This window comes from Lysobacter sp. BMK333-48F3 (assembly GCF_019733395.1).
Classification (GTDB): domain Bacteria; phylum Pseudomonadota; class Gammaproteobacteria; order Xanthomonadales; family Xanthomonadaceae; genus Lysobacter.
On record NZ_JAIHOO010000001.1, the window covers coordinates 4,635,394 to 4,749,125 of the forward strand.

General features: G+C 69.9%; 94 protein-coding genes and 4 tRNA genes (1 of these 98 running past the window's edge). 49 read left to right on the forward strand and 49 right to left on the reverse strand.

Annotated elements, in window-relative coordinates; all coding sequences use genetic code 11:
• Positions 1-288 precede the first annotated feature (288 nt).
• Positions 289-2,277, reverse strand: coding sequence for an amidohydrolase family protein (locus tag K4L06_RS19985; RefSeq protein ID WP_255595351.1), 1,989 nt, complete (start codon positions 2,275-2,277; stop codon positions 289-291).
• A 129-nt stretch (positions 2,278-2,406) separates the two neighbouring features.
• On the reverse strand, positions 2,407-2,826 hold the full coding sequence (locus K4L06_RS19990) for a hypothetical protein (RefSeq protein ID WP_221673049.1): 420 nt from the start codon (positions 2,824-2,826) through the stop codon (positions 2,407-2,409).
• Positions 2,827-2,997: 171 nt separating this feature from the next.
• On the opposite strand from K4L06_RS19990, the gene K4L06_RS19995 reads away from it, so the two are divergent.
• The 4 genes from K4L06_RS19995 to K4L06_RS20010 all read left to right on the forward strand — a co-directional run bounded on the left by K4L06_RS19995 (position 2,998) and on the right by K4L06_RS20010 (position 10,629).
• Positions 2,998-5,202, forward strand: a complete 2,205-nt coding sequence (locus K4L06_RS19995; RefSeq protein WP_221673050.1) for a M3 family metallopeptidase — start codon at positions 2,998-3,000, stop codon at positions 5,200-5,202.
• A gap of 303 nt (positions 5,203-5,505) precedes the next feature.
• Positions 5,506-6,264, forward strand: coding sequence for a response regulator (locus tag K4L06_RS20000; RefSeq protein ID WP_221673051.1), 759 nt, complete (start codon positions 5,506-5,508; stop codon positions 6,262-6,264).
• A 282-nt stretch (positions 6,265-6,546) separates the two neighbouring features.
• Entirely contained in the window at positions 6,547-9,597 is a 3,051-nt protein-coding gene (locus K4L06_RS20005; RefSeq protein ID WP_221673052.1) for a YadA family autotransporter adhesin, read from the forward strand.
• A 174-nt stretch (positions 9,598-9,771) separates the two neighbouring features.
• The gene (locus tag K4L06_RS20010) at positions 9,772-10,629 is read left to right on the forward strand and encodes an NAD-dependent protein deacetylase (RefSeq protein WP_221673053.1); all 858 of its coding nucleotides are present in this window, start codon (positions 9,772-9,774) and stop codon (positions 10,627-10,629) included.
• A 221-nt stretch (positions 10,630-10,850) separates the two neighbouring features.
• Here the strand turns inward: K4L06_RS20010 and K4L06_RS20015 are convergent, their stop codons facing one another.
• Together K4L06_RS20015 and K4L06_RS20020 are read right to left on the reverse strand one after the other, a co-directional pair.
• A complete protein-coding gene (locus K4L06_RS20015) occupies positions 10,851-12,122 on the reverse strand; it encodes a glycerophosphodiester phosphodiesterase family protein (RefSeq protein ID WP_255595356.1) in 1,272 nt (423 codons plus the stop codon).
• Positions 12,123-12,258: 136 nt separating this feature from the next.
• Complete coding sequence (locus K4L06_RS20020; protein ID WP_221673054.1) at positions 12,259-13,317, reverse strand: hypothetical protein; 1,059 nt, start codon at positions 13,315-13,317, stop codon at positions 12,259-12,261.
• 127 nt (positions 13,318-13,444) lie between these two features.
• On the opposite strand from K4L06_RS20020, the gene K4L06_RS20025 reads away from it, so the two are divergent.
• A complete protein-coding gene (locus tag K4L06_RS20025; RefSeq protein WP_221673055.1) occupies positions 13,445-14,881 on the forward strand; it encodes an amino acid permease in 1,437 nt (478 codons plus the stop codon).
• Between the two features lie 81 nt (positions 14,882-14,962).
• On the opposite strand, the gene cfa is transcribed toward K4L06_RS20025, so the two are convergent.
• The 5 genes from cfa to K4L06_RS20050 form a co-directional block, all read right to left on the reverse strand.
• Positions 14,963-16,096, reverse strand: coding sequence for a cyclopropane fatty acyl phospholipid synthase (gene cfa / locus K4L06_RS20030; protein WP_221673056.1), 1,134 nt, complete (start codon positions 16,094-16,096; stop codon positions 14,963-14,965).
• Positions 16,097-16,305: 209 nt separating this feature from the next.
• Complete coding sequence (locus tag K4L06_RS20035; protein ID WP_221673057.1) at positions 16,306-17,130, reverse strand: DUF3298 and DUF4163 domain-containing protein; 825 nt, start codon at positions 17,128-17,130, stop codon at positions 16,306-16,308.
• A gap of 122 nt (positions 17,131-17,252) precedes the next feature.
• Positions 17,253-17,966: a pseudouridine synthase gene (locus tag K4L06_RS20040; RefSeq protein ID WP_221673058.1), complete on the reverse strand. Its 714-nt coding sequence runs from the start codon at positions 17,964-17,966 to the stop codon at positions 17,253-17,255.
• 214 nt (positions 17,967-18,180) lie between these two features.
• Positions 18,181-18,456: a GNAT family N-acetyltransferase gene (locus K4L06_RS20045; protein WP_221673059.1), complete on the reverse strand. Its 276-nt coding sequence runs from the start codon at positions 18,454-18,456 to the stop codon at positions 18,181-18,183.
• A gap of 65 nt (positions 18,457-18,521) precedes the next feature.
• Positions 18,522-19,751, reverse strand: coding sequence for a histone H1-like repetitive region-containing protein (locus K4L06_RS20050; RefSeq protein ID WP_343225823.1), 1,230 nt, complete (start codon positions 19,749-19,751; stop codon positions 18,522-18,524).
• 536 nt (positions 19,752-20,287) lie between these two features.
• On the opposite strand from K4L06_RS20050, the gene K4L06_RS20055 reads away from it, so the two are divergent.
• Entirely contained in the window at positions 20,288-20,476 is a 189-nt protein-coding gene (locus tag K4L06_RS20055) for a hypothetical protein (protein WP_221673061.1), read from the forward strand.
• Positions 20,477-20,490: 14 nt separating this feature from the next.
• Here K4L06_RS20055 and K4L06_RS20060 read toward each other — a convergent pair whose 3' ends face one another.
• The 3 genes from K4L06_RS20060 to K4L06_RS20070 all read right to left on the reverse strand — a co-directional run bounded on the left by K4L06_RS20060 (position 20,491) and on the right by K4L06_RS20070 (position 23,832).
• A complete protein-coding gene (locus tag K4L06_RS20060; protein ID WP_221673062.1) occupies positions 20,491-21,111 on the reverse strand; it encodes a rhomboid family intramembrane serine protease in 621 nt (206 codons plus the stop codon).
• A 37-nt stretch (positions 21,112-21,148) separates the two neighbouring features.
• The gene (locus K4L06_RS20065; protein WP_221673063.1) at positions 21,149-22,777 is read right to left on the reverse strand and encodes an oligopeptide:H+ symporter; all 1,629 of its coding nucleotides are present in this window, start codon (positions 22,775-22,777) and stop codon (positions 21,149-21,151) included.
• A gap of 428 nt (positions 22,778-23,205) precedes the next feature.
• Entirely contained in the window at positions 23,206-23,832 is a 627-nt protein-coding gene (locus K4L06_RS20070; RefSeq protein WP_221673064.1) for a glutathione S-transferase family protein, read from the reverse strand.
• Between the two features lie 201 nt (positions 23,833-24,033).
• On the opposite strand from K4L06_RS20070, the gene K4L06_RS20075 reads away from it, so the two are divergent.
• From K4L06_RS20075 to K4L06_RS20090, 4 genes are all read left to right on the forward strand, one after another.
• A complete protein-coding gene (locus K4L06_RS20075; protein ID WP_221673065.1) occupies positions 24,034-25,818 on the forward strand; it encodes a M14 family metallopeptidase in 1,785 nt (594 codons plus the stop codon).
• 228 nt (positions 25,819-26,046) lie between these two features.
• Positions 26,047-26,460, forward strand: a complete 414-nt coding sequence (locus tag K4L06_RS20080; RefSeq protein ID WP_221673066.1) for a hypothetical protein — start codon at positions 26,047-26,049, stop codon at positions 26,458-26,460.
• Positions 26,461-26,543: 83 nt separating this feature from the next.
• Complete coding sequence (locus tag K4L06_RS20085) at positions 26,544-27,422, forward strand: endonuclease/exonuclease/phosphatase family protein (RefSeq protein WP_221673067.1); 879 nt, start codon at positions 26,544-26,546, stop codon at positions 27,420-27,422.
• 857 nt (positions 27,423-28,279) lie between these two features.
• Positions 28,280-29,647 carry an esterase-like activity of phytase family protein gene (locus K4L06_RS20090; RefSeq protein WP_221673068.1) on the forward strand — a complete coding sequence of 456 codons (1,368 nt, stop codon included), beginning with the start codon at positions 28,280-28,282 and terminating at the stop codon, positions 29,645-29,647.
• A 211-nt stretch (positions 29,648-29,858) separates the two neighbouring features.
• Here K4L06_RS20090 and K4L06_RS20095 read toward each other — a convergent pair whose 3' ends face one another.
• The 9 genes from K4L06_RS20095 to K4L06_RS20135 all read right to left on the reverse strand — a co-directional run bounded on the left by K4L06_RS20095 (position 29,859) and on the right by K4L06_RS20135 (position 39,930).
• Positions 29,859-30,464, reverse strand: a complete 606-nt coding sequence (locus tag K4L06_RS20095; RefSeq protein WP_221673069.1) for a YdeI/OmpD-associated family protein — start codon at positions 30,462-30,464, stop codon at positions 29,859-29,861.
• A gap of 256 nt (positions 30,465-30,720) precedes the next feature.
• On the reverse strand, positions 30,721-31,308 hold the full coding sequence (thpR, locus tag K4L06_RS20100) for an RNA 2',3'-cyclic phosphodiesterase (protein ID WP_221673070.1): 588 nt from the start codon (positions 31,306-31,308) through the stop codon (positions 30,721-30,723).
• Between the two features lie 71 nt (positions 31,309-31,379).
• Positions 31,380-32,537, reverse strand: coding sequence for a hypothetical protein (locus K4L06_RS20105; RefSeq protein WP_221673071.1), 1,158 nt, complete (start codon positions 32,535-32,537; stop codon positions 31,380-31,382).
• 37 nt (positions 32,538-32,574) lie between these two features.
• Positions 32,575-33,372, reverse strand: coding sequence for a helix-turn-helix domain-containing protein (locus tag K4L06_RS20110; protein ID WP_221673072.1), 798 nt, complete (start codon positions 33,370-33,372; stop codon positions 32,575-32,577).
• The gene (locus tag K4L06_RS20115) at positions 33,369-33,953 is read right to left on the reverse strand and encodes an SRPBCC domain-containing protein (protein WP_221673073.1); all 585 of its coding nucleotides are present in this window, start codon (positions 33,951-33,953) and stop codon (positions 33,369-33,371) included. Before K4L06_RS20115 ends, K4L06_RS20110 begins: the two co-directional genes overlap by 4 nt.
• A 136-nt stretch (positions 33,954-34,089) precedes the next feature.
• A complete protein-coding gene (locus K4L06_RS20120) occupies positions 34,090-35,973 on the reverse strand; it encodes an ATP-binding cassette domain-containing protein (RefSeq protein WP_221673074.1) in 1,884 nt (627 codons plus the stop codon).
• Positions 35,974-36,430: 457 nt separating this feature from the next.
• Positions 36,431-37,309 (reverse strand): GNAT family N-acetyltransferase, encoded by an 879-nt coding sequence (locus K4L06_RS20125; RefSeq protein WP_221673075.1) that lies wholly within the window; start codon positions 37,307-37,309, stop codon positions 36,431-36,433.
• A gap of 290 nt (positions 37,310-37,599) precedes the next feature.
• On the reverse strand, positions 37,600-39,162 hold the full coding sequence (locus K4L06_RS20130) for a YdiU family protein (protein ID WP_221673076.1): 1,563 nt from the start codon (positions 39,160-39,162) through the stop codon (positions 37,600-37,602).
• A 90-nt stretch (positions 39,163-39,252) separates the two neighbouring features.
• The gene (locus K4L06_RS20135) at positions 39,253-39,930 is read right to left on the reverse strand and encodes a glutathione S-transferase (RefSeq protein WP_221673077.1); all 678 of its coding nucleotides are present in this window, start codon (positions 39,928-39,930) and stop codon (positions 39,253-39,255) included.
• Between the two features lie 117 nt (positions 39,931-40,047).
• On the opposite strand from K4L06_RS20135, the gene K4L06_RS20140 reads away from it, so the two are divergent.
• Positions 40,048-40,515 (forward strand): YaiI/YqxD family protein, encoded by a 468-nt coding sequence (locus K4L06_RS20140; RefSeq protein WP_221673078.1) that lies wholly within the window; start codon positions 40,048-40,050, stop codon positions 40,513-40,515.
• A gap of 6 nt (positions 40,516-40,521) precedes the next feature.
• Here K4L06_RS20140 and K4L06_RS20145 read toward each other — a convergent pair whose 3' ends face one another.
• Positions 40,522-41,814 carry an MFS transporter gene (locus K4L06_RS20145; RefSeq protein ID WP_221673079.1) on the reverse strand — a complete coding sequence of 431 codons (1,293 nt, stop codon included), beginning with the start codon at positions 41,812-41,814 and terminating at the stop codon, positions 40,522-40,524.
• Positions 41,815-41,897: 83 nt separating this feature from the next.
• Positions 41,898-42,680 carry a DeoR/GlpR family DNA-binding transcription regulator gene (locus K4L06_RS20150; protein ID WP_221673080.1) on the reverse strand — a complete coding sequence of 261 codons (783 nt, stop codon included), beginning with the start codon at positions 42,678-42,680 and terminating at the stop codon, positions 41,898-41,900.
• Between the two features lie 267 nt (positions 42,681-42,947).
• On the opposite strand from K4L06_RS20150, the gene K4L06_RS20155 reads away from it, so the two are divergent.
• Entirely contained in the window at positions 42,948-44,990 is a 2,043-nt protein-coding gene (locus K4L06_RS20155) for a DEAD/DEAH box helicase (RefSeq protein ID WP_221673081.1), read from the forward strand.
• Between the two features lie 349 nt (positions 44,991-45,339).
• On the forward strand, positions 45,340-46,095 hold the full coding sequence (locus K4L06_RS20160; RefSeq protein ID WP_221673082.1) for a gamma-glutamyl-gamma-aminobutyrate hydrolase family protein: 756 nt from the start codon (positions 45,340-45,342) through the stop codon (positions 46,093-46,095).
• A gap of 304 nt (positions 46,096-46,399) precedes the next feature.
• Here the strand turns inward: K4L06_RS20160 and K4L06_RS20165 are convergent, their stop codons facing one another.
• Positions 46,400-47,287 (reverse strand): pseudouridine synthase, encoded by an 888-nt coding sequence (locus K4L06_RS20165; protein ID WP_221673083.1) that lies wholly within the window; start codon positions 47,285-47,287, stop codon positions 46,400-46,402.
• 211 nt (positions 47,288-47,498) lie between these two features.
• On the opposite strand from K4L06_RS20165, the gene K4L06_RS20170 reads away from it, so the two are divergent.
• From K4L06_RS20170 to K4L06_RS20180, 3 genes are all read left to right on the forward strand, one after another.
• Positions 47,499-48,056 (forward strand): YaeQ family protein, encoded by a 558-nt coding sequence (locus tag K4L06_RS20170; RefSeq protein WP_221673084.1) that lies wholly within the window; start codon positions 47,499-47,501, stop codon positions 48,054-48,056.
• Between the two features lies 1 nt (position 48,057).
• Positions 48,058-49,245, forward strand: coding sequence for an NAD(P)/FAD-dependent oxidoreductase (locus tag K4L06_RS20175; RefSeq protein WP_221673085.1), 1,188 nt, complete (start codon positions 48,058-48,060; stop codon positions 49,243-49,245).
• A 161-nt stretch (positions 49,246-49,406) separates the two neighbouring features.
• Positions 49,407-50,156: a hypothetical protein gene (locus K4L06_RS20180; RefSeq protein ID WP_221673086.1), complete on the forward strand. Its 750-nt coding sequence runs from the start codon at positions 49,407-49,409 to the stop codon at positions 50,154-50,156.
• A gap of 398 nt (positions 50,157-50,554) precedes the next feature.
• Here K4L06_RS20180 and rimO read toward each other — a convergent pair whose 3' ends face one another.
• Positions 50,555-51,931: a 30S ribosomal protein S12 methylthiotransferase RimO gene (rimO, locus tag K4L06_RS20185; protein ID WP_221673087.1), complete on the reverse strand. Its 1,377-nt coding sequence runs from the start codon at positions 51,929-51,931 to the stop codon at positions 50,555-50,557.
• A gap of 138 nt (positions 51,932-52,069) precedes the next feature.
• Between rimO and K4L06_RS20190 the strand changes: the two genes are divergently transcribed.
• The 11 genes from K4L06_RS20190 (at position 52,070) to K4L06_RS20240 (ending at position 60,671) form a co-directional block, all read left to right on the forward strand.
• Entirely contained in the window at positions 52,070-52,732 is a 663-nt protein-coding gene (locus K4L06_RS20190) for a dienelactone hydrolase family protein (RefSeq protein ID WP_221673088.1), read from the forward strand.
• The gene (locus tag K4L06_RS20195) at positions 52,729-53,139 is read left to right on the forward strand and encodes an HIT family protein (protein ID WP_221673089.1); all 411 of its coding nucleotides are present in this window, start codon (positions 52,729-52,731) and stop codon (positions 53,137-53,139) included. The genes K4L06_RS20190 and K4L06_RS20195 overlap by 4 nt, the downstream gene beginning before the upstream one ends.
• 29 nt (positions 53,140-53,168) lie before the next feature.
• The gene (gene pxpB, locus K4L06_RS20200) at positions 53,169-53,879 is read left to right on the forward strand and encodes a 5-oxoprolinase subunit PxpB (protein ID WP_221673090.1); all 711 of its coding nucleotides are present in this window, start codon (positions 53,169-53,171) and stop codon (positions 53,877-53,879) included.
• The gene (locus K4L06_RS20205) at positions 53,876-54,850 is read left to right on the forward strand and encodes a biotin-dependent carboxyltransferase family protein (RefSeq protein ID WP_221673091.1); all 975 of its coding nucleotides are present in this window, start codon (positions 53,876-53,878) and stop codon (positions 54,848-54,850) included. The genes pxpB and K4L06_RS20205 overlap by 4 nt, the downstream gene beginning before the upstream one ends.
• Before the next feature lie 255 nt (positions 54,851-55,105).
• Positions 55,106-56,938, forward strand: a complete 1,833-nt coding sequence (locus K4L06_RS20210) for a DUF885 domain-containing protein (protein ID WP_221673092.1) — start codon at positions 55,106-55,108, stop codon at positions 56,936-56,938.
• Between the two features lie 475 nt (positions 56,939-57,413).
• Positions 57,414-57,578: a DUF5668 domain-containing protein gene (locus K4L06_RS20215; protein WP_091793749.1), complete on the forward strand. Its 165-nt coding sequence runs from the start codon at positions 57,414-57,416 to the stop codon at positions 57,576-57,578.
• Between the two features lie 26 nt (positions 57,579-57,604).
• On the forward strand, positions 57,605-58,348 hold the full coding sequence (locus tag K4L06_RS20220; RefSeq protein WP_221673093.1) for a 5-oxoprolinase subunit PxpA: 744 nt from the start codon (positions 57,605-57,607) through the stop codon (positions 58,346-58,348).
• A gap of 87 nt (positions 58,349-58,435) precedes the next feature.
• Positions 58,436-59,152 (forward strand): DUF969 domain-containing protein, encoded by a 717-nt coding sequence (locus K4L06_RS20225; RefSeq protein ID WP_221673094.1) that lies wholly within the window; start codon positions 58,436-58,438, stop codon positions 59,150-59,152.
• Positions 59,149-60,129 (forward strand): DUF979 domain-containing protein, encoded by a 981-nt coding sequence (locus K4L06_RS20230; RefSeq protein WP_221673095.1) that lies wholly within the window; start codon positions 59,149-59,151, stop codon positions 60,127-60,129. Before K4L06_RS20225 ends, K4L06_RS20230 begins: the two co-directional genes overlap by 4 nt.
• A complete protein-coding gene (locus tag K4L06_RS20235) occupies positions 60,126-60,344 on the forward strand; it encodes a hypothetical protein (protein ID WP_221673096.1) in 219 nt (72 codons plus the stop codon). Before K4L06_RS20230 ends, K4L06_RS20235 begins: the two co-directional genes overlap by 4 nt.
• A 33-nt stretch (positions 60,345-60,377) precedes the next feature.
• The gene (locus K4L06_RS20240; RefSeq protein ID WP_221673097.1) at positions 60,378-60,671 is read left to right on the forward strand and encodes a hypothetical protein; all 294 of its coding nucleotides are present in this window, start codon (positions 60,378-60,380) and stop codon (positions 60,669-60,671) included.
• A gap of 449 nt (positions 60,672-61,120) precedes the next feature.
• Here K4L06_RS20240 and K4L06_RS20245 read toward each other — a convergent pair whose 3' ends face one another.
• From K4L06_RS20245 to apbC, 3 genes are all read right to left on the reverse strand, one after another.
• Positions 61,121-61,630, reverse strand: a complete 510-nt coding sequence (locus K4L06_RS20245) for an RDD family protein (protein ID WP_221673098.1) — start codon at positions 61,628-61,630, stop codon at positions 61,121-61,123.
• 399 nt (positions 61,631-62,029) lie between these two features.
• Positions 62,030-62,599, reverse strand: coding sequence for a dCTP deaminase (dcd, locus tag K4L06_RS20250; RefSeq protein ID WP_221673099.1), 570 nt, complete (start codon positions 62,597-62,599; stop codon positions 62,030-62,032).
• A gap of 62 nt (positions 62,600-62,661) precedes the next feature.
• Complete coding sequence (gene apbC / locus K4L06_RS20255; RefSeq protein ID WP_221673100.1) at positions 62,662-63,729, reverse strand: iron-sulfur cluster carrier protein ApbC; 1,068 nt, start codon at positions 63,727-63,729, stop codon at positions 62,662-62,664.
• Positions 63,730-64,184: 455 nt separating this feature from the next.
• On the opposite strand from apbC, the gene K4L06_RS20260 reads away from it, so the two are divergent.
• The 5 genes from K4L06_RS20260 to rnfB all read left to right on the forward strand — a co-directional run bounded on the left by K4L06_RS20260 (position 64,185) and on the right by rnfB (position 74,771).
• Positions 64,185-67,178 (forward strand): TonB-dependent receptor, encoded by a 2,994-nt coding sequence (locus K4L06_RS20260; protein WP_221673101.1) that lies wholly within the window; start codon positions 64,185-64,187, stop codon positions 67,176-67,178.
• Between the two features lie 1,372 nt (positions 67,179-68,550).
• Positions 68,551-71,313: a TonB-dependent receptor gene (locus K4L06_RS20265; RefSeq protein ID WP_255595362.1), complete on the forward strand. Its 2,763-nt coding sequence runs from the start codon at positions 68,551-68,553 to the stop codon at positions 71,311-71,313.
• A gap of 204 nt (positions 71,314-71,517) precedes the next feature.
• A complete protein-coding gene (locus K4L06_RS20270) occupies positions 71,518-71,952 on the forward strand; it encodes a DUF2147 domain-containing protein (RefSeq protein WP_221673103.1) in 435 nt (144 codons plus the stop codon).
• 244 nt (positions 71,953-72,196) lie between these two features.
• Entirely contained in the window at positions 72,197-74,269 is a 2,073-nt protein-coding gene (gene metG / locus K4L06_RS20275) for a methionine--tRNA ligase (protein WP_221673104.1), read from the forward strand.
• A 67-nt stretch (positions 74,270-74,336) separates the two neighbouring features.
• Positions 74,337-74,771, forward strand: coding sequence for an Rnf electron transport complex subunit RnfB (gene rnfB / locus K4L06_RS20280; RefSeq protein ID WP_221673105.1), 435 nt, complete (start codon positions 74,337-74,339; stop codon positions 74,769-74,771).
• 479 nt (positions 74,772-75,250) lie between these two features.
• Here rnfB and K4L06_RS20285 read toward each other — a convergent pair whose 3' ends face one another.
• The 6 genes from K4L06_RS20285 to K4L06_RS20310 all read right to left on the reverse strand — a co-directional run bounded on the left by K4L06_RS20285 (position 75,251) and on the right by K4L06_RS20310 (position 83,623).
• Complete coding sequence (locus K4L06_RS20285) at positions 75,251-76,303, reverse strand: TraB/GumN family protein (RefSeq protein ID WP_221673106.1); 1,053 nt, start codon at positions 76,301-76,303, stop codon at positions 75,251-75,253.
• Between the two features lie 20 nt (positions 76,304-76,323).
• Positions 76,324-77,316, reverse strand: a complete 993-nt coding sequence (locus tag K4L06_RS20290) for a DUF1684 domain-containing protein (RefSeq protein ID WP_255595363.1) — start codon at positions 77,314-77,316, stop codon at positions 76,324-76,326.
• Positions 77,316-79,202, reverse strand: coding sequence for a DNA mismatch repair endonuclease MutL (gene mutL, locus K4L06_RS20295; protein ID WP_221673107.1), 1,887 nt, complete (start codon positions 79,200-79,202; stop codon positions 77,316-77,318). Before mutL ends, K4L06_RS20290 begins: the two co-directional genes overlap by 1 nt.
• Before the next feature lie 524 nt (positions 79,203-79,726).
• On the reverse strand, positions 79,727-81,460 hold the full coding sequence (locus K4L06_RS20300; RefSeq protein ID WP_221673108.1) for an N-acetylmuramoyl-L-alanine amidase: 1,734 nt from the start codon (positions 81,458-81,460) through the stop codon (positions 79,727-79,729).
• Positions 81,461-81,547: 87 nt separating this feature from the next.
• Positions 81,548-82,063 (reverse strand): tRNA (adenosine(37)-N6)-threonylcarbamoyltransferase complex ATPase subunit type 1 TsaE, encoded by a 516-nt coding sequence (gene tsaE / locus K4L06_RS20305; RefSeq protein WP_221673109.1) that lies wholly within the window; start codon positions 82,061-82,063, stop codon positions 81,548-81,550.
• Positions 82,064-82,072: 9 nt separating this feature from the next.
• Positions 82,073-83,623 (reverse strand): NAD(P)H-hydrate dehydratase, encoded by a 1,551-nt coding sequence (locus tag K4L06_RS20310; RefSeq protein WP_221673110.1) that lies wholly within the window; start codon positions 83,621-83,623, stop codon positions 82,073-82,075.
• A gap of 88 nt (positions 83,624-83,711) precedes the next feature.
• On the opposite strand from K4L06_RS20310, the gene queG reads away from it, so the two are divergent.
• Positions 83,712-84,782, forward strand: coding sequence for a tRNA epoxyqueuosine(34) reductase QueG (gene queG / locus K4L06_RS20315; RefSeq protein ID WP_343225824.1), 1,071 nt, complete (start codon positions 83,712-83,714; stop codon positions 84,780-84,782).
• 408 nt (positions 84,783-85,190) lie between these two features.
• On the opposite strand, the gene pgi is transcribed toward queG, so the two are convergent.
• The 6 genes from pgi to pcnB all read right to left on the reverse strand — a co-directional run bounded on the left by pgi (position 85,191) and on the right by pcnB (position 91,196).
• Positions 85,191-86,702, reverse strand: a complete 1,512-nt coding sequence (pgi, locus tag K4L06_RS20320; RefSeq protein WP_221673112.1) for a glucose-6-phosphate isomerase — start codon at positions 86,700-86,702, stop codon at positions 85,191-85,193.
• Positions 86,703-86,733: 31 nt separating this feature from the next.
• Positions 86,734-87,117, reverse strand: coding sequence for an aspartate 1-decarboxylase (gene panD, locus K4L06_RS20325; protein ID WP_064748098.1), 384 nt, complete (start codon positions 87,115-87,117; stop codon positions 86,734-86,736).
• A gap of 169 nt (positions 87,118-87,286) precedes the next feature.
• Positions 87,287-88,135 carry a pantoate--beta-alanine ligase gene (gene panC / locus K4L06_RS20330; protein ID WP_221673113.1) on the reverse strand — a complete coding sequence of 283 codons (849 nt, stop codon included), beginning with the start codon at positions 88,133-88,135 and terminating at the stop codon, positions 87,287-87,289.
• 79 nt (positions 88,136-88,214) lie between these two features.
• Entirely contained in the window at positions 88,215-89,042 is an 828-nt protein-coding gene (gene panB / locus K4L06_RS20335; protein WP_221673114.1) for a 3-methyl-2-oxobutanoate hydroxymethyltransferase, read from the reverse strand.
• A 193-nt stretch (positions 89,043-89,235) separates the two neighbouring features.
• Positions 89,236-89,754 (reverse strand): 2-amino-4-hydroxy-6-hydroxymethyldihydropteridine diphosphokinase, encoded by a 519-nt coding sequence (gene folK, locus K4L06_RS20340; protein WP_221673115.1) that lies wholly within the window; start codon positions 89,752-89,754, stop codon positions 89,236-89,238.
• 101 nt (positions 89,755-89,855) lie between these two features.
• On the reverse strand, positions 89,856-91,196 hold the full coding sequence (pcnB, locus tag K4L06_RS20345; protein WP_221673116.1) for a polynucleotide adenylyltransferase PcnB: 1,341 nt from the start codon (positions 91,194-91,196) through the stop codon (positions 89,856-89,858).
• A gap of 142 nt (positions 91,197-91,338) precedes the next feature.
• On the opposite strand from pcnB, the gene K4L06_RS20350 reads away from it, so the two are divergent.
• The 3 genes from K4L06_RS20350 to K4L06_RS20360 all read left to right on the forward strand — a co-directional run bounded on the left by K4L06_RS20350 (position 91,339) and on the right by K4L06_RS20360 (position 92,727).
• A tRNA-Glu gene (locus tag K4L06_RS20350) sits at positions 91,339-91,414 on the forward strand.
• Between the two features lie 197 nt (positions 91,415-91,611).
• Positions 91,612-91,935 carry a ferredoxin FdxA gene (gene fdxA / locus K4L06_RS20355; RefSeq protein ID WP_064748093.1) on the forward strand — a complete coding sequence of 108 codons (324 nt, stop codon included), beginning with the start codon at positions 91,612-91,614 and terminating at the stop codon, positions 91,933-91,935.
• Positions 91,936-92,019: 84 nt separating this feature from the next.
• Entirely contained in the window at positions 92,020-92,727 is a 708-nt protein-coding gene (locus K4L06_RS20360; protein WP_221673117.1) for a hypothetical protein, read from the forward strand.
• 333 nt (positions 92,728-93,060) lie between these two features.
• On the opposite strand, the gene K4L06_RS20365 is transcribed toward K4L06_RS20360, so the two are convergent.
• A complete protein-coding gene (locus K4L06_RS20365; protein WP_221673118.1) occupies positions 93,061-93,600 on the reverse strand; it encodes a hypothetical protein in 540 nt (179 codons plus the stop codon).
• A gap of 16 nt (positions 93,601-93,616) precedes the next feature.
• Positions 93,617-94,522: a 4-hydroxy-tetrahydrodipicolinate synthase gene (gene dapA / locus K4L06_RS20370; protein WP_221673119.1), complete on the reverse strand. Its 906-nt coding sequence runs from the start codon at positions 94,520-94,522 to the stop codon at positions 93,617-93,619.
• Between the two features lie 125 nt (positions 94,523-94,647).
• On the opposite strand from dapA, the gene K4L06_RS20375 reads away from it, so the two are divergent.
• The 3 genes from K4L06_RS20375 to K4L06_RS20385 all read left to right on the forward strand — a co-directional run bounded on the left by K4L06_RS20375 (position 94,648) and on the right by K4L06_RS20385 (position 97,362).
• On the forward strand, positions 94,648-95,316 hold the full coding sequence (locus K4L06_RS20375) for a glycine cleavage system protein R (protein WP_221673120.1): 669 nt from the start codon (positions 94,648-94,650) through the stop codon (positions 95,314-95,316).
• 2 nt (positions 95,317-95,318) lie between these two features.
• Positions 95,319-95,801, forward strand: a complete 483-nt coding sequence (locus K4L06_RS20380; RefSeq protein WP_221673121.1) for a peroxiredoxin — start codon at positions 95,319-95,321, stop codon at positions 95,799-95,801.
• A gap of 163 nt (positions 95,802-95,964) precedes the next feature.
• On the forward strand, positions 95,965-97,362 hold the full coding sequence (locus K4L06_RS20385; RefSeq protein WP_221673122.1) for a PhoH family protein: 1,398 nt from the start codon (positions 95,965-95,967) through the stop codon (positions 97,360-97,362).
• A gap of 98 nt (positions 97,363-97,460) precedes the next feature.
• On the opposite strand, the gene K4L06_RS20390 is transcribed toward K4L06_RS20385, so the two are convergent.
• Entirely contained in the window at positions 97,461-98,510 is a 1,050-nt protein-coding gene (locus K4L06_RS20390) for a hypothetical protein (RefSeq protein WP_221673123.1), read from the reverse strand.
• A 325-nt stretch (positions 98,511-98,835) separates the two neighbouring features.
• Between K4L06_RS20390 and K4L06_RS20395 the strand changes: the two genes are divergently transcribed.
• From K4L06_RS20395 to K4L06_RS20440, 10 genes are all read left to right on the forward strand, one after another.
• Complete coding sequence (locus tag K4L06_RS20395) at positions 98,836-99,216, forward strand: helix-turn-helix transcriptional regulator (RefSeq protein WP_221673124.1); 381 nt, start codon at positions 98,836-98,838, stop codon at positions 99,214-99,216.
• Between the two features lie 93 nt (positions 99,217-99,309).
• Positions 99,310-100,122, forward strand: a complete 813-nt coding sequence (gene thiD / locus K4L06_RS20400; RefSeq protein WP_221673125.1) for a bifunctional hydroxymethylpyrimidine kinase/phosphomethylpyrimidine kinase — start codon at positions 99,310-99,312, stop codon at positions 100,120-100,122.
• A complete protein-coding gene (locus tag K4L06_RS20405) occupies positions 100,109-100,981 on the forward strand; it encodes an alpha/beta hydrolase (protein ID WP_221673126.1) in 873 nt (290 codons plus the stop codon). Before thiD ends, K4L06_RS20405 begins: the two co-directional genes overlap by 14 nt.
• A gap of 382 nt (positions 100,982-101,363) precedes the next feature.
• On the forward strand, positions 101,364-102,122 hold the full coding sequence (locus K4L06_RS20410; RefSeq protein ID WP_221673127.1) for a TorF family putative porin: 759 nt from the start codon (positions 101,364-101,366) through the stop codon (positions 102,120-102,122).
• A gap of 12 nt (positions 102,123-102,134) precedes the next feature.
• A complete protein-coding gene (locus tag K4L06_RS20415) occupies positions 102,135-102,227 on the forward strand; it encodes a potassium-transporting ATPase subunit F (RefSeq protein WP_221673128.1) in 93 nt (30 codons plus the stop codon).
• A gap of 134 nt (positions 102,228-102,361) precedes the next feature.
• Complete coding sequence (gene kdpA / locus K4L06_RS20420; protein ID WP_221673129.1) at positions 102,362-104,080, forward strand: potassium-transporting ATPase subunit KdpA; 1,719 nt, start codon at positions 102,362-102,364, stop codon at positions 104,078-104,080.
• Positions 104,081-104,091: 11 nt separating this feature from the next.
• Positions 104,092-106,158 carry a potassium-transporting ATPase subunit KdpB gene (kdpB, locus tag K4L06_RS20425; protein ID WP_221673130.1) on the forward strand — a complete coding sequence of 689 codons (2,067 nt, stop codon included), beginning with the start codon at positions 104,092-104,094 and terminating at the stop codon, positions 106,156-106,158.
• Positions 106,159-106,237: 79 nt separating this feature from the next.
• Entirely contained in the window at positions 106,238-106,843 is a 606-nt protein-coding gene (gene kdpC, locus K4L06_RS20430; RefSeq protein WP_221673131.1) for a potassium-transporting ATPase subunit KdpC, read from the forward strand.
• Positions 106,844-107,301: 458 nt separating this feature from the next.
• Positions 107,302-110,019 carry a sensor histidine kinase KdpD gene (locus K4L06_RS20435; protein WP_221673132.1) on the forward strand — a complete coding sequence of 906 codons (2,718 nt, stop codon included), beginning with the start codon at positions 107,302-107,304 and terminating at the stop codon, positions 110,017-110,019.
• Positions 110,016-110,735, forward strand: a complete 720-nt coding sequence (locus K4L06_RS20440; RefSeq protein WP_221673133.1) for a response regulator — start codon at positions 110,016-110,018, stop codon at positions 110,733-110,735. The genes K4L06_RS20435 and K4L06_RS20440 overlap by 4 nt, the downstream gene beginning before the upstream one ends.
• 474 nt (positions 110,736-111,209) lie before the next feature.
• Here K4L06_RS20440 and K4L06_RS20445 read toward each other — a convergent pair whose 3' ends face one another.
• The 6 genes from K4L06_RS20445 to alaS all read right to left on the reverse strand — a co-directional run.
• On the reverse strand, positions 111,210-111,557 hold the full coding sequence (locus K4L06_RS20445) for a DUF6717 family protein (RefSeq protein WP_221673134.1): 348 nt from the start codon (positions 111,555-111,557) through the stop codon (positions 111,210-111,212).
• A 145-nt stretch (positions 111,558-111,702) separates the two neighbouring features.
• A tRNA-Arg gene (locus tag K4L06_RS20450) sits at positions 111,703-111,779 on the reverse strand.
• A gap of 716 nt (positions 111,780-112,495) precedes the next feature.
• Positions 112,496-112,572, reverse strand: a tRNA-Arg gene (locus tag K4L06_RS20455).
• A gap of 126 nt (positions 112,573-112,698) precedes the next feature.
• Positions 112,699-112,791, reverse strand: a tRNA-Ser gene (locus tag K4L06_RS20460).
• A 75-nt stretch (positions 112,792-112,866) separates the two neighbouring features.
• A complete protein-coding gene (gene csrA, locus K4L06_RS20465; protein ID WP_064748080.1) occupies positions 112,867-113,070 on the reverse strand; it encodes a carbon storage regulator CsrA in 204 nt (67 codons plus the stop codon).
• 144 nt (positions 113,071-113,214) lie between these two features.
• Positions 113,215-113,732: the 3' end of an alanine--tRNA ligase gene (gene alaS, locus K4L06_RS20470; RefSeq protein WP_221673135.1), read on the reverse strand. The gene runs 2,116 nt beyond the window's last position; the window shows 518 of its 2,634 coding nt (coding positions 2,117-2,634); its start codon lies beyond the right edge, outside the window; its stop codon occupies positions 113,215-113,217.

A 113,732-nucleotide genomic window follows, 5' to 3' on the forward strand; every position in this document is an offset into this window, starting at 1 on the left:
CGCTGGCGCACAAAGCAAATCCCGCCTACCCCCCTTTTTCAAAGGGGGGAAGTTCAACCGGGCGATTTCGAAGAGGGAGGAGGATCTTCGAAAGAGAAGAGCGGTCAACAGGGACGGTGCCTTTGAGCCCGGCGCGGAAGACGAGGCCCCCTTTGGCAAAGGGGGCCAGCGCCCGGCGCGGGGCCGAAGCCGGGACCGGACCTGGGCGCGGGGGATTTCGCGCGGCGGCAAGGCGGACCGCAGGACCGCCCGCGGCGGCGCCTTGCCCGCCTCGCCCCCGGGCCCGCCTCAGTTGGAGATCTTGGCCGGCTCGGCGAAGGCGCGCACGCCCAGGGCCTTGTAGATCTCGCTGGGGTAGTAGCCGGTGTCACCCTGCACGACCAGGGCGATCTTGCGGATGTCGCCGATGTTGCGGGTCGGATCGCCGTCGACCAGCAGCAGGTCGGCGCGCTTGCCCGGGGCGATCGAGCCGCGGTCGTCGAGCACCCGCGCCGCCTTGGCCGCGTTCCAGGTCGCCACCTGCAGCGCCTGCGCCGGGGTCAGGCCGGCGCGCACGTACAAGGCCAGCTCGTGCTGCAGGGTGAAGCCGGGCACCTCGTCGGTGCCGGCCAACAGCGGCACGCCGGCCTTGTAGGCGCGGCCGACGAACTCGACCAGCTTGTCGTAGGACTTGCGGTAGCGCGCCGCGGTGGCGTCGTCGGGAATATCCAGCTCGGCGGCGCGGCGCGCGCGCTGCACGTCCGGCGGCAGGTGCTCGGCGACTTCGGCGAAGCCCGGCCACAGCTCGCCGTTGCGCTGGTGCAGGAACTCGAAGGTGGCCAGGGTCGGGTCGATCGCGATCTGCTTCTTCGCCAGCATGGCGATGAAGTCCTGCACCGGCTTGGAATCCAGGTCCACCGCGGCGGTCTTGTCGGCGACCAGATAGAAACGCTGCAGGGTGCGGGTGTCGGTCTTGTCGTCGACGAAGAAATTCAGCATCAGCTGGTTGATGTGCTGGATCTCGTCGAAACCCTGGTCGGCGACGTCCTGGGCGCGCATGAACGCCGGCACGTGGCCGCTGACCCGCAGGCCCTTGGCGTGGGCGTAGGCGACCGTGTCGCGCAACGCGTCCTTGGGGAACGAGTTGTAGATCTTGATCTGCGGATAGCCGTTGGCGGCGTACCAGTCGACCGCCTTCTTGGCTTCGTCCAGGTTCTTGATCACGAAGCCGTTGCGCGCGGAATAGCTGCTCTCGCCCTCGATGAAGCCGGCCGGGACCACGTTCGGCGACATCAGCGTGCCGCCCTTGATCTCGCCGATGATCTGCTGCAGGGTCGCGTTGTCGTTGCCCATGTCGCGCACGGTGGTCACGCCGGCGGCGATGTTGAGCCCGCCGTCCCAGCGCGAAACGTGGCCGTGCATGTCGAACAGGCCCGGCAGCAGGGTGCGGCCGGCGCCCTCGACGATGCGGGTGTACTTCTGAGGATCGGCGACCTTGCCGATCGAGGCGATGCGGCCGTTGGCCACCACCACGTCGGTCGGCTCGCCGAGGCGGGCGTGCTCGCTATCGAACACGCGCACGTTCTGCAGCACGGTCGCGCCGGGCAACGGCATGCCCAATTGCTTGCGCAGGTCGACCAGCAGCTTGCCTTCGGCGGCCTTCTGCCGGGTTTCTAGCGCCGCGGCGCTGCCCTGCCAGCCGTCCTCGATCAACTGCAGGAAACCCGGATAGATCGAGGCGAACAGACGCGGCTGCGCGCCGGTGGTGGCCCAGACGAAATCGGGCGAGAAACCGGCGCCGTTGACCGCGTACAAGGCCACTTTCTGGCTGCGCCCGTCGCGGCTGACTTCGGCCTCGTCGAGCTTGCGCAGGCTCAGGCTGCCGTTGGGCAGCAGCGGCAGGACGCCATCCTTGCGCTTGGCCAGGGCCTGCAGCGCCACCGAGTAACCGGCCGGCGTGCCGCCCAGCGGCGAGTACAGGCCGGTGCCCTGGACCTGCATTTCGCCGGCGTCGGAAGTCGACTTCCACACCGCCTTGTCGCCGTCGCGGCGGAAGCTTTCGTCGACCTTGGCGCCGAAGGTCTCCAGTCCGGTCACCTGGTAGCTGCGGTAGGTGCCGTCCTCGGCCAGGGTGTAGGTTTCCTTGAGCTCGGGGCCGCGGCCGTTGTCCTTGAACACGAAGTCGACCGTGGTGGTGCCGTCGTCGGCGCGGGTCACCACCTGCTGGCCGGCCTGCTTGCCGCCGTCGACCAGGGCCAGGTAGCGCACGGTTTCGGCGGCCAGCGCGTGACCGCTCAAACCGCTGATCAGGCACAGCGCAAGAGCAAGCCGCGCACAGCCGCGACGCGGCGCCAAGGCGGACGGGGAAAGCGTTCGGATCATCGGTGCAGCTCCATGAAGTGGGATACGGCCGTTGCGACGCGCGGCTCAGTCCTGATGGGTGACCATCAACACGTAGCCGTCCGGGTCCTGGACCCGGAATTCGCCGCGCGGGCGATAGAACGGATAAGCGATTTCACCGGCGTCGATGCCGGCGGCGAGCACGCGCTCGCGCATCGCCGCGACATCGTCGCAGTAGACATAGAACAGCACGCCCTGGGCGCAGGCGTCCACCGGCGCATCGGCCTGCACCAGCATCAGCTCGGCGCCGGCGGCGCTGCCCAGCCAGGCCCAGACCGGCTCGTCGCGGCTCGGATCGTCGCAGGACGGTTCGCGATGGACGTTGCCGATCGCGAAGTCGAGCGCGGCGTAGAACCCGGCCGCGCGCATCACGCTGGCGACGTGCAGCATCGGTACGAAGCGCGCCGCGCTCGGCGGCGCGACGGTCGGGGCGTCGGTGGCGGACATGCGGGCTCCTGTAGCGGGTCGTCCATGCGGCGCGGCGGCGCGCCCCCCGCCCGGCGCCGGCCCTCGCGATGGTCCCGGACCCGCCGGCCCGCCGGCCCATGCCTTTCGTCATGGGTCCGCCCGCCCCCCATCGGTTAGGCTTTCGGCCTCCTATTGACGAGGTTTCGTACGATGAAGCATCCCCTCGCCCTGGCGCTGGCCGTGGCCCTGGTCGCCACCGTTCCCGGTCTGGCCCACAATGCCCAGGCCCAGACTGCCGCCGCCCAAGCCGTGAAAAACGACGCCCAATCGCACGCCAATCCGTTCTTCCAGGAAAGCCCGCTGCCGCTGCAGTTCCCGCAGTTCGACAAGATCAAGGACGCCGACTTCGCGCCGGCCTTCGATCGCGGCATGGCCGATCAGCTCAAGGAAATCCAGGCGATCGCCGACAACCCGCAGGCGCCGACCTTCGACAACACCATCCTGGCGATGGAGCGCTCCGGCCGCATCCTCAGCCGCGCCATCGCGACCTTCTTCAACCTGGTCGGCACCGACACCAATCCGACCCGGCAGAAGCTGCAGCAGGACTACGCACCCAAGCTGTCCGCGCACCGCGACGCGATCGCGCTGAACCCGAAGCTGTTCGAGCGCATCAAGACCCTGCACGGCCAGCGCGAATCGCTGGGCCTGGACGCCGAAGGCGTGCGCCTGATCGAACGCTACTACACCGACTTCGTCCGCGGCGGCGCCAACCTCAGCGAGCCGCAGAAGGCGCGCCTGAAGGCGATCAATTCCGAGCTGGCCGAGCTGGGCGCCAAGTTCAGCGAGAACGTGCTCGAGGAAGTGAAGGACTCGGCGATCGTGGTCGACAGCAAGGCCGAGCTCGACGGTCTGTCCGACGAGCGCATCGCCGCCGCCGCCGAAGCGGCCAAGGCGCGCAAGCTGGAAGGCAAGTACCTGCTGACCCTGCTCAACACCACCGGCCAGCCGCCGGAAACCGACCTGACCAACCGCGCCCTGCGCGAGAAGCTGCACAAGGCTTCGGTCGCGCGCGGCAGCCGCGGCAACAAGTACGACAACACCGCCATCGTCTCCAAGGTCGTCACCTTGCGCACCGAACGCGCCAAGATGATGGGCTACCCGAACTACGCCGCCTATGTGCTCGAGGACGAGACCGCCAAGAACGCCGAAGCGGTCAACAAGATGCTCGGCCAGCTGGCTCCGGCCGCGGTCGCCAACGCCCAGCGCGAGGCCGCCGACCTGCAGGCGATGATCGACAAGGAACAGGCCGCCAAGGGCGAGAAGAGCTTCAAGCTCGAGCCGTGGGACTGGGCCTTCTACGCCGAGAAGGTGCGCAAGGAGAAGTTCGCCTTCGACGAAGCCCAGCTCAAGCCCTACTTCGAGATGAAGAACGTGCTCGAGAACGGCGTGTTCTACGCCGCCGGCCAGTTGTACGGGCTGAAGTTCAAGCAGCGCACCGACCTGCCGCTGTACCACGCCGACACCAGCGTCTACGACGTGTACGACGCCAACGGCAAGCAACTGGCGATCTTCATCGCCGACATGTACGCGCGCGACTCCAAGCGCGGCGGCGCGTGGATGAACTCCTACGTCGAGCAGTCGGAACTGTTCGGCACCCTGCCGGTGGTGGCCAACCACCTCAACATCCCCAAGCCGCCGGCCGGCAAGCCGACGCTGATGACCTGGGACGAGGTCACCACCATGTTCCACGAGTTCGGCCATGCCCTGCACGGCATGTTCTCGAACGTGAAGTACCCCTACTTCTCCGGCACCAGCGTGCCGCGCGACTTCGTCGAGTTCCCCTCGCAGGTCAACGAGATGTGGGCCGACTGGCCGTCGGTGCTGGCCAACTACGCCAAGCACTACCAGACCGGCGAGCCGATGCCGAAGGAACTGCTCGACAAGGTGCTGGCGGCGTCCAAGTTCAACCAGGGCTTCACCACCACCGAGTACCTGGGCGCGGCGATGCTCGACCAGAACTGGCACCAGCTCTCCGACGCCTCGCAGGTGCCGGCGGCCAAGGACGTGATGGCCTTCGAAGCCGCGGCGCTGAAGAAGGACGGCATCGCCTACGCGCCGGTGCCGCCGCGCTACCGCACCCCGTACTTCAGCCACATCATGGGCGGCTACGCGGCCGGCTACTACGCCTACATCTGGTCGGAAGTGCTGGACGCCAACACCGTGGAGTGGATCAAGCAGCACGGCGGCCTGACCCGCGAGAACGGCGACCGCTTCCGCGCCACCCTGCTCTCGCGCGGCGGCAGCAAGGACGCGCTGCAGTTGTTCCGCGACTTCTCCGGCCACGAGCCGAAGATCCAGCCGCTGCTGGAACGTCGCGGCCTGACCGCGCCGGCGAGCGCCGCGCCGGCTAAATAATTCAGCTTCGACCGCGGTCGCAGGACCCGAAAGCCGCCCACCTGTCCGGTGGGCGGCTTTTTTGTCGTTGGAGCCGACAAGACCTGTGCGATGCGATTCGCAGCACATGGGAACACCCGTGGGAGCACCCATTAGCACGATCTAAATGATCCGCGTATCCCAAGGATTTCAGTACTTTCCGCGAACACCGACCTGTGTCACTGTAGCTTCCAGTGGAGCCCCATTAACCTGATTTTGGACGTCGACGGCACCGTCCCGCAGACGCGGAACGGTCGGTTAGCTCGATCAACAGGGGAATTCAGGATGGCCGCCATTCCCACAGTCCTGCCCGGCAGCACCGGCAACGACCACCGCAACGAACGCCGCATCGCGGTGGTCGAACGCGATCCGATGCTGCGACAGCAGATCCTGCAATCGCTGCAAACCCGGCAATTCGCCGTGCTCGAATGCGCCAACGCCACGGCGCTGTACCGCAACCTGCTCAACGCGCCGTGCGATATCGCGGTGATCGCCAGCGACCTGCCCGACGACAATCCGCGCATCGTCGCCCAGCACCTGCGCCAGCATTCCGACATCGGCATCATCGTCCTCGACGCCGAGGCCAACGCCTGCGGCGACGCCTACGAGGAAATCGCCGACGCCTGCCTGGCCAAGCCGGTCGACCTGGACCGGCTGACCTCGGTGGTCGCCGCGATGCACAGCCTGCAACACCACATGCGCGCCCTGCCCGCGCGCGCCGGCAACGGCGCGATGCCGGACTGGGAACTGGCCGCCGACGGCTGGACCCTGCGCACGCCCGACGGCGCGGCGATCGATCTCAGCGCGCCCGAACGCAGCGTGCTGCTGCGCCTGGTCAACGCCGGCGCCGGCGGCCATCCGGTCTCGCACGACAGCCTGATCGGTTCGCTGACCAGCGATGTCTACGACTTCGATCCGCATCGGCTGGAGATGCTGATCTACCGCTTGCGCAAGAAAGTCGCGCTGATGAGTCCGCTGCCCTTGCCGCTGCGCGCGGTGCGCGGCATGGGCTATCTGTGCACGGTGGTGCGCGCGCCCGGCTGAGCCGCGCCGCCCACGCTTCCCACCATCCCCCGAATTCGTCGGCGCCTGCGCGGCGCCGCGATCTTTAGTGTGTGAACCTCGGTGAGTCGAGGTGATCGTGCGTGAACCACCATGAGTGCGTAGCGCACCCGGCTTTCCTAGCCTGCAGTCGCCGATGCATCGACCGTGCCAGCGAACACGGTCGGTCGCGGCGACGGGGGAGACGATCGACCGATCGTCGCTAGCCATGCGCTAAACCGCCGCCGTCGGCGCTACGTAGGCTCAGCAGACGGAGGCCGTGTCATGACCCAGGGCATCAACACCACCCGCACCGCTCGCCGCACCACTACTTCCACCTCCCACGCACCGTGGACCCGATCGATACCGGCTCTCGCGCCGCTAAGCGCGGCCTGCTGGATCGCGCTCGTCGCCGCCGCGACCTGCACGCCGGCATTCGCCGCCGATCCGATGCCTGCTCCAGACCCGGTCGCCGACATCGTCGCGCCGCTGGTCGAACCTGTCGTCGAATCCGTCGTCGAGCCGGCCGCCGAGCCGTCGGCCGAACCCGACGCGAGCGAGGATCCGCTGGCCGAACCCGGGCCGCTGCTGCCGCTGGTGTTCGACGGCATTCCCAACAGTTCGACCTGGGGACCTAGCGCGCTGGAGGGCGACCTGATCTCGCCGATGAGCGTGATCCAGCCGCCGCCGCCGACCAGCAGCCTGCCCGATCTCAACGTGTATCTGAGCAACTGGCTGCTCGGCAACGACTACCAGGCCTGCGGCCTGCTCGGCACCGACTGCCTGACCATCGACCGGGCCAACTTCAACTACTCCTACCTGTCGCTGATCCTCAACCTGATCCAGGCGCCCAACGTCGCCGACCTCGACGGCAACCAGCCGGCCGATCACCTGACCCTGATCGGCGCCGTGCATTCCGACAGCTACATCCAGTTCCAGGACAGCAACTACTTCGGCAACAACAACAACGCCTCCTGCGTGGTGATCGGCCTGGCCTGCACCTGGCGCACGAATCCGGCGCAGAACAACCAGGTCATCATCGGCGACGGCAGCTACGCCAACGGATCCAACACCGTGGTCATGGGCACCAACGCCCGCCACCAATTGCCGACCGTCAGCGCCGCCTCGGCCGGCTTCACCGGCGGCCCGGACACCAACTACGCCGCCCGCCTGGGCAATTCGGTGGTGATCGGCGACAACAGCTTCGGCAACGCCGACCGCCAGACCCTGCTCGGTTTCGGCGCGACCTCGACCCACGCCAACAGCGTCGCGCTGGGCGCCGGTTCGTCGACCGCGTTCGGCGCCCAGACCGGCTACGCCGCCTTCGGCCTGGTCGCACCGCAGACCTCGTCCGGCGAACTGTCGATCGGCGCTCCCGGCGCCACCCGCAAGCTCACCAACCTCGCCCCCGGCAGCCTCGGCACCGACGCGGTCAACGTCGCCCAGTTGCAGGGCGCGCTGGCCAGCGCCGTCGCCGATCCGTTCGCGGTCAAGTACGACGACCTCGGCGGCGTGCCGGACCTGCAGAACGTCACCCTGCAAGGCGCCGGCGGCACCACCATCGCCAACCTGCGCGCCGGCGCGATCGGTCCCGCCAGCACCCAGGCGGTCAACGGCTCGCAGTTGTTCGCGATCAGCCAGTCCAACGCCCTGCGCCTCGGCGCCGGCGCCGCGGTCGCCGCCGACGGCACCGTCACCGCGCCGAATTACCTCATCGCCGGAACCGGATACGACAATGTCGGCTCTGCGCTGGCCGCGCTCGACACCGGCCTGGCCGCCGCCGACGCGTTCGCGGTGCAGTACGACGACGACGGCAGCGGCAATCCGGACTACGCCAACGTCACCCTGCGCGGTCCGGCCGGGATCGGCAGCGTGCTCGGCAATCTCGCTGCCGGCCAGATCGCCGCCGGCAGCCTGCAGGCGATCAACGGCGGACAATTGTTCGGCGTCGGCGGTTCCATCGCCACCGTGTTCGGCGGCGGCGCCGCGTTCAACGCCGGCGGCAGCTTCACCGCGCCGAGCTACTTGATCGCCGGCAATCCCTACGACAACGTCGGCGACGCGCTCGCCGCCTTGAACAGCGGCCTCAGCACCGGCGACGCCTTCGCCGTGCAGTACGACGACGACGGCAGCGGCAACCCCGACTATGGCCGGGTCACCCTACGCGGCCCGGCCGGCAGCGGCAGCCTGCTCGACAACCTGGCCGCCGGCCAGATCGCCGCCGGCAGCCTGCAGGCGGTCAACGGCGGACAGATCCTTGCCATGGGCGACTCCATCGCCTCGATCTTCGGCGGCGGCTCGCTGTTCGCCGGCGGCACGTTCGGCGCGCCGAGCTTCACCGTGCAGGGCGGCAGCTACGCCAACATCGGCGCCGCCTTCGCCGCGGTCGACGCCAGTCTGACCAACCTCAACACCCGGATCGACAATCTGCCCCCGCCGACCTCGTCCGAGCCGCGGCTGGCGATCGACGGCAGCGGCAACGCCTCGGTCGGCGCCGGCACCCGCGCCATCGCCGCCGGCGCCAGCGCCCACGCCGGCGGCCAGCATGCCGTCGCGGTCGGCGGCGACGCTTACGCCGCCGGCGACAACGACACCGCGGTCGGAGGCAATGCCCGGGTCGAAGCCGACGGCAGCACCGCACTCGGCGCCAACAGCAGCATCGCCGCCGGCGCCACCAACGCGGTCGCGGTCGGCGAAAGCGCCAGCGCCACCGCCTCCGGCGCGGTCGCGCTGGGCCAGGGTGCGGTCGCCGACCGCGCCAATACGGTCTCGGTCGGCAACGCCGGCCAGCAGCGCCAGGTGGTCAACGTCGCCGCCGGCACCCAGGACCACGATGCGGTCAACCTCGCCCAGTTGCGCGCGTCGCAGACCGGCACAGTGCGTTACGACAACCATCCCGACGGCAGCGTCAACACCACCCAGGTCACGCTCAACAACGGCGGCGCGCCGGTGACCATCCGCAACATCCGCGCCGGGGTCAACAACTCCGACGCGGTCAACGTGCAGCAGCTCAACGAAGGGATCAACCGCGCGATCAACACCTCCAACCAGTACACCGACAACTGGGGCATCACCCTGCGCCGCGACATCGGCCAGCTCGACGACAAGGCCAGCGCCGGGGTCGCCTCGGCGATGGCGGTGGCCGGGCTGCCGCAGGCCTACGTGCCGGGCAAGAGCATGGCGGCGGTCGCGGCCAGTTCGTTCCGCGGCGAAACCGGCTTCGCGATCGGCGTGTCGACCATCAGCGAAGACGGGCGCTACGTGTACAAGTTCTCCGGCAACAGCAACTCCCAGGGCGATGTCGGGGTGACCGTCGGCGCCGGCATCATGTGGTGATCGGGGGCGGGAATCGGGAATCGGGAATGGAGAATCGGGATTAGGGATTGGGGAGCGGGTTTGGGACGCAGGGCGAACGATCTTGCCGATCCCGAATCCCCAATCCCGTCTTGCTATCGAGCCCAAACGACGCCATATCCGCTCCAGCCCCGCCGAGCGTCGCCGAAGCCCGCCATGACCGCCGATCCCCTCGCCCGCGATGCCGCACAGCGGCTGCGCGAGTTCCTCGCCCCGCACCGGCGCGTGTTCGTGCTGACCGGCGCCGGCCTGAGCGCCGGCTCGGGCATTCCGCACTATCGCGACGAGTCCGGCGCCTGGCAGCGCAAGCCGCCGATCGAGTACCGCGCCTTCGTCGGCGACGCCCAGGCCCGCGCACGCTACTGGGCGCGCAGTTTCGTCGGCTGGCCGGGGTTCGCCCGCGCCCGGCCCAACCCCGGCCATGCCGCGCTCGCGCAATGGCAGGCGCGCGCGCCCGACACGACCCTGGTCACCCAGAACGTCGACGGCCTGCACGGCCGCGCCGGCAGCCGCGAAGTGATCGACCTGCATGGCCGGCTCGACCAGGTCGTGTGCCTGGACTGCGGCGCGCTGCGGCCGCGCGAGGCGGTGCAGGAGGAACTGGCCGCGCGCAATCCCGAGTGGATCGGGCTGGAAGCGCGGCGGCTGCCGGACGGCGACGCCGACCTGGAAGGCCTGGCGTTCGAGCGCTTCGTCGCCCCGGTCTGCGCGGACTGCGGTGGCCTGGTCAAACCCGACGTGGTGTTCTTCGGCGAGAACGTGCCGCGCCCGCGCGTGGCCGCCGCCCAGCAAGCCCTGGCCCAGGCCGAGGCGATGCTGGTGGTCGGCTCCTCGCTGATGGTCTATTCCGGCTACCGCTTCGCCCGCGCCGCGCGCGAGGCCGGCCTGCCGCTGGCCCTGCTCAACCGCGGCGTCACCCGCGCCGACGACATCGCCACGCTCAAGCTCGAGGCCGATTGCGCGGCGACGCTGGTGGCCGGGATTGGGGATTGGGGATTGGGGATTAGGGATTAGGGATTAGGGATTGGCCAGAGCGATTCGCGCCCCCTGTAGGAGCGGTCCCACGGGGATTTCCTTCGGTCATAAGCCGCGACCGAGAAACCGCACCGACGACGAAAACTGGCCGCGGCCAGGCATCCGCCGATCCGTCTCGTGCGGCTGGTTGCGGCGCGACCGGGCGGCAGCGCGGTCGCGGCTCGCGCCGCTCCTACCCCGAAAGCGGCATGTGTGCGCAATTACGGATCGGCGTCCGGCAAGCGGCTGTGCTGCAGGAACAGGTCGCGCGCGGCGACGCCGATATCGGGCTGGTCGATGAACAAGCCCTGCACTCCCAACGCATACAACTGCAGCGCCTCGCCGAGCGCGTTCTGGTCGACGCCGCCGGCGCTCTGGCTCAGGAACGGCGCCTCGGCGCGCACGGTGTACGGGTGCACCTGCAGGCCCAGCGCCAGCGCGCGCCCGAGCAGCGGATGCACGTAGCCGGTGTTGCGGGTCTCCAGCCCGGCCCCGCCCGCCGGCGCCGGCGCACGCGGCAGCAGGCCGCTCTTGGACGGACCCAGGCCGCTGGCGTAATGGCGCCGCATCCAGGCCAGCGCCGCCGGCTCGGTCAACGCCGCATAACGGGTCTGGGCGCTCAAGCCGCCGGGGATCTCGCGTTCCAGGCCGCGGTAGCGCGTCGCCGGGTCCTCGCCGCGGCCGAGGTGATAGACCACGTCGTAGGGACGGTCGCGCTCGAAGTCGCCGTACAACTGCACCAGCGGCAGGTCGACGCCGGCGCGCGGCATGATCTCGCGCGCCAGTTCGATCAGGTTGGCGACTTCGAAGCTCTGGATATAGACCCGGCGCGGATCGGTGAAGCCCTCGGCGACCAGGGTGTCGATCAGTTTCTGCCCCAGGCTGATCCCGATCGGCGAACCGTCCAGGTGCCGGCCCTCGTGGGCGAACCAGGTCGGGTGCTTGGTTTCGGGGTAGATGCCGATCGCGCGGCCGTCGCGGCTCTCCTGCCGGGTCAGGGCGATCACCTCGCGCAGGGTGGCGATCTGGTACTGGCCGTCGTAGCGGGTGTTGCCGGGGCGGATCTGCGGGATGCGTTCTTTCGCGCGCAGGGTCTTGAGTTCGGCGAGGGTGAAATCCTCGCTGAACCAGCCGGTCAGCGTCTCGCCGTCGATGGTCTTGGTGGTCTTGCGATCGGCGAACTCGGGATGCGCGGCGACGTCGGTGGTGCCGGAGATCTCGTTCTCGTGCCGCACCACCAGCTCGCCGTCGCGGGTCGCGACCAGGTCGGGCTCGATGAAATCGGCGCCCTGGGCGATGGCCAGGCGGTAGGCCTCCAGGGTGTGCTCGGGGCGATAGCCGCTGGCGCCGCGATGGGCGATCACGATCGGGCGCGGCGCGGAAGACGAATCGGGCATGGGCGCGGCAGGGGTCGGGGCGGGACCGGCGACGGCGGCGCCGATGAAGCACAGCAGCGCGCCGAACAGGCGACCCAGCTTAAAGCAATGCGGCATGCGGAACGGACCTCGGACGGGCGTAGCGGCGGGCGCGCCGATGGGTGCGCGGCGGCGCGGTGCGCCGTGGCCCCAGCTTGCCGCAATTCGATGACAACGCGCCGGCGGCCGGCGCCCGTTCGCCGCGCCGCCGCGCTCAGTCCTCTTCCTCGACCCGCAGCGAGATCCGTCCCGGCCACACGCCGCGCAGCTCGATCCGGCGCCGGCCGTTGCCCCACTGGCGCAAGGGGTCGGCCCAGCGGCGTTCGATCGGCGGGCTGCCCGAGCCGACGAATCGCGCCGACATCCGCAGGTCCCGCGCCGCCAGCGGGATATTGCCGATGGTGCGGGTCATGCCGCCGTTCACTCCCACCCGCTGCACGGTCCGCGCCCGGTTGCCGACCTGCCAGCTGACCTCGATCTGGACCCGGAAGGTGCCGCCGGCGGGATTGCGGAACTCCAGCTCCAGCGCGCCGAGCCGGCGTTGCCAGTTGGGCAGGAACAGATCGCCGTCGAACGAAGCGAACGAATAGGCGATCGGCACCGCCTCGCCGGGGCGGGTATTGGCCCGCGCCGGCCACACCTGGCGATCGACGTTGCGCACCCGCCGCATCGAGCTGAAGCTGCCGTTGCCGGCGACGCCGCCCAGCATCTCGCGCACCGCGCTGGCGCGGCCGGCGATCGAGAACTCGGCGTTCTCGCTCTGCGAGCCGACGTTGAGCCCGCTGTTGGCGTAGATCGCCGAGGTCACCACGCCGAAGCCCTGGTGGATCGCGCCGTTGCGGCCGTGGCCGACCCGGGCCGCCTGCTCGGCCAGCCAGCGGAACTGCGCCGGGATCCGGGTCAGGTCGGCGATCACTGCCTGCTCGCGCAGCGAAAACTCCGAGGCGATCGCGCCGGCGCGGCCCATCGCCCAGCGCACTTCCAGGCCGCCTTCGCCGCGCGTGCCGGTGCCGTCGTCGGCCTCGGCGCTGACGTCGACCGCACCCTCTTGGCGGCTGACGTGCTCGGACAGCAGCTTCCACGAGCCCGGCATGCGGTCGCGGCGGATCTCGACCCCAGGCAGCGACGGATGCACCAGGCGGAAGTCGCCGGTGGCCGGGTCGACGATGCCGACCGCGCCCGGGCGCACGTGCATGGCCAGGCCCCAGTTGCCCCAGTAACCGGCGCGGTTGCGCCGGATCAGTTCGGTGAACTGCCGGTTCCAGCGGATCATGCGCGGATCCTCGTGAGAGCTATCCGTGACAACGTCCGCGGCGGCGCCGCGTGAGCGGCGACCGTTCGCCACCGTCCGGCGCGGCAGCGGCTATGATGCGGCGTCCAACTCGGGGAGTACGCGTTCGATGAGCCTGATCGCCAAGGTCCTGCGGCACAAGTCGGTGGAACAACTGCAGGCCGAGGCCGGCAAACGCTCGGATTTCCGCCGCGTGCTGGGGCTGTGGCAGCTCACCGCGATCGGCATCGGCGGCATCATCGGCGTCGGCGTGTTCGTGCTCGCCGGCCACGAGGCGGCGACCAATGCCGGCCCCGCGGTCGCCCTGGCCTTCCTGATCGCCGGCATCGCCAGCGCCGCCGCGGCGCTGTGCTACGCCGAGTTCGCCGGCATGATCCCGGTCACCGGCAGCGCCTACACCTACAGCTACGCCACCCTGGGCGAGCTGGCCGCCTGGCTGATCGGCTGGGACCTGCTGCTGGAATACGCCTTGATCGTCGCGGTGGTGGCGATCGGCTGGTCGGGCTATGTGCAGGTGCTGCTCGAAGGGGTCGGCATCCACTTGCCGGTCTGGGCGCAGGGCGCGATCGGCACCGGCGAGGGCCGGGTGTTCAACGTCATCGCCGCCGCGGTCACCCTGGCCGTGTCCGCCCTGCTGGTGTTCCGCACCGAATGGGGCGCGCGCTTCAACACCCTGATCGTGGCGATCAAGATCCTGGCGGTGATGCTGGTGATCGGCGTCGGCGTGTTCTACATCAACGCCGCCAACTGGGTCCCGTTCGTGCCCGAGCGCGTGGTCGGCGCCGACGGCGTCGGCCACTTCGGCTGGAAGGGCGTGGGCACCGCCGCGGCGGTGGTGTTCTTCGCCGTGTTCGGATACGACACCCTGACCACCGCGGCCGAGGAATCCAAGAACCCGCAGCGCGACCTGCCGCGCGCGGTGCTGTTGTCGCTGGGCGTGTCGATGGTGCTGTACCTGGCGGTGTCGATGGTGCTGACCGGCATCGCCCACTACTCGACCCTGGGCGGCGACGCCCCGGTCTCCGACGCCTTCGCCGCGCTGGGCCTGCCGTGGATCGCCAAGGCGATCGCGTTCTCGGCCGTGGTCGGCATCGCCAGCGTGCTGTTCGCCTTCATGCTCGGCGCGGCGCGGATCTGGTTCTCGCTGTCGCGCGACGGCCTGCTGCCGGGCTGGTTCGCCAAGATCCACCCCAAGTACGGCACCCCGCACCGGCCGACCATCGTGCTGGGCGTGTTCACCGCCCTGGTCGCCGGCTTCCTGCCGATCGGCGAGGTCGCCAAGCTGGTCAACATCGGCGTGCTCTCGGCCTTCATCATCATCTGCGCCTCGGTCTGGGTGCTGCGGGTGCGCAAGCCGAACCTGGAACGCTCGTTCCGCACCCCGCTGGTGCCGCTGATCCCGATCATCGGCATCGCCTTCTCGATCTGGCTGCTGGCCGAGCTGGCCGCGATCACCTGGCTGATCTTCCTGATCTGGGTCTCGCTGGGGCTGCTGGTGTATTTCGCCTACGGCATCCGGCATTCGAAGCTGGCGCAGGAACAGTGAGAGGAACCAGCGGAGAGGAGTGAGCAGCGAGCAAGGGCTGCTTTCGCTCACTCCTCACTTCTCTTCGCTATTTTCTCGGCCTCAGCGCGGCGCGACGTAGCCGCCGGGCACGCCTTCCGGCGACAGCACCAACTGCCACAGCTGCGCGTGGCGGCTGCGGAAGGTCGCCATCGAGGCGGCCAGGTAGAAGCGCCACATGCGCCGGAAGCGCTCGTCGTAGCGCGGGCCGAGCCGATCCCAGGCGGCTTCGACGTTGTCGCGCCAGCCCTGCAGGGTCAGGTCGTAGTCGGCGCCGAAGTTGTGCCAGTCCTCGATCACGAACCGACCCTCGGCATGCTCGGCGATCTGCCGCGCCGAGGGCAGCATGGAGTTGGGGAAGATGTACTTGGCGATCCACGGGTCGCTGTGGCCGACCGAGCGGTTGCCGCCGATGGTGTGCAGCAGGAACAGTCCGTCGCCGTCCAGGCAGCGCCGGGCGACGTCGAAGTAGGTCTCGTAGTTCTTGACCCCGACGTGCTCGAACATGCCCAGCGAGAAGATCCGGTCGAAGGGTTCGTGCAGTTCGCGGTAGTCCTGCAGGCGGAATTCGACCGCCAGGCCGGCGCAGTGCCGGCGGGCGTAGTCGAGCTGTTCGCCCGACACCGTCACCCCGACCCCGCGCACGCCGTAGCGTTCTGCGGCGAACTTCAGCGCCTCGCCCCAGCCGCTGCCGATGTCCAGCACGCGCATGCCCGGGCGCAGGCCGAGCTTGCGGCAGACCAGGTCCAGCTTGGCCTCCTGGGCCGCGTCCAGGTCGTCCAGCCTGCGGCCCTCGCGGTCGCGCCAGTAGGCGCAGCTGTAGACCAGGCGCCGGCCGAGCATGGCCGTATACAGATCGTTGCCCAGGTCGTAATGGCGCTCGCCGATGGTGAAGCTGCGGCGGTGGCTCTGCAGGTTGATCAGGTGCGCGCGCAGGCCGTCGAGCATCGCCGCCCAGCCGTGCACCCGTTCGTCGACGTGGGCGCGCATCAGCCGCACCAGCATCTCGTCCAGGGCCTGGGTGCGCCAGGCGCCGTCCATGTAGGTCTCGCCCAGGCCCAGCGAGCCCTGCGCCAGGACCCGGGCATAGAACCCCTCGTCGTCGACCTGCAGATCCCAGGGCCGGTCGCCGTCGATGCGCACGTCGGCCAGTTCCAGCAACCCTTCCACTCGCTTGCGCAACGACGCAACGGACATGCGGACCTCGCTCAGGGTCGGCGAACCGGCTGACGACGGCGCGCGGCGCGCCGGCGGCACGCTGCGGCTGCGAACCCGACGCCGCCGGCGCGGGCGGCGCCGGTTGCGCGTTGCCGCGCACCTTAGCAAACGCGGTGCGCGGCGATATGCCGAACCGTGTCGATTTCGCGCACACGGTCCGCGCCCTGCGGCGCCGGCCGCGACCGGCTTCAGCCGCCGCTGAACAAGCCGCGGTAGGCCGGCGCGAGATGCGGCAGCAGCACCGCGGCCGGCACTTCCACGGTCTGGGTGCCGTCCGAGTACGGGCCGACCTCGTAAGGGGCGAACACGAACTTGAGCCCGGCGAGCTTGCCGTCGGCGGCCTTGATCGGCTCGAACATGGCGAAGTTGGCCGGATCGGCGGCGGTGCCGTCGTCGATCATGCGCCCGCCGGTCTCGATCTGCTCGGCGCGTATCGCCGGGGCTAGGTCGTCGGCGTCGATGCGCTGCGACAGCGCCGAATGCAGTTGTTCGCGCACATAGCGCGAGATCGCGTCCCAACCGGCCTTCTGCGGCACCAGTTCGGTCGCGCTCAGCAGCTTGTTCTGCTGCGGCAGCCAGACGAAGCGCGCGATCAGCGGCGCGGCGTGGGCGCCGCCGGTGTAGCTGCTGCCGTCGGCCGAGACCGCCATCATCTGCGGCGCGTCGAACACGTCGTCGAAGGTCAGCGACAGTTCGTACGGCGACGGATTTTCCTTGGCGGTGCGGCCCTTGGCCGCCTCCAGCAGCTCGGCGCGGGCGGCGTCGGCGTAGCGGCGCAGCTCGCGCGCCAGGCCCGGATACTTGGCCGCCTGGGTCGCGTAGCTGATCCCGATCACGTAGTCGGGCGTGGTCTCGACCACTTCCTTGAGTTCGACCGGGCCGTCTTCGGTCGCTACCGGCGCGGGCAATGCGCCGGGGGTCGGCGTCCCCGCGGCCGGCGCCGGCGGCGTGGCTTCTTTCTTGCAGGCCGCCAGGGCCAGGGCAAGCAGGGAGACGGCGATGACGCGCTTCATGCAGCTATCCTTTTCGACGACGGTCCATGGATGTTTCGCGCGACATTATCGCCCAGGGCGTGACGCCCACATCTAGACCGCGGTCCGCCGAAGCGCTGGCCGGCGCGCGCCGCGCCGTCCGTTCACCACTCGTTGCGGTGCGGCAGCAGGCCTTGCAGTTCCGGATCGGTCAGATTGCGCCACTGGCCCGGCTTGAGGTGGCCGAGCTTGACGTTGCCGATGCGTACGCGCAGCAGTTGCTTGACCCGCAAACCGAAGTGCGCCGCCATCAGCCGGATCTGCCGGTTGAGGCCCTGGACCAGGACGATGCGGAAGCCGAAGCGGCCCAGCTTGCCGGTCTTGCACGGCAGGGTGGTCTGGCCGTGGATCGGCACGCCGCGGCCCATGCCGCGCAGGAACTCGGGCGTGACCTCGTGGTTGACCGCGACCAGGTATTCCTTTTCCAGCTTGTTCTCGGCGCGCAGGATCTCGTTGACGATGTCGCCGTTGCTGGTCAGCAGGATCAGGCCTTCGGAGTCCTTGTCGAGGCGGCCGATCGGGAAGATCCGGCGCTCGTGGCCGACGAAGTCGACGATGTTGTCCTTGACCCCGGATTCGGTGGTGCAGACCACGCCGACCGGCTTGTTGAGCACGATGTAGACGTGCTGGCGCTTGCCCTTGATCGCGGCGCGGGCGCGCAGCACGTCGCCGTCGATGCGGACCTCGTCGCCCTCGCCCACCTCGGCGCCGACCCGGGCGCGCAGGCCGTTGACCGTGACCCGTCCCTCGGCGATCAGCCTGTCCGCCTCGCGCCGCGAGCAGAAGCCGGTGTCGCTGATGTGTTTGTTCAGACGCATGGGAAGGACCAGGGGACGAAGCGGAGGGACGGGGCCGGGCACGCCGGAGGGCGCGTAGGCTGGCACAGCCGGGCCGGCTTGGCGACCCCTGAGGCCCAGAAGCCGGCCCGGGAGCCGGCTCGCGGACGCTCGCGGCGCGCGGTCGCGGACGGGCGGCGGACAGGCGTCCGGCCGATCGCGCCGCCCGCGGAGCGACGGGCGCGGGCGCTCGGGCTCAGCCCAATTGCTCGTTGTATTCGGGGTGGCGCTCGATCCAGGCGGCGGCGTAGGAACAGGCCGGACGCACCTTGAGCCCGGTCTGGCGGGCGTAGTCGAACGCCGCCCGGACCAGGTCCGAGGCGATGCCGCGGCCGCCGATCGCGTCCGGCACGCCGGTGTGGGCGATCACCAGATGGTCCTGGTCGAGCCGGTAGTCGAGCAGCGCCAGCACGCCCTCGACTTCGGTGTAGAAACGCCGCTGGGCGGGGTCGTGAAGAACGGTGACGGCCATGTTGCGGAATCCTCGTGCGGCGACGACGCCGCCGGAGCCGCGCGAGGCGGCCCCGGCGTCGATGCTCAGCGGTTGTCGCGCTTGCCCTGGTTGTGGCGGTCCTGAGTGCTGACCGAGCCCTGGATCGCCTGCATCCGGCTTTCGCCGGCGTGCAGTTCGTTGGCCTTGTCGGCGGCCGCGCCCGACTGCGGGCCCGGCGCCGGCACGTGGCCGTGGCCCGGATCCAACTGCTGCCAGGGCTGCGCTTCGCGCGCCTGCTCCTGCCTGGCCTCGAGCAACTGGCGGGTATTGGCCAGGGCCTGCTCGGGGGTGATCCGCGACGGCGCGGCGTCCGCGTCTGCTTCCTCGACCGCCTCCGCTTCGTCCTCGCGCCCCTGCGCCTGCACCGGGGCCTCGGCGGTTTCGGCTTCCACCGCGTCGGCCTCGTCGTCGCTGCGCGCGGCCGACTCGGCGGCGCCCTGGGCGATCAGCGAACCGGCGCCGCTGTCGGCGGCCGGCTCATGCCGCGCCGGCTGCAAGCCCGGCGCGGCCGCTTCGGCCTCGATCGCGGCGACCAGCGGTGCGGCGGCCGGTGCGGCGCCGACCACGGGCTTGGCCGCGCGCGGCTTGCGCACCGGCTTGGGCTTGGCCGCGGCTTCGACCGCGACTTGCGCGGCCGGCGCGACCGCAGTTTCGGCGCGCTTGCGCGGCGCCGGCTGCGGCTTGGACGGCTGAGCCTCGGCCGCCGGCTTGGACGGCGTGCGCTTGGCGGCCTTCGCCGACTCCGGCTGGCGGGTGATTGCCGGCATCGCAGGCTGGGGCTTGATCGCCGCCGGCGCGGTCGCGGCGCGTTGCGGCGCCGGCTTGCGCGCGGCGGGCGTCTGCGCCGGCTTGGCGCTCGCCCGCTTGACCGCCGGCAGGTTCAGCGCCACCGGCTTGGCGACCGGCGGGCGGGCTGCGGGCTTTTTCGCCGCGACCTGCGCGGACGCAGGCCGCTGGGCCGCAAGTTTCTTGGCGGCCGGCTGCTTGGCCACGCTCTTGTTGACCGGCGTCTTGCCGGAAGCGGTCTTCCTGGGAGCGGTCTTGCTGGGGGCGGTCTTGCTGGGGGCGGCTTTCTTGGAAGCGACTTTCTTGGAAGCCAGCTGCTTGGAAGCGGCCTGGCGCACGACCGGTTTCTTCGCCACGGCCTTCTTGGCCGGCGCCTTTTTGGCCGTCGCCTTCTTGCTCGCGGTCTTCTTGGCCGCGGCCGCCCGGGTCGCCTGCTTCGCCGCAGCGGCGCGCTTGGCCGCGGGCTTCCTGGCCGTGGTCTTCTTCACCGCGGCCTTCTTGCCTGCCGGCTTCTTGGCGACGGCCTTCTTGGTCGCGGTCTTCTTGGTCGCAACCTTCTTGGCCGTAGCCTTCTTGCCAACAACCTTCTTGCTCGTAGCCTTCTTGGCTGCGGCTTTCTTGGCCGCCGACCTGGAGGCCGTCTTGCCGGTCGCCGCCTTCTTGGCCGCGCCCTGGGGTTTCGCCTTCTTGGCCGTCGCGCGCGCGGTCTTGCCGGCGCTCTTCTTCACGGCCTTGCTGGCGGTGGTCTTGGCCGGTTTGCCGGCCTTCTTGGTCGCCATGCCTCGCTCCTGTCGAGTTTTGCTGGTTTGACGGCCGCCCCCCAGGCCGTAACCGTGTGGTAGCACGGCCGACCTTCAAGGCGGGTGAGCGGGCGTGAGACTCGCCGCGTCGCGTCACGCGGCTGATCCTGCCCGGCTCGTATTGACCCGGTGCGTCACTTCAGAGGCCGAAAAAGCCCCTTACGCGCTGGCACGAAATGTGCGTGAATTGTGACCGGGGACACACTGAACAAAGGGGGTTTGCCATGCGATTCATCGCTGCGTCCGCGCCCGACGCCCACGCCGAGGCCGTGATCACCCGCGCCTACGAACTGGCCCGCAACGGCGAGCTCGATCAGGCCGAACTGAGCCGGCTCGATGCCGAAATCCAGGCCGGCCTGCGCGAGTCGTACGGCGATCCCGCGATCGTTGCCGGCAACGCGCTGGCGGCCTGAACGGCCGCCCCGCCTCAACCGCCGAAGAAGCTCGGCAGGCTCGGGCTGGCCAGGCGCTGCAGGAAGATCAGGCCGATCCGCGGCTCCATCAGCAGCATGAACAGCACGCCGTAGATCGCGCCGGACAGGTGCGCATTATGGTTGATGTTGCCGCGGCCGCGCTTGTCCATCCAGAACGAATAGACAACGTAGGCGACCGCATACGCGATCGCCGGAACCGGGATCACGAATACGATGATCCAGTTCCAGGGGTTGATCAGCACGTAGGCGAACAGCACCGCCGACACCGCGCCGGAGGCGCCGAGGCTGACGTAGCCGTTGTCGCGGCGATGGCGCAGGTAGCTGGGCAGGATCGCCACCACTATCGCCGACAGATAGAACAGCACGAACCCGGCCTGGCCGATGGTCTGGGCGAACACCTGCTCGATCACGCCGCCGAAGAAATACAGCGTGATCATGTTGAACAGCAGGTGGGTCCAGTCGGCGTGGACGAAGCCGTGGGTCAGCAGCCGATCGTACTGGTGGAAACGCTCCACCCCCGGCGGCCACAGCACCAGCCGCTCGAACAGGCGCTTCTTCTCGAACGCCTGCCACGACACCAGGGCGGTCACGGCGATCAGGATCAGGGTCAGCATCGGCTCGGAGTCTCGTAGGGAACGGCCGCGGCGCCGGTCAGGCGCTGCGGTAGTGGTCCTGCATCGGGTAACTGCGCGCGTACAAGGCGAACGCCGCCGCGGCGACGAAGGCGAAGCCGGCGAAGAAGAACATCAGGAAGGCGTTCTCGCTCAGCCCGGTGGCGGCGATGTGCGAGGTCACCGCCTCGTTGCGCACCGCGGCGTTGGTCAGCATCACCCACAGGTTGCCGAAGGTGCTGGTCAGGTACCACAGGGCCATGATCACGCCCTTCATCGACTGCGGCGACTGGCTGTAGGCGAACTCCAGCGCGGTCGCCGACACCAGCACTTCGCCGAAGGTCAGCAACACGTAGGGAAGGATCTGCCATGCCAGCGACATGGGGTGGCCGGCGTCCATATACAACTGGATCGAAGCGGCGACGATCCAGGACAGGCCCGAGACCGCGATGCCGAAGCCCATCCGCCGCAGCGGGGTCGGGTTGATCCCGATCTTGCGCAGCGCCGGGTACAGCACCAGGTTGTTGAACGGGATCAGCAGCATCACCAGCAGCGGATTGATCGCCTGCATCTGCGAGGCGGCGGCCTTGGCCCCGCCCTCGCCCGAGATCAGCCAGCTCGGCCACCACCACAGCTCGGTCGGCACCACCATGCGCTGGCCCTGCAGCACCCAGGTCGAGGCCTTCTGGTCGAACAGCGACCAGAACGGGGTGACGAAGGCGAACACGATCAGGATCCGCAGCACCGCGCGCACCCCGTCCACCGCCGCGTCCGGATGCCGGCCGCGGGCGCGCTCGAGCTGCAGCGAAATGCCGTAGCCGCCGAAGCCGATCAGCAGGCCCAGCGCCATGCAGGCGCTCTTGACGAAGCCCAGGCTCGGGATCAGCGCCAGCGCGCCGGCCGCCAGGGCCACGCCGACCGCGGCCACCGCCACGCCCGGGTTGCCCTGCCCGGCGACCTTGCTGCGCAGCGCGGTGCGAGCGACGTTGAAGAACGAATCCGGGTCCGGCGCGCTGCGGGTCGGCGGCACCATGACGTAGCGCTTGCGGCCCAGCCAGAAGATCAGGGTGGCCAGGAACATCAGCGCGCCGGGGATGCCGAACGCCACCGAGGGGCCGTATTCGCGCAGGAAGATCGGCATCAGCAAGGACGCGAACAGCGAGCCGAAGTTGATCGTCCAGTAGAACGCATCGAACACCAGCTTGGCCTTGTGCTTGTTGCTCTGGTCGAACTGGTCGCCGCAGAACGACACCACCAGCGGTTTGATGCCGCCGGCGCCGAAGGCGATCAGGAACAGGCCGGTGAAGAAGCCGGTCTGGTTGTGTTCGAACATCGCCAGGCAGGCGTGGCCGGCGCAGTACACCAGCGAGAACCAGATGACGGTGTTGTACTTGCCGAAATAGCGGTCGGCCAGCCAGCCGCCCAGCAGCGGGAAGAAGTAGGTGCCGATCATGAACGTGTGGAACACGTCCTTGGCCATGCGCTCGCGCTCGGCCAGGTCGCCGGTCGAGGCCATCAGCAAGGTCCCGACCAGGAACGCGGTCAGGATGTTGCGCATGCCGTAGAAGCTGAAGCGCTCGGCCGCCTCGTTGCCGATGATGAAGGCGATCTGGCGGGGCATCTTGCCCTGCGAATCGGCGCTGACGGGGGCGGTGGCGGCTTGGTTCATCTACGGCGTTCCTCGGCGGTCGGGTCGCGCATTCCGTCGCGTGGCCGGGCCGCGATGGCGGCCGGGCAGTCCAGCCACACAGCCTAACCGATCGGCCCCGCCGGCGGTTTCCGCAGTGCGGCGGACCGCGCCGTTCAGCCTCGTCGCGGCGCTCAGATCGTCGGCTCGCCGATCTCCAGTTCGTACTCGAAATTCTGGATCATGCCGCCGAGACATGCCGTCGGAAGCCGGGTCGGCGGCGTTGCCGTAGTTCGCCCCGACCACCAGCCGGTGCCGGCCCTGCGGCAGCCGCGGCAACAGCAGCCGGTAGCCGTCGGCGGCGGCCATGGACGCCGGCGCCCGGCCGGTGGCGGGCGCGGCCGCAGTCGCCGCGGCGGCGGTCGGCAATCACGCGGCCAAGGCCGCGACCAGCGCGGCCGACGCCGGCCTCAGGCCCATTCGCTCAAGCCTTCGCGCTCGTAGAGGGTCTTGAACGACGGCCGCGCCTTCATCCGCCGCGCGTACTCGGCCAGGTGCGGCCAGTCGTGCGCGGGCTTGGGCAGGTTGCGGGTCCAGCGCATCAGCATGGTCAGGTAGAAGTCGGCCACGCTCAGGCGCTCGCCGAGCAGATAGGGGCCGCGCTGGGCCAGTTGCGCGTCGTAGCGCTCGCAGGCGGCCTCGATCCGGGCCTGGGCGCCGGCGCGCACCGCCGCGTCGTCGGCCTGCAGGTCCCACGGGTACCACCACAGCCGCGCCGGCGCCTGCAGGGTGCTGACCAGGTTGAACATCCACTGCGCGTACTCGGCGCGCTGCGGATCGTCCAGGGCCGGGGCGAAACCGGCCTGCGGGTGGCGGTCGGCCAGGTACATCGCCAGCGCCGCGGCCTCGTAGTGCGGGCGGCCGTCGACGATCAGGGTCGGCACCAGGCCGTTGGGGTTCAGCGCCAGGTACTCGGCGCTCTTCTGTTCGCGCGCCTCCATGTCGACCCGGCGCAGTTCGTGTTCCAGGCCCAGCTCGATCAGCAACCAGTGCACGACCAGGCTGGCGGCGCCCGGAGTGTAGTAAAGCGCGTACATGCGGCGTTCTCGCGGCGGCAGGGCGCGACAGTCTACGTCGCGCCGGCGCCGCCGCGCGCGTCCCTGGCGCGACCGGCGCGCGATTGCTGCCAAAACGCTGGCAGCAGGCGCCGGTTTCCGGCGCCGACCGGCCCTTTCGGGCCAATCGGCGGCGCGCGCTCTTCGCTACCATGCACGACGATTCCGGGGAGAACCGATCCGATGCCACGCACCGTTGCCCGCACTGCCCTGCTGTCCGCCCTGCTCGCCGCCGTTCCCTTCGCCTCCGCCGCGCCCGCGGCGGCGCCGCTGACCACCGTCGCCGAGCGCAGCGGCTTCCTCAAGACCGGCCGCTACGACGAAGTGATCGCGCTGTGCGCGGCCTACGCCGAGCGCTATCCGGACGCGGTGCGCTGCATCGACTTCGGCGCCACCCCCGAGGGCCGGCCGATGAAGGCGCTGGTGGCGACCCGCAGCGGCGCGTTCTCGCCCGCGCAGGCCAAGGCGCAAGGCCTGCCGGTGAGCCTGATCCAGGGCGGCATCCACTCCGGCGAGATCGACGGCAAGGACGCCGGCTTCCTGGCCCTGCGCCAGATCCTCGACGGCCAGGCCGCCAAGGGCGCGCTGGACAAGCAGGTGCTGGTGTTCGTGCCGGTATTCAACATCGACGGCCACGAGCGCTTCGGCCGCTGGAACCGGCCGAACCAGCGCGGTCCGGAAGAGATGGGCTGGCGCACCACGGCGCAGAACTACAATCTCAACCGCGACTACCTCAAGGCGGACTCGGCCGAGATGCAGGCCATGCTCAAGCTGATCGAAGCCTGGGACCCGCTGGTCTACGTCGACCTGCACGTCACCGACGGCGCCAAGTTCGAGCACGACGTATCGATCCAGGTCGAGCCGGTGCACGCCGGCGACGCGCCGCTGCGCCAGGCCGGCCTGGCCCTGCGCGACGGCGTCATCGCCCGCCTGGCCAAGCAGGGTTCGCTGCCGCTGGCGTTCTACCCGTCCTTCGTCGAGAACGACAACCCGGCCTCGGGTTTCGAGGACGGCGTGCCGCCGCCGCGCTTCTCGCACGGCTACTACTTCCTGCGCAACCGCCTGGGCATGCTGGTCGAGACCCATTCCTGGAAGGACTATCCGACCCGGGTCCGGATCACCCGCAACACCATCGTCGACGTGCTCGAGCTGGTCGCCCGCGACGGCGCCGGCTGGCGCCGCGAGGCCGACGCCGCCGACCGCCGCGCCGAAGCGCTCGGCGGCCAGACCGTGGCTCTGGACTACAAGGCCGGCGACGCGGTGCGCACGGTCGATTTCCGCGGCTACGTCTACACCCGCATGCCGTCGGAAGTGTCCGGGGCGCTGATGACCCGCTACGACGAAACCAAGCCGCAGGTATGGAAGCTGCCGCTCAAGTACGACATCCAGCCCGCGCGCAGCGTGGCCGCGCCGCGCGGCGGCTACTTGGTTCCGGCCGCGCACGCGGCCTGGGTCGCGGCGCGGCTGGACCGCCACGGCATCGGCTACCGCCGTCTCGACGCCGCGCTGAGCCAAGCGCCGGTGGCGGCGTTCCGCGCCGGCAAGGCCGAATTCGCCGCGCAATCGGTCGAAGGCCACCAGCGCAACACGCTGAGCGGCGAATGGACTCCGGAAACCCAGGACCTGGCCGCCGGCGCCCTGTTCGTGCCGATCGCCCAGCCCAAGGCGCGCGTGGTCATGGCCGTGCTGGAGCCGCAGGCGCCGGACTCGCTCGCGGCCTGGGGCGAGTTCAACAACGCCTTCGAGCGCAAGGAGTACATGGAGGACTACGTCGCCGAGGAGGTCGCGCGCGAGATGCTGGCGCGCGATCCGCAGCTCAAGGCCGAGTTCGAGCGCAAGCTGCGCGACGAACCCGAGTTCGCCAAGAGCCCGCAGGCGCGGCTGGAGTTCTTCTACCGTCGCCACTCGGCCTGGGACGCGCGCTACAACCTCTACCCGGTGCTGCGCACCGAGCACGTGCCGCGCTGAGCTGAGCTGAGCTGCATCCTGCGCTTCCCCCCTTTGAAAAAGGGGGGCCAGGGGGGATTTGCTTTTCCGCTCCTTGCAAAAGCGCCGAACGAAGCTCCCGCCCCACACGACGGCGTGGAGCCTCGCCGCTTCGACGGTCGCGGCTTACGCCGCTCCTGCAGGCGGTGCGGCGCGGCCGCGTTCACGCGCCCAAGGCTATGCTCGCTGCGACCCGGATCGGAGACCGACATGCTGTCGCGCATCGCGTTCGCCCTGCTCGCTGCCGCCGCACTCGCCGCCTGCCAGGGCGCGACGCCGCAAAACCGCCCCGCGCCGCCGGATGCCGCCGTACCGCAGACCGCCCTGCCCGGCCTGCGCGCGGTCGGCAACGAACCGGGCTGGCTGGTCGAAGTCGGCCCCGGCGACACCCCGGCGATGCGCCTGACCCTCGACTACGGCGAACGCAAGCTCGACATCGCCGCCGCGACCCGGATCGGCGACGAGGGCTATAAGGGCACGGCCGCCGACGGCACCGCGGTCGAGCTGCGCTACCGGCGCGAAGCCTGCAGCGACGGCATGAGCGAACGCGACTATCCGGCCAGCGTGGCCTTGCAGGTCGGCGCGCAAGCCTACCGCGGCTGCGCGGAGTTTCCTGCGCGATGATCGGTCTCTACTCGAATCGCGTCCCGATCGCTTCGCTGTCGCGGCCCGATTCCGCGGCGCGCCCTGCCGCCTCCGGCATCGGCGTGCGTCTGCGCCGAGCCGCAACCCGCCTGCTGGCCGCCACCGCGCTGTCGGCGACCTTCGTCTTCGCTGCCTGCGCCGCGACCGAAACCGCGGCGTCGCCCCCTGCCGCGACGCGCGCGACCGCCCGCACGGCACCGACGATCCGCGTCCTCAGCCTCAACCTGTGGCACGACAAGGGCGACTGGCCGCGCCGCCGCGCCCTGATCGTCGACGAAATCCGCCGCCTGCGCCCCGACGTGATCGCCCTGCAGGAAGTGCTGCAGCGCGAGGGCCTGCGCAATCAGGCCGAAGACCTGGGCGCGGCCCTGGGCTACCGGGTCCAGTTCGTCTCGGTCGATCCGCCGCAAGCGGCTCGCCGCTACGGCAACGCCCTGCTGACCCGGGCGCGCAGCCGCGACCAGGACCAGCGCAAGCTGGAGCCGCTGGACGACTACCGCACCGCGGCGCATGCGCAGCTGCCCCTGGGGCGCGCCGGCGAAGTCGCGGTTTACGCCACCCACCTGCACAACGACCGCGGCGGCGGCGCGATCCGCGCCCGCCAGGTCGCCAGCCTGCTCGATTTCGTCGACGCGACCCGCGGCGACGGCCGGGTGCTGATCGCCGGCGACTTCAACAGCGACGCCGATTCGCCCGAGCTGCAGGCGCTGCGCACGCGCTATCGCGACGCCTACGGCTTCGCCCACCCGCAGGCCACCGCCGATCCGGCCGCGCACACCACGCTCAACCCGGCTTACCTGCCGGCGCAACGCATCGACCACGTGTTCTACGACCCGCAGCGTTTCGAACTGGTCGAGGCCAGGATCGTGCTCAACCACAGCCGCGACGGGGTCTGGGCGTCGGACCATTTCGGCATGCTGGCGGTGTTGCGGCTGCGCTGAACGCGGGACGCGGCTTCGAGGGATGGAGCCGTCGGCGCCGATGCTGCGGTTTCCCGGGTGGGGCCTGCGTGGCGCCCGTTTCTGCGAAGGCTCCGGGCTTCGATCGTTGACGCAAGCCTTGGGGCCTCTGCGCGTTCCGTGGTCGCGGCTTGCGCCGCTCCTACAGGCGATGGGTTCGGGCTTCGATCGTTGACGTAAGCCTTGAGGACTCTGCGCGGTCCGTGGTCGCGGCTTGCGCCGCTCCTACAGGCGATGGGTTCGGGCTTCGATCGTTGACGTAAGCCTTGAGAACTCTGCGCGGTCCGTGGCCGCGGCTTGCGCCGCTCCTACCCCAAGAGCAACAGCGGCGTCCGGCGTTGTCCATGCCGTTGCCGTTGCCGTTGCCGTTGCCGTTGCCGTTGCCGTAAAGAGCTTGGCGCAGAACCGGCCTCGCGAGAACGCCCTGCAGCCCCGAAGGGCGGCCCGCAGGGATGCGGGCCGTGCGCAGCCAGGCCAGGGATGGCCTGTGCGGAGCAGCCCCGCGAAAACCTCGTCCCATAGTGGCTTTTGATTCGAAACAGCCATGGCGTTTTCTTTGGTTACTTTTGACCGAAGGAAATCCCGTGGGACTTTGTCGCCTTGGACAAAGAAAGTGACCCGGCCGCTTGCGGACGGAAGCTTGGCTTTAGAGCTTTAGAGCTTTAGAGCTTTTGAAGCTTTAGAAACCTTCGAACGGCACACGCAGCGAGACTGCAGCAGCGCGGTCGCGGCTTACGCCGCTCCTACAGGGGTTGATCGCCGCGTTCGGGACGGACCGTCATCCCGCTGACATCTGCCCGTTCCAGCATGACCGGCTCCCCCGTCCGCTGGAGCCCCGCATGATCCGTTCCGCCCTCGCCGCCGCCGTGCTGCTCGCCTGCGCCCTGCCCGCCTCCGCCGCGTCCTGGTCGCTGCGCAACGCGGTCGAGACCCCGGCGACGACCCGCGATGCGGTGCGCTTGCCGCCGGGCACTCCGGATCAGGCCAATCTCAATCGATTCGGCTTCTATTCCGACCTCAGCTACAACCCGCGCGACGGCTACTGGTATGCGCTGTCCGACCGCGGCCCCGGCGGCGGCGTGATCGACTATGCGACCCGCGTGCAGCGCCTGCGCATTCCCTACGATCGCCGCAGCGGCCGGATCGGCCAGCCGGTGGTCGACAAGACCATCCTGTTCAACGCGCGCGGCCGCGACAGCCTCAACGGCCTCAACCCGCAGTTGCTCAACGGCGACGCCTCCAAGCTCGGCCTGAGCTTCGATCCGGAAGGCTTCGCGGTCGGCCGCAACGGCCACTTCTACGTCGCCGACGAATACGGCCCGAGCCTGTACGAGTTCGCGCCCAACGGCCGTCTGCTGCGCGCGTTCGAGATCCCGGAAAACCTGCGCCCGCGCAACGCCCAGGGCGCGCTGGACTACGTCGGCGACCGCAAGAGCGTGGTCGCCGGGCGCCAGGACAACCGCGGCTTCGAGGGCCTGACCCTCAACGCCTCCGGCACCAAGCTCTATGCGGTGATGCAGGACCCGCTGGTGCAGGAAGGCGCCAGCAACGACGGCCGCCGCAGCCGCAACGTGCGCATCGTCGAATTCGATCTGCGCCGCGGCCGCGCCGGCGCGCAGTACGTGTACCGGCTGGAGCCGATCGAGGCGCTGAACGCGATCGATCCCTCGGCGCAGGACGATTTCTCCGCCACCCATCAGGGCCGCAGCATCGGCCTGAGCGCGATCCACGCCCTCAGCGACCAGGACTTCCTGGTGCTGGAGCGCGACAACCGCGGCCTCGGCGTCGAAGTCACCGCCGCGCCGTTGCACAAGCGCGTGTACCGGATCTCGCTGCGCGGAGCCAGCGATGTGTCGCAGCGTTCGCTGGCCGGCAGCAACGATCTGCCGGCGGGGGTGCACGCGGTCGACAAGGCGCCGGAAGTCGACCTGCTGGCGGCGCTGCGCGGTACCGGTGCGCGCGACATCCCGGAGAAGCTGGAAGGCCTGGCGATCGGTCCGCGCCTGCGCGACGGCCGCCACCTGGTGCTGGTCGGCAGCGACAACGACTACAGCGTCACCCAGACCGGCGCCGGCGAGCAGTTCGAAGTCTGCGTCGATCGCATCGGTGGCAGCCGCACCCAGGTGCCGCTGGACGCCGCCTGCCCGGCCGGCACTGCGCGCATCCCGGGCACGCTGATCGCGTTCGCGGTGGATTTCCGTCGCTGATTCACGCCGGAGGCGCCGAGGAGCAAATCCCCCGGCGCCGCCGGATCTGCGCGTCCCATCGTTGCGCAGGCGCCAGCCCCCTTTTCCAAAGGGGGCCAATCGACGCACCTTCGCGAATCGGCATAAGCCAGGGCCAGCGATCTCTCAGCTCGCCGTACAACGCCTATCCGATTCCCTATTCCCTATTCCCGATTCGCGCTACAACCAATCCCTACTTCACATACTTCCAGTTCCGCACCTTGCCCTCGGCCATCCACTCCACCGCCTGCGCCAGGCGGGATTGGCGGGTGGCCTCGCGCTTGGCCTCTTCGATCCATTCCACGTACTCGCGCTGCTGGCTCGGCGGAAAGGCTTCGTAGGTGGCGCGGGCCTTGGCGTTCTTGCCCAGGGCCGCGGCGAGGTCGTCGGGGGTCCGCACCGGCGGCTTGGGCTGCGCGGTCTTGGTCGTCGGCCGGGTCGCGCCGGATTCGATCAGCGCCATCGCCTGCTTGACCAGACGGGCGAGCTCGCGCTTGCCGGGCAGGTCGGCGACCCGGGTCAGACGGCCGAACTGGCCCATCGCGTCGCTGTCGCCGGCCTGTTCGGCACCGACCACCTGCGCGCCGTGCCAGAAGCCGAAGCTCGCGTGCTGCTTGAACGCGGCCATGCCGCACAGGATCTTGCCGCGGTAGACGAAGCTGGGCATGCCCCATTTCAAGGTCTCTTCGACCTCGGGACAGGTTGCACGCACGACCGTGCGCAAGTGTTCGAGGATCGGCTGCGCGAAAGGCGCGGCCTGGGCGATATAGGCGTCGATGCGCGGGTCGGCGGCGGCCATGGCAAGCCCTCGGCGGTGACGGCCTCATTCTGCGCCGGCCTTATGCCCGGCAGCCAGCGCCGCCATCCAGGCGCCGGATCGTGCCCTGCCCGGCTTTCGGGGTAGGAGCGGCGCCCCGCGGGGTTTCCTTCGGTCACAAGCCGCGACTGCGTTGTTCCGGTCTCGCGCCGCGACCACGGCCGACTCGGCCGACGCACCGGCGCCGACCGACGAACTCCGCCGAGACAGGGTCGGGCCACGGCGACGCCAGCCGTGCCTATCCGCGCAGTGGCCACTGCCCCAGAACGGTATAGGCATTGCGCGATCCCAGTTGGCTGTGGATCAACGCGAACTCGCTCACCGGCCAGTCGATGGCTTCGATCGCGATCGGCGGATGCAACGCCGCGGCGGCGTCGCGGACCACGGTGACGTGCGGCACCAGCTGCGATCCGGATTCGACGCGCAGGCCCTGCTTGGCCAGGGCCACGCCCAGGCGCTGCCACAGATGCTGCAGGCCGTCCGGCATCCGCTCGCAGCCCAGCCACCACGGAATCGAGCGGTTGCGGAAGCTGCCGGCACGGTCCAGGCGCAGCGCGAAGGCCGGCGTGTCGACGGTCGCCGCCGCGGCGCGTGCGGCGTCGGCACGCTCGCTCTGGAACTGGTGAGCGTCGCCGAGGAACTGCAGGGTCAGGTGGTAACGGTGCGCGCCGATCGCGCGGCCGCCGCTGCGCTGTTCCTGCTGCAGCCGCGCCGCCGCGGCGGCGATGCGCTCGCGGGTGGCCGCATCGGGCAGCAGGGCGAAGAACAGCCGATGGACATCGGCGGGCGCGGCCGGAGCCGCGCCGAACAAAGAGTCTTGATGCATGCCGCCAGTGTAACGCCGGCCGTTGCGGCAGCCGGCATGCGGTCCGCACTCGATCCGCGCGCCGGCGGCGCTCAGCGCGCCGGCGCGGCTTGCGGGGAGGCGGTCGCCTGGGCCGGATCCGGCGCCTTCGCCGCGCCGGCGTCGGCGGCTTCGCGCCGGCGGGTGTCCTCGGCCAACACTTCGGCCGCGGCGCGGCGCACCGCGGCGGGATCGGCGGTGCGCAGATCGGCGTCCGCCGCCAGGCCCATCCGCACCGCGACATCGGCCACCACGCGCTTGTTCGAATACGGGTGCGGGTGATCGGGGTTGTCGTCGCGGCTGCGATAGAACTTGCCCAGCAGGACGTCGCGGGTCTGGTCGGCCTGCGCCAGTTCGACCAGCTTGGCCCGGTACTCCAGCTGCCAGGACGGCATGTCCGGCCAACGCAGCTGATCGGCGTAGTGCTGCGATTCGTGGCCGAGCAAGCTCACCCGGTAGTCCTCGCCCTGCAGATCGCCGTAGTTGGAACGCACCGCGAACACGCCTTCGGCGTTGGCCCAGCCGCCGGCGCCGCCGGTGCCGCAATTGCCGTAGTGGATCCAGCCGCGGCTGATCCAGTCGTCCATCAGGAACACCCGCACCGGCTGCCGCACGTCGCCCGGCAGGTCGACCACGTAGTCGCGCTGCTCCTGGCCCCGCCATAGCAGCAGGTCGTACAGCGGCGGCGTGCGGCCGAGCTGCGCGTGCAGGCCGCGCTTGCCCAGTTCGGCGTCGATGCGCTCGTTCAAGGCGTCGAACGCGTCCTCGCCCTCCGCCGGCGGCGCTTCGCCGAGCAGGCCGGCCAATTCGGCCCGGAGTTGCTTCTCGGCCGCGGGCCGAGCGGCGACGTCGCGCAGCGAACGCCACCAATAGCGCTGATAGCTGGCCAGCAGCGCGCGCACCATCGGATCGTCGAGGCCGCCGGCCGGCTCGACCGACGCCGGCGCGCTGCTGCGATCGTGGCGTTCGAGCATGCAGCCGCGGAATGCGGCGTCCTTGGCGCTGAACTGCTCCAAGGGCGCGGCCTTCAACGCCGCCAGCGCGGAAGGCATGTCGGCGCGCAGCGTGTCGCCCTTGGCCTGATTCACCGCCTGCGCGGCCTGCGGACCGCTGTCGGCGGGCGTAGCGGCGGCGGCAGCGGCAACGGCTGCGCCGGCGGTCGTCGCCGCCAGGCCCAGCGCGCACAGGGTGGACAGCAGGGTCGGTTTCATCGTCGGACTCCGGTTGCGCCGCGGCGCGTTGGGGCCATTAGGCCGCCTGCGCCAGGACCGGGTCTTGTACGCACTTGATCTGCCGGCGCAGCAGCGCCGGGGTGCAGCCGGCGTGGGCGACCACGATCCGGTGCAGATGGCTCTGGTCGGCGAAGCCCGCGGTCGCGGCGACTTGGGCCAGCGGCAGGTCGGTGGCCAGCAGCTGCAGCGCGCGACGCCAGCGCAATTCGCGGCGCAGCGCGCGCGGCGACATGCCGTAGCTGCGGCTCAACGCGCGGCTGGCGTGCTCGGCCGAGACCCCGAGCCGGCCGGCGAGCGCGCCGATCTCGTCTTCGCTGTCGGCCATGCCGCGCAGCAGTTCGCCCTGCCAGTCCGGCAGCGCCAACGCCGCCTGCGGTACGGCGCAGGCCAGCAGTTCGGGCAGGCGCTGCGGGCAGCGCGCGAACACCTCCAGTGCGTCCTTGAGATCGTGCACCCGCCAGGCGCTGGCGCCCAGGGCGATCGTGGCCGTGTCCGGCCGGCGCATGCCCTGCCGATCGCTCCCCCGCCGGCCGGGTCCGGACGAGGCGAGACGCGCAAGATCAAGACCGGATACCCCCAAACCCGGCAGATCCAGATTGATCGCCTGCGCACCGAGCCGGCCGAAACGGTCGCCATGGGCGTGATAGGCCGGATGCAGCACCAGCGTGCCGGGCGTGCACGGCAGCGGGCCGTCGACGCTGGACTCGGTGTAATCGCCGTCCAGCACCAACGCGGCGTAGGCGTGCCGGTGGCGGTGCGTCGCCAGGCTGGCGCCGCGCTCGTGACGGGTGCGGTAGGCGGCCGCGGAGCTCATCGCTGCGGATCGGGCGGGACGGCGCCATGGCCGGCCTCGTCGTCGGCCTTCGCGCGGGCCGGGCTGGCCGTCGAACGCCGCAGGTAGTCGCCCAGCCCGCGCAGTTGCAGGCCCTGCACCTGATCGACCACGGCGACGAACTTGCTCAGATCGTCCGGGGTGTAGCCGCCGGCGCGGTAGGTCATGACGATGCGGGTGCCGCCGTCGGCGGTCGCGGACAGCTTGAACTCCAGCGCGCCGTGCAGGCCCATGCCCTGCAGCGGGCCGAGCCCGCCGAGCAGGCGCAGGGTCTTGCCCGGGTCGACGAAGCTCACCGTCATGTGCAGGGCCTGACGCCGGCCGTCCCGACCGATCTCGCAGAAACAGCCGCCGGCGCGCGGCTGCAGCGACAGGCGCGAATCCTGGCCCCACCAGGTGTGGTCTTTCGGCCACCAACGGTCGATGTCCTCGACCAGGGCGGTCCACGCCGCGTCGGGCGCGACCACTACCGTCTGCTCGTTCTCGACCGTGAACCCGTTCGCCGCCGCGTCCTTGACCGCGGCCGCGGCCGGGCCGCCGCCCAGGCCCAGGGCGAGCGCCATCGCCGCCACCGCTCGTGTGCCGATCCGCCGCATCGCCGCTCTCCCTCGCCGGCGACCGCCGGCGTTCGTTGCGCCGATTAGGAACCTGCGCCGGAGACCGGCGCAAGCGACGGAAGTCGGGGGTGGCGCGGCGCGCTCAGCCTTCCAGTTCGGCCCAGCGCGCGTAGGCGTGGTCGAGCTCGGCCTGGGTCTGGGCCAGGCTGGCGTTGTGGGCGTTGATCGCGGCGCTGTCGCGCTGGTAGAACGCGGCCTCGTTCATCTGCGCGGTGAGCTGGGCCAGGCGGGTTTCCAGTTCCTCGATCCGCAGCGGCAACTGCTCCAGCTCGCGCGCGTCCTTGTAGCTGAGCTTGCGCTTGCTCGCCGCCGGCGCCGCGGCCGCAGCCGTCGCTTCGACCTTGGCGGCGGCCGGTTTCGCGCCCACCGCGGCCTGCGCGGACGGCTGCGCGCGCTGGCGCAGCCAGTCGCTGTAGCCGCCGACGTACTCGCCGACCCGGCCCTCGCCTTCCATGACCAGGGTCGAGGTGACCACGTTGTCGAGGAAATCGCGGTCGTGGCTGACCAGCAGCAAGGTGCCGGGGTAGTCGCCGAGCAGCTCTTCCAGCAGTTCCAGGGTCTCGACGTCGAGGTCGTTGGTCGGTTCGTCCATCACCAGCAGGTTGGACGGCTGGGCGAACAGCTTGGCCAGCAGCAGGCGGTTGCGCTCGCCGCCGGACAAACGGGTGATCGGCGCGCGCGCGCGTTCCGGAGTGAACAGGAAATCCTGCAGGTAGCCGATCACGTGCTTGCTCTTGCCGCCGACCTCGACGTACTCGCGGCCCTCGGCGACGTTCTCGATCGCGTTCCAGTCTTCGCGCAGGGTCGCGCGGTACTGGTCGAAATAGGCGATCTGCAGCTTGCTGCCCTCGCGCACCTCGCCCGTGCCGGGGCTCAGGTCGCCGAGCAGGATCTTCAGCAAGGTGGTCTTGCCGCTGCCGTTGGGGCCGATCAGGCCGATCCGGTCGCCGCGGAACACCGTGGTCGAGAAGTCGCTCAGCATCGGCTGGCCGCCGTAGCCGAAGTTCACGTCCTTGGCTTCGATCACCTTGCGTCCGGAGGCTTCGGACTGGGCGAACTCCATGCGCACGTTGCCGACCGCATCGCGGCGCGCGGCGCGCTCGTTGCGCATCGCCTTGAGCCGGCGCACCCGGCCTTCGTCGCGGGTGCGGCGGGCCTTGATGCCCTGGCGGATCCAGACTTCTTCCTGGGCCAGCAGCTTGTCGAAACGCGCGTTCTCCTGCGCCTCGGCGTTGAGCCGTTCCTCGCGCCGGCGCAGGTAATTGTCCCAATCGCCCGGCCAGCTGGTGACCTGGCCGCGGTCGATCTCGACGATCCGGGTCGCCAGCGCGCGCAGGAAGCGGCGGTCGTGGGTAACGAACAGCAAGGCGCCCTGCCAGGACTTGAGGAACTGCTCCAGCCAGTCGATCGCCTCGATGTCGAGGTGGTTGGTCGGCTCGTCCAGCAGCAACAAGTCCGGCGCCGAGACCAGGGCGCGCGCCAGCAGCACGCGCCGCTTCATGCCGCCGGACAGGCCGGTGAACGCCGCCTCGCCGTCCAGGCCGAGCCGGGTCAGGGTTTCGGTCACCCGCTGGTCCAGGGCCCAGCCCTGGGCGTCCTCGATCTTGGCCTGGACCTTGGCCACCGCGTCGGCGTCGTAGACCTCGGCATGGCTGAGATGGTGGTACTCGGCCAGCCAGGCGCCGAGTTCGCCGAGGCCGTCGGCGACCACGTCGAACACGCTGCCGGTCGCGCCGGCCGGCACTTCCTGCTCCAGCCGCGCCACCCGCGCGCCGTTCTCGCGCCGCACCTCGCCGTCGTCGGGCTGCAGTTCGCCGGCCAGCAGCTTCATCAGCGTGGACTTGCCGGCGCCGTTGCGGCCGATCAGGGCGATGCGTTCGCCGGGTTCGATGGCCAACTCGACGTTTTCGAGCAGGAGCGGGCCGCCGACGCTGTAGTCGACGTTCTGGACGGTAATCAGGGGCATCCGTCCATTCTACCGGGCGCGGCGCCCGCGGCGGCGTCCCGGCCCGCACGCGCCGCCGGCCGGGCGCATACTCGGCGCAGGCGCTCGGCATCCGCCGCACCGCGCCGCCACCGAGGGAGGATCCGCGATGAGCAAGGGCATGGACCGCAAGAAAGAGACCAAGAAGAAGCCGGCCAAGACCATGAAGGAAAAGCGCGCCGAGAAGAACGAGAAGAAGGCCGCCAAGCCCTTCGCACCGGCTTGAAGGCGCGGCTTGCAGGGGCCTGCCTGCGTGCCGATCTGGACCAGTTGGGTCTGAACCAGTTCGATCCGAACCAGTTGGGTCTGAACATGTCGGCGTGAACATGCCGGTCTGAACATGCCGGTACGAACCAGGCCGGTCTGAACCAGACCGGTCTTTACATCCCGGTTGGAGCACCCCGGTCGGAGCCTCCCGACTCGAACCGGGCCGGCGCGCTCAGGTCCGCGCCAGCAGCGGGAAACGGTGCGCGGGCAGCGCCTCGAGGTCGAGCCCGCGCACGAACAGGTGGGCGTCCTCCTCGATCGCCGTCGCCGCAGCCTGCGCCCAACCGCGCGGCGGGCCGAAGCCGAAGCTCACGGTGTGCACCGGCGCGTCGATCAATCGAGGCAAGGCCGCGGCCAGGTCGAAGCGGTCCGGAGCGGCTGCGAACACGTCCTCGATCGTCAACACCCCGTCTTCGGCCTGGGCGAACACCAGGGTGTCGCGATCGAGCCGGCGCAAAGGCGCGGCGTAGCCGTTGGCGGCGTACCAGGTCGCGATGCGGCCGTAGTCGCGGGCGGCGAAGGTCCCGGCCGACGGCGCCGCAACCGCCGCCAGACGCAGGAATTCGGCCCGGTCCGCCGGCTCGGCCAGGTCCAGCCGAGGTGCCGGTTCGGCGCCGGGACGCAGCTCGGCCCGGGTTTCGAACCGCCATTGCGGCGCCGCCGCGAAGCCGAAGCGCGGGTAGAACTCCGCCACCGTCGGATTGGCGAACAACAGCACCGGGGCGCTGCCGCAGGCTGCCAGCGCCGCTTGCATCGCGCGCCGCGCCATTCCCTGCCCGCGGTAACCCGGCAGGCAGCCGACCGCGCCGAGCTGGAAGCCCTCGACTTCCTCGCCCTCGACCCACAGACGCATGCGCGAGACCGCCGCATTGGCGACCACGCGCTCGCCGTCGAACAGGCAGAACGCGCGATAGCTCTCGCTCCACTGCCCCCATTCGCACCAGCGGCGGAAATCGGCCTGGGTGAAGACCCGGGCGACGTAGTCGCAATAGGCCGGATGCAAGGCCGTGTCGGCAGGCCCGAGAACGCGCAGATGGATGGCGGCAGTCATCCGCCGATTTTGCGCGAACCCAGGTCCGAAAAACGTCGTCCTGGCTGTGCCGGATGCGCGTTTTCGTCGCCGGGCACGCGGCGGCGGCTCCCTGTAGGAGCGGCGTAAGCCGCGACAATCGAAGCGGTGTACGCCAGTGCTGCCGTCGAAGCCCGGACATTCGACAGCTCGTCGGTCGACAGCGCCGATCCTCTCCATCTTCGGCCCGATCGCTTGCGCATACCGCTGCAGCGGTCGCGGCTCATGACCGGAGGAAATCCCCGTGGGACGCCGCTCCTACAGAAACCGGGTCAGGAACTGCACGACAGCATCGAACAGCCGGCGCGGTCGCGCGCCCAGTCCGGACGCTTGGCCGCAAACGCCTCGCGTCCGGGCTGGTCCTGGTACGGCCGCCGCATCACCTCCAGCAGCTCGTGCACGCCGTCCAGGTCGCCCTGCTCGGCGCGGTCGATCGCCTGCTGGGCCAGATAATTGCGCAGCACGTAGCGCGGATTGGCCGCGTGCATGCGCGCGCGCCGGTGCGCGGCGGGCAAGGCATCGGCGCGGGACCGGCTGGCGTAGTCGGCCAGCCAGGCCTGCAAGGCCGGCGCGCCGGCGGCGGCCTTGTCGGCGTCGTAGGCGGCATCGGCCAACGGCGCCGGATCGGGCACTTCGGCCTGGATATCGACCTCGGCCAGGGCGCGGAAGAAGATCGTCATGTCGATCTCGTGCGCCTGCAGCCACTCGCGCAGGCGCTGCATGCGCTCGATGTCGCCGTCCGCGCACTCGCGCAGGCCCAGCTTGGCGGCGATCGCCTCGGCCTCGACTGCGTTGTAGGTGTCGACGTAACGGCGCAGGCCGTCCTGCAGCGTCTCGACCGGGATCAGCAAGGACAAGGCCCCGGCCAGCCGGCTCAGGTTCCAGTACGCCACCTGCGGTTGCTGGCCGTAACGGTAACGGCCGCGGCCGGCATCGGTGGTGTTCGGGGTCCAGTCCGGATCGTAGGCGTCGATCCAGCCATAGGGGCCGTAGTCGATGGTCAGGCCCAGCACCGAGAGATTGTCGGTGTTCATCACCCCGTGCACGAAGCCGACCCGCATCCAATGCGCCATCAACACCGCGGTGCGCTCGCAGACTTCGCCGAACCAGGCCGCATAGCGCGCCTGGTCGTCGCCCTGCAGGTGAGGAAAATCGCGGCGGATGCAAAAGTCCAGCAGTTGCTTCAGCAACCCGGTCTCGCCGCGCGAGGCCGGCAATTCGAAATTGCCGAAGCGGATGAACGAAGGCGCGACCCGGCACACGATCGCGCCCGGCTCGGCCTGCGGATGGCCGTCGTAGAACATGTCGCGCACCACCGCCTCGCCGGTGCCGACCAGGCTCAGCGCGCGCGTGGTCGGCACGCCCAGGTGATGCATGGCCTCGCTGCACAGGAACTCGCGGATCGACGAGCGCAACACCGCGCGGCCATCGGCGCTGCGCGAGTACGGGGTCGGCCCGGCGCCCTTGAGCTGCAGCTCCCAACGCTCGCCGGACGCGGTGACCGCCTCGCCGAGGCCGATCGCGCGGCCGTCGCCGAGCTGGCCGGCCCAATGGCCGAACTGATGGCCGCCGTAGTTGGCCGCGTAGGGTTCCATTCCGGGCAGCAAGGCGTTGCCGGCGAACACCGCGGCGAACTCGGGGCTGGCCAGGTCGTCGGCGGAAAAGCCCAGCGTCGCCGCCATTTCGGCCGAATGCGCCAGCAGCCGCGGCGCCGCGACCGGGGTCGGCGACACCCGCGAATACGCCGCGCCATAAACCTGGCGCACCCCGGGTGCTTGCTCGGGGTCGCCGGGCAATTCGCGGACGAAGGCATTGTCGAAGCGCAGCGCGAGCATGGCGGAACCGGTCTGGGATGAGCCTTCAAGATGGGTGTCGGCCGGCGCGAATCCAAGCCGCGCGGCGGCTTGCCCGGCTCGGCGGCGAACTCAACTCAGCAGCGAATACGGCCCGCCCTGCTCCAGCGCCCGCTGATAGGCCGGCCGGGCCCGGATGCGTTCGACGAAGGCCTGCATGTTCGGCCGTTCGCCGCCGGCGCGGGCGGCCGCGGCTTCGACCGGAAAGCTCATCTGGATGTCGGCGGCGGTAAAGCGCTCGCCGGCGAACCACGCATGCCGGCCCAGTTCGCTTTCGATATAGCCCAGGTGCAGCGCCAGTTGCGGCCCGACGAAGGCCGACATCGCCTTGTCGGCGATGCCGCGCGCGACCGGCTTGGCAAAGAACGGCATCGGCGCCGACTTCAACCGCGCGAATACCAGGCTCAGCAACAACGGCGGCATCGCCGAACCCTCGGCGTAATGCATCCAGTAGCGGTAGCGGCGGCGCTCATCGCCGTCCAGCGGCTGCAACGGCGGCGAGATCCGGTGCTCGCGGTCGTAGCGCTCGCACAAGGTCTCGATGATCGCCGCCGACTCGGCCAGCACCTGCCCGTCCAGCTCCACCACCGGCGACTTGCCCAGCGGATGCACCGCCCGCAGCTCGGCCGGCGCCAACAGGGTCTTGGGATCGCGCTGGTAGCGCACGACCTGGTACGGCAGCTCCAGTTCCTCCAGCAGCCACAGCACGCGCTGGGAACGGGAATTGTTGAGGTGGTGGACCTTGATCATGGCCGTCGCGCTGGGAAGGGTGCGGGCATGGTAAGGCAGCCCGGAGCCGGCACGCCGGGACGATCCGCGGCAAACTGTGCGTCCGCTTTTCGACCCGCACGCTTCGATCCGCACGCCATGACCGCTCCTACTTCGCCGCAGATCTGGGTCGACGCCGACGCCTGCCCCGGCCCGATCAAGGAGATCCTGTTCCGCGCTGCGGACCGGGCCCGGATCCCGCTGACCCTGGTCGCCAACCAATGGCTGCGCACCCCGCCTTCGCCGTACATCCGCGCGATCCAGGTTCCGGGCGGGCTGGACGTGGCCGACAACGAGATCGTGCAGCGCCTGGGCGCCGGCGACCTGGTGGTGACCCAGGACATTCCGCTGGCCTCGCTGGCGTTGGAGAAAGGCGCGGTGGCCTTGAACCCGCGCGGCGATCTGTACACCCGCGACAACATCGCCGAACGCCTGTCGGTGCGCAATTTCATGGAAGAGCTGCGCGGCGCCGGGATCCAGACCGGCGGCCCGGCCGCGTTCCATGCCCGCGACCGCCAGGCCTTCGCCGCGCAACTGGACCGCTGGCTGGCGCGGCGTCCGCGCTGAGCGGACTCAGGCCGCGCGGGCGATGCGCGCGCTGGCCGCCACCGCGACCAGGCCCAGGCCGAGCAGGCCGAACGCCAGCGGCAGGCTGCTGATGCGGGCGATCGCGCCGATCGCCGCCGGGCCGGCGAGGATGCCGGCGTAGCCCAGGGTACTGATCGCCGAGATCGCCGCGGCCGCCGGCATCGCGCGCTGCTGGCCGGCGGCGCTGAACAGGATCGGCACGATGTTCGAGCAGCCCAGGCCGACCAGGACGAAACCCAGCAGGGTCGCGAGCGGCGACGGCAGCGCGGCGGCGAGCAGGAAGCCGGCCGCGGCGCAGGCGCCGCCGATGGCCTGCACCCGGCGCGGGCCGAAACGCTGGACGATGCGGTCGCCGTTGAAGCGGCCGACGGTCATCGCCAGGGCGAACGCCGCATAGCCGATGCCGGCGGCGCTGGATTCGACCCCACGCGCGGAGACCAGCAACAGCGCGCTCCAGTCCAGCATCGCGCCTTCGGCCAGGAACACCACGAAGCACAGCGCGCCGATCAGCACTACCGCGCCGCGCGGCAGCACGAACATCGAGCCGCCGCTCTCCTCGCCGTAGCGCAGCAATCCCTGGCTGCCGGCCAGCAGCAGGATGGCCAGCGCGACCGCGGCCGCCAGCGCCGCGGTCGGCGGCGCCGCCTGCAGCCACAACAAGCCGCCGACCAGGCCGGCACCGGCGATGCCGCCGACGCTGAAGAAGCCATGGAAACCGGACATCAGCGCACGGCCGCTGGCTTTCTCGACGATCACCGCCTGGATGTTGATCGCCACGTCGATGGTGCCGATCGCCGCACCGAAGCCGAACAGGGCCAGGGCCAGGCTCGGCACCGTCGCGCAATAGGCCAGCAGCGGCAGGCAGGCGCAGACCGCGGCGCCGGCGAGCAGGATCAGCTTGCGGCAGCCGTAGCGCGCGGCCAGCGCGCCGGTCAGCGGCATCGCCACGATCGAACCGGCGCCGAGCGCGAGCAGCAGCAGGCCCAGGGTGCCTTCGTCGACGCCGGTGCGCGCCTTGGCGTAGGGCACCAGCGGCGCCCAGGCCGCCATCGCCACGCCGGCGACGAAGAAGGCGATGCGGGTCGACAGGCGTTCGCGCGCGCCGATCGTGGAGGAAGACGCTGCGGGCGCCGATGCGGCATCGGTCGCTGCGGGTGCGGCGGCCCGCTCTTGCGCGGAGTGTTTCTGTGCGGAGTCTGCCTGCGCGGAGCGTTCAAGCGCGGCGTCGTTGCGCGCGGCGGACGAGGCGGAGATTTCGTTCGGGTCGAGCGGATTCATGGGCAGTCCCGGTTCGTCGGCGGCCACGGGCCGCGTAAGCGCCTGGCGGCGGATGCGATAGGCATCGGCGCCGAGGCTGTGGCTCATCGGCTAGGCGCGGCGCGCAGCACGCGCACGCCGCGGCGGGCGAAGGCCTCGGCCTGGGCCGCGTCGCCGCCGTGTTCGACCGCCAGTGCATGCAGTGCGTCGGCGGCCAGCACCGGGTAGCGCGCGGCGGTGCCGAGCTTGTCGTCGGTGACCGCCGCCACCACCGCGCGGCTGGCCGCGGCGACCGCCTGCTTGAACTGCGCATCCTCGTAGTCCAGCGCGCTCACCCCGGCGTCGCCGTCGGCGCCGCACACGCCGAGGAAGTACAGGTCGCTGCGCAGCGCCTCGGCGTCGCGGGTGGCGGCGCGGCCGAGGCTGGCGCCGATGCGCGGGTCGACCCGGCCGCCGATCACGATCAGCTGCAGATCCTCGCGCTCGGCCAGGCGCGCGGCGATCGCCGGCGCATTGGTGGCCACGGTCAGGCGGTAGTCGGCCGGCAAGGCCTCGGCGATGGCCAGATTGGTCGAGCCGGCATCCAGGAACAGCAACTGGCCGGGTTCGATCAGGGCGATCGCGGCCCGCGCCAGGGCCGCCTTGCGCGCCGGCTCCAGGCCGCGGCGCCGGGCCAGCGGCCCGTGGTCGGGCGACAGCGGCAAGGCGCCGCCGTAGACGCGCTGGCACATCCCGGCCGCCGCCATCTCGCGCAGGTCGCGGCGGATGGTGTCGTGGGAGACCTCGAGTTCGCGCGCCAGATCGACCGCGAGCACCCGGCCCTGAGCCAGCAGGCGTTCCAGGATCAGGCCTTGGCGCTGCTGCGGGAGCAGTTCTTCGGCGGACATGGGGGAATCCTTATTCATGCACGATTGATAATAATTGTGCACAAACGTGCAAACCATGCAAGCACCGCCGACCGGAAAGCCCGAGCCGCGCCGAAACCGACCGCGAACCGGCCGATCCGGCACAACCGGCCCCACGACGCGGCGAAACAGCGCCCAGACCGGCCTACCGCACGTCGCCCGGCGCGCGGCCGAGCCGAAGCTCCACCCGCATACAGGTAAACTGGTCGGTCTCCCGACCGGCCTCGCCGGCGCTGCTAGAGCCTCGACATGAGCGCCGACACGCCCAATACCGCTCCCGAAACCCCCAAGTTCACCGACCTCGCCCTGCCCGAGCCGCTGCTGCACGCGCTGGCGGACGTCGGCTACGAATCGCCCTCGCCGATCCAGGCCGCGACCATTCCGCCGCTGCTGGAAGGCCGCGACGTGCTCGGCCAGGCCCAGACCGGCACCGGCAAGACCGCCGCGTTCGCGCTGCCGATCCTGGCCGCGATCGACCCGGCCCAGGCCCGCCCGCAGGCGCTGGTGCTGGCGCCGACCCGCGAACTGGCGATCCAGGTCGCCGAGGCGTTCCAGAAGTACGCCACCCACCTGCCCGGCTTCCACGTGCTGCCGATCTACGGCGGCCAGAGCTATTACCCGCAGTTGCAGGCGCTCAAGCGCGGCGTGCAGGTCGTGGTCGGCACCCCCGGCCGGGTCATCGACCATCTCGAGCGCGGCTCGCTGGACCTGTCGCAGCTGCGCTGCCTGGTCCTGGACGAAGCCGACGAAATGCTGCGCATGGGCTTCATCGACGACGTCGAGGCGGTGCTGAAGAAGACCCCGGAAACGCGCCAGGTGGCGCTGTTCTCGGCGACCATGCCGCCGCAGATCAAGCGCATCGCCCAGACCTACCTGAAGGAACCGGTCGAGGTCGCGATCAAGGCCAAGACCACCACCTCGGCCAACATCCGCCAACGTTACTGGTCGGTCAGCGGCGTGCACAAGCTGGACGCGCTGACCCGGATCCTGGAGGCCGAAACCTTCGACGCGATGATCGTGTTCTCGCGCACCAAGCTCGGCACCGAAGAACTGGCCGAGAAGCTGTCGGCGCGCGGCATCTCGGCCGCGGCGATCAACGGCGACGTGCAGCAGGCGCAGCGCGAGAAGACCATCCAGAACCTCAAGGACGGCAAGATCGACGTCCTGGTCGCCACCGACGTGGCCGCGCGCGGCCTGGACGTGGAGCGGATCAGCCACGTGCTGAACTACGACATTCCCTACGACACCGAGAGCTACGTCCACCGCATCGGCCGCACCGGCCGCGCCGGACGCAAGGGCGAGGCGATCTTGTTCGTGACCCCGCGCGAGCGCGGCATGCTGCGCGCGATCGAGCGCGCCACCCGTCAGCCGATCGAGCCGATGGAACTGCCCAGCGTGGAGACGGTCAACGAGCAGCGCGTCTCGCGCTTCCTCGGCCGGATCAGCGAGGCGCTGGAAAGCGAAGAGCTGGGGCTGTTCCGCGACCTGGTCGAGCGCTACGAGCGCGAGAAGAACGTGCCCGCGGTGGAGATCGCCGCGGCCCTGGCCAAGCTGGTCCAGGGCGAGAACCCGCTGCTGCTGGCGCCGCCGGCGGCGCAGCCGCGCTACGCCGAACGCGAGGGACCGCGCGAACACCGCGGCCAGGCCACGCGCAAGTTCATCGAGCGCGACAACGCCTCCAACTCCGGCGCCCATCGCCGCGACAAGTTCGAGCGCCCGGCGCGCGACGAGGCCCGCCCGGCCCGCCGCGACGACGAGCGCGGCGCGCACCGCCACGAACAGCGCCAGTACACCCCGCCGATGCCGGGCGCCGCGTCCGAGCGCCCGCTCAACGCCGCCGAATCGATGTTCGACGACGAGGCGCCGGCGCCGCGCCCCGAGCGCGCGCACGAGCGCAGCCACGAGCGCGCGCCGCGCGAGGCCGAGGTCGGCATGGAGACCTTCCGGATCGAAGTCGGCCACGCCCACGGCGTGCAGCCCGGCAACATCGTCGGCGCGATCGCCAACGAGGCCGACCTGGAAAGCCGCTACATCGGCCGGATCGACATCCGCGACGAATACACCCTGGTCGACCTGCCCGAAGGCATGCCGCGCGAGCTGATGGAGCACCTGAAGAAGGTGCGCGTCGCCGGCCAGCCGCTGCGGATCCAGCGCGCCGGCCCGGGCGATGCCGAAGGCGGCCGCGGCCACGGCCGTCCGGGCGCGTTCCGCCCGCACGGCGCGCGCCCCGGCGGCCCCAAGCCGCACGGCGCCGGTCCGCGCAAGCCGTTCAAGCCGCGCGGCCCGCGCTGACCGCCGCGCCTTGCGGCCGCGACCCAGCCTCCCGAGGTCATGCCCGCGCATGCGGGCATCCAGGGATTCATCCGGCACGACGCTGAAGTCTCTGGATCCCCGCCTTCGCGGGGATGACGGACTGGAGTGGCTGGCACAACGTCTGTCCGGCCCTGGTCCGCGCCGGCCCGCCGTCGCACCGAGTCTGGCGGCGAGGCCTTGGCTCTGCGCTGCGGCAACCGGCGGGATGCGGGAACCTCGACCGAAACCGTCAGACCCCGTGCCCCAAACCAGAAGTCATAAGCCCGGCGCCCCACAGCGCGCGCCGCGTTTGGCATAGTCGCAGGCGTAAGCCGCAACGCCGCCGCTCATGTCCCGCATCCTGGTCTTCCAACACGTCGCCGCCGAGCCCCTGGGCACGCTCGACCCGCTGATCCGCCGGCGCGGCCACCGCATCCGCTTCGCCAATTTCGACCGCCACCCCGAGGCCCAGCCCAACGTCGACCGCTATCGCGGCCTGATCGTGCTCGGCGGGCCGATGAACGTCGAAGACCAGGCCGCGCGTCCGCACCTGCGCACCGAACTGCTGGCGATCGAACGCATGCTCGAACAGGGCAAGCCGGTGCTCGGCATCTGCCTGGGCGCGCAGTTGCTGGCGCACGTGCTCGGCGCGCCGGTGCGCAAGCATCACCGGCCGGAGATCGGCTGGTACCCGATGCAGACCACCGCCGCCGGCGCCGCCGACCCGGTGCTGGCGCCGCTGGCCGGCGTCGCGCCGGTGTTCCAGTGGCACCGCTACAGCTTCGAGATTCCCGACGGCGCGCATCATCTGGCCCGCACCGACAGCTGCGAGCAACAGGCCTTCCGCTGGGGCGACAACGCCTACGGCTTCCAGTTCCATCTGGAAATGGACGTGCCGCTGATCGAGCGCTGGCTGGCCAACCCGGCCTATCGCGAGGAACTGGCCGAACTCGGCCACGACACCAACGAGGGCGCGATCCGCGCCCGCACCGTCGAGCACATCCACGGCATGCAGGCGCGCGCCGACGCGGTGTTCAACAACTTCCTCGACCTGATCGGCCGCCCGCAGCGGCGCTACACCCTGCCCTCGCGCGAGTGGGTGTGAGCGCGAAATCCTAGGGAGTAGGTGCGGCGCCCCACGGGGATTTCCTGCGGTCACAAGCCGCGACCGAGACACCGCGCCGACGACGCCAACGCAGATAAGGCTCGACCGCGCAGCCACCGGGCTGCCTGTTTCGATCTTCGATGCGATTACGAAGGCCTTGCTGGTTCTGCGCGTCCCTTGGTCGCGGCTCGCGCCGCTCCTACCCCAGGACATCGTCGGTTGCGGCGCGGGACCGAGGCGGCGCGGTCGCGGCTCATGACCGAAGGGAACCCCCGTGGGCGCCGCTCCTACCCAAAGGACAGGCCTACAGGCTCAGGCCGCTGTCGTAGCGGCGCTCGCGACCGTCCAGCGGGTCGACGAATTCCAGCGAGCGCGCCAGCAGCTTCAGCGGCCGGGCGTAGTCGTCCGGCGCCTGCGCCGCGAGCGGATAGAAACGGTCGCCCAGGATCGGCGCGCCCAGCGCGGCCAGGTGCAGGCGCAGCTGGTGCTTGCGGCCCGTCAGCGGTTCCAAGGCGTAGCGCCAGACCGATTCGCCGCGTTCGAGCACGTCGATCCGGGTCTCGCTGTTGGCTTCGCCCTGCGCCTCGCGCATCAGGAAGAACGGCTCGCCGGCGACGATGCGCGAGCGCCGCAGCAGCGGAAACGCGCAGTGCGGCAGCGGCGGCGCCAGCGCCTCGTAGCGCTTGCGGATGTGCCGCTCGCGGAACAGCGCCTGATAGGCGTCGCGGCTGGCCGGATCGCGCGAGAACAGCACCAGGCCCGCGGTGCCGGCGTCGAGCCGGTGCAGCGGCGCCAAGTCGGGTTCGCCGTAGCGCCGCTGCAGCCGTCCGAGCAAGGTCTCGGCGACGAAGCGGCCGGCCGGGGCCACCGCCAGGAAATGCGGCTTGTCGACCACCAGCAAATGCGCGTCGGCATGCACGATCCGTTCCTGGAACGGAATCCGCGCCTCTTCGGCGACTTCGCGGAAGTAGCGGATCTCCATGCCGACCCGGTACGGCGCGTCGGCGGCCAGCGCCCGCCCCTGCGCGTCGAGCACCCGGCCGCGGGCGAAGCGGTCTTGCCAGCGCTCGCGGGCGATCGCCGGAAAGCGCGCGCACAGGCCGTCCAGCAGGGTCGTCCACGGCCCCGGCGGCAGTTGCAGGCGGCTCGGCGGCGCGGCCGCGAAGCGGTCCTGGGGCGGAAAAGTCGGCATGCGACCATGATCGCTCACTTCGCCGCGCGGCCCGCACCGTGCCCGGCCTGGGCGCGCTCCCGGCGCGGCCGCCCGGATGCCTGTTTGGGTCGCTGGGCCGGGCCGCCTTGGATGGACGCGCGGGCGGCGACTGGCCGGCCCCAGCGCGGCGGCCGGCGCCGCGCCGCGCAAAGCCCTAGAATGCGCGCTGTTTTTACCCCAGGTCCGCCCCATGGCGCCGAACGCCACCATCGTCAAAATCGAACTGCAGGTCAGCGACATGGACCGGCACTACTACGCCGGCCATAACCTGACCCTGGCCCAGCACCCGTCCGAGACCGAGCAGCGGTTGATGGTGCGCCTGCTCGCCTTCGCCCTGCACGCGCACGAACGCCTGGAATTCGGCCCCGGCCTCAGCGGCGAGGACGAGCCCGAGCTGAGCCTGCGCGACTACAGCGGCGAAATCGAGCTGTGGATCGACGTCGGCCAGCCCGACGAGTCGCGGATCCGCAAGGCCTGCGGCCGCGCGCGCCAGGTGGTGGTGGTCAACTACGGCGGCCGCGCCGCCGACATCTGGTGGGACAAGAACATCGCGGTCCTGCGCCGGCTGAAGAACCTGACCGTGCTCGACCTCGACGCGGGTTCGGTCGAAGCGATGGCCGATCTGGTCCAGCGCAGCTTCCGCCTGGACTGCCAGATCCAGGACGGCGAGGTCGCGCTGAGCACCGACAAGGCCAGCCTCGCCCTGGTCCCGAGCGTGCGCCAGGGCGCGGAAAACCGGGCGGCCTGAGATGGCGGAGCGTTACGACGCCGTGGTCGTCGGCGGCGGCGCCGCCGGCCTGATGTGCGCGCTGACCGCCGGCCGCCGCGGCAAGCGCGTGCTGGTGCTGGAGCACGCCAACAAGGTCGGCAAGAAGATCCTGATGTCCGGCGGCGGACGCTGCAATTTCACCAACACCGGCACGACGCCCGCCAACTACCTGTCGGCCAACCCGCATTTCTGCAAGTCCGCGCTGGCGCGCTACACGCCGTGGGACTTCATCGCGATGGTCGAGCGCCACCGCATCGCCTACCACGAGAAAGAGCTCGGCCAGCTGTTCTGCGATCTGTCGTCGAAGCTGATCGTGAAGATGCTGGTCGACGAATGCCAGGCGGCCGGGGTGCGGATCGAGACCGGCCACGGCATCGACGCCCTGCACCACGGCGACGGCGAGGCGCCGTTCCGGCTGCATACCGCGCACGGCAACGTCGCTACGCCCGCGCTGGTCGTGGCCAGCGGCGGCCTGTCGATCCCGAGCATGGGCGCCAGCGGTTTCGGCTACGAACTGGCGCGGCGCTTCGGCCACCGCGTGCTGCCGACCCGCGCCGGACTGGTGCCGCTGACCCTCAGCGGCAAGCACCAGGAGCGCCTGCACGACCTCAGCGGCGTCGCCCTGGCGGTGACCGCGAACTGCAACGGCCAGGCCTTCAGCAACCAGATGCTGATCACCCACCGCGGCGTCAGCGGGCCGGCGATTCTGCAGATTTCCTCGTACTGGCAGCCCGGCGACGATCTGCGCCTGGATTTGCTGCCCGGCCAGGACGCACTGGATTGGCTGCTCGCCCAGCAGCGCCAGCGCCCGGCCGCGGAACTGAAGACCGTGCTCGGCGAAATCCTGCCCAAGCGTTTCGCCCAGCGCCTGTGCGAGGTCTGGTTGGCGAACAAGCCGATGAAGCAGTACAACGCGCCGGAGCTGAAGCAACTGGCCGCGACCCTGTCCGACTGGCCGCTGACCGCCAGCGGCACCGAGGGCTACCGCACCGCCGAGGTCACCCTGGGCGGGGTCGATACCGACGAAGTCTCGTCGAGCACGCTGCAGTCCAAGCGCGTGCCGGGCCTGTACTTCGTCGGCGAAGTGCTCGACGTCACCGGCTGGCTGGGCGGCTACAACTTCCAGTGGGCCTGGGCGTCGGGCCATGCGGCGGGGTTGGCGGTGTAGGTTCGGGAATTGGGAATTGGGAATTGGGAATTGGGAATGGGGAATGGGGAATGGGGCCGAGTCTGTCGGTGTCCGTTCCTAACCCCTAGCTCCTGACGCTTAGCTCCCGGGCCGCTCTGGATTACCATCCACCGCACTCCATCAGGCCAAGGACGCCGTCTATGCTCGCCGCTGGTTCGTTCCGCCGTTTCGGCATCCTCGCCTTGGCGCTGTCGGGTGCGCTCTCTCTGTCGGCCGCCGCTGCGGATCGCAACCCGCTGACGCCCGGCGAGTACATCACCGGCCAAGGCTGGGGCACGCTCAAGATCGGCGCCGACGCGGCGGGCCGGCAGCGGTTCGAGATCCTGACCGTCAGCGTCGGCAACTACTGCGAACTCAGCGGAACGATCGAAAACGGCCGCGGCCTGGTCGCGGCCGAAGGCGATCTGCCGGCGTGCGCCATCACCCTGAGCGACAACGGCGAAGGCATCGACGTGGCGATGGCCACACCGGCCGAATGCAAGCGCCACTGCGGCCTCAACGGCAGCTTCGATGTCGACTACCTCAAAGTCGCGCCCGAATGCACCAGCGACGGCCTGCGCCGCAGCCGCGACGCGTTCAAGCGCAGCTACGACGGCCAGCGCTATGCGCAAGCGCTGGCGACCCTGGAGCCGGTGCTGAACCGATGCGGGCGCACCTTGAGCTGGGAGGACGAAGGCGATATCCGCAACGACCTGGCCATCACCCAGTACCACAACGGCCGCTATCGCGAATGCCTCGCTACGCTGCAGCCGTATGCCGAGGAGGCCGCGCTCGACGATGCCGAACTCGCCGACAGCTGGCCGCCGGTGCTGCTCGACCGTCGGCTCAGCATCGTCCGTCCGGCGCGGACGAATCTGCGTTTGTGCAAGCGCAAGCTGGGGCTGCGTTGAAAGTTGGCGGCCGCGTCATGGCCTGAGCGAGCGAACCGCGGCTCGGGCGGAGGTACCGGCCTTTCGCGCCTAGCTTCATCGCTTTCAGGCCCGCGGGCGCGGCGGCGCGCTCAAAAGCAAATCCCCCGGCGCAGCCAGTGGGACCCGACCTCGATTCGCGTCGGCGCCAGCCCCCTTTTTCAAAAGGGGGCTAGTAGTCGGCGCGCGCGACTACCCGACACGCCACCATGAACAACGCAGCCCTTCCCCCCTTTGAAAAGGGTGAGAGCGTGCGCTTGCGAACCGCAGGTTCGCGCACGATCGAACGCCAGCAGGCTATGCCTGCTGGCCGGACGGGCCAGGGGGGATTTGCTGTTGCTGTTGCCGTTGCTCTCGCCAAGCCCCAGCAACCAGCCCCCTCACTCCGGCAGCAACGCCTCGCCGTACAGATCGTGCTCGTCGCTGCCCATGATCTCGACGTCGACGAACTGGCCGACGTGCAGCTGCGCTTCCAGGCCGTTCTGGATCTGCACCAGGCCGTCGATCTCCGGCGCGTCGGCCATCGAACGGGCGATCGCCAGGTCGCCGTCGATCGCGTCGACCAGGCAGCGCTGCACGCTGCCGACCTTGGCCTCGAGCTTGGCCGCGGAAATCTCCGCCTGCCGCTCCATGAACCGCGCCAGGCGCTCCTGCTTGACCTCTTCGGCCACCGGATCGGGCAGATCGTTGGCCTGAGCGCCGTCGACCGGCGAATAGGCGAAGGCGCCGACCCGGTCGAGCTGGGCCTCGTCGAGGAAGTCGAGCAGCTCTTCGAACTCGGCCTCGGTCTCGCCCGGGAAGCCGACGATGAAGGTGCTGCGGATCGCGATATCGGGGGCGATCGAGCGCCAGCGCTGGATCCGCTCCAGGGTCTTGTCGACCGCGCCCGGGCGCTTCATCAGCTTGAGCACGCGCGGGCTGGCGTGCTGGAACGGGATGTCCAGGTACGGCAGCAGCTTGGGCATGCCGTGGGCGCCGTTTTGCGCCATCAGCGGGATGATGTCGTCGACGTGCGGATACGGATACACGTAGTGCAGGCGGGTCCAGATGCCCAGCTCGGCCAGGCCCTCGCACAGCGCCTTCATCCGGGTCTGGTAGCTGTTGCCGCGCCACTCGCGCGCGGCGTACTTGAGGTCGACGCCGTAGGCCGAAGTGTCCTGCGAGATCACCAGCAGTTCCTTGACCCCGCCCATCGCCAGCTTCTCGGCTTCGCGCAGCACCTCGTCGACCGGACGCGAGACCAGGTCGCCGCGCATCGACGGGATGATGCAGAAGCTGCAGCGGTGATTGCAGCCTTCGGAAATCTTCAGATAGGCGTAGTGCTTCGGGGTCAGCTTGATGCCGATCCCATCGTCGCGTCGCGGCACCAGGTCGATGAACGGATCGTGCTTGGGCGGCAGCGCCGCGTGCACCGCGCTCATCACGCTGCCGTAGTCCTGCGGGCCGCTGATCGACAGCACGTCCGGATGCGCCTCGCGGATCAGCTCCGAGCGCTTGCCCAGGCAACCGGTGACGATCACCTTGCCGTTCTCGGCGATCGCCTCGCCGATCGCGTCCAGCGACTCGGTCACCGCCGAATCGATGAAGCCGCAGGTGTTGACCACGACCACGTCGGCGTCGTCGTAGCTCTGCACGATGTCGTAGCCCTCGACCCGCAGCTGGGTGAGGATGCGCTCGGAATCGACCAGGGCCTTGGGGCAACCGAGGCTGACGAAACCGACTTTGGGATTGGCTGGCGAAACGCTGGCGGAAGACATGAACGCGGAGACCTGAACGAGGATGCCCGATGGGCGGCGGGCCGACGGCCCGGATCCGGCGACGCCGGGGGCGCGAATTATAGCCTCCGCGGCTAAACTGGCCGCGAACCAAGGTTCATTCGCATAGGAGCAAGCCCCATGGCCCAGTGGATCGACCTCGACACCCCGGCCGGCCCGGTCCGCGCCTGGCGCGCCGACCCCGGCGGGCCGCCGCGCGGCGGTCTGGTGGTGATCCAGGAGATTTTCGGCGTCAACGCGCATATCCGCGCGGTCGCCGAGCGCTTCGCCGAAGCCGGCTATGCGGTCCTGGCGCCGGCCCTGTTCGATCCGGTCGAGCCCGGAGTGGAGCTGGGCTACGACCAGTCGGCGGCCGCGCGCGGGGTCGAATTGCGCAACGCGGTCGGCTTCGACCGCGCCAGCGAGATCGTCGGCGCCGCCGCGCACCGGCTGCAGGACGAGGGCCTGCGCACCGGCGCGGTCGGCTTCTGCTGGGGCGGCTCGCTGGCCTTCCTGGCCAATACCCGCCACGGCCTGCCCGCGGTCAGCTACTACGGCGCGCGCACCCTGCCCTTCCTCGGCGAGCCGGCGCGCGCGCCGATCGCGTTCCACTTCGGCCGCCACGACGGCAGCATCCCGCCGGAGGCGATCGAACAGCACCGTCAGGCGCTGCCGAACGCCCCGATCTACCTCTACGACGCCGGCCATGGCTTCAACTGCGAGCTGCGCGCCGACTACGACGCCGATAGCGCCGCACTGGCCTGGCGACGCACGCTCGACTTTCTCGCGGACAATCTGAAATGAACCCCTGGCACCTGCACCCGCAACTGGCCGACGACACCCATCCGGTGGCGCAGTTCGAACTGTGCGAGCTGCGGCTGATGGACGACGCCAATCACCCCTGGCTGATCCTGGTGCCGCGGGTGGACGGCGCGGTCGAGCTGGTCGACCTGGACGAGGACCAGCAACAGGCCCTGACCCGCGAAATCGCCCGCACCAGCCGCGCCCTGCAGGCCGCGTTCAAGCCGCACAAGCTCAACGTCGCCGCGCTCGGCAACCTGGTGCCGCAGCTGCACGTGCACGTGATCGCGCGCTACCGCGAGGACATCGCCTGGCCGCGGCCGGTGTGGGGCATGGCGACGGCGCAGCCGTATTCGCCGGAAACCCTGGTGCAACGCATCCGCCGGCTGCAGGACGCGCTGGCGGAGTGACGCCGGCGCCTACGCCGATACCCGCGCCGATGCCGCCCCCGCCGGCCGTGTTCGAACCCCTGGCCGACGATGCCTGGCTGCTGCGCCTGGGCGAGCGCATCGACGACGCCGTCAACGCCCGGGTGCACGCGTTCGTCGCCCGCCTGCGCCGACAGCCGCCGCCGTGGCTGCGCGACCTGGTACCGGCCTACGCCAGCCTGGCGCTGTTCTTCGATCCGCGAATCGTCGATGCCGAAACCGCGCTGGACTGGCTAAGCGCGCAGTGGCTATCCCACGACCACGACCTGGCCGACGGACCGGTCGAGGCACTGCGCGAAGTCGAGATTCCGGTCGCCTACGGCGGCGAGTACGGCCCCGACCTGGACGAGTCGGCGGCGGAACTCGGTCTGTCGCCGCAGCAGCTGATCCAGCGCCACGCCGACGCCGAATATAGGGTGGCAATGATCGGCTTCGCCCCCGGTTTCCCCTATCTGTCCGGGCTCGATCCGGCGCTGGCCCTGCCGCGCCTGAGCACGCCGCGCACCGCGGTCGCCGCCGGCAGCGTCGCCATCGGCGGCGCCCAGACCGGCATCTACCCGCGCCCGGGGCCGGGCGGTTGGCGCCTGCTCGGGCGCACGCCGCTGGCCCTGTTCGACGCCGGCCGCGCCGCGCCGACCCTGCTGCTGCCGGGCGACCGGGTGCGGTTCGTGCCGATCGATGCGGACGCGTTCGAACGCTTGCGCGCACAGGCGACGCCATGAGCCGCGACGACGCCGCGATCGAAGTGCTGGCGCCCGGTCCGCTCAGCAGCGTGCAGGACCAGGGCCGGCCCGGCTGGCGTCATCTCGGCGTGGCGCGCAGCGGCGCGCTCGACCCCGGCCTGGCCGCGCTGGCCAATCGGCTGGTCGGCAACGATGCCGACGCGGCGGTGCTGGAGCTGTGCCTGCACGGCCCGCAGTTGCGCCTGCGGCGGCCGTTGCGCCTGGCCCTGCTCGGCGCCAGTCTGGACCTGCGCCTGGACGGCCGCGCCTTGCCCGCGGCGATGGGCCGGCCGATCGAACTGCCGGCCGGCGAACTGCGCCTGGGCGGCCTGCGCGGCGGCGTGCGCGCCTGGCTGGCGGTGGCCGGCGGTTTCGCCGCGCCGACCGTGCTGGGCAGCCGCAGCACCGATTTGCGCGGCGGCTTCGGCGGTTACGCCGGCCGCGCCCTGCGCGCCGGCGACCGGCTCGCGCTCGGCGACTGCGTGCCGCCCGCGATCCAGGCGCCGCGCGCCAGCGCCTGGTGGGTCGATCCCGAATTCGATCCGCCGGACCGGGAGCCGATCCGCTACCGCGCCCACGCCACGCCGGCGCTGGCCGAAGCGCAGGCGCGCTTCGGCGCGCAGGCCTGGCGGGTGGCCGCGGCCAGCGATCGCCAGGGCCTGCGCCTGGACGGCGCCGCGCTGCCCGCGCCCGCCGCCGCCGGGGTGTCGGAACCGGTCGCGCCCGGCACCGTGCAACTGCCGCCGGACGGTCGGCCGATCGTGCTGCTGGCCGATGCGCAGACCGTCGGCGGCTATGCCCGCCTCGGCCACGTCATCGCCGCCGATCTGCCGCGCCTGGCCCAGGCCGGCCCCAACACGCCGCTGCGCTTTCGCGCCTGCGACGCGGCCGAAGCCGCGGCGGCCTGGCGCGAGCGGCAGCAGCGGCTGGCGCGCTTGGGCGTGGCGGTGGATGCGCGCTTGCGCGGCTGAGCCGCGCGGCATCGGCGGGTCCGCGGATCTTGCTGCAACGCAAGGCATCGGCCGCGCGTTGCTGGCGCTGCTGTGGCTGCCGTCGCTGCCGTCGCTGAATTGGCGCGAGCCGCATTCACGAGCGTCCGCGGCACGAGCACTGCATCGAAACTGTGCCGGATTCTGCATCCGCCTAGGGCAAAAGACACTATCGCCGACGCGTCCGCAACCGCGAGGATCGGCGGCACCGTCGCCATCGCTGTTCGGAGGTTCCGCATGCCGTCCCTGCGTCTGCTGTCGCTGTCCGTCTGTGTCGCCGCCGCCCTGGGCGCCGGCTGCAAGCAAAGCGCGCCCGCGCCCGCCGCCCCAACCGCCGACAGCGCCGCCGCGCCGGCCGCCGCCGATGCCGCCTGGAACAGCGCGGTCGACCAGTTCATCCAGGGCTTCTTCGAACACTTCCCGACCTGGGGCGCGAACGCCGGCAAGCACGAATTCGACGGCCGCCTGCCCGACTTCTCGCCCGAGGGCCTGAAGCGCAACGCGCAGTGGCTGCACCAGCAGCGCGACGCGATCGCAGCGTTCGGCGACGACCGTCTTTCGCCGGCGCAGCGCTACCAGCGCGACTACGTGCGCGCGGTGATCGACGGCCAGTTGTTCTGGCTGGAAGACTCCGGCTTCGCGACCAAGAACCCGGCCTTCTACATGGGCGACCTGTCGCCGAGCATGTACCTGACCCGCCCTTACGCGCCGCTGGAACAGCGCATGGCCGCGTTCGTGAGCTATCAGGAAAACCTGCCCAAGGCGGTCGCGCAGATCCGCGCCAACCTGCAGGGGCCGCTGCCGGACAGCTACATCCAGCTCGGCAGCGCGGTGTTCGGCGGCATGGCCGAATTCTTCGATCAGGACGTGCCGAAGATCTTCGCCGAGGTCCAGGACGACAAGCTGCAGATGCGCCTGAAGCAGTCCAACGCCATGGCCACGGTGGCGATGCGCGAACTGGCCGAGCACATGAAGCTGCAGAAGGGCCGCGAGCCGGTGGACTTCGCCTTGGGCGCGGACAAGTTCGCCCGAATGCTCAAGGCCACCGAAGGCGTCGACCTGCCGCTGGACCGGCTCAAGGCCGCCGGCGAAGCCGACCTGGCGCGCAACCTGGCCGCGCTGCAACGCGCTTGCGAGGCCTACGCCAAGGGCAAGCCGATCGCCCAATGCATCGAACAGGTCAACGCCGACAAGCCGGTCGGCGGCGCGGTCGAGGGCGCGCGCAAGCAATTAGTCGGGCTGCGCCAGTTCCTGGTCGACAAGGACCTGGTGACGATTCCGGGCACCGAAGAGGCCAAGGTCGAGGAAGCGCCGCCGTTCAACCGCAACAACTTCGCCTACATCGAGATCCCGGGGCCGTACGAGAAGAACCTGCCCTCGGTGTACTACATCGCCCCGCCGGATCCGAGCTGGCCCAAGGCCGAGCAGGACGCCTACGTGCCGGGCCAGGCCGACCTGCTGTTCACTTCCGCGCACGAAGTCTGGCCGGGGCATTTCCTCCAGTTCCTGCACGCCAACCGCTCGCAATGGAAGTTCGCCCAGTTGTTCGTCGGCTATGCCTACGCCGAAGGCTGGGCGCACTACACCGAGGAAATGATGTTCGACGCCGGCCTGGACGGGGCGACGCCGGAGATCCACATCGGCCAGCTGACCAACGCCTTGCTGCGCAACGTGCGCTACCTGTCGGCGATCGGCCTGCACACCGGCGGCATGACCGTGGCCGAGTCGGAGCAGATGTTCAAGGACAAGGCCTTCCAGGACCCGGGCAACGCGCGCCAGCAAGCCGCGCGCGGCACCTACGATCCGGCCTATCTGAACTACACGCTGGGCAAGCTGATGATCCAGCAGCTGCGCGAGGACTGGACCGCCAGCCGCGGCGGCCGCACTGCGTGGAAGTCCTTCCACGACCAGTTCCTCAGCTACGGCGGCCCGCCGATCCCGCTGTTGCGCGGACAGATGCTCGGCACCGCGCCGGAGGCGAAGCTGTGGATGGCGCCGGCGACCGCCGCCGCGACCACCGCCTCGGCGGCGCCGGCCTCGGCGGCTCCGGCGGCGAGCGGCTCTCACTGAGCCAAGGCAAATCCCCCGCGCAACTGCGACGTCGCGACACCGGCTAACGCAGGCGCTCGCCCCCTTTTTCAAAGGGGGCGAATTCTCCGGGCGCCGCCGCACTGCGAATAAGCACGCAGCCGTTCCCCCCTTTGAAAAAGGGGGGCCAGGGGGGATTTGCTCTTGCCTCCCAAAACGCCAATCCCCTGCGGTCATCACTGCACGATGCCGCCTCCCCACAAGCGTCAGCCCCATCGTTAAGACGGGGCTGATGCCGCAGCAAGCAATTTCCGGCCGCAACGGTGTCCGGCGCCGATGCCGATTCGATGCTGCACCGCAACAGACGCGATCCAAGCCATCGCAAGACTCCTCGCGCCCGATCGATCTGCGGCCTGCATCCCCCGATCCGCCGCGCCCTCTTGGTCGACTTCGCCAACCCGTCTAGACTCCTTCCGTCCCCGGGCCCGGCGCCCCGCACCAGTACGAGACCGCAGCAATGAAATCCCATGTCGTCGGCGCCCTGATCCTGATCGTCATCGGCACGCTGTTCCTGCTCAACAACCTCGGCTTCACCAACCTCAGCGTGACCAAGCTGCTGGTGACCTGGTGGCCGGCGATCCTGATCGCGGTCGGCCTGGGCCTGCTGTTCAAGCGCAACTAGTCGCGCAGCGCACGCCGCGCAAGGCCATGCAGTACCGCATCGATTTCAATTGCGACCTCGGCGAAGGCTGCGGCGACGATGCGGCGATCCTGCCCTACGTCAGCTCGGCCAACATCGCCTGCGGCGGCCATGCCGGCGACGAAGCGACCATGCGCGCGACCCTGCGCCTGTGCCGCGAGCACGGCGTCGCCACCGGCGCCCATCCGGGCTACCAAGACCCTGAGCATTTCGGCCGCCGCAGCCTGTCGCTGGACCGCGACGAAATCGGCCTGCTGATGCTCGGCCAGCTGGCCCGGCTCGGCGCCGTCGCCGCCGACGAGGGCGTGCGCCTGACCCACGTCAAGCCGCACGGCGCGCTGTACAACCTCGCCGCCGACGACCGCGTCGTCGCCGAAGCCATCGTCGCTGCCGTCGCCGCCTTCGATCCGCAACTGATCGTCTACGGCCTGGCCCAGTCGCAACTCACCGACGCCGCGCAGCGCGCCGGCCTGCGCGCCGCGCACGAGGTGTTCGCCGAACGCGGCTACGCCGGCAACGGCCGCCTGCTGCCGCGCGGCCAGCCCGGCGCGGTGATCGAGTCCCTGCCGCAGGCGATCGCCCAGGTCCGGCGCCTGGTGATCGACGGCGAAGTCGACACCGCCGACGGCCCGCTGCGCTTGCGCGCCGACACCCTGTGCCTGCACGGCGACCGCGCCGACGCGCCGGCCTTCGCCCGCGCCGTGCGCGAGGCCCTGCTCGCCGACGGCGTGGCCATCCGGGCGCTGGCCTGAGCCGCATGCGCTCCGGCCGGCGCCCCCGCTTCCGCTCAACCCGCTCCGCCCCACCGCCCCCGCTGCCGCGCCCTGCGAGGTGATGCAATGAATTACTGGCCCCTGCTCGGCGTCGCCGCCGTGGTCCTGGGTTTCGTGCTGCGCTTGAACCCGGCCCTGGTCGTGGTCGCCGCCGGCTTCGTCACCGGCCTCAGCGCGGGCTTGTCGCCGCTGGACGTGCTCGACGTGATCGGCAAGGCCTTCGCCGACAAACGCTTCCTGCTGCTGTTCCTGCTGACCCTGCCGGTGATCGGCCTGCTCGAACGCCACGGCCTCAAGGAGCATGCGCAACGCTGGATCGCGCGCTTGCGCGGCGCGACCCTGGGCCGGTTGCTGATCGCTTATCTGCTGATGCGCCAGCTCGCCTCGGCGGTCGGCCTGACCAGCCTGGGCGGCCATCCGCAGACCGTGCGCCCGCTGCTCGCGCCGATGGCCGAAGGCGCCGCCGAAAGCCGCCATGGCGCGCTCGAACCGGAGCAGCGCGAACGGATCCGGGCGATGGCCGCCGGCACCGACAACGTCGGCCTGTTCTTCGGCGAGGACGTCTTCATCGCCTTCGGCGCGGTGCTGCTGATCCAGAGTTTCTTCGCCGAACACGGCGTCAAGCTGGATCCGCTGCAGATCGCCTTGTGGGGCATCCCGACCGCGATCTGCGCCTTCGCCATCCACGTCGTGCGCATCCTGCGCTTCGAGCGCCGGCTGGCGCGCGAGCGCGCCGCCGCGGCGCCCGCGGCGTCCGGCGCATCGGGAGCGCCGCCGGCATGATTCCCCAGAACGACAGCGGCGGCCTGGTCACCCTGGACTTCGTCTACTGGCTGATGGGCGCCTATTTCGCCGCGCTGGCCCTGCGCGGCGCGCGCGACCGCTCCAACCCGCGGCGCTGGGGCACGGCGGCGTTTTGGGGCCTGATCGCCGTGCTGATGGTCGCCGCCGAGCACCTGCCGGTGCGCGCGGTCGGCGTCTGCGTGGTCGCGCTGGCGGCCCTGGCCGGATTCGGCGCGCTCGGCAAGGGCGCCTATGCAGAGACCGACGCCGGCTACAAACAGGCCGAGGCGCAGCGGCTGGGCAACCGCCTGTTCTGGCCGGCGCTGCTGATCCCGGCAGTGACCCTGGTCGGCGCGCTCGGCCTCAAGCACGTGCGCATCGGCCGGACGCCGCTGCTGGAGCCCGCCAACCTGACCCTGATCGCGCTGGCGCTGGCCTGCGTGGCCGGCCTGATCGCCGCCTGCCGGCTGACCCGGCAGACGCCGTGGAGCGGCATCGAGCAATCGCGCCGACTGGTCGACGCGATCGGCTGGGCGGCGCTGTTGCCGCTGTTGCTGGCGACCCTGGGCAGCGTGTTCGAAGCCGGCGGCGTCGGCCAGGCGGTGGCCGGCGTGGTGCGCGCGGTGATCCCGGTCGAGAACGCCTTCGCGGTGGTGGTCGCCTATGCGGTCGGCATGGCCTTGTTCACCGTGATCATGGGCAACGCCTTCGCCGCGTTCCCGGTCATGACCGCCGGCATCGCCTTGCCCCTGCTGGTGCGCCAGCACGGCGCCGATGCCGCTTCGCTGGCCGCGATCGGCATGCTGTCGGGCTATTGCGGCACCCTGCTGACGCCGATGGCGGCCAACTACAACCTGGTGCCCGCGGCCCTGCTCGAACTCAAGGATCCGTACGGGGTGATCCGCGCGCAATGGCCGACCGGATTGATCCTGTTGGGCTGCAACGTGTTGCTGATGTACTGGATCGCCTTCCGATGAGCGAGCTGCCCTGCGTGCTGCTGCACGCCCTGCGCGAACGCGCCGGCGTTCGAGGCGGCTTCATCCATATTCCGTATGCTCCCGCCCAGGCCGCGCACCATCCCGGCGCGCCGAGCCTGGCGATCGAGACCGTCGCCGCGGGCCTGCGCACGGCGCTGCGCACCGCGCTCGACACCCGCGTCGACCGCCGCCTCGCCGGCGGCGCCGAGCACTGAGTCCGACGCCTTCCTCTCGCCCCGGAGACGCCCATGCCCCGCCTGCTGCTCGCTTTCGTTCTCGCCCTGTCCACGCTCGCCCCGGCCCAGGCCGGCCTGTTCGACAAGAACCCCGACCAGGTCGCGCAGGAAGCGGTCAGCAAGAACCTGCGCGCGGTGACCCTGTGGGTCGACGCCAGCTGGGGCTTCCGCAACCAGGGCGCCGCCAACGCGCTGAGCCGCGCCCACCAGGCCTTCACCACCCGCGGCTACGACGTGGTCAGCGTCGAGCCCTATATCGAAAACGGCGACCTGCAGGGCTTTTTCGTCACCTATCAGAAGCCGTAAGCGCTACGGGGCATGAGCGGCAACTGGGGGCGCCCGCCCCTTTACCCGGCCGCGCTGTACCTGTTGCTGTTAAGAGCTTGGCGCAGCACCGCTGCTCGCGAGAACAATCGCAGACCCGAAGGGCGGCGCACAGGATGTGCGCCGTTTTTCGATAAGACAGGGATGTCTTATCGAAAAATCCCGGCGTAAGCATTGAACTCGCAGGGGAGCTTCGCGCAAATGCGTTTTTCTTTGGTGACTTTCTTTTGGGGCGCCAAAAGAAAGTTACCCGCCCGCTTGCGGGCGGAAGCTTTGCTTTAGAAGCCTCCGAACGACAGATGTCGCAAGACCGAAACCGCGCAGTCGCGGCTCACGCCGCTCCTACAGGCAGCCGCGGCGGCGCCAAAAACGAAAAACGCGCCGATGCCTGGGGCATCGGCGCGTCGGAAGGCGACGCGGTGCGGGCGGAATCAGCGCGCGACCACGACCTTGGTGCCGGCGATCTGGTCGTGCAGGCAGCGACGGTCGTCGCGGAAGATCATCAGCACGTCGACCAGCTGGACGATCGCGCCCAGGCAGGGAATCAGGCCGATGCCCTGCGAGAACAGGTAACGCTTGCCCAGCAGCTCGACCAGGCTCGGCTGCAGCCCGTCCATGTCGACGATCTTGATCTTCATGACCTTCTTGCCCCAGGTCTGGCCGCTCTGGTTGAGCGGATAGGCCTGGATCACGAAGAACAGGATCACGCCGATCAGCCCCCACAGGAACTGCAGGCCGAAGGTCTGCTGGCCGGCCTGGGCCGCGGTCAGGGCTTGTTCGAAATAGCCGCCGACGAACATCAGCGGCAGCAGCAACACCAGCATGATCACGCCGTCGATGATCGCCGAGACCAGGCGGATGCCGCGTCCGGCCAGCTCCTCTTCGCCGTACGCCGGTTCGAGCGACGACTGCGGGCTCTGGTAAGGGTTCTGAGGGTCCATTCTTCTCTCCTTGCAGGTAATGGGCGTTCGTCGGCCCCCTGCCGCGACGCCACGAAAATCCAGGCGGCACGATAACAGGGCAACGTGACTTACGACACATCGTGCCGCGGCGATTGCCGCCGGTCCGCGACCGGCGGCGCGAATGCGCTTGCGGTGCGCACGTGATCGCGCGTTCGAGCCGATCCTTTGCTGGGCTCGTCGAAGCCAAAGCCGAAGCAAATCCCCCCTAGCCCCCCCTTTTTCAAAGGGGGGAACATTTCAAAGGGGGGAATCGATCGAGCGGGGAGAAATTGCCGGGGGCCACCACGGGGTCGGCTCAGTCGTGGTGGGCGGACCCGGCAAACGCAAACGGCCCGGAGCGGGCTCCGGGCCGTGGCGGGGCGGCGGGGCTGGGGCGGCTCAGGTGCGCGGCAGGGTCACGCCGGTCTGGCCCTGGTACTTGCCGCCGCGGTCCTTGTAGGAGGTCTCGCAGATTTCGTCGGACTGGAAGAACAGCATCTGCGCCACGCCCTCGTTGGCGTAGATCCGCGCCGGCAGCGGCGTGGTGTTGCTGAATTCCAGGGTCACGTGGCCTTCCCACTCCGGCTCCAGCGGGGTCACGTTGACGATGATGCCGCAGCGCGCATAGGTGCTCTTGCCCAGGCAGACCACCAGCACGTCGCGCGGAATGCGGAAGTACTCGACCGTGCGCGCCAGGGCGAACGAGTTCGGCGGGATGATGCAGACGTCGTTCTCGATGTCGACGAAGCTGCCCGGATCGAAGTGCTTGGGGTCGACGATGGTCGAGTTGATGTTGGTGAATACCTTGAACTCGCGCGAGCAGCGCACGTCGTAGCCGTAGCTGGACGTGCCGTAGCTGACGATGCGCTGGCCGTCGGCGGCATGCTTGACCTGGCCGGGCTCGAACGGCTCGATCATGCCGTGCTGCTCGGACATGCGACGGATCCAACGGTCGGACTTGATGCTCATGCGGTGTTCCAGTAAGGGCAGCCTGGCTGCCGATTGTAGGGGTTAAAGCGGCGGCGCCGGGCTCAGCCCAGCAGCGAGGCCGAGATCGACGGCGTAGTGCGCGGGCGCCGCGCCAGCGCCACCGCCAGCCGCCGCGCCGCGCCGCGATAAGCGCGCGCCGCCGCCGAGTCGGGCTGGGCCGCGACCAGCGGCACGCCGGCGTCGCCCTGCTCGCGGATCGCCAGTTCCAGCGGCAGGCTGCCCAGCAGCGGCACCCCGTACTGCTCGGCCATGCGCGCGCCGCCGCCTTCGCCGAACAGGTGTTCGGCGTGGCCGCAGTGGCTGCACACGTGCACGGCCATGTTCTCGATCAGACCCAGCACCGGCACCTGGACCTTCTCGAACATCCGCAGCGCCTTGCGCGCGTCCAGGGTGGCGACCTCCTGCGGCGTGGTCACGATCACCGCGCCGGCGACCGGAATCTTCTGCGACAGGGTCAACTGGATGTCGCCGGTGCCGGGCGGCAGATCGACGATCAGATAGTCCAGCTCGCTCCACTGGGTGTCGTTGAGCAAGGTGGTCAGGGCCGAAGTCGCCATCGGGCCGCGCCAGATCATCGGCGTGTCCTGCTCGACCAGCGGGCCGATCGACATCGCCTCCACGCCGTGCGCGCGCAAGGGCTCGATGTGCTTGCCGTCCGGGCTGTCGGGCTTGCCGTGCGCGCCGAGCATGGTCGGCACGCTGGGGCCGTAGATGTCGGCGTCGAGCACGCCGACCCGGGCGCCGTCGGCGGCCAGGGCCAGGGCCAGGTTGACCGCGGTGGTCGATTTGCCGACCCCGCCCTTGCCCGAACCGACCGCGATCAGATTGCGCACGTTCGGCAGCGGCGCCAGGTTCGGCTGCACCGCGTGGGCGACGATGCGCGAGTTCAATTCCAGGCTGGCCAGGCTCAGCGACTGCGCCGCCAGCAGTTCGCCGATCGAACGTTCCAGCTCGGCGCGCAGGCCGGCCAGGGGAAAACCGGCGGAAATGGCCACCGCGACCCGGCCGTCGGCGGCGCCGGCGCGGATCCGCGCCTCGCTGTCGCCCAGGCGCAGGTCGGTGTCGGGGATGGGAAGCGCCGCGATCGCGGCCTGCAGGGTCTCGCTCATACCGGCCGTCCAGCCGGGCGTGGGGTGTGCTTGTGCATGGGGGCTCTGTGATGGGACCGGCCGCTGGGCGGCCGCGCACATGGTAAGGCCTGGGCCGGGGCAGCGTCCCGCGCCGCGACCGCCCCGGCGAGCCGGCCGCGGGGGCCGGTCAGGCCGGGCCGAGCGCTATCGCAAATTGCAGGGGCGACGACCGGGTCGGCGAAATCGGCGTGACCGCTATCGCATTCATTTTTCAGGAACTTTGCCCCGAAGCGGCACGCCCTCGCCCCCTATTCAGCTAGATAATCCAGCACGATCAACCAGTTGAGCGTTGGTCTTCGGCAAAGCCAAGGGGCGCTGAACGCAAAACGGCAAATGTTTCGGCCGTGTTAATTTCAGGTTTGTCAAAGGATTGTTAATTGCCAGGACGGCCACCGGAAGTCGTACTTCGTTCTTTACGTTTTGGGGGAAACACAATGGCAGTTCGCAACACGCTCGGCCTGCAACGCAGCAGGCTGACGGCAGCACTGGTCAGCGCGATGCTGATCTCCGTCAGCGGCGCGGGTTACGCCGCCGATCCGGCTCCGGCCGCCGAAGGCTCGGCCGCGCCGACCGACATCGACGCGGTCACCGTGACCGGCTCGCGCATCAAGCGCATCGGCTTCGTCACCCCGTCCCCGGTGGTCGGCATCAGCTCGGAAGAGATCCGCTCCACCGGCGCGGTCACCATCGCCGATCTCATGACCACTCTGCCGCAGCTGTCGGCGACCTACACCCTCGGCAACTCGACCCGTTCGATCGGCACCGCCGGCCTGGGCCTGCTCGACCTGCGCGGCATGGGCACCGCCCGTACCCTGGTGCTGGTCAACGGCCGCCGCCACGTCGGCGGTCTGTCCGGCTCGACCGCGGTCGACGTCAACACCATCCCGGTCGAACTGATCGAGCGCGTCGAAGTCATCACCGGCGGCGCCTCGGCCGTGTACGGCGCCGACGCCGTCGCCGGCGTGGTCAACTTCATCATGAAGAAGTCCTTCGACGGCTACGAAGTGCGCGCCCAGACCGGCGACGCCAGCGAAGGCGACTTCAGCCGCTCGTTCGTCAGCCTCACCGGCGGCAACACCTTCGCCGAAGGCCGCGGCAGCATCGTGTACTCGGCCGAGTACAGCAAGCAGGACAACTTCGGCCGCAACGATCGCGCGATCGGCCGCGAGTTCCTGCTCAGCATGCCGAACCCGAACTACAACCCGGGCCTGCCGTCCAGCCAGAGCAACCCGCAGCGCGTGTTCATGGGCCCGGGCGGCAACTCCAGCATCTCCTACGGCGGCACCTTCAACGCCGGCGGCGTGCGCTACCAGTTTAACGAAGACGGCAGCTTCCGCCGCACCCGTTACGACGGTCCGCGCGACGGCGCCAACACCTGCGTCAACTGCGACTTCGTCGACCTCAACAGCGTCGCCGACCTGCAGCCGGGCTTCGACCGCTACAGCGTCAACACGATGCTGAACTTCGATATCAGCGAGAACCACAAGTTCTTCTTCGAAGGCAAGTACACCAAGACCGAGTCCGAGTTCCTGGCCCAGCCGAGCTTCGACCAGCCGCTGCGCATCCGCCGCGACAACGCCTACCTGTCGCCGCAGCTGGCCGCGCTGATGGACGCCAACGGCCTCAACAGCCTGACCGACCGCAACCGCATGCTGCAGGTCTCGCGCTTCAACGTCGACGCGGGCCGCCGCGGCGAGAACGTCGAACGCGAAACCCAGCGCTACGTGGTCGGCCTGGAAGGCTACCTGAGCGAGAACTGGTCGTACGAAGTCTCGGCCAACTACGGCAAGACCGAGATCGACCGCCTCAACCTCAACAACCGCATCAACGACCGCTGGCAGGCCGGCATGGACGTGGTGCGCGACGGCTCCGGCAACCTGGTCTGCCGCACCTCGCTCGACCCGAACGCGATCAACCCGAACACCGGCGTGCGCTACCTCGACCTGTCGCGTCAGGGTTGCGTGCCGTTCAGCATCTTCGGCAACGGCGCGGTCAACCCGCAGGCGGCCGACTGGTTCAACTACGATGCGGTCAACCGCACCAAGCTGACCCAGAAGGTGTTCAGCGCCTCGGTCGCCAACAGCGCGCTGTTCGAGCTGCCCGCCGGCGGCGTCGGCTTCGCGGCCGGCGTGGAATGGCGCAAGGAAACCAGCGAGGAGAACACCGATCCGCTGGCGGCCCAGGGCCTGACCTTCCTCAACGCGATCCCGAACCGCAAGGGCGAGTACAGCGTCAAGGAAGTCTTCGCCGAAACCACCATCCCGCTGCTGGCGGACCTGCCGGGCGTGCAGCGCCTGAGCATGGACCTAGCCGGTCGTTACTCCGACTACAGCACGGTCGGCGAGACCAAGACCTGGAACGTCGGCCTGGATTGGGCGATCAACGACTCGTTCCGCGTCCGCGCCAGCCTGGCCCAGGCGGTGCGCGCGCCGAACATCGGCGAGCTGTTCAACCCGCAGACCCAGAACTTCGCCACCATCAACGACCCCTGCGACACCCGCCCGGGCCGCACCAACTCGGTCAACACCGCCGCCAACCCGGCGCTGCGCGCGCAGAACTGCGCCGCGTTGGGCCTGCCGGGCAACTTCGTCGACACCTACGGCGGCAACCGCCCGGGCGTCAGCGGCGGCAACCCGGCCCTGAACGTCGAAGAGGCGCGTTCGTTCTCCTACGGCTTCGTCTGGCAGCCGGAATTCATCGAAGGCTTCGGTCTGTCGGTGGACTACTGGCGGGTCAACCTGAAGGACGCGATCGGCGCGGTCACCGCCGAAACCCTGGCGACCCGTTGCGTGGACTCCCCTGGCGGCGTCGGCAACGACTTCTGCTCGGCGATCCTGCGCGCTCCGGCGGGCGGCTACGTCGATCCGCAGGGCCGCACCTTCCCGGCCGGTTCGATCTACAACTGGACCGCGCTCAACGAGAACCTGGCCCGTTCGCGCCGCACCGGCGTGGACATCGAAGCCGACTACCGCTTCGAGCTGTTCGGCGGCCAGACCTCGCTGCGCTTCGTCGGCACGCGCCTGATCTCCTCGCGCGAGTGGGCGTTCCAGGCGTTCCCGAACGAGTACCGCGAATACCTGAACTACGTCAGCGATCCGCGCTGGCGCGCCTCGCTCAACGCCAGCTACAAGCTGGGCCAGTGGCGCGCGAGCTGGGATATGCGCTACATCGACGGCAACCTGCGCGTCGAGCCGTGGAGCTACCAGAGCAACCCGGGCCAGGTCTCGCCGATCCGCAACGGTTCGTACACCTACCACAACCTGCAGGTCGGCTATAAGCTGCCCAACACCGGTTTGGACCTGTACCTCGGCGCCGACAACGTGTTCGACAAGGATCCGCCGCTGAACTACTTCGGCGACAGCGCGATCAACTCGAACTACGACAACATCGGCCGCTACGTGTACGTGGGCGCGACCTACAAGTTCTGATCGCCGCAAGGCCTTAGAACCGCAACAAGAAAAGCCCGGCCTCGCGCCGGGCTTTTTCTTTGCCCGCCCTCCACGACCGGCAGCGACCAACGCGATCGCCGCTCGCACCGCCGCTACCCCGAGGCAGCCAAGCAACCCCGATCGCCGGCGTGCTTGCCGTTGTTGTTGTTGTTGTTGCCGTTGCCGTTGCCGTTGCCGTTGCCGTTGCCGTTGCCGTTGCCGTAAAGAGCTTGGCGTCGCCACGAACTCGCGAGAAGACCTGAAGCCCCGAAGGGCGGCCCGCAGGGATGCGGGCCGTGCGCAGCCAGGCCAGGGATGGCCTGTGCGGAGCAGCCCCGCGCAGACCTCGTCCCATAGTGGCTCTTGATTCGAAACAGCCATGGCGTTTTCTTTGGTTACTTTCTTTGTCGCCTTGGACAAAGAAAGTGACCCGGCCGCTTGCGGACGGAAGCTTTGGCCTTTGGAGCTTCCGAAGCCTTCGAACGACAAACGCCGCGAGACCGCAGTAGCGCGGTCGCGGCTTGCGCCGCTCCTACATGAGGCCCAGGACAAAGACGCAGCGAACGGGCGAGATCGCGGTCGCGGCTCACGCCGCTCCTACATGGGGCGCAGGACAAAGACGCGGCGAACGGGCGAGATGGTGGTCGCGGCTTGTGACCGAAGGAAATCCCTGTGGGGCGCCGCTCCTACATGGGGCCCAGGACAAAGACGCAGCAAACGGGCGAGATGGCGGTCGCGGCTTGTGACCAAAGGAAATCCCTGTGGGGCGCCGCTCCTACAGGGGGCCCAGGACAAAGACGCAGCGAACGGGCGAGATGGCGGTCGCGGCTTGCGCCGCTCCTGCAGGCGATGGCTTTGAGCTTCGATCGATGGCGTCGGCCTTGGATCTTCTGCGCGTCCCGTGGTCGCGGCTTGTGACCGAAGGAAATCCCTGTGGGGCGCCGCTCCTGCATGGGGCCCAGGACAAATCCTTACGCGCCCCTCCGCGCCGCCGCTGACGACCGGATCGCCCAGCCGAACCTGCAACCAAAAGTAGGCATTCATCGCGACGAAACCGCGGATAGAGCGCCCGAACGCGGGGGTCGCGCCCCGGCCGCGCAGCCGACCGGCACCGAACGTCGCCGCCTTAATCCCAGAAATCTCTAATAAATCAAGCGCTTGTAGTCATGGAAAACGCTTATCCACCGCAGAATTGCGTTCTGATGACACATTGGTTAATTGCGTGTTAATTTTGACAGCGAAGGAACGGGGAACTGCCAAGGTCGGCACACAAGTCTGTTCAACTTTCGCTTCGCTTCGGGGGATTCACCAGATGTCGTCCAATCACCACGGCCTGCGTCGCAGCAGGCTGTCGCGGGCGGTTGCGTCCGCGATGCTCTTCGGCGCCGCCGGCGCCGCGTTCGCCCAGGAACCGGCCGCGGCCAGCGCCGGCGGTTCCGACAAGCCCACCGACGTCGCCGGCGTCGTCGTCACCGGTTCGCGCATCAAGCGCACCCAGATCGAAGGGCCGTCGCCGGTCACCGTGATCAGCTCGGCGCAGATCCAGCGCGAAGGCTTCGTCACCGTGTTCGATGCGCTGTCCACGCTGACCCAGAACGGCGGCACGGTACAGAACGAACTCAACTCGGCCGGCGGCTTCACGCCCAACGGCAGCCCGGTCAACCTGCGCGGCCTCGGCCCGGGCCGCACCCTGCTGCTGATCAACGGCCGCCGCGCCGCGGACTATCCGTTCCCGTACAACGGCCAGAGCAACTTCCAGAACTTCGGCAACATTCCCTCGGCCGCGGTGGACCGGATCGAAATCCTGTCCGGCGGCGCTTCGGCGATCTACGGCTCCGACGCCGTCGCCGGCGTGGTCAACGTGGTGCTGAAGACCAATTTCGACGGCGACAAGCTGACCGTGCGCGGCGGCACCTCGACCACCGGCGGCGGCGACTTCGGCAACGTGCAGTGGGTCGGCGGCCGCTCCGGCGACAACTGGAGCGTCACCTACGCCCTGGAGTATTTCGCCGACGAGCCGGTGTTCGCGTTCCAGCGCGACTTCATGGATTCCACCGACGACAACCCGCGCCCGACCCCGGAACTGGGCAACAACCAGCCCACCGCGGCGATCCGGCTGAACCGCCCGGGCAATGCCGCCAACTCCTACATCGCCCCGCCGGCCGGCGTCTGCGATCGTTTCGACGGCGAGTTCGTGCGCTACAACTACCGCACCGTGGTCGCCGGCACCCGTGCGGTGACCAACCTCGGCCCGGTCTGCGGCTCCTGGGGCGACGTCGGTTACCAGACCATCGCCAACGGCAACAGCGACTGGTCGGGCTATCTGTACGGCACCTACACCTTCGGCAACGGCCTCCAGGCCTGGACCAGCCTGCAGGGCTATCACTCCAAGTCCAAGCTCTCCGGCGGCACCGAGGCGATCAGCGGCCCGCACATCGACGGCACCGGCCGCGTCACCACCTGGTTCGACACCGGCTTCAACACCAACCTCAACATGCAGCGCCTGCTGACCCCGCAGGAGTACGGCGGCTTCGACGCGATGTACCAGCGCTTCACCGAGAAGTCGCTCGATGTCGCGGTCGGCCTGCGCGGCACCCTCGCCGACCGCTTCGACTGGGACGTGACCCTGGGCCGCGCCGAGTACCGCGCCGACCGCACCCGTCCGCGCCTGGACGGCTCGGCGGTGACCGACTGGTTCTTCGGCCCGCGCCTGAACACCACCGGCACCCCGCGCTACCGGATCAACCTCGACCGCCTCTACACCCCGCTGACCCCGGCGCAGTACCGGGCGATGTCGACCACGCTGAAGTACGAAGCCGAGTCCTGGGTCACCCAGGGCAGCGCCACTTTGTCGGGCGACCTGTTCGAACTGCCGGCCGGCCCGCTGGGCTTCGCCGCGGTGGTCGACTTCACCCAGCAGGGCTACGAGCTCAACTCGCCGCGCAGCATCCTGCCGACCGTGGTCGAGACCTACGGCCTGACCGGCACCAACGGCGGCGGCGACCGCGACCGCTACGCCGCCGGCCTGGAGTTCAGCATTCCGATCCTGCCGTCGCTGAAGGCCAGCCTGGCCGGCCGCTTCGACAAGTACGACGACGTCACCGCCGTCGACGACGCCAAGACCTGGGGCTACGGCCTGGAATGGCGCCCGATCGAGAGCCTGCTGCTGCGCGGCAACTACTCGACCAGCTTCAAGGCGCCGGACATGCACTTCGTGTTCAACGAAGGCAGCGGCAGCTTCAGCACCGTGCTCGACACCTATCGCTGCCTCAACGCCAACCTGGCCGCGTCCTCCTGCACCGGCACCGTGTACAACTACTCGGTGTTCGCCACCAGCAAGGGCGAGCCGACGCTGACCGAGGAAACCGGCGAGTCCTGGGGCGCGGGCCTGGTGTGGGACATCACCGACGGCCTGTCGATGTCGGTCGACTACTACGACATCAAGCTCGACGATGCGGTCACCACCCTCAGCAGCACCTACATCCTCGACAACGAGGGCGGCTGCCGCACCGGCCTGACCCGCACCCGCCAGCCGTTCCAGTTCGCCGCCGACTCGGCGTTCTGCCAGGAGATCGTCAGCCGCGTGACCCGCAGCACCGCGCCGGGCGAACCCACCGATCGCGTCACCGGCGTGCGCAGCGGCCCGGTCAACCAGTCCCTGCGCCATGTCGCCGGCCTGGACGCGGCCCTGAACTGGCGCTTCAGCACGCAGCGCTGGGGCGACTACCGCTGGGAGCTGGGCTGGACCCACACCCTCAAGCACGAGCGCCAGCTGCTGGCGACCGATCCGGTCGAGCGCGACTGGCGCGACGATCCGGGCAACTTCGACTTCCGCAGCCGCGTGCGCGGTTCGGTGAACTGGCAGAAGAACGACTGGAACGCGACCGTGTTCATGACCCGCTACGGCAGCCTGCCGAACTGGCAGGAAACCGGCCGCATCGCCCCGTACTTCCTGTGGAACGTCAACCTCGGCAAGCGGATCACCGACAAGGCCAAGGTCACGGTGTTCGTCAACAACGTGTTCAACAAGTTCCACCCCAACGACGACGGCTACGACAGCTATCCGTACTTCTACTCGTCGTACAGCCCGATCGGCCGCGAAATCTCGGCCCAGTTCGAGTACCAATTCCACTGATCCGCCCTTTGCGGGCCCGGCCGCGCGCCGGGCCCGCAGCCGTTTCGCGCCCGGCTCCGGCCGGGCTTTTTTCTGCCTGCGACGGCGAGCTGAACGACGCCCGCCATCGCCTTCCGTACGCCGACGGATGCGGTATAAAGGTCGCAACCGTCGCCCCACCGTACGGCCGAACCGTTTCCACGCTCCATCCCTGGGAGGGGACTCATGCGTACCAAACTGCTCGCCCTGCTGTTGCTCGCCCTGCCCGCCGCGGCTTTCGCCCAGACCCCGCTGGGGCAATGGACCACGATCGACGACAAGACCCAGAAGCCCAAGTCGGTGGTCGAAATCTACGAGGCCAAGGACGGCAGCCTGGCCGGCCGCGTGGCCGAAGTCCTGCAGTCCGACCGCGGTCCCAACCCGGTCTGCGACAAGTGCTCCGGCGATCGCAAGAACAAGCCGGTCAAGGGCATGGTGATCCTGTGGGGCATCCGCAAGAAGGGCGGCACCTGGGAAGGCGGCCAGATCCTCGACCCGGCCACCGGCAAGGTCTATTCGGTCAAGGTGACCCCGACCGACGGCGGCAAGAAGCTGGACGTGCGCGGCTTCATGGGCTTCTCGCTGCTCGGCCGCACCCAGACCTGGATGCGCCACGAGTAATCCCGGCCGGCCCGTCGTCTACGGAAGCCCGGCCTCGGCCGGGTTTCTTTTTGGGGCGAAACCCGGCCTTGGCCGGGTTTCCATTCGAGAATGTTCCGGCCTTGGCCGGGTTTGTTCCTGCACACAGGTCTCGGTGACGCGTTTCGCCTGTCAGCGACGATCGAAGGTCTCGCTGCGCCGCCCGCTCCCGGGGCCGTCCCCGGGCCCATGCCATAATTCACGACCGTCCACGCCCACCTCGCCCATGTCCCGCGAAATCCTCGTCTCCAACGCCCTGCCCTACGCCAACGGCGACCTGCACCTCGGCCACCTGGTCGGGTACATGCAGGCCGACATCTGGGTGCGCGCGCAGCGGATGAGCGGGAACACGGTGCATTACGTCTGCGCCGACGACACCCACGGCACCCCGATCATGCTCGGCGCCGAGAAGGCCGGACAGACGCCGGAGGCCTACATCGCCCAGATCCAGGTCCGCCACGAGCGCGATTTCCGCGATTTCGGCGTGCACTTCGATCACTACGACTCGACCCATTCGGCGCGCAACCGCAGCCTGACCGAAGGCTTCTACGCGCGGCTGGACAACAACGGCCACATCTCCCGGCGTTCGGTCGAGCAGTTGTACGACCCGGTCAAGGGCATGTTCCTGCCCGACCGCTACGTCAAGGGCATCTGCCCGAACTGCGGCACCGCGGACCAGTACGGCGACAACTGCGAGAACTGCGGCGCCACCTATGCCCCGACCGAGCTCAAGGAACCGCGCTCGGTGGTCAGCGGCGCGACCCCGGAACTGCGCGAGTCCGAGCACTTCTTCTTCGAGGTCGGCCACTTCGAGGCCTTCCTGCGCGAGTGGCTGGCCGGCGACGTCGCCACGCCCGGGATCAAGGCCAAGCTGTCGGAGTGGCTGGACGCGGAAGGCGGCCTGCGCGCCTGGGACATCTCCCGCGACTCGCCCTACTTCGGCTTCGAGATCCCCGGCCACCCGGGCAAGTTCCTGTACGTCTGGCTGGACGCGCCGATCGGCTACCTGAGCAGCTTCCAGGCCCTGTGCGAACGCGAAGGCCTGGATTTCTGGTCCTACCTGGCGCGCGACAGCGGCGTCGAGCTGCACCATTTCATCGGCAAGGACATCGTCACCTTCCACGGCCTGTTCTGGCCGGCGGTGCTGCACGGCGCCGGCTTCCGCTCGCCGACCCGGCTGCACGTCAACGGCTATCTGATGGTCAACAGCGAGAAGATGTCGAAGTCGCGCGGCACCTTCATCCAGGCCCGCACCTACCTCGACGTCGGCCTGGATCCGGAAGCGCTGCGCTACTACTTCGCCACCAAGACCAGCGGCGGGGTGGAGGACATCGACCTCAACCTGGCCGACTTCGTCGCCCGGGTGAACTCCGACGTGGTCGGCAAGTTCGTCAACCTCGCCAGCCGCTGCGCCGGCTTCATCGAAAAGCGCTTCGACGGCCGCCTGGCCGACGCCCTGCCCGACCCGGCCATGTACCAGCGCTTCGTCGCCCAGTTGGGGCCGATCGCCCAGGCCTACGAGCGCAACGAGGCCGCGACCGCGCTGCGCCTGACCATGGCCCTGGCCGACGAGGCCAACAAATACATCGACGAGCACAAGCCCTGGGTGCTGGCCAAGCAGGACGGCATGGAGGCGCAGTTGCAGGCGGTGTGCACCCAAGGCCTGAACCTGTTCCGGGTGCTCGCCGGCGCGCTCAAGCCGGCGCTGCCGCGGGTGGCCGCGCAGACCGAAGCCTTCCTGGCCGCGCCGGTGGCGCGCTGGCAGGACCTCGACGCGCCGCTGCTCGCCCACACCATCGGCGCCTACGCGCCGCTGTTCGTCCGTATCGATACCAAGTTGATTGACACCATGATCGAAGCCAGCAAGGAATCCCTCGCCCCCGCCGCCAAGGCCGAGCCCGCCGCCGCGAAGCCGGCGCCGCAGGCCGCCGCCGCGCCGGCCCCCGCCGCCAAGAGCGAGGCCGGCGCGACCATCGCCATCGACGACTTCGCCAAGCTCGACCTGCGCGTGGGCAAGGTGCTGGCCTGCGAGTTCGTCGAAGGCTCCGACAAGCTGCTGCGCTTCCAGCTCGACGCCGGCGACCTCGGCCAGCGCCAGATCTTCTCCGGCATCCGCGGCTCCTACGCCGAGCCGGACAAGCTGGTCGGCCGCAGCGTGGTGTTCATCGCCAACCTCGCCCCGCGCAAGATGCGCTTCGGCCTCAGCGAGGGCATGATCCTCTCGGCCGGCTTCGACGGCGGCGATCTGTTCCTGCTCGACGCCGACGGCGGCGCGCTGCCGGGCATGCCGGTGCGTTGAGCCGGGATTGGGGATTCGGGATTGGGGATTCGTAAAAGCGCGTTGAGACGCTGCGCTGGACAAGCTCATGCCCATCTCTAATCACGAATCGCGAACCCCTGAGCTGGCCGAACGGCTGGACCGGCTGCTGCCGCAGACCCAATGCGGGCAATGCGGTTACGCCGGTTGCCGGCCGTATGCCGAGGCGATGGCGCGCGGCGAGGCCGGCGTCGATCATTGCCCGCCCGGCGGCGACGCCGGCGCGCGCGCGCTGGCGCGCCTGCTCGGCGTGCCCGCGCAGCCCTACGACCGCAGCCGCGGCGAGCACAAACCGCCGATCGTGGCGCTGGTGGTCGAAGCCGACTGCATCGGCTGCACCAAATGCATCCAGGCCTGCCCGGTGGACGCCATCGTCGGCGCGTCCAAGCACATGCACACGGTGATCGAGCCGCTATGCACCGGCTGCGAGCTATGCGTACCGGCCTGCCCGGTGGATTGCATCGTGATGGTGCCTGCTCTGTAGAAGCGGCACGTTGCCGTTGCCGTTGCCGTAAAGAGCTTGGCGCCGCTTCGAACTCGCGAGAACGCCCTGAAGCCCCGGAGGGCGGCCCGCATGGATGCGGGCCGTGCGCAGCCAGGCCAGGGATGGCCTGTGCGGAGCAGCCCCGCGAAAACACCGTCCGATAGTGGCTTTTGATTCGAAACAGGAATGGCGTTTTCTTTGGTTACTTTCTTTGTCGCCTTGGACAAAGAAAGTGACCCGGCCGCTTGCGGACGGAAGCTTTGCTTTGAGCTTTGAGCTTTTTAGCTTTGGACTTTGAAGCTTTAGAGGCCTTCGAGCGTCAAACGGCGCGAGGCCGAGGCAGCGCGGTCGCGGCTCACGCCGCTCCTACAGGCGAAGGGTTCGGGCTTCGATCGGCTACGAAGGCCCTGAGTTCTCTGCGCGTCTCTTGGTCGCGGCTTGCGCCGCTCCTACAGGCGAAAGGTTCGAGCTTCGATCGGCTACGAAGGCCTTGAGTTTTCTGCGCGTCCCTTGGCCTTGCCGCCGGCCGGCTTCTCGCCCGCAGCCGGCTCCGGCGCCGCAACCGGCGCCGGCAAATCCGCCGTGCCGGCGGCGCAGGCGCCGCAGACGCGCTCGATCTTGTAACCCTTGCCGCGCAGCAACTCGATCAGGCCGTCGTCGCCGAGCAGGTGCAGGGAACCGACCACCACCAGGGTGTTGCCCTGGCGCGACTCGTCGAGCATTTTCTGCAGCTGCGGCAGCCAGGCCTGATTGCGCTCGACGTTGACGATCCGGTAGGTCTCCGGGGTCTTGTCGCGCATCTCCACCCGCGCCTTCGCGTCCAGCGTCGCCAGGTCGGCGCCGCGCCAGGCGGTGTGCATCTCTTCGAGCATGCCCGGCACCTCTTCGGGCTGGTCGACGAACTCGCGCAGCGCCTTGATCTGCTCCGGCAACGGCCCGGAGTCCATCGCCTGCAGCTGCGCGTCCATGCTTTCCAGGCCGGCGGTCGGTTTCTCGGCCGCAGCGGCCTGGCGCATCAGGTACTGGTCCAGGCCCAGCTGCGGGCTGAAGCCCAGCGACTGCGACACGCCCAGCACCAGCGACAGATTGACGAACCACGGCTCCAGCGGATCGAGCTGGGCCAGCGAGGCGCCGTTCTTGGCCAGCACCCGGTTGAGCTTCTCGCGCAGGTCGGCCGGCAGCACCTGGCTCAGGCTGCGGCCGTCGTCGAAGCGCGCGCGGGCCATGAAGCGCTGCGCCACGCTCGGGTCGAACATCTGCTCCGGCGGCACTTCGAACACCAGCTTGGCCGAATCGGCGAAAGCCTGGTCGACGTCGGCCGCGAGCGGGTAATCGTCCGGACGCAGCAGGTGGAACGAGCCCAGCAGGTAGACCGCGTTGTCGGCGTCGGAGACCTTCCACAGCAGCGGCACCGGCGGCGCCTTCGGCGCGGCCGCGGCGGCCTGGGCGGCGACGGTGGTGGCCGAGGTCAGCGGCGCGCTCAGCAGCACCGCGGCGGTCAGAGGGGCGAGGAACAGCTTCAACAACCGCATGCGCAGAGTCCGGAGAGGCGTTAGGAGGCGTGGGCCGGCGCCGCCGGCTTGTAGGTCTTCTCGCCGGCGGCGATCTCCAGATCGAGCCGGTTTTCCTGCGGCGGCAACGGGCAGGTCGCGTACGCGGTGAACGCGCACGGCGGGTTGTAGGCCTTGTTGAAATCGACCACTACCCCGCCCTGCAGATTGGGCCGGGCCACTTCCAGGAAGCGCCCGGCGCTGTAGCTGGTGTGGCCGCTGGTGCGGTCGGCGAACACCAGCAGCAACTGCTCGCCGCCCTGGTCCAGGGCTTCGATGCGGTAGCTGCGGCCGTCGCGCTGGAACTCGATCGCGCCCGGGTTCGGGGTCGGCTCGATCGTGCCGATGATGTTGGCGATCTCCAAGGTCTTGCCGGCCGGATGGGCGACGAACTTGGCGCTGAGTTTCCAGTCCTGCTGCGCCGGCCAGTAGTCGATGCCCTTGAAGCCGGTCAGGGTCGGCGCCTGCGAGTGGCGCACGCGCAGGAAATAGCGCTCGCCGCGCTTGATCACGGTCAAGCCGCCCTGGCCCTCGTCGAAACCGATCCGGGTCGGCCCGGCCGGGTAATCGTCGGCGAGCAGGGTCACCGCGCCCTTGATCGGCTGGTCGTTGAAGGTCAGCGGCGCGCCGCGTTCGGGAATGAAGCGCAGACGGCCGTTGGCGAGCGAGAGCAGGCCGAAATGCGCCGGCCCCGCGCTCAGGCGGATGCCGTTGTCGGGATCGCTGCCCAGGTAATGCGAGCCCGGCTCGATCGGGTGCAGGCCGATCAGGCTGGCCCAGCCGTCGGGCTTGAGCAGTTCGCTCTTGCGTTGCTCGCGCCACAGTTGCTGGTCGCGGTCGAAGGCCTGATTGGCCGCGGCGACGCGCTCGGCCTCGCGCTGGCGCGCGGCCTGTCGCTCGGTCGAGTCGCAGGCGGCCAGCGCCGGCAACAGCAGCAGCGCCAGCACGGCGGGCCGGGACGAAGCGGACAACGGCTTGCGCGCAAACAACATCATCAACGCCCTCGCAGGAACCAGCGGTCGATTTCGGGCAGGCTGAAGCGCGCCCAGGTCGGGCGGCCATGATTGCATTGGCCGGAGCGTTCGGTCGCCTCCATCTCGCGCAGCAAGGCGTTCATTTCCGGCAAAGTGAGACGGCGGTTGGCCCGCACCGCGCCGTGGCAGGCCATGGTCGAGAGCAGTTCGTCGCGCGCCGCCGCGACCCGGCGCGATTCGCCGTGCTCGCGCAGGTCGGCCAGCACGTCGCGCAGCAGCGCCTCGACGTCGCCGTGGGCGAGCAAGGCCGGCACCGCGCGCAGGGTCAGCGACTGCGGACCGCTGCGGGTGACTTCGAAGCCCAGTTGGACCAGGGTCGCTTCTTCGCGCTCGGCGACCTCGGCCTCGCGCTCGGACACCGCCAGCGTCGCCGGCACCAGCAGCGGCTGGGTGCGCAGGCCTTCGCCGTCGTGCGCGCTCTTGAGTTTCTCGTAGCCGATCCGCTCGTGCGCGGCGTGCATGTCGACCACGATCAGGCCTTCGGCGCTTTCGGCCAGCACGTAGATGCCGTGCAACTGGGCGATCGCATAACCCAGCGGCGGCAGACTGGCGTCGTCGCTGCTCGGCAAGGCCGGCGCGCCGATCGGCAGGCCGGGCGCCGGCGACGCATAGGCGCTGCCGCTGCCGGCGAGCGAACCGCCGCCGTAGCCCGAGCCGCCCAAGCCACCGCCGCCGTACAGCGCGGCATAGCCGGCGCGGGTTTCGGCGACCTGCTGCAGGCCCAGCGGCGCGGTCGAACGCCATTGGTAGGCATTGGCCGCAGTCGCCGCGGCGGAGGCGCCGCCATCGGGCGCGGCGAAACCGTCGGCGCCCGGCACCTGCGCCGACGGCAGGGTGCCGGCGCGGGTCTCGGCCAGCGCGTCGTTGAGCGTGCGGTAGACGAAATCGTGGATCAGGCGCGCGTCGCGGAAGCGCACCTCGTGCTTGGCCGGATGCACGTTGACGTCGACCCGGCGCGGGTCCAGTTCCAGGAACAGCACGTAGGCCGGCTGGCGGCCGTGGAACAGCACGTCGGCATAGGCCTGCTTGACCGCATGGGCCACGCTGCGGTCGCGCACCGCGCGGCCGTTGACGTAGAAATACTGCTGGTCGGCGCTGGCGCGGTTGTAGGACGGCTGGGCGATCCAGCCGTGCAGGCGCAGGCCGGCGCCGCTGTGGTCGACGCGCAGGGCGTTGCGGGCGAATTCCTCGCCCAGCGCCTCGCCGATGCGCAGGTCCGACAGCCCGACCTCGACCAGGTCGCCCTCGCCTTTCCAGCGCCGGGTCGGCTTGCCGTTGTGCGACACGCGCAGTTCGACGTCGGGCCGGGCCAGGGCCAACTGGCGCAGCCATTCTTCGATGTGGCCCAGCTCGGTGCGCTCGGCCTTGAGGAACTTGCGCCGCGCCGGCACGTTGAAGAACAGGTCGCGCACTTCGACCGTGGTGCCTTGCGGATGCGGCTTGGGCGCGACCTCGCCGACCCGGCCGCCGTCGATCTCCAGCACCGCGCCGCGGTCCTCGCCGATCCGGCGCGAGGACAAGGCGAAGCGGCTGACCGAGGCGATCGAGGGCAAGGCCTCGCCGCGGAAGCCCAGGGTGGTCACGCCTTCCAGGTCGTCGAGCGACGCGATCTTGCTGGTGGCGTGGCGCGACACCGCCAGCGGCAGTTCGTCGGCGGCGATCCCGGCGCCGTCGTCGCGGATCCGGATCAGCCGTACCCCGCCCTCTTCCAGGTCGATGTCGACCCGGCGCGCGCCGGCGTCGAGCGCGTTCTCGACCAGTTCCTTGACCACGGACGCGGGCCGTTCGACCACTTCGCCGGCGGCGATCTGGTTGATCAGGGTGTCGGGCAGTTGGCGGATGCTCACGGGCGGCGTTCGGTGCGCGGGCACCGGCGGGGGAATGGGAAACGATGATAGCCGCTGCCGGCGCGGCTTCGCGATCCGCAGCTTGCGCCGCAGGCGCCGGACCGGGCCGGACTGCGGGTATCGCGGGCGAAGCAACAGCAACGGCAAAAGCAAATCCCCCGCGTCCGCTGCGCGGCCGCCGCCCCCTTTGCCAAAGGGGGCAACAGCTCCGTCTGCGCCCTATGCGCCGCTGTCTGGGCCCTATGCACCGCATCCCTCAGCGCCGCCCCTCAGCACCGGCTCTCCCTCAGCACTGCCCAACTTGAACCGGATCCCCCTGAACCGCGCCCCTTGAACCGCCCCTTGAACCGATTCCCCCCCTTTGAAAAAGGGGGGCCAGGGGGGATTTGCCTTTGCTTTGCTTTGCCTTGCTTTGCTTTGCCCAGCCTCGCCCCCCACCGCTCTTGCCCTCGCCACCCCAGCGCCCAAAACGACCGCGGCCCCGATCGCTCGGGGCCGCGCGAGTACCGTCGATGTCGCCCAGCTCAGGGGCTGCCGCCCCCGCCGAACCCGCCCTGCTGCGCTTCCGCGCGCGCGGCGTACATCGTGCCCGGCGGCGGCTGGCGGGTGAAATAGGTATTGACCCCTTCCAGCACCGCTCGCGCCAGCGCGCGCTGGTGCGCCGGGTCGGTCAGGCGGCGCTCTTCTTCCGGGTTGGAAATGAAGTTGGTCTCGACCAGCATCGCCGGCATGTCCGAGGTGCGCAGCACGGCGAAGTTGGCGCGCTCGATGTTCGGCTTGTGGTTGCGGCCGATCTGGCGCAGGCCGTCGAGCACGTGCCCGGCGGCGTCTTCGGAGGCCTTCATGTGACCGCTCTGGGTCAGGTCGAGCAGCACCGAGGTCAGGGTGTTGTCGGATTGCGGCAGGCGCGAGCCGCCGATCAGGTCGGAGGCGTTTTCCTTGTCCGCCAGCCAGCGCGCGCGCTGCGAGGACGCGCCTTTCAGCGACAGCACATAGACCGAGGAGCCGTTCGCCGAGCGGTTCTCGGCGGCATCGGCGTGGATCGAGATGAACATGTCCGCCTTGGCGTGGCGCGCCAGCTGGGCCCGGCGCGGCAGCGGAATGAACACGTCGGTGTCGCGGGTCATGTAGGCCTTCAGCCCCGGCGTGGCGTTGATCTGGCGCGCCAGTTCGCGGCCGATCGCCAAGGTCACGTCCTTTTCGCGCTTGCCGGCCAGGCCGATCGCGCCGGGATCCTGGCCGCCGTGGCCGGGATCGATGGCGATGATCAGCGGACGCATGCCGCGGCCGCGCATCACGTCCTTGAGCGTCTTGACCGCGCCGGGCGGCGGCACGGCCTCGGCCGGGGGCAGATTCGCCGGCGGCGCGACGGTCGCGGCCGACGGCATCGGCGCGGGCACGCCGGTGGCGACGCGGGTCGGAACGCCGGTGGCGATGCGGGTCGGTACCCCGGTCGCAACCGCGCCCGGCACCGGCGCCTGTGCGGCCTGCTCGAACACCGCCTGGGTGGCGGCGCGTTGGGCGGGCGTCGGCGGCGGCGGCGCGGCCGCGAGGTTGGGCGTTGCGCCGGCCGGATTCGCCGCCGGCAACGCCGCCGCAGCAGCGGCCGGCGGGTTGGCGGGATTCTGCGCAGGCGCGCCCGGCGCCGCGGCACCGCGCGCGGCGAGTTCGGAAATCAGCTTGCTGGTGGCCGCATTCGAGGCCAGCGCGGGGTCGGGCTCGCCGGCCGCGGACGCAGGCGCGGACGCCACGGTCTGGGCGGGAGCGGCCGCAACCGGCGGCGGCGCCGTGGGCTTGGGCAGCGCCGGCGCGGGCGCGGCGGCCTGCTTCGGCGCGGCAGCGGCGGTTTCGTTGCCGTCGCCCGGCCATTCCAGCACCAGGCGCGAACCGCCGGCGCCCTGCTCGATGCGCGGCTTCAGCGTCGCCACCGGCTGGGCGAGGTCGAACACGATGCGTGCGGTGCCGGGCTGCGGCTCGCCGGTGCGCACCGCCTTGACGATGCCGGCAGCGGCAGGAAGCTTGAAGTTTTTGCCCAGGCGCGAGGCCGGCAGGTCGACCACCAACCGGTCGGGACCCTTCAGGCTGAGCACCTTGTACTGGCCGGCGCCGTCGAGAGCGATCTCGGCACGAGTGCCGGTGGCGCCATTACGCAGCTCCAAGCCCTTGATTTCGCTCGCATGTGCGAGATTCCAGGCCAGCGCCGCCAGCAGCGCTAGACCGAGCAGGAACTTCTGGACGGTGGCCCCTTTGACTCGCATGGGCATAAGTCAAGCACCGGGAAATCACAATTGCAAGTATTTTTTCCTTGCAAATCCGGTACCTGGGGGCACTTCCTAGGGAATCGTTCAGGAGTCGGCCGCAAGCCCCTGGGGACCGGTGTCCGCCGCCAGGTCGGCCAGCCAGGCCGCTCCGCCCGCCGAATCGGCCGCCAATTCGGCGCGGCGCCCGGCGCCGCCGTCGGCCACGGCCAGGTCGATGCGCAGGTCGGCCGGCGGCAGCCAGCCGCGGCCGCGCTCCGGCCATTCGACCAGCCACAGCTCGGCCTCGCCGCCGTCCAGGCCGAGGAACTCCAGCTCGCCGGCGTCGCCGATCCGATACAGATCCAGATGCCAGGCTTCGCGCCCGCCGGCCAAGGGATAACGCTCGACCAGGGTGTAGGTCGGACTGCGGATCGCGCCGCGCACGCCGAGCGCGCGCAACAGCGCGCGCGCCAGGGTCGATTTGCCCGCGCCGAGATCGCCGTGCAGGTGCACGCGCAACACCGCGCCCTCGGCTTGCGGCCGGGTGCGCGCGAGCGCGGCGCCGAGCGCGTCGGTAGCGTCGGCGTCGGCGAGCGTAAGGGTCGTGCGCGCTGCGGTCATCGCGCGATTCTAAGCCGCGCCGCGCGGATTGGCGCAGCGCCGCAGCCACGGCATCAGATCGCTCGGCAACAAACCGCGCTCGCCGCCGTCGCGCGCGGCTTGGTCGCCGGCGACGGCGTGCAGCAAGGCGCCGCACGAGGCCGCATCGAATCCGTCCAGGCCTTGCGCGAGCAAGGCCGCGACCACGCCGCTGAGCACATCGCCCATGCCGCCGACCGCCATGCCCGGGTTGCCGGCGCCGATCACGCGCGTGCGCCGTCGCGGCGCCGCGACCAGGCTGCCGGCGCCCTTCAATACCACCGCGCAACCGTAGCGTTCGGCGAGCGCGCTCACCGCGGCGAAACGGTCGTCCTGCACGTGCGCGGTATCGCAACCGAGCAGGCGCGCGGCCTCGCCCGGATGCGGAGTCAGCACGCAGTCGGCCGGCAGCGGCTGCGGCTGCGCGGCGAGCAGGTTGAGCGCATCGGCATCGAACAGGCGCGGCTTGGCGCAAGCCAGGACGCGCGCGTACAGCGCGCGGCCCCAGGCCTGTTGGCCCAGGCCGGGCCCGATCGCGACCGCGTCGGCCGCATCGAGCGCGGCGTCCAGCTCGGCACCGTTCAGAGCGCTGCCGTTCAGAGCGTTGCTGTCGTCGACCGCACGCGGCATCGCTTCGGGCAGGCGCGCCAGCATCGGCGCGACGTGCGCCGCGCGCGTCGCCGCATCGAGCAGGCCCGCGCCGCTGCGCAACGCCGCCTGCGCGCACAGCAGCAGGGCGCCGCCGTGGCCGTGGTCGCCGCCGACGCACAGCACCCGGCCGTTGCGGCCCTTGTGGCTGTCGCGGCGGCGCGGACGCAGCCAGCGGCCCAGGTCGTCGGCGGCCAGCGCTTCGGCCACGGCCTCGATGCCGTAGCGCTCCGGCGCCAGTTGCAACGACGCCAAGGCCAAGGCTCCGGTGTGATCGAGCGCGGCGCCGCTGCGCAAGCCGGCCTTGGGCGCGATGAACTCCAGGGTACGCTGCGCATTCACCGCCGCGGCATGGGCGCGGCCGCTGTCGGCGTCGACGCCGCTCGGCGCGTCCAGCGCCAGCACCGGCGCCGGGTGCGCGTTGATCGCCGCGATCAGCGCCGCCGACGCCGCGTCCGGCGCGCGCGACAGGCCGATGCCGAACAAGGCATCGACCACCACGTCCGCCGCCGGCAGCGCGCCGTCGAACTCGAGCGCGGCGCCGCCGGCCTGCGCGTACTCGGCCGCGGCGCGGCGCGCCAAGGCGCTGCGCGGCGCGTGCTCGGGCAGGCGCAGCACGGCGACGTCGCGGCCGCTTTGTCGGGCCAGGGTCGCCAGCACGTAGCCGTCGCCGCCGTTGTTGCCGGGGCCGCACACCACCAGCAGGCGGAATGCGCGCGTCCACCGGTTCAGCAACTCGCTCCAGGCCGCGGCGCCGGCGCGCTGCATCAGCGCATAGGCCTCGCCCAGTTCGGCCGCCGCGCGGGCCTCGATCGCGCGCAGCGCGACGGCGTCGTACAGCGCCGATCCGGGCGCAGGAGCGGTTTCGTCGGCGATTTCGTCGTTGGGCGACATGCCCGGATTCTATACTTGTGGGATCGTGAGCCAGCCCGACGCCCGTTCCGCTTCGCCCCTCGCCGCCCCGACGGCGCCGCCCGACGGCGTGCCTCCCGACGGCACGCCTCCCGACTACGGGGCGCTGGCCGCGCGCATCCGCGCGCTGGCGGGCGAATTCGGCTTCCAGCGTTGCGGCATCGCCGGGATCGAACTGGGCGACGACGAGGCCTACCTGCTCGACTGGCTGGAACAGGGCCTGCACGGCTCGATGGACTGGATGGCGCGCCACGGCGAGCTGCGCGGCCGGCCGGACCGGCTGCTGCCCGGCACCGTGCGGGTGATCTCGGTCGGCCTGGACTACGGCCGCCGCGACGACGAGGACGCCTGGGCGACCCTGGCCGACCGCGAACGCGCCTACGTCGCCCGTTACGCGCTCGGCCGCGACTACCACAAGTTGATGCGCCAGCGCCTGCAGCGCCTGGCCGACCGCATCGCCGAGGTGGTCGGCCCGTTCGGCCACCGGGTGTTCGTCGATTCGGCGCCGGTGCTGGAGCGCGCGCTGGCGCGCAACGCCGGGCTGGGCTGGATCGGCAAGCACACCTGCCTGATCGACAAGGACGGCGGCTCGTGGTTCTTCCTCGGCGAGATCTACGTCGACCTGCCCTTGCCGATCGACGCGCCGGCCAGCGCCCACTGCGGCACCTGCACCCGCTGCATCGACATCTGCCCGACCCAGGCCATCGTCGCCCCGCACCGGCTCGACGCGCGCCGCTGCATCGCCTACCTGACCATCGAGCACGACGGCGCGATTCCCGAGGAACTGCGCCCGGCGATCGGCAACCGCATCTTCGGCTGCGACGACTGCCAACTGGTCTGCCCCTGGAACAAGTTCGCCAAGCGCAACGACGAGCCGGACTTCCGCGCCCGCAACGGGCTCGACAGCGCCAGCCTGGCGCAGTTGTTCGCCTGGGACGAGGACGAGTTCCTGCGCCGCACCGAAGGCTCGGCGATCCGCCGCAGCGGCCACGAGCGCTGGCTGCGCAATATCGCCGTCGCGCTAGGCAACGCGCCGACGACGCCGGAGACGATCGCCGCGCTGCGCTCGCGCCGCGAGCATCCCAGCGCGCTGGTGCGCGAGCACGTCGAGTGGGCGCTGGCGCGGCACGGCGCTGCTTGAGTCGCGGCGCTGCTCAGCACCAACGTTATTGTTGTTGCTCCAAGCACTTGGCATAGCATCGCACTCGCGAGAGCAACCCTAGACCCGGAGGGCGGCGCACAGGACGTGCGCCCCGCCGTTAAAGAGCACGACTCGATAAGACAGGGATGTCTTATCGAAAAATCCCGGCGCAAGCATCGAACTCGCAGGGGAGCTTCGCGCGCTGCGCTTTTCTTTGGTGACTTTTGACCGAAGGAAATCCCGTGGGACTTTTGGGGCGCCAAAAGAAAGTTACCCGCCCGCTTGCGGGCGGAAGCCTTGCTCTTGAGGCCTCGAACGACAGACGTCGCGAGACCGAAGCAGTGCGGTCGCGGCTCGCGCCGCTCCTACACGGAAACGAACAACGGCGCCGAAGCGCCGTTGTTCCGCTCAGCCGCGCAGCTTGCGCAACAGCTCGCGGGTCACCGGGTCGTCGGCCTGCGCTTCGCCGGCCAGCGCCGGCAGCAGCTTGCTGGCGACCTGCTTGCCGAGTTCGACGCCGAACTGGTCGAAGGCGTTGATGCCCCAGAACACCGACTGCAGATAGACGCTGTGCTCGTACATCGCCAGCAGCGCGCCCAGCGACTGCGGGGTCAGCGCGTCGAGCAGGATCGTCGTGCTCGGACGGCCGCCGGCGTAGGCGCGGTGCGGGTCGTCACTGGCCTGGCCGTTGGCGAAGGCCTCGGTCTGGGCCAGCAGGTTGGCGTGCAGGGCGCGATGGTTCTGCGGGTACGGCGCGTCGGCGCGGACCACGCCGATGAAATCGGCCGGCACGATCGACGTGCCCTGGTGCAGGGCCTGGAAGAAGCTGTGCTGGGTGTCGGTGCCGACCCCGCCCCACCACACCGGCACGGTATCGCCGGCCACGGCCGAGCCGTCCAGGCGCACCGACTTGCCCAGGCTCTCCATCACCAGCTGTTGCAGGTAGTTCGACAGCAGCTTGAGCCGGTCGTCGTAGGCCAGCACCGCCTGGGTGGCGTAGCCCAAGCCGTTGCGGTTCCACACCGAGGTCAGCGCGTGCCAGGCGGCCAGGTTGCGCGGCAGCGGAGTTTCCAGCACGTGCGCGTCCATCAGCGCGGCGCCGGCGAGGAAGTCTTCGAACGCGTCCATGCCGATCGCCAGCGCGATCGGCAGGCCGACCGCCGACCACAGCGAATAGCGGCCGCCGACCCAGTCCCACATCGGCAGCAGCCGCTCCGGCGGGATGCCGAACGCGGCGCCGGCGCGCTCGACGTTGGCGCTGATCGCGTACAGGCGCGAGGCGTCGCCGAGCCAATCGCGCAGGATCGCGCCGTTGAGCAGGGTTTCCTGGGTGCCGAAGGTCTTGGAGATCAGCAGCGCGGCGGTGCGCTTGGGGTCCAGCCCGGCCAGCAGGCGCTGGGCGGCGTGGCCGTCGACGTTGGACAGGAAGTGGACCCGGAACCGGCCCGGGCTGGCGCCGCTGAGCGCGTCCACCGCCAGGCGCGGGCCGAGGTCGGAACCGCCGATGCCGACGCTGACGATGTCGGTGACCTCGCTGGCGCTCAGCGCCTGGATCGTCGCGCGCATGCGCCGGCGCGCTTCCAGCGCCTGGCGGTGCGCGGCGCGGGCGGTTTCGCTGGCCGACAGGTCGCCGCGCAGGGCGGTGTGCAGGGCCGCGCGGCCCTCGGTGAGGTTGACGGTTTCGCCGTCGAACAGCGCCCGCAGGCGCTGCTCGCTGTGCGCCGCCGCGGCGGCGCGGAACAGCCAATCCAGCGCGGCGCGATCGTAGCGCTGGCGGGCGAAGCTGGCGTAGACCGGCCCGACCTGGAGAGCGAAATCCGCGGCGCGGGACGGATCGGCGGCGATCAGCTGCGCCAGCGGGGTGATGCCGACGCGCCCGACCTCGGCGCGTAGCTCGTGGAGTCGGACGTCATCGCTCATCGTGTGCGAGGGCTCTCTTGGGGCCGGTCGGTCAGGCGGCGGCCTGTGCCGGCATCGAGTGGTTGGTATGGGTCAGCTGGTTGTGCCGGTCCACGTACACCAGGGTCGGCTTGTACTTGGCCGCCTCGGCCTCGTCGCAGATCCCGTAGGCGCAGATGATCACCAGGTCGCCCGGCTGGGCCTTGTGCGCGGCCGCGCCGTTGACCGAGATCACCCCGCTGCCCTCTTCGCCGCGGATGGCGTAGGTGGAGAAGCGGTGGCCGCTGTTGATGTTGTAGATGTGGACCATCTCGTATTCGCGGATGCCGGAGATGTCCAGCAGGCGGCCGTCGATCGCGCAGGAGCCTTCGTAATGCAGCTCGGCGTGGGTGACGGTGGCGCGGTGGATCTTGGCCTTGAGCAGATTCAGTTGCATGGTCGTTACTCCGTCCGCAGACGCGCGGGCGCGAAAGGCCAGAAGTCTAGCAGCGCATGGCGCGCTGCAACATGGCCCCGGGGCCTCGCCGGCGGAACGGAGATTTCCCGTTCAGCCCGGGCCCCGGCCGGCCCGCCGGCGCCGTCTCCCGGGCCGCCTGCCGTCCTGTTCAGGCCTCGAATTCGAGGTTGTCGATCAGCCGGGTGCGGCCCAGCCGGGCGGCGATCAGGGCCACCCGCGCCGGTTCGCCCGGGTCCTGCTCGGGCAGGCTCAGGTCGGGCCGGCGCAGCACCGCGTAATCGACCTCGAACCCGGCCGCGCGCAGGCGTTCGCCGGCTTCGGCCTCGATCGCCGCGCGCGGCTCGCCGGCCTGGGCGGCCTGGCGCATCCACTGCAGGCAGCGGTGGATCTCGACCGCGCGCGGGCGTTCGGCTTCGGACAGGTACTGGTTGCGCGAACTCAGCGCCAGGCCGTCGGCCTCGCGCCGAGTGTCGGCGCCGACGATCTCGATCGGGAACGCCAGGTCGCGGACCAGGTAGCGAATCACCGCCAGTTGCTGGTAGTCCTTGCGCCCGAACACGGCGACGTCGGGGCGGACCTGGTTGAACAGCCGCGCGACCACCGTCGCCACGCCGTCGAAATGGCCCGGCCGATGCGCGCCTTCCAGGGTGTCGGTGACCTGCGGCACCCGCACCTGCACGGTGTGCTCGACCCCGAACGGGTACATGGTCTCGACCGTCGGCCGCCACAGCAGGTCGCAGCCGGCGGCGCGCAGGCCGTCGGCGTCGGCTTCGGGCGTGCGCGGGTAGCGGCCGTAGTCTTCGTTGGGGCCGAACTGGGTCGGATTGACGAACACGCTGGCCACGACCCGGTCGGCGCGCTCGCGCGCGAGCCGGATCAGCGAATGATGGCCTTCGTGGAGATTGCCCATGGTCGGCACGAAGGCGACGCGCTGGCCGGCCATGCGCCAGGCGCCGAGGGTGGCGCGCAGGGCGCCGAGTTGATCGACAGTCAGCATGAGGTACTCGAAGAAATATCCGCCGGGGCGGAGCGCGAATCCCTGCGCGATGACGTCCGGAGCGAGCCGCGGATGCGGCTCAGTCGTAGGAATGGGCGGCGTCGGGGAAGGCGCCGCTGCGCACCGCCTCGGCGTAGGCCGAGAACGCGCCAGCGACCGAACCGCCTTCGGCGAGGAAATCCTTGACGAACTTGGGCCGGCGATGGCCGGAATTGACCCCGAGCAGGTCGTGCAGCACCAGCACCTGGCCGTCGCACTGCGGGCCGGCGCCGATGCCGATGGTGGCGATGCGCAGGTCGGCGCTGATCGCGGCGGCGACCGGGGTCGGCACGCATTCCAGCACCAGCAGTTGCGCGCCGGCCTCCTCGACCGCGCGCGCGTCTTCGCGCAGGCGCGCGGCGGCGGCTTCGTCGCGGCCCTGGACCTTGTAGCCGCCCAGGCGCAACACCGACTGCGGGGTCAGGCCGAGGTGGCCGCAGACCGGAATCTCGCGCTCGACCAGGAAACGGATCACTTCCAGCTTGTGCGCCGCGCCCTCGATCTTGACCATCGCCGCGCCGGCCTGGAGCAGGCGGGTGGCGGCGTCCAGCGCGCGTTCGGGGGTGGCGTCGGACTGGAACGGCAGGTCGGCGATCAGCAGCGCCTTGCTCAGGCCGCGGGCGACGCAGGCGGTGTGGTAGGCCATGTCGGCGACGGTCACCGGCAAGGTGCTGTTATGGCCCTGCGCGACCATGCCCAGCGAATCGCCGACCAGGACCAGGTCGACCACCGCGTCCATGGTGCGGGCGAAGCTGGTGTCGTAGGCGGTCAACATCACCAGCTTGCGGCCGTCGCGCTTGGCGTCGGCGAGCATGGGCACGGTCCAGGCCTTGGCGGCCGGCTTGTCGGTGGAAGCCGAGGTGTACATGGGCGACTCGTCCGGTGGCGACGGACGTCTGTGGGGTGGCGCCATAACTTAACAGGTTGCCGCGCGGCCGCGGCCTCCGCTGGCGCAACACAGCCGGCTCGACCGGCGGCGGCAAACCCGCGGCCAAGCGCGGTACCGCCGCGCCCTCGCCCGTCCGCCGGGTCCGCTCAGTCCATACGCCGCGCGGCGGCGGTCAAAGATTGTCCGCCGGCAACGCGCGTATGTCGACGGCGCGTATGTCGGAGGCGCCGAGCCGCGCCAGGCAGTCGCGCGCCGCGCCGGCGTCGGGGATACGCGCCTCCGGCGCGATCTCCAGCAACGGCACCAGGGCGAAGGCGCGTTCGTGCAGGTGCGGATGCGGCACGTGCAGGCCGGGCGCGTCGATCGTGGCCTCGCCGTACAGCAGCAGGTCCAGGTCCAGGGTGCGCGGGCCCCAGCGGTCGCTGCGGTCGGCCAGGCGCGAACGCCCGGCGTCGCGCTCGATTTCCAGCATCGCCGCCAGCAGCCGGGGCGCCGGCAGGCCGGTCTGCAGCGCCGCGACCGCATTGAGGAAGTCCGGTTGGTCGGTGCGTCCCCAGGCCGGGGTGCGGTACAGCTTCGAGGCGCGCAGCAGCCGGCTGTCCGGCAGGCGCTCCAGCGCGCGCAGCGCCGCGCGCAGCACCGCGGCGCTGTCGCCGAGGTTGCTGCCGAGGCCGATGTAGACGGTATGCATGGACAGAAGGAGTGAGCGAAGAGAAGTGAGGAGTGAGCAAGGCAAGAGCCGGAATTCGCGATTTCGCTCGCTCCTCGCTCCTCTACGCTCACTCCTCGCTCTTATTCCTCCACCGGCGCGCCGCGACGGCGGCGACGGCGCTTGCGCGGGGCGCGGCCTTCGCCGCTTTCGTCCTCGTCGCCGTGCGCGGCGGCGTCCTGCTGCTGCGCCAGGGTCTCGTTCGGGTGCAGCTGCGCTTCGCGCCAGAATTCGACGTCGGCGGTGTGCTCGGGCGAGGCCGCCTGGCGCAGGCTGAGGAAATCGAACGCGGCGCGGAAGCGCGGATGCGACAGCAACCGGAACACGCGCTTGCGCTGGCGCTGCTGGAAACGCGACTGCAGCAGCCAGATCTCCTGCATCGGCAGCGAGAAGCGGCGCGGCAGGGCGATCGTCGACAACTGGTGCAGGGTGACCCGGTCGGCGGCGCGGCGCTGCGCTTCGGCGGTGTGCACGCCCTGCGCCTGCAGCGCCATCAGCGCGCGGCAGTAAGCCGGCCACAGCAGCAGGGCGAACAGGAACGCCGGCGACACCGGCTCGTCGGCGGCGACGCGCGCGTCGGTGCCCTTCAGCCCTTCCAGCACCATCCGCCGCAACGCGCCGCTGCGGTTGGAACGCAGCGCGGCGGCGCTCTCCGGCAGCAACGCGCCGAGCAGGCCGTAACGCTCCAGGCCGAGGAAGCTCTCGACCGCGTGGCCGGACAGGAACAGCTTCAGGCATTCCTCGAACAAACGCGCCGGCGCGGCGTCGGCCAGCAACGGCGCCAGGCGCGGAATCGGCTCGGCGGTGTCGCGCTCGATCTCGAAACCGAGCTTGGCCGCCAGCCGTACCGCGCGCAGCATCCGCACCGGATCTTCGCGGTAGCGGGTCTCCGGATCGCCGATCAGGCGCATCAGGCGGTTCTGCACGTCCTCGAAGCCGCCGACGTAGTCGCGCACCGAGAAGTCCTCGACCGCGTAATACAGTGCGTTGGCGGTGAAGTCGCGGCGCACCGCGTCGTCTTCGATGCTGCCGTAGACGTTGTCGCGGACCAGGCGGCCGCCGGTGTCGGTCTCGCGGTCGCCGCTGCCGTCGTCGCTGTTGGCGCGGAACGTCGCCACCTCGATGATCTCGCGGCCGTAGACCACATGGGCCAGGCGGAACCGGCGCCCGATCAGGCGGCAGTTGCGGAACAGCCCCTTGACCTGTTCGGGCGTGGCGTCGGTGGCGACGTCGAAGTCTTTGGGATGGCCGCCGACCAGGATGTCGCGCACCGCGCCGCCGACCAGGTAGGCGCCGAAGCCGCTGTCGCGCAGCCGGTACAGCACCCGCAACGCGTTGGGGCTGATCTCCTTGCGCGAGACGTTGTGCTGGTCGCGCGGGATCACCCGCAGCGTAGGTTGGAATGAGGAGTTATCGGCTTGCATCGAGCGGGCGCGCCGCCTGTAAAGGAATTCGGGATGGCCGTTGCCCGCGGCAACGGCGGCGCATATACTAGCAGGCCGCACCGGATTGAGAGTCCCTGCGGTCTGACGAGGAGCCCGCTCCCCGCCAGCGTCGTAATCCCCTGCTCCCTTCGTCTAGAGGCCTAGGACGTGGCCCTCTCAAGGCTAAAACACGGGTTCGAATCCCGTAGGGAGCGCCAAACCAGCGACCCGGTCGCCGAAAAAGCCCGCGCCTGCGCGGGCTTTTTCTTATCCGCGGGCGATGGCGACGCCGTCGCGTTGCGCGCCCGCGGCGCCCGTCACGCATCCGCCAAGCCGCGCCTTGGGTCGTTGCGCGGCGATGGCTACACTATCGCCGCCGACCCGCCGGCACGGCCCAGACCCCAGGATTTCGCTCATGCCCTTCGTCGTCACCGAGAACTGCATCAAATGCAAGTACACCGATTGCGTCGAGGTGTGCCCGGTCGACTGCTTCCATGAAGGCCCGAATTTCCTGGTGATCGACCCGGACGAGTGCATCGATTGCACCCTGTGCGAGCCGGAATGCCCGATCAACGCGATCTACCCCGAGGACGACGTGCCCGCCGGCCAGGAGGCCTTCGTCGCCCTCAACGCCGAGCTGGCCCAGGCCTGGCCGGTGATCACCACGCGCAAGGACAGCCTGCCCGACGCCAAGGATTGGGAAGGCAAGACCGGCAAGCTCGACCTGCTCGAGCGCTGAACCGGCCGGGCGGCCGGGCCGCCTGCGGGCGTTCATCGACCGCTGCCTAGACTCGGGCCGACCGCGCTGCCCGAGACCGTCGCCGTGCCCAGCCCCCACCGTACCGCGCAGGCCCTGCCCGCACTGCTGCTCGCCCTGAGCCTGGTCCCGGCCGCCGCCGGCCAGTCCCGGCCCGCCGCGGAACCTCATCAGCCGCGCCCCGCCCGGGACCGCGACTCGCTGGACTTGGGCTCGCTGGACTTGGGTGGCCTGGGCCTGGGCGAGCTGGACCTGTCGCGGCTGGACCCGAATGCGCTGCGCAGCGGCGGCGCCGACCTGCTGACCCGCGCCGCCGATTCGGACCTGGACAGCCTGTTCCAGGCTCTGCACCGCGCCGCGCGCGCGCCGGACGAAGCCGCGGTGCTGTGCGGCCTGTTCGACCCGCAGGCCGACCGCAGCCCCGAGGCCCTGACCCGGGCCGCGCAGCGCCTGGGCGAGGACAGCCGGCAGCGCTTCCTCGACGCCTTGCTGCGCATCGCCCTGGGCGGCCTGCAGAACCCGCCGCAGGCCTACGACGCCGGCGCGGCCAAGCAGGCGCTCAAGCGGGCCGGGGTCACCGCTGCGCTGCTGCACGAGGATTTCGCCACCCAACTCGGCGCCGAAGGTCAGGCGCCCGAAGCGCGCCAGGCGCGCTGCCGCGCCTTCGGCTGGGTGCTCGACGCGCTGGCGCAGATGCCGTTGGCGCAACGCGCCGCGACCACCCGCCTGCTGCTGCACGAAGGCCTGGCCCGCGCCCTGCCCGGCGAGCGCTGAGCGTCGCCTGGCGCGATGGTCGCGGCTCACCGCGCCCGCAGTCGGCGCGGCTCTGTAGGAGCGGCGTGAGCCGCGACAGCCGCAGCGACGCGATACCGCGCCGGTTTCCGCAGCCCGGCCGATCGGGCATCCCGGGTCGGCGCAAGAACCGCTTATCCGGGCTTCGGCGGCCTGCGCTCGCGCGAACCGCTTCGGCTGTCGCGGCTTACGCCGCTCCTACAGGAAGCGGCCGCTCCTGTTCGGAGCAGCGCGCCCGGCCGGTTTCGCGCTGGCCCCCGCAACGAAAACGGGCGCCTCGCGGCGCCCGTCCCGTGTCGCAAGCGACGCTGGCGATCAACGGCCGCCGAGCGTGCCCTTGAGGCTGGCGATCAGCTGCGCCGGCGCTTCGCCGGCGGCCGGCAGGCCGCGCGGGTCGACCGCCGAGACGTAGGCGCCGGCTTCCACCGCGCTGACCCGGACCAGGAAGTTGCTGCCCTGGTAGTTGACGTCGTAGGCGCCGAGCAGCTGCGCGCGGCTGGCGATGCTCAGGCCTTCGACCTTGCCCAGCGCGTCGCCGACCTTGTTGAAGATGTCGTCGCGGTTGCCGCTGACGGTGAAGCCGTTCGCCGCCGAGGCCGGGGTGCCCGGGGCGGCCTGGGTCGGGCGCGAGGCGGCCAGGCCCGACGCGGTCACCGAACCGGCCGGCACCGCCATGGCGCCGTCGGTACGCGGCTGGTCGAGGTCCGGCGGCACTTCCAGCGGACGGTTTTCCGGCGCTTCGGCATACAGCTTGTTGCCCTTGCGGAACCAGCTGCAGCCCGAACTGGCGACCACCGCCAGCAGCAGACCGGCGACCAGCGCACGGGACAGATTGGGGTTGCAACGCATGAGCATCTCCTGCTGAAAAGGGTCAGGCCGCGATCGGTTCGCGACCGGCGTGTTCGAGTTCGATTACCAGCGCGGCGATGCGGCGCGCCGCCTCGTCGTGCGCCGGCGACAGCGATTGCAGCGGCAGGCGCAGCCCGTGGCCCAGGCCTTGCGCGGCCAGCAGCGCCTTGACCGGGATCGGGTTGGGCTCGACGCCGAGAAAGTCGTAGGCCGGACGCAGGCGCGCGTCCCAGGCTTCGGCCTGGTCGCGGCGGCCGGCGCGGGCCAGGTCGGCGAGACGGCGGAACGCCGCCGGCAGCACATTGGAGCCGACCGAGACGATGCCGTCGGCGCCGGCGAGCATGGCCCGGCACGCGGTCGGATCGTCGCCGCTGAGCACGGCGAAGCCTTCCGACTTGAACGCCAGCAGGGCGTCCATGCGCGCGCCTTCGGCCACCGCTTCCTTGATGCCGACGATGCGCGGATGGTCGACCAGGGCGGCCACGGTCTGCGGCAGCAGATCGCCGCCGGTGCGGCCCGGCACGTTGTACAGCACCAGCGGCAAGGCGCCGTCGTCGGCGATCGCGCGGTAGTGGGCGATCAGGCCGGCCTGGGTCGGACGCACATAGGGCGGCGTCACCACCAGCGCGGCGTCGGCGCCGAGCGCGGCGGCGCGACGGGTCAGTTCGATGGTTTTGGCGGTGTTGGACAGGCCGGTGCCGGCCAGCACCGGAACGCGCCCGGCGACCGCTTCGACCGCGGTCCGCAGCAGGGTGTCGTATTCGGCGTCGTACAGCGCCGCGGCCTCGCCGGTCGAGCCGGCCACGACCAGCGCCTGGGTGCCGCCTTGCAACTGCGCCGCCAGCATTTTGTGCCAGGCGTCCAGGTCGAGTTCGCCGGCCGCGGTGAACGGCGTCGCCAGCGCGGTGATGCTGCCGGAAAGTCGCAAGAGAAAACCTACCAATGATCGTGTTGAGGGCGTCCGCGCCGTCGGGCTGCGGACCGCCGGGCCAGTGTTCCGGGCGGAGCGTCCGGGCCTGGAAAAACGTGCGCGGTGCCGCCAAGTACGGGGCGATGTTACTTGCGGCCCGAAAGCGGGGGCAAGTATGCTGCCTTATAGCCGCGACCCGAGCCCGGGCCGCCGTTCATTTCCGAGCCTTCCGCTCCCTTGCAGGCGCCGCCTTGACCGATTCCGCTTCCCGGCCGTCGCCGAACGAAAACCACCTCCTGATCAACGCCTATACGACGCATCCGGAGTCGCCGCTGCTGTCGGTGACGCGCCGGATCGCCGATTCGGGCTGCAACCTGGTCGACGCGCGCCTGTCCACGGTCGGCCGCGACGTCTCGGTGACGGCGCTGGCGGTGGGCTCCTGGGACGCGGTCGCCAAGCTCGAAGCGATGCTGGCGCGGCTGGAGCGCGAGGAAGGCCTGAAGCTGGTGTGGTACCGCACCGGCGCCAAGCAGGTCCAGTCCAGCCTGCTGCCCTACGTGGTCGAAGTCGTCGCCGCCGACAAGCCCGGCATCCTGTTCCAGCTGGCCGATTTCTTCGACCGCCAGGGCATCACCATCGAAAGCCTGCACTGCTCGCGCTACCGCGCGATGCAGACCGGCGCGGACATGTTCTCGGCGCAGATCACCATCGGCGTGCCGTCGAGCATGCACATCGCCGCCTTGCGCGACGATTTCCTCGAGTTCTGCGACCATCTGAACCTCGACGCCATCATGGACCCGATGAAGTTCTGACCATGCTCGACACCGGCGACCACGCATACGGCAAGAAAGCGCCCGCGCTGCAGCTGGCCCTGTCCAGCGGCGAAACCGTCCGCCTCGCCGACTACGCCGGGCAATGGCTGGTGCTGTACTTCTATCCCAAGGACAGCACCCCGGGCTGTACCACCGAAGGCCTGGACTTCAACGCCGCGCTGCCCAAGTTCAAGAAGCTCGGCGCGACCGTGCTGGGCGTGTCGCGCGACTCGATCCGCTCGCACCAGAACTTCTGCGCCAAGCAGGGCTTCAAGTTCGACCTGGTCAGCGACGCCGACGAGTCGCTGTGCAACGCCTTCGGCGTGATCAAGGAAAAGAACCTGTACGGCCGCAAGTACATGGGCATCGAGCGCAGCACCTTCCTGATCGACCCGAAAGGCGTCATCGTGGCGTCATGGCGTCCGGTGAAAGTCGCCGGCCATGCCCAGGCCGTACTCGATTCGCTCAAGGAACACTCCGCCTAGGAGCACCACGCCCAGTGAGGCCCTCCCCGTCCACGCTCGCCAGCCGTCCCGCCCCGCGGGCCACGGCGGCGCGACCGTGGGCGCCGTCCGCGCGCGGCCTGCGCCGCGTCCCGGCACCGCGTTCCGCCCCGCTTTCCACGCTCTTCTCCGACGAGACCGCTAAATGACCAGAAGCAAGCGCATCTACGTGCTGGATACCAACGTGCTGATGCACGATCCCACCGCGCTGTTCAAGTTCGAGGAGCACGACGTATACCTGCCGATGCAGGTCATCGAGGAGCTCGACAACGGCAAGAAGGGCACCTCGGAAGCCAGCCGCAACGCGCGCCAGGTCAGCCGCTTCCTCAACGAGCTGATCGAAGCCGAAGGCACCGCCAAGATCGCCTCGGGCATCACCCTCAACCGCCCGCAGGGGCTGCAGCTGCGCGGCGCGCAGAGCATCGGCAAGCTGCGCTTCCAGACCAGCGCGTTCGATGCCGGCAAGCGCTTCGGCGCGGTCATCCCGGACAACCACATCCTGGGTTCGATCCTGGCGCTGAAGGAGGCCGAGCCCGAGGTGCCGGTGGTGCTGGTGTCCAAGGACATCAACCTGCGGATCAAGGCCTCGATCGCCGGCATCGTGTCGGAGGACTACGAGAACGACCGCGCCCTCGACGACTTCAGCCTGCTCTACACCGGCGCGACCGCGCTGCCGGAGGACTTCTGGCAGCGCCACGGCAAGGACCTCAAGTCCTGGACCGAGAAAGGCCGCACCTACTACGAACTCAGCCGCGCGCCGGACGACGACTGGTACCCGAACCAGTTCCTGTACCTGCCCGGCGACGACGAATCCGAGCTCAAGGTGGTCAAGGTCGGCGAAGAGCGCGTCACCCTGCAGATCGTCGACGACTACCGCCACAACCAGCATGCGGTGTGGGGCATCATCGCGCGCAACCGCGAGCAGAACTTCGCCCTCAACGCGCTGATGGACCCGGAGATCGATTTCGTCACCCTGCTCGGCACCGCCGGCACCGGCAAGACCCTGCTGGCCCTGGCCGCCGGCCTGGCCCAGACCATGGATCAGCAGCGCTACCGCGAGATCATCATGACCCGCGCCACGGTCAGCGTCGGCGAGGACATCGGCTTCCTGCCCGGCACCGAGGAGGAAAAGATGACCCCGTGGATGGGCGCGCTGACCGACAACCTGGAAGTGCTGACCCACAACCAGGAAGGCGGCGCCTGGGGCCGCGCGGCGACCAACGACCTGCTCGCCTCGCGGATCAAGATCCGCTCGATGAACTTCATGCGCGGCCGCACCTTCCTCAGCCGCTGGCTGATCCTCGACGAAGCGCAGAACCTGACCCCGAAGCAGATGAAGACCTTGATCACCCGCGCCGGCCCGGGCACCAAGATCGTCTGCCTGGGCAACGTCGAGCAGATCGACACGCCGTACCTGACCGAGACCACCTCGGGCCTGACCTACGCGGTCGACCGCTTCAAGGGCTGGGCGCACAGCGCCCACGTCACCCTGCGCCGCGGCGAACGCTCGCGCCTGGCCGACTACGCCTCGGAAGTGCTGTAGGCGGGCGCGACGCCGGGACGGTCCCGGCAGTCCGCCGCTGAAACCGACGAGCCGGCGCATGCGCCGGCTCGTTGGTTTGCGCGGGCGGCCGGAAAGACTCAGCTGCCCGGGATGCGGCAGCAGGTGGCCGTGGTCCTGTAAGCGATCGCGCTGAGCACCGAACCGACCAGTTCGCACTTCCAGCCGGTCAGCTGGCCGTTGACCACGTTCGGGTCCGAACTGCTGACCGTCAGCCCGAGCGGACCGGTGCACGAACCGCTGGTCGCGGTGTAGTTGGTCGGGCAGTCGATCGTGCGGGTCTGCAGGCCGCCGAGCAGATCCAGCACGCCGGTCTGCTGGGCGTAGGTGCAGTCCAGGGCGGTGGCGGCCGGCTCCTTGAAATAGCCGGTCACGTCCACGACCACGTTCGCCTGCGCGCTCGAGTACAGACTGAACTGAGTGGGGCAGCCGGGGCGGCACAGCTTCACGTGCGATTCGTTGGAGTACACGCCGCCGCCGTTGTAGTTCAACGAAGCCGCCACCGGGCGGGCCACGTCGGAGGGATAGGCGGTGAACCAGCCGCCCTGCAACGGATCGACCGAGGCCAGCTTGACCGTAATCGCCGACACGTTGGCGGGGATGTTGCAGTTGCTGGCGTCGCCGCCCTGATCGACGAAATCGGTTGCCGTGAACGCCAGGAAGCTGCGCGTGCTGTTCGCGGCCATAGGACCGCCGCGCAGGCGGGTGTCGACGATCCGGCACGGCGTCAACGGGGTGTAGACCAAATCCGAACCCGGGCTGCCGATCGCCTTGGTGCCGATCTCGCCGATGGCCGTCGGTGCGCCGCCGACCACCTCGACCGACCCCGCGGAGCCCAGTAGCGCTTCGTTCATTTGGCGAAAGTCAACAGCGCTGGCCGCCCGCTCCAGATTGGCGATATCGGCATTGGCGAACGTGGTCCGCATCCGCTCGCCCCAGCCGCTCGCCGAAGCGCCGTACGTCTTGTCGACGTAAGGCTGCCAGCGCTCAACGATGTCCTGCCCGAGTTCGGCGCGCATGCTCTCCGGCGCCAGTCCGCTGTCGTAGTTGACCGCCCAGTTGACCCCGAAGGCTGCCGCCGGCAGCCCCACTACCAACAGCCCGACCAGTAATTTCCCTTTCGTAATCATCGTAACCGCCCTTCCTTCAGAGAGAGACGAGCGCCTTGCGGCGCGGCGAGGACACGGATGGCGCCCCTTGGTCCGGGGCCAGCGCTTGCGCGCGCTGCATGGATAGTGCATCGACCGATGCGCCGGCAATGTCCGCTTTCGCTAACGTTGGACGTTGTGTTTTCCAGGCGCGAACGTCGGCTTGCGGCCCAGGAAAATGTGGTTGTGACTGGCAACCCACTCCGCAGGCGAACGGTTAGGGAAACTGGACTAATAGCGACCAGTTTCGCTGTCGTGTTAGCGAACCCCGTGCAAGATCGCCGTTAGCCTTTCAGGAGAGTCCGGGATGTCGGCATTGCCTGAACGCATCAGACGCGCGCGCGCCCTGTCGCGCACTTCGCAACTGGCCCTGGCCACCGCAGTCGGCGTGCAACGCAGCGCGGTGGCGCAATGGGAACGGCCTTCGGGCAGTCGCCCTTCCATGCATCATCTGCTGTCGATCGCCAAGGTCACCGGCGTGTGCCTGGAGTGGCTGGGCACCGGGCGCGGCCAGGTTCGCCCGGACGACGGCGCCTGGACCCCGGCGCTGCGCCCGGCCGATTACGCCCAGGACGACATCGAGGAGGAATGCCTCAGCGCCCTGCGCCGGCTGCCGTTCGCCCTGCGCAAACAGCTGGTCGCGACCATTTCGCTGATGGCCAAAGCCTCCGCGGACGGCAACGGTTAGCAAGCACGGCGGCCGCCCGGGCCGATAAGATGGGACGGCGGCCGCTAGGCGCTACCGGCCGCCGCATTCCGTCCGCCCGCCCGACCGCACCCGATGACCCAACGCCCCGTTTCCGCCCTGACCATCGCCGGCTCCGACTCCGGCGGCGGCGCCGGCATCCAGGCCGATCTCAAGACCTTCGCCGCACACCGCGTGCACGGGCTCAGCGCACTGGCCGCGCTGACCGCGCAACACACCCGCGGCGTGAGCGCGGTGCACGTGCCCGACACCGGCTTCCTGCGCGCGCAGATCGACGCCTGTTTCGACGACTTCGCGATCGGCGCGGTCAAGCTCGGCATGCTCGCCAACGCCGCGGTGATCCACGCCGTCGCCGACGCGCTGGAGCATTACCGCCCGGCCCGGATCGTGCTGGACCCGGTCATGGTCGCGACCTCCGGCGCGCGCCTGCTCGAACCCGAGGCCCTCGAAGCGCTGCGCGGCCGCCTGCTGCCGCTGGCGAGCCTGGTCACGCCCAACCTGCCCGAGGCCGAGCTGCTGCTCGGCCGGCCGATCGCCGACCGCGACGGCATGCGCGCCGCGGTCGACGCCTTGTTCGCGATCGGCGCGCGCGCGGTGCTGCTCAAGGGCGGCCATCTGGCCGACGACGGCGACGTGGTCGACCTGTTCGCGCACGCCGGCGGCGTGCGCGAGATCGCCCATCCGCGCTTGTCGGTGGAGGCGCACGGCACCGGCTGCACCCTGGCCTCGGCGGTGGCGGCGAACCTGTGCCGCGGCTTGTCGCTGGAACAGGCCAGCGCGGCCGCCGCCGACTACGTGCATGCGGCGCTGCGCGGCGGTTATCGGCCCGGCCGCGGCGAGGTGCTGGTGCTGGATCACTTCGGAGCCGCCGCGCATGGCCGACAGTAAGCCCCCCGATCACGACCAGATCGCGCTGCGCGCCGGCGACGGCCATCGTTGGGCGCTGCTGAGCCGGATTCCGGCCCAACCGCGCCGCAGCCTGCTGTGGCTGCCCGCGCTCGGCGTCGCCGCGCGCCACTACCTGCCCTTTGCCGAGGCGCTGGCCGCACGCGGCGTGGCGGTGTTCGTGCACGAGTGGCGCGGCAACGGCAGCAGCAGCCTGCGCGCCAGTCGCAGCGTGGACTGGGGCTATCGCGAAGTCCTGCTCGACGATCTGCCGCTCAGCGAAGCGGCCGCGGCGGCCGCGCTGCCGGGAGTGCCGCGCGCGATCGGCGGCCACAGCCTCGGCGGGCAACTGGCCTGCGTGCGCCTGGGTTTGATGGCCTTGCACGGTCAGGCCGTTCCGCAGGCCTTGTGGCTGGTCGCCAGCGGCGCGCCGTACTGGCGCGCGTGGCCGATGCCGCGCAAGATCGGCCTGTCCTGGGTGTACCGGTTTCTGCCCTGGCTGGCCCGGGTCAACGGCGTTTTGCCGGGCCGCCGGGTCGGCTTCGGCGGCAACGAGGCGCGCAGCCTGATCCGCGACTGGGCCCGCACCGGGCTCAGCGGCCGCTACGCCGCCCGCGGCGTCGGCGAAGACCTGGAAGCCGGCATGGCCCAGGTCGCGATCCAGGCCCGCAGCGTGCGCCTGACCGACGACTGGCTGGTGCCGCGCGCCTCGCAGGATTTCCTGTTGTCGAAATTGCCGCTGGCGCAAATCGCATCGACCGACATGGACGCAGCCGCCTTGGGCGCGCGCGCCGATCACTTCGCCTGGATGAAACAGCCCGAGGCGGTGGTCGCCGCCTTGCTGCGCGACGATCCACTGTAGGAGTGGCGTCAGCCGCGACCACCGAAGCGAGGTAGCTCAGTGCCATCGCCGAAGCCCGGACAACCGGGCTTTGTTATGTGGGGTGGCGAGTACGCCGCTGCGGGCAGCAGCGCGCAGCTCCACCGCTTCGGTCGTCGCAGCTTGTGACCGGAGGAAATCCCCGTGAGACGCCGCTCCCACAGGCGATGGTTTCGAGCCCCGATCGGCGGCAGCGGGCTCTGATCTTCCTGCACGTCCCGCGACCGCGCTTTACGCCGCGCCGTCGATTGTTTACGGCGAATTTACGCCGCGACGGCGGTCGCGAAATAGCGGCTTTACGCCCGCCTTTCCGAGAATGAGCGCGTGGCCGAACCGGCCTCTTACGCAGTCTTCGGATACTTCCATGCCGTCCTCGCATCACCCGTTCCGCCGCCGCGAAGCCGCCGCGCCGTTGCTGCTGGCCGCCTGCGCCGGCCTCGGCTTGCTCGCCCTGGGCGCGAACGCCCACGCCGCAGAATCCCCGGCCGTCAGCCTCAGCGGCTCGGCCGCGCTGACCAGCGACTATGTCTGGCGCGGCAGCTCGCAGACCCAGGGCGACCCGGCCGTGCAGGCTGGCTTCAAGATCGCCCACAGCAGCGGCGTCTATGCCTCGGTGTGGGGCTCCAACGTCGAGTTCGCGCCGGACACCCATGCCAGCAGCGAGTTCGATTTCACCGTCGGCTGGGCCGGCAAGGTCGCCGACCACTGGGGCCTGGACGTGAACGTCCTGCACTACCGTTATCCGTCGACCACGGTCGATCTGAACTGGACCGAGCTCAACGGCACGGTCACCTGGCGCGACAACTACTGGCTGTCGCTGGCCTATTCCAACCAAGCCCTGGGCAGCAAGGAACGCGGCCTGTACTCGCAGGTCGGCACGCGCTTCCCGGTCAACGATGCGGTGCGCTTCGAAGCGGCGGTCGGCCACTACTTCCTCGACGACGTCTACGACCGCAGCTACAGCCATGGTCAGCTCAGCGCGATCTGGGCGGTGAAGACGGCGTCCAACGCGAACCTCGAACTGCGCCTGACCGCCCACGCCACCGACCGCAACGCCGAACGGATCTTCGGCGATTCCCTGGCCGGCTCGCGCATCGAAGCGGCGGTCCAGGCGACCTTCTGAAGGAGACACGACATGCCCGGTTGGCTCTCGATGCTGTGCGCGATCTCGGTCCTGGTGGCCGGCGCCTATCTGCTCTACGTCGTGCTGCGCCCCGAGGACTTCTGAGCGCGCGCCCGCACCGCAGGGAACGCGGCGCGGTTCCACTCTACCGACGCGCGTCCGCGCTCTGAGCGGACGCGCGCCAGGCCGTTGCCGCGCCGGACGCGCCGCAGCGGCCTCATCACCGTCCGGTGTTCGTCATGATCGAAATCTTTCTCGTATTCGCGCTAGCCGTCGGCCTGGGTTGGCCGTTAGGCCTGTACCTGGCGCGCGTCATGCGCGGCGACCGCTCGCGCCTGGACGTCCTGTTCGCGCCGATCGAACGCGCGATCTACCGCGCCGTCGGCACCGACCCGGCGCGCGGCATGAGCTGGCGCGGCTACGCGTTGGCGTTCGCTCTCAGCAATGCGGTGCTCGCCGTGTTGGTATGGGCGTTGTTCATGACCCAGGCCTGGCTGCCGCTCAACCCCGACGGCGTGCCCAACCTGCGTTGGGACACCGCGCTGCACACCATGGTGTCCTTCCTCACCAATACCAACCAGCAGCACTACTCGGGCCAGGCCCAGCTGAGCTATCTGTCGCAGATGGTCGGCATCGTCGGCCTGCAAGTCGTCACTCCGATGATGGGCCTGGCGATCGTGGTCGCCACCCTGCGCGGCCTGTTCGGCGGCCGTCAGGCCCTGGCCGACCCTGGCGCGGCGACGCGCGAGGGCGAGACCCGCGACCTCGGCAACTACTGGGTCGACGTCACCCGCGCCACCCTGCGCTTCATGATTCCGCTGTGCCTGCTGTGGGCGGCCTTGCTGACCTGGCAAGGCGTGCCGTCGACGCTGCAGGGCGGTGCGACGGTTTCGCCGCTCGACCAGAGCGCGGAGCTGAAGCAACAGAAGATTCCCGTGGGCCCGGTCGCGCCTATGGTCGCGGCCAAGCAACTGGGCACCAACGGCGGCGGCTGGTACGGCCCCAACAGCACCGTCGCGCTGGAGAACCCGACCCCGCTGTCGAACCTGCTGGAGGTGCTGGCGCTGATCCTGATCCCGGTCGCGGTGACCTTCATGGTCGGTCCGTTCACCGGCCGGCGCAAACTCACCGCGCTGGTGTTCGGCAGCATGCTGCTGATGTCGGTGGTGTCGACCGGCCTGTCGGTAGGGTCGGAGGCGTATTCCTCGACCAGCGCCGACGCGGCGCTGATGGAAGGCAAGGAAACCCGCTTCGGCGCCGATGGCTCGGCCTTGTGGTCGGCGCTGACCACGCAGAGCAGCAACGGCTCGGTCAACGCGATGCACGACTCGCTGGCGCCGCTGACCGGCGGCGTGGCGATGGTCAACATGCTGATCAACGCCATCTGGGGCGGCATCGGCTGCGGCCTGCAGCAGTTCCTGGTCTATCTGCTGCTGTCGGTGTTCCTGGCCGGACTGATGACCGGGCGTACGCCGGAGTTGTTCGGACGCAAGATCGAAGCGCCGGAAGTGCGCCTGCTGGCGCTGCTGATCCTGTTGCAGCCGATGGTGGTGCTGGGCTTCAGCGCCGTCGCCCTGGCCTTCCCCGCGATCACCGGCAATTCCAATCCGGGCTTCCACGGCATCAGCCAGGTCTTCTACGAGTACACCTCGGCCTTCGCCAACAACGGTTCGGGCTTCGAAGGTCTCGGCGACGCGACGTACTGGTGGAATCTCAGCTGCTCGGCCGTCCTGGCATTGGGCCGATACCCGGCGCTGATCGTGCCGCTCGCGGTCGCCGGCCTGTTGGCGCGCAAGCGCGTGGCGCCGGAAAGCACCGGCACCCTGCACGCGGAGACGCCGACTTTCGCCCTGACCCTGATCGCGGTGATCGTGATCTTGACCGTCCTGCAATTCATGCCCGCGTTGGTGCTCGGCCCGATCGCCGATCACCTGACCCTGGCGAGCAAGGCTCTGTGAGGAAAAGCCTTATGAACGAACAAGTCCATCTCGGAGCACAGCGCCGCCAGAGTGCGGTCGCCGGTCTAGACGCCGCCGGCCTGCGCGCAGCGATGCTCGAATCCTTCGTCAAACTCTCCCCGCAACATGCGATCCGCAGTCCGATCATGGCGGTGGTGCTGCTCGGCACCGTGCTGTCGGCGCTGATCACGATCTTCGTCCCGGGCCACCTCGTCTTCGGCGCCGCGGTCACCGCGATCCTGTTCGTGACCGTGCTGTTCGCCAACTTCGCCGAAGCCGTCGCCGAAGCGCGCGGCCGCGGCCAGGCCGCTTCGCTGCGTGCGGCGCGGCGCGACCTGGTCGCGCGCAAGCTCGACACCGTCGGCCGCAACGAAAGCCGGGTGGCGGCGTCGACGCTCAAGCCCGGCGACCGGGTGATCGTCTCGGCCGGCGAGCTGATCCCGGCCGACGGCGAGATCGTGAGGGGCCTGGCTACGATCAACGAATCGGCGGTCACCGGCGAGTCCGCGCCGGTGCTGCGCGAGGCGGGCACCGACCGTTCCGGCGTCATCGGCGGCACCAAGGTGCTGTCCGACGAGATCGTGATCGAGGTCAGCGCCGAGCCCGGCCACAGCTTCCTCGACCGCATGATCGCCCTGGTCGAGGGCGCCAACCGGCAGAAGACCCCGAACGAAATCGCTCTGACCATGCTGCTGGCGGCGATGACCCTGACCTTCCTGATCGTGGTCGCGACCCTGCCGCTGTTCGCCGGCTTCGTCGGCGCCAAGCTCGACCCGCTGCTGCTGATCGCGCTGCTGGTGTGCCTGATTCCGACCACCATCGGCGGCCTGCTGCCGGCGATCGGCATCGCCGGCATGAACCGCGCGCTGTCGGCCAACGTGCTGGCGAAGTCCGGCAAAGCGGTGGAAGTGGCCGGCGACGTCGACGTGCTGCTGCTCGACAAGACCGGCACCATCACCCACGGCGACCGCCAGGCCACCGCCTTCCATCCGCTGGCCGGCATCGAGCGTTCGCAGTTGCGCGACGCCGCCCTGCTGGCCTCGCTCGCCGACCCGACCCCGGAAGGCAAGTCGATCGTGCGCCTGGCGCGCGAGCAACACAGCGCGGTGCCAGAACCCGAGCGCGCCGACTACCTCCAGTTCACCGCGCAGACCCGCATGTCCGGCGTCGACCTGCCGCAGGACTACGAGGGCGGCGCACGCTCGATCCGCAAGGGCGCAGGCGATGCGATCGGCAACCATGTGCGCTCGCTCGGCGGCGAAGTCACCCCCGAACTGGCGGCGCGCATCGAGCAGGTCGCGCGCGGCGGCGCCACCCCGCTGGTGGTCGCCGAGGGCCGCTACGTGCTCGGCGTGGTCGAGCTGTCGGACGTGGTCAAGCACGGGGTCAAGGAGCGCTTCGCCCGGCTGCGGGCGATGGGCGTGCGCACGGTGATGATCACCGGCGACAACCCGCTCACCGCCGCGGCGATCGCCGCCGAAGCCGGCGTCGACGACTACATCGCCGAAGCCCGGCCCGAGGACAAGCTGGCGCGGATCCGCGCCGAGCAGGCCGGCGGCCGGCTGGTGGCGATGGTCGGCGACGGCACCAACGACGCCCCGGCGCTGGCCCAGGCCGACGTCGGCCTGGCGATGAACTCCGGCACCCAGGCCGCCAAGGAAGCCGGCAACATGGTCGACCTGGATTCGGACCCGGCCAAGTTGCTGGCGGTGGTCGAGGTCGGCAAGCAGCAGTTGATCACCCGCGGTGCGCTGACCACGTTCTCGCTGGCCAACGACGTGTCCAAGTACTTCGCCATCCTGCCGGCGCTGTTCGCCGCCGCCATCCCGCAAATGGCCGCGCTCAACGTCATGCAGCTGTCCAGCCCGACCAACGCGGTGCTGGCGGCGCTGATCTTCAACGCCGTCATCATCCCGGCGCTGATCCCGTTGGCCCTGGCCGGGGTGCGCTTCAAGCCGGCGACCGCAGTGGCCCTTCTGCGCCGGAACATGCTGGTCTACGGCCTCGGCGGCGTGTTGTTGCCGTTCGTGGCGATCAAGCTCATCGACATGGCGCTGGCCGCGGTCGTCCGGTTCTGAACGCCTCAAGCCCCTCTCCCGTTGGCGGGAGAGGGGTTGGGGTGAGGGCCGCGCCCTCGCAACATCAAGGAACACTCGAATGAACGCACAACCCACCCTTCACGTCATCGACGACCGCGCCTCCCTGCGCGCCCCGCTGCTGTTCGCCGTGGTTTCGCTGCTCGGCTTCGGCTTCGCCTACTCGCTGGTCGGCACCGCCATCGGCCGCGCCGCGTTCCCGTCGCAGGCGACCGGTTCGATCGTCGAGCGCGACGGCCGCGCCGTCGGCTCGGCCCTGGTCGCCCAGCCCTTCGTCGACGCACGCTACTTCCAGCCGCGCCCGTCGGCGGCCAAGTACGACCCGATGGCCGCCTCCGGCAGCAACCAGGCGCGCAGCAATCCGGACCTGCGCAAGCGTCTGGCCGAAGAAACCGCCACGATCGCCGCACGCGAAGGCGTGCTGGCGGAGAAAGTCCCGGCCGAGCTGGCCACGCAGTCCGGCGGCGGGCTGGACCCGCACATCTCCCCGGCCTCGGCCGAGGTCCAGGCCATGCGCGTGGCCCAGGCGCGCGGACTCAGCCTGTCGGCGATGGATGCGCTGATCGCCCAGCACACCGAAGGCCCGCAGTTCGGACTGCTCGGCGAGCCGCGGGTCAACGTATTGCAGCTCAACCTGGCCTTGGATGCGGCGCAGGCGGCGCGCTGAGGGAGCAAAGGCAAATCCCCCCTCCCCCCCTTTTTCAAAGGGGGGAATGCTTCGGGCGGATGCTGCAGGGTTTGAAGTACGCCGCTCCTGCCGTTGCCTCAATGAAAACGGAGGGAATGCTTCGGGCGGATGCTGGGGGATTTGAGGCACGCCGCTCCGGCCTTTGCCTCATTGAAAGGAGGGAACGCTTCGGGCGGATGCTGCGGGATCTGAAGCGCACCGCTCCGGCCGTTGCCTCATTGAAAGGAGGGAACGCTTCGGGCGACTGCTGCGGGATCTGAAGCGCACCGCCCCGGCCGTTGCCCCCTTTGAAAAAGGGGGCGGCGCTCGCGCAGCGGGCGCGGGGGATTTGCTGTTGCTGTTGCTGTTGCTGTCGCCTCCCACGCCCCAAGCAACGCCCCGAACCGCGCTCCCCATCCAACTACACACTCCTCACTCGCCCGGCGCACAATCTCCCCATGAGCGACCCCCGCAGCGCCCAAGCCGATGCCCTGATGGGCGAACTGCAGCGCCAGGGCGCCGGTCGGCTGACCATCTTTCTCGGCGCCGCGCCCGGCGTCGGCAAGACCTACGCCATGCTCGGCCGCGCGCGCGAACTGCAGCGGCGCGGCAGCGATGTCGCGGTCGGCGTGGTCGAGACCCACGGCCGCGCCGAAACCGCCGCCCTGCTCGACGGCCTCGACCTGCTGCCGCGCAAGCGCATCGACTACCAGGGACGCACCCTGGAGGAACTCGACCTCGACGCCGTGCTGGCGCGCCGCCCGCAGTTGGCGCTGATCGACGAACTCGCCCATCGCAACGCCCCGGGCAGCCGTCACGAGCGGCGCTGGCAGGACGTGCTGGAGCTGCTCGACGCCGGCATCGACGTCTACACCACGGTCAACATCCAGCATCTGGAAAGCCTCAACGACGTGGTCCACCGGATCACCGGCGTGCGCGTCAGCGAAACCGTGCCCGATGCGCTGTTCGACCGCCTGCGCGACATCGTCCTGGTCGACCTGCCGCCGCGCGAGCTGATCGAGCGCCTGCAGCAGGGCAAGGTCTACGTGCCCGAGCAGGCCGCGCACGCGCTGCAGGCGTTCTTCTCGCCGTCCAACCTCACCGCCTTGCGCGAGCTGGCGATGCAGACCGCCGCCGACCGGGTCGACAGCGACCTGCGCGAGGCGCAGACCGCGCGCGGCCTGCCCGGCCTGCCCTTGCGGCGCGCGGTGATGGTCGCGGTCGACGGCCTGGGCCAATCCGAATACCTGGTGCGCGTGGCCCGGCGTCTGGCCGAACGCCGCGACGCGCCCTGGCTGGCGGTCACGGTGCAGACCGGCGGCGCGCCCGATGCCCAGCGCCAGGGCGAACTCGACCGCGCCTTCGCCCTGGCCCGCCGGCTCGGCGGCGAGGCGGTGGTCCTGCACGGCAACAGCATCGTCGACGCCCTGCTCGACCATGCCGAACGCTCCGGCGTATCGACGATAGTCCTGGGCCGCACCCGCGAACGGCCGCTGGCGCGGATGGTCAACCGCACCCTGACCCAGCAGCTGATCCAGCGCGGCGCCCACTACGAGCTGACCATCGTCAGCACCCCCGAGGCGCGCGCCCGCGCGCGCCGTTCGCTGCGCGACAGCGGCAGCCGCCTGCGCGGCCTGCTCAGCCGCAGCGACGCCGCCTTGGCGGTAATCGCCAGCGCCGCGGCGACCGCGCTGGCCGCGGTGGCCGAACGCTGGATCGGCCTGGACGACCTGTCGCTGGTGTTCATCGTCGCGGTGGTGATGGTGGCCGCGCGCACCCGCATGACCGCGGCCGTGCTCGCCTCGGCCCTGTGCTTCCTCGCCTACAACTTCTTCTTCATCGAACCGCGCTACACCTTGCTGATCGGCGCCAGCCAAGGCGTGACCACGGTGACCCTGTTCCTGGTCGCGGCCCTGGTCGCCGGACGCCTGGCGTCCAAGCTGCGCATGCAGGTGCTGGCGCTGCGCGCGGCCAATGCCCACGCCACCGAGCTGCAGACCCTCGGCCGCGAGCTGGCCACCGCCGCGGACGCGGGCCAGGTGGTGCGCGCCGGCAAGCGCGCGCTCAAGCGCTCGCTCGGCGCCGAGGTGTTCGTCTACGTCGGCGCCGCGCCGCTGGCCGGACCGGACCTGCCCGAACTCAGCGACAAGGACCGCGCCGCCGCCGACTGGGCGCTCAAGCATCGCCAGCCCGCCGGCCGCTACACCGACACCCTGGCCGGCTCGGACTGGTGGCTGCTGCCGCTGAGCGGCGACGCCGGCAAGCCGGGCGCCGGCCTGGTCGGATTGCGTTTCGCGCCCTCGTTGACCCGGCTCGGGCCGGAACAGCGCCGGCTCGCCGAAGCCATGACCGACGACATCGCCCAGGCGGTGCTGCGCACCCGCCTGGTCGCCGACCTGGAGGACTCGCGGGTCAGCGGCGAGACCGAGCGCCTGCGCTCGGCCCTGCTGTCCTCGGTCTCGCACGACCTGCGCTCGCCGTTGGCCTCGATCATCGGCGCCGCCAGCAGCCTGGATCACTACGCCGAGGCGATGCCGCGCGAAGACCGCCATGCCCTGCTCGATACGATCCGCATCGAAGGCGAGCGGCTGGACCGCTACATCCAGAACCTGCTCGACATGACCCGGCTCGGCCACGGCGGCCTGGCCCTCAACCGCGACTGGATCGGGGTCGACGAACTGATCGGCTCGGCGGTCTCGCGCCTGCAACGCTACCAGCCCACGGCACGCTTCGAACTGCGCATCGAACCCGGCCTGGGGCCGATCTGGGTGCATCCGGCGCTGATCGAACAAGCGCTGTTCAACGTGTTGGAAAACGCGGTCAAGTTCTCCCCGCCCGACGCGCCGGTAACGGTGGACGCGCGCCGCATCGACGGCGAACCCGGCGGCCCCGACCGGCTGCTGCGCATCGACGTCAGCGACCGCGGCCCCGGCATTCCCGAGGACGAGCGGGCGCGGATTTTCGACATGTTCTACAGCGTCGAGCGCGGCGACCGCGGCCGCCAGGGCACCGGCCTGGGCCTGGCGATCTGCCAGGGCATGATCGGCGCGCACGGCGGCAGCGTGGTCGCCCTGCCCGGCCAGACCGACGCCCAGGGTCGCCGCGGCACCACGATCCGCATTACCCTGCCGCCCATCGAACCCGAACCCAAGGCCGCCCCCGCCCCCGCGCCATGACCGAGGACCACGCCTCCCATTCCGCCGCCGCGCCCGCGCGCGTGCTGGTGATCGACGACGAACCGCAGATCCGCAAGTTCCTCGACATCGCCCTGCGCGCGCAAGGCCATGCGGTGGAACTGGCGGACAGCGGCAACGCCGGCCTGGAAAGCCTGGCCACGCGCGGCGCCGACCTGGTGATCCTCGACCTCGGCCTGCCCGACCGCGACGGCCACGACGTGCTGCGCGAACTGCGCCAATGGTCCGGCGTGCCGGTGATCCTGCTGACCGTGCGCTCCAGCGAGGCGGAGAAGGTCGCCGCACTCGACGGCGGCGCCAACGACTACGTGACCAAACCGTTCGGCGTGCAGGAGCTGATGGCGCGCGTACGCGCCCTGTTGCGCGCGCACGGCGCCCAGGGCGAGGCCCTGCCGGTGTTCGACGACGGCCGCCTGCGCATCGACCTGGCCCGGCGCGAAGTGCATCTGCACGGCGAACCGGTGACGCTGGCGCGCAAGGAGTACGCCCTGCTGGCGCTGCTGTTCCAGCACGCCGGGCGCGTGGTCACCCAGCCGCAGTTGCTGCGCGAACTGTGGGGACCGACCCACCAGGAAGACACCCACTACCTGCGCATCCTGGTCGGCAAGCTGCGCCACAAACTCGGCGACGACGCCGCCGCGCCGCGCTACATCGCCACCGAACCCGGCGTCGGCCTGCGCTTCATCGACAAGCGCTGAGCCACCCAACGCCACCACCTCTTGTAGGAGCGGCGCAAGCCGCGACAGCCGAAGCGGTGTACGCAAGCGCAAACATCCGAAGCCCGGTTGCCGGATGGCCGGACGGATTTCCAGGACCAACCGACGCAGCGGCGCCCCCCTTGTAGGAGCGGCGTAAGCCGCGACAACCGCAGCGGTGCACGCAAGCGCAAGCATCCGAAGCCCGATGGCCGGATGGCCGGACGGATTTCCAGGATCAACCGACGCAGCGCCGCCCCCCTTTGTAGGAGCGGCGTAAGCCGCGACAGCCGCAGCGGTGTACGCAAGCGCAAACATCCGAAGCCCGGGTGGTCGGATGGCCGAACGGATTTCCAGGATCAACCGATTGTCCGGCCTTCGGCGGCCACGCTTGCGTACACCGCTGCGGTGGGTCACCGCTTATGGCCGAAGGACTCCCGTGGAACACCGCTCCTACGGCAAGCGGCTTGCGCGCGCTCAACCGCGCTTGGCGCGGAACTGGGCGTACAGCTTCGGCGGCGGCGCCTCGAAATAACGCAGCAGCGCCGGGCACAGCCAGCCTTCCATGCCGATCGACTCGCTGCGGTACCAGTTGCCGCTGAGGTCGGCGCGCAGCCATTCCAGTTCGAGCTGGAAGCCGGGAAACGGCTGCGCCGAGAACAACAGGGTGAAGCCGTCCTGCGCACCTTCGATGCTCGCGACCATGCGATCGATGATGTCGTCGGCACCGGACACGAACGGCTCCTGGCTCAGGCCGACCGCGGCGTCGTCGAACACCCACATGCCGTGGGCCTGGTAAGGATGGATGGCGACGATGGCGTTCATGATGAGTTCCCGCGCTGAACCGGAATCGGCAGGCCTGCCTCTCGGGGTCGCGCCGGTCGCATCGCCCGCGGGCGCAACGATACGCTGCGTTGGCGCGACGGACAAAGAAAAACCCGGCAATCTCGCGATTGCCGGGTTCGAAAAGTGGCGCGCCCGGAAGGATTCGAACCTCCGACCCCCAAGTTCGTAGCCTGGTGCTCTATCCAGCTGAGCTACGGGCGCCCTAAGGCGGAGGATTATGCCGCGGAATTCGCGCGACGGGAAGCGCTGTTCGCGAATGCGCGCCAACGCCCCGCGCAACGCCAGGATGCGCACGGTCCGCTTCGCCGAGTCGGAGAGCATGGCGCGCGCACGTACGCCTCGGGCATCAGGCCTTGTTGCCGCACGCAATCGCAGCGCCCTTCTTGTCGCAGCGGCGTCCCACGGGATTCCTCCGGTCATGAGCCGCGACCACCGTGGCGGTGTACGCGAGCGGTCGACCGAAACTTGGCCTCATGACACGCAGCCCGAGCGCCCGGCCGACCTGATGTGGCACCAGCAGGCGCCCCTGTAGCAACGGCGTCCCACGGGACTTCCTCCGGTCACGAGCCACGACCACACGTGGCGGTGTACGCGAGCGTTCGACCGGAAAGCCCGGACCAGTGGCGCGCGCCCCTCCGCGCCCGACCTGCCGGGCTTAGAGAGTTGCGCTGTCGTGCGTCGCTGCGGCGGTCGCGGCTGACGCCGCTCCTACAGGGGAAAGGACGACGGATCGATAACCGCGGCGGCGAATCGAATCGGGACGGGTCGAATCGGACCGAACCGGACCGAACCGAACCGAACTCGGCGAATCCCCAGGCCGGATAAACCCGCTGGCCGATTCGGGAATCCGGAATCGGAAACAGAATCGGAATAAAAGAAAAAGCCGGCAATCTCGCGATTGCCGGCTTTCCTGATAATGGCGCGCCCGGAAGGATTCGAACCTCCGACCCCCAAGTTCGTAGCCTGGTGCTCTATCCAGCTGAGCTACGGGCGCTTAGTTGAAAAATTATGACGGACGAACCGCTTTCCGTCAACACTCTTCGAACTTCTTGCCGACTCGACCGTGTCGCGCTGGACGGGCCGGCAAATAAAAGCCGCCGAAGGCGGCTTTCGGTACAACTGGCGGAGAGTGAGGGATTCGAACCCTCGATAGAGCTTTTGACCCTATACTCCCTTAGCAGGGGAGCCCCTTCAGCCTCTCGGGCAACTCTCCGCATCGATGAAGCAATGCGGGCGGGAAGCATAACGGCTCACCCAGTCCACGGCAACGTCTTGCGGCGATTTTTTTTTAACCGCCGCTGTTTTTGCCCGAATCGTCCGACGCGTCCTCGCCGCGCTGAATGCGCTGATAGATTTCCTCGCGATGGACCGCGACATCTTTGGGTGCGGTAATACCGATGCGCACCTGGTTACCCTTGACGCCGAGCACGGTGACCGTCACCGAGTCGCCGATCATCAGGGTTTCGCCGACGCGACGCGTCAGGATCAGCATTGAAAACCTCCTCGAGCCGGCACCGCGGTGCCGGCGTTGGCATTCTTTTCCACTAGGACGAATGCTTCAATTTGTACACAAACGTGAACCATCTTAGCGACCGGCCAAACATGGTCGCAAGCGATAGGGATCACTGTTCGCCGTTCAGACAAGCCTACTCTCAACCCAATGGGCGACGCCCGCAAGAGCCGTCGACAATGCCGGGCCGTCGTCGCCGCCGCCCTGCGCCATGTCGGGGCGTCCGCCGCCTTTACCGTTGATCTGACTGGCCACGTGCGAGAGGAGTTCCCCCGCCTTGACCCTGCCAGACGCGCTTCCGTTCACACCGGCGACCAAAGCCGCCTTACCGTCGCTGGCTCCCGCCAGCACGATCACCGCGTCGCCAAGCTGCTGCTTGAGGCGGTCGACCGCCTCGCGCAACGCCTTGGCGTCGAAACCTTCCAGGCGGGTCGCCACGATCCGGACCCCGCCGACCTCGATCGCCGAAGCGGCCAGGTCCGCGGCGGCGCCGGAGGCGGCCTTGGCCTTGATCGCCTCGAGTTCGCGCTCGAGTTTCTTCTGTCGATCCAGCAGCGCGCGCAGCTTGTCGGCCACGTCGGCTGCATTGCCGCCGAGCAGGCGCGCGGCCTGCTCCAGGCGTTGTTCTTCCTCGGCCACGTAGT

Bases quoted from the DNA above. Each gene is read 5' to 3' on its own strand.
- K4L06_RS20070 (WP_221673064.1), bottom strand. From the start codon at position 23,832: ATGTACGCGCTTTACTACACTCCGGGCGCCGCCAGCCTGGTCGTGCAC.
- K4L06_RS20020 (WP_221673054.1), bottom strand. From the start codon at position 13,317: ATGATCCGCTGGAACCGGCAGTTCACCGAACTGATCCGGCGCAACCGC.
- csrA (WP_064748080.1), bottom strand. From the start codon at position 113,070: ATGCTGATCCTGACGCGTCGCGTCGGCGAAACCCTGATGATCGGCGAC.
- pgi (WP_221673112.1), bottom strand. From the start codon at position 86,702: ATGAGCGATGACGTCCGACTCCACGAGCTACGCGCCGAGGTCGGGCGC.
- K4L06_RS20380 (WP_221673121.1), top strand. From the start codon at position 95,319: ATGCTCGACACCGGCGACCACGCATACGGCAAGAAAGCGCCCGCGCTG.
- kdpB (WP_221673130.1), top strand. From the start codon at position 104,092: ATGAACGAACAAGTCCATCTCGGAGCACAGCGCCGCCAGAGTGCGGTC.
- K4L06_RS20175 (WP_221673085.1), top strand. From the start codon at position 48,058: ATGGCGGAGCGTTACGACGCCGTGGTCGTCGGCGGCGGCGCCGCCGGC.
- K4L06_RS20150 (WP_221673080.1), bottom strand. From the start codon at position 42,680: ATGTCCGCCGAAGAACTGCTCCCGCAGCAGCGCCAAGGCCTGATCCTG.
- K4L06_RS20180 (WP_221673086.1), top strand. From the start codon at position 49,407: ATGCTCGCCGCTGGTTCGTTCCGCCGTTTCGGCATCCTCGCCTTGGCG.
- K4L06_RS20270 (WP_221673103.1), top strand. From the start codon at position 71,518: ATGCGTACCAAACTGCTCGCCCTGCTGTTGCTCGCCCTGCCCGCCGCG.
- K4L06_RS20105 (WP_221673071.1), bottom strand. From the start codon at position 32,537: ATGAAACCGACCCTGCTGTCCACCCTGTGCGCGCTGGGCCTGGCGGCG.
- folK (WP_221673115.1), bottom strand. From the start codon at position 89,754: ATGCATACCGTCTACATCGGCCTCGGCAGCAACCTCGGCGACAGCGCC.
- K4L06_RS20130 (WP_221673076.1), bottom strand. From the start codon at position 39,162: ATGCTCGCGCTGCGCTTCGACAATGCCTTCGTCCGCGAATTGCCCGGC.
- pxpB (WP_221673090.1), top strand. From the start codon at position 53,169: ATGCCGCCCCCGCCGGCCGTGTTCGAACCCCTGGCCGACGATGCCTGG.
- kdpA (WP_221673129.1), top strand. From the start codon at position 102,362: ATGATCGAAATCTTTCTCGTATTCGCGCTAGCCGTCGGCCTGGGTTGG.
- K4L06_RS20260 (WP_221673101.1), top strand. From the start codon at position 64,185: ATGGCAGTTCGCAACACGCTCGGCCTGCAACGCAGCAGGCTGACGGCA.
- cfa (WP_221673056.1), bottom strand. From the start codon at position 16,096: ATGTCCGTTGCGTCGTTGCGCAAGCGAGTGGAAGGGTTGCTGGAACTG.
- K4L06_RS20240 (WP_221673097.1), top strand. From the start codon at position 60,378: ATGCCCCGCCTGCTGCTCGCTTTCGTTCTCGCCCTGTCCACGCTCGCC.
- dcd (WP_221673099.1), bottom strand. From the start codon at position 62,599: ATGAGCATCAAGTCCGACCGTTGGATCCGTCGCATGTCCGAGCAGCAC.
- K4L06_RS20140 (WP_221673078.1), top strand. From the start codon at position 40,048: ATGACCGCTCCTACTTCGCCGCAGATCTGGGTCGACGCCGACGCCTGC.
- K4L06_RS20145 (WP_221673079.1), bottom strand. From the start codon at position 41,814: ATGAATCCGCTCGACCCGAACGAAATCTCCGCCTCGTCCGCCGCGCGC.
- K4L06_RS20190 (WP_221673088.1), top strand. From the start codon at position 52,070: ATGGCCCAGTGGATCGACCTCGACACCCCGGCCGGCCCGGTCCGCGCC.
- K4L06_RS20155 (WP_221673081.1), top strand. From the start codon at position 42,948: ATGAGCGCCGACACGCCCAATACCGCTCCCGAAACCCCCAAGTTCACC.
- K4L06_RS20210 (WP_221673092.1), top strand. From the start codon at position 55,106: ATGCCGTCCCTGCGTCTGCTGTCGCTGTCCGTCTGTGTCGCCGCCGCC.
- K4L06_RS19995 (WP_221673050.1), top strand. From the start codon at position 2,998: ATGAAGCATCCCCTCGCCCTGGCGCTGGCCGTGGCCCTGGTCGCCACC.
- K4L06_RS20110 (WP_221673072.1), bottom strand. From the start codon at position 33,372: ATGAGCTCCGCGGCCGCCTACCGCACCCGTCACGAGCGCGGCGCCAGC.
- K4L06_RS20055 (WP_221673061.1), top strand. From the start codon at position 20,288: ATGCGATTCATCGCTGCGTCCGCGCCCGACGCCCACGCCGAGGCCGTG.
- K4L06_RS20015 (WP_255595356.1), bottom strand. From the start codon at position 12,122: ATGCCGCATTGCTTTAAGCTGGGTCGCCTGTTCGGCGCGCTGCTGTGC.
- K4L06_RS20205 (WP_221673091.1), top strand. From the start codon at position 53,876: ATGAGCCGCGACGACGCCGCGATCGAAGTGCTGGCGCCCGGTCCGCTC.
- K4L06_RS20065 (WP_221673063.1), bottom strand. From the start codon at position 22,777: ATGAACCAAGCCGCCACCGCCCCCGTCAGCGCCGATTCGCAGGGCAAG.
- K4L06_RS20095 (WP_221673069.1), bottom strand. From the start codon at position 30,464: ATGGCCGCCGCCGACCCGCGCATCGACGCCTATATCGCCCAGGCCGCG.
- K4L06_RS20195 (WP_221673089.1), top strand. From the start codon at position 52,729: ATGAACCCCTGGCACCTGCACCCGCAACTGGCCGACGACACCCATCCG.
- K4L06_RS20435 (WP_221673132.1), top strand. From the start codon at position 107,302: ATGAGCGACCCCCGCAGCGCCCAAGCCGATGCCCTGATGGGCGAACTG.
- K4L06_RS20395 (WP_221673124.1), top strand. From the start codon at position 98,836: ATGTCGGCATTGCCTGAACGCATCAGACGCGCGCGCGCCCTGTCGCGC.
- kdpC (WP_221673131.1), top strand. From the start codon at position 106,238: ATGAACGCACAACCCACCCTTCACGTCATCGACGACCGCGCCTCCCTG.
- K4L06_RS20220 (WP_221673093.1), top strand. From the start codon at position 57,605: ATGCAGTACCGCATCGATTTCAATTGCGACCTCGGCGAAGGCTGCGGC.
- K4L06_RS20135 (WP_221673077.1), bottom strand. From the start codon at position 39,930: ATGATCAAGGTCCACCACCTCAACAATTCCCGTTCCCAGCGCGTGCTG.
- K4L06_RS20445 (WP_221673134.1), bottom strand. From the start codon at position 111,557: ATGAACGCCATCGTCGCCATCCATCCTTACCAGGCCCACGGCATGTGG.
- K4L06_RS20080 (WP_221673066.1), top strand. From the start codon at position 26,047: ATGCTGTCGCGCATCGCGTTCGCCCTGCTCGCTGCCGCCGCACTCGCC.
- thpR (WP_221673070.1), bottom strand. From the start codon at position 31,308: ATGCATCAAGACTCTTTGTTCGGCGCGGCTCCGGCCGCGCCCGCCGAT.
- K4L06_RS20410 (WP_221673127.1), top strand. From the start codon at position 101,364: ATGCCGTCCTCGCATCACCCGTTCCGCCGCCGCGAAGCCGCCGCGCCG.
- K4L06_RS20390 (WP_221673123.1), bottom strand. From the start codon at position 98,510: ATGATTACGAAAGGGAAATTACTGGTCGGGCTGTTGGTAGTGGGGCTG.
- K4L06_RS20385 (WP_221673122.1), top strand. From the start codon at position 95,965: ATGACCAGAAGCAAGCGCATCTACGTGCTGGATACCAACGTGCTGATG.
- K4L06_RS20120 (WP_221673074.1), bottom strand. From the start codon at position 35,973: ATGCCCCTGATTACCGTCCAGAACGTCGACTACAGCGTCGGCGGCCCG.
- K4L06_RS20010 (WP_221673053.1), top strand. From the start codon at position 9,772: ATGACCGCCGATCCCCTCGCCCGCGATGCCGCACAGCGGCTGCGCGAG.
- tsaE (WP_221673109.1), bottom strand. From the start codon at position 82,063: ATGACCGCAGCGCGCACGACCCTTACGCTCGCCGACGCCGACGCTACC.
- K4L06_RS20245 (WP_221673098.1), bottom strand. From the start codon at position 61,630: ATGGACCCTCAGAACCCTTACCAGAGCCCGCAGTCGTCGCTCGAACCG.
- K4L06_RS20235 (WP_221673096.1), top strand. From the start codon at position 60,126: ATGAGCGAGCTGCCCTGCGTGCTGCTGCACGCCCTGCGCGAACGCGCC.
- K4L06_RS20165 (WP_221673083.1), bottom strand. From the start codon at position 47,287: ATGCCGACTTTTCCGCCCCAGGACCGCTTCGCGGCCGCGCCGCCGAGC.
- K4L06_RS20285 (WP_221673106.1), bottom strand. From the start codon at position 76,303: ATGCGGTTGTTGAAGCTGTTCCTCGCCCCTCTGACCGCCGCGGTGCTG.
- K4L06_RS20075 (WP_221673065.1), top strand. From the start codon at position 24,034: ATGCCACGCACCGTTGCCCGCACTGCCCTGCTGTCCGCCCTGCTCGCC.
- K4L06_RS20415 (WP_221673128.1), top strand. From the start codon at position 102,135: ATGCCCGGTTGGCTCTCGATGCTGTGCGCGATCTCGGTCCTGGTGGCC.
- K4L06_RS20025 (WP_221673055.1), top strand. From the start codon at position 13,445: ATGAGCCTGATCGCCAAGGTCCTGCGGCACAAGTCGGTGGAACAACTG.
- K4L06_RS20160 (WP_221673082.1), top strand. From the start codon at position 45,340: ATGTCCCGCATCCTGGTCTTCCAACACGTCGCCGCCGAGCCCCTGGGC.
- thiD (WP_221673125.1), top strand. From the start codon at position 99,310: ATGACCCAACGCCCCGTTTCCGCCCTGACCATCGCCGGCTCCGACTCC.
- K4L06_RS20300 (WP_221673108.1), bottom strand. From the start codon at position 81,460: ATGCGAGTCAAAGGGGCCACCGTCCAGAAGTTCCTGCTCGGTCTAGCG.
- K4L06_RS20440 (WP_221673133.1), top strand. From the start codon at position 110,016: ATGACCGAGGACCACGCCTCCCATTCCGCCGCCGCGCCCGCGCGCGTG.
- K4L06_RS20005 (WP_221673052.1), top strand. From the start codon at position 6,547: ATGACCCAGGGCATCAACACCACCCGCACCGCTCGCCGCACCACTACT.
- metG (WP_221673104.1), top strand. From the start codon at position 72,197: ATGTCCCGCGAAATCCTCGTCTCCAACGCCCTGCCCTACGCCAACGGC.
- K4L06_RS20215 (WP_091793749.1), top strand. From the start codon at position 57,414: ATGAAATCCCATGTCGTCGGCGCCCTGATCCTGATCGTCATCGGCACG.
- K4L06_RS20090 (WP_221673068.1), top strand. From the start codon at position 28,280: ATGATCCGTTCCGCCCTCGCCGCCGCCGTGCTGCTCGCCTGCGCCCTG.
- apbC (WP_221673100.1), bottom strand. From the start codon at position 63,729: ATGAGCGAGACCCTGCAGGCCGCGATCGCGGCGCTTCCCATCCCCGAC.
- K4L06_RS20265 (WP_255595362.1), top strand. From the start codon at position 68,551: ATGCTCTTCGGCGCCGCCGGCGCCGCGTTCGCCCAGGAACCGGCCGCG.
- K4L06_RS20405 (WP_221673126.1), top strand. From the start codon at position 100,109: ATGGCCGACAGTAAGCCCCCCGATCACGACCAGATCGCGCTGCGCGCC.
- K4L06_RS20045 (WP_221673059.1), bottom strand. From the start codon at position 18,456: ATGGCCGTCACCGTTCTTCACGACCCCGCCCAGCGGCGTTTCTACACC.
- K4L06_RS20225 (WP_221673094.1), top strand. From the start codon at position 58,436: ATGAATTACTGGCCCCTGCTCGGCGTCGCCGCCGTGGTCCTGGGTTTC.
- K4L06_RS20125 (WP_221673075.1), bottom strand. From the start codon at position 37,309: ATGACTGCCGCCATCCATCTGCGCGTTCTCGGGCCTGCCGACACGGCC.
- K4L06_RS19990 (WP_221673049.1), bottom strand. From the start codon at position 2,826: ATGTCCGCCACCGACGCCCCGACCGTCGCGCCGCCGAGCGCGGCGCGC.
- K4L06_RS20035 (WP_221673057.1), bottom strand. From the start codon at position 17,130: ATGAAGCGCGTCATCGCCGTCTCCCTGCTTGCCCTGGCCCTGGCGGCC.
- panC (WP_221673113.1), bottom strand. From the start codon at position 88,135: ATGCTGACTGTCGATCAACTCGGCGCCCTGCGCGCCACCCTCGGCGCC.
- K4L06_RS20310 (WP_221673110.1), bottom strand. From the start codon at position 83,623: ATGTCGCCCAACGACGAAATCGCCGACGAAACCGCTCCTGCGCCCGGA.
- pcnB (WP_221673116.1), bottom strand. From the start codon at position 91,196: ATGCAAGCCGATAACTCCTCATTCCAACCTACGCTGCGGGTGATCCCG.
- panD (WP_064748098.1), bottom strand. From the start codon at position 87,117: ATGCAACTGAATCTGCTCAAGGCCAAGATCCACCGCGCCACCGTCACC.
- rimO (WP_221673087.1), bottom strand. From the start codon at position 51,931: ATGTCTTCCGCCAGCGTTTCGCCAGCCAATCCCAAAGTCGGTTTCGTC.
- panB (WP_221673114.1), bottom strand. From the start codon at position 89,042: ATGTACACCTCGGCTTCCACCGACAAGCCGGCCGCCAAGGCCTGGACC.
- fdxA (WP_064748093.1), top strand. From the start codon at position 91,612: ATGCCCTTCGTCGTCACCGAGAACTGCATCAAATGCAAGTACACCGAT.
- K4L06_RS20365 (WP_221673118.1), bottom strand. From the start codon at position 93,600: ATGCTCATGCGTTGCAACCCCAATCTGTCCCGTGCGCTGGTCGCCGGT.
- K4L06_RS20290 (WP_255595363.1), bottom strand. From the start codon at position 77,316: ATGATGTTGTTTGCGCGCAAGCCGTTGTCCGCTTCGTCCCGGCCCGCC.
- K4L06_RS20000 (WP_221673051.1), top strand. From the start codon at position 5,506: ATGGCCGCCATTCCCACAGTCCTGCCCGGCAGCACCGGCAACGACCAC.
- rnfB (WP_221673105.1), top strand. From the start codon at position 74,337: ATGCCCATCTCTAATCACGAATCGCGAACCCCTGAGCTGGCCGAACGG.
- K4L06_RS20040 (WP_221673058.1), bottom strand. From the start codon at position 17,966: ATGCGTCTGAACAAACACATCAGCGACACCGGCTTCTGCTCGCGGCGC.
- K4L06_RS20375 (WP_221673120.1), top strand. From the start codon at position 94,648: ATGTTACTTGCGGCCCGAAAGCGGGGGCAAGTATGCTGCCTTATAGCC.
- K4L06_RS20170 (WP_221673084.1), top strand. From the start codon at position 47,499: ATGGCGCCGAACGCCACCATCGTCAAAATCGAACTGCAGGTCAGCGAC.
- K4L06_RS20060 (WP_221673062.1), bottom strand. From the start codon at position 21,111: ATGCTGACCCTGATCCTGATCGCCGTGACCGCCCTGGTGTCGTGGCAG.
- K4L06_RS20230 (WP_221673095.1), top strand. From the start codon at position 59,149: ATGATTCCCCAGAACGACAGCGGCGGCCTGGTCACCCTGGACTTCGTC.
- K4L06_RS20115 (WP_221673073.1), bottom strand. From the start codon at position 33,953: ATGGCGCTCGCCCTGGGCCTGGGCGGCGGCCCGGCCGCGGCCGCGGTC.